Raw genomic sequence first — 107,303 nt, forward strand, 5'->3', positions numbered from 1 at the left:
TTTACGGAGCCTCCCTGCTCTACGGACTGACCGGAGGCTCCACCAATCTGGAGGCGGTCGGCCTGGCTCTCCAGACCAGTGCCACCCCCGTCACCGCCCTGGCGCTGGTGTTTGTGCTGGCCACCGTGGCCTTCAAGATCGCTGCCGTTCCCTTCCACCAGTGGACCCCGGATGTCTACGAAGGTTCCCCGACCCCTGTGGTGGCGTTTCTTTCCGTGGGTTCCAAGACGGCCGGTTTCGCCCTGGCGCTACGCCTGCTGGTCGGTTGCTTCGAGAGCTTCGACGCCCAGTGGAAAGTGCTGTTCACGGTGCTGGCGGTGCTGAGCATGACCCTCGGCAACGTGGTGGCCCTCGCCCAGACCTCGATGAAGCGGATGCTGGCCTACAGCTCGATCGGTCAGGCCGGCTTCGTGATGATCGGTCTGGTCTGCGGAACGGAAGAAGGCTTCGCGGCCATGGTGCTTTACATGGCGGCTTATCTGTTCATGAATCTGGGCGCCTTCGCCTGCATCATTCTGTTCTCTTTGCGCACCGGCAGTGATCGGATTTCCGACTACGCCGGTCTTTATCAGAAGGATCCGCTGATCACCCTGGGGCTGAGTCTCTGTCTGCTCTCGCTGGGCGGGATTCCTCCGATGCTCGGCTTCTTCGGCAAGATCTACCTGTTCTTTGCCGGTTGGGCTGATCACCAGTACCTGCTGGTGGTTGTGGGCCTGATCACCTCGGTGGTGTCGATCTATTACTACATCTCCGTGATCAAGATGATGGTGGTCAAGGAGCCCCAGGAGGCTTCCGATGTGGTGAAGGCCTACCCGCCGATCAGCTGGACTCTCACCGGCATGAAGCCGCTTCGCGCCGCCCTGGTGGCCTGCGTTCTGATCACGGCCGTCGGCGGCGTTCTCTCCAATCCCCTGTTCAACTGGGCCAACAGCGCCGTGGCCGGAACCCCCATGCTCCAGCAGGCGATCGCCAGTGGCGTCGCCGCCCCGGTGGGATGACCGCCACGCTCCGGTCAGGCAGGCTGGCCGTCCGGCAGCAGGAGCCGGTCGCTCAACTGAGCCATATCAGCAAGGTCTATGGCTCCGGAGACACCGAGGTCCGCGCCCTCGATGACCTCAGTCTCACCGTCCAGGCCGGCGACTATCTCGCCGTGATGGGGGCATCAGGCTCCGGCAAGAGCACGGCGATGAATATCATCGGCTGCCTCGATCGTCCCAGCTCCGGCCATTACCTGCTGAGCGGCACTTCGGTGGAGGAACTCAGCGACGACGAACTGGCCGACCTGCGCAACCAACGTCTTGGCTTCGTGTTCCAGCAGTTTCATCTGCTCGCGAACATGAGCGCCATGGACAACGTGATGTTGCCGATGGTCTACGCCGGTCTGCCGGCCCGGCAGCGGCGCGAACGGGCCAGGCAGGCGCTCGAGCGGGTGGGTCTGGGCCACAGGCTGGAGAACAGACCCAATGAGCTCTCCGGTGGTCAGCAGCAGAGGGTGGCGATTGCCCGGGCGATCATCAACGAACCGGCCCTGCTGCTGGCCGACGAACCCACCGGCGCCCTCGACTCCCACACCACCCAGGAAGTGCTGGGCATCTTCGATCAGCTCCACGACCAGGGCATGACGGTGGTGATGGTCACCCATGAAGACGATGTCGCCGCCCGTGCCGACCGGATCGTGCACTTCCGGGATGGGCGGGTGGCTGGTTGAGTTCACCGGCGGGATGATGCCTCCGGCGGCTCAGCCCGCGCAGCGGGCAAGGCCGCCTTTGGGATCATTCCGGCGGTGAACACCACTGGGGGAGGGTCTCCTGGAGAGCGGGAAGGTTCATGAGACCTCTGCTCATGCGACCTATGCCGCCAGGGGTGGCTTAGCCGGCGGCTTGGGGTTTCGGTGCCGGCGGCAGAGCGGCAGGACGCTCCAGGCTCTGGAGCAGCTGGCCCATCAGCAGGGCGATGGCGTCGGTGCCGGCGATCGCCTCACGGCCGGGATCCAGTTCGCCGGGGTCGATGGCCACCCAGCCCCCGTTCTCGGGCAGACGCAGCTCGAAATGGAGGTGGGGCCCTGTGCTCAGACCGGTGCTGCCCACCCGGCCGATCACCGTGCCCTGCTTGACCCACTCGCCCTCCTTGACGAAAAGCTCGGAGAGGTGGCCGTAGAGGGTGCGGCGTTTCGGTCCGTCATGTTCAAGCTCAACCGCCAGTCCGTAGCCCCCGGCCAGACCGCTGCTGACCACTCGCCCGGTCAGGGCCGCCACCACCGGTGTGCCTTCGGGGGCCGCCAGATCACGGCCGGCATGCATCAACCAATTCCCGAGCACCGGATGCAGCCGCCAGCCGAAGTTGCTGGTGGTGACCGCTGAACCGATCAGGGGGAAGAGCAGGCTGCGGTTGCCGTTGCCCAGCCGCGGAGCAGGCCTGGGGGTCACCCGGAACACATCCATCAGCCGGAAGTTGCCGCCTGCGCCGGCCAGCAGGGCGGAAACCGGCACTGTGAGGGGCGGCAGAGGAGCGCCTTCGGCTCCGAGGCGGCCGTAGGGGAAGCCACCACCGGCCAGGCCGCCAGCCAGGTCGGCCCCATCGAGGTCAGGGGCCCCGCGGCGGTCCCCGGGCCAGCGCACATCAACGCTGCGGCACTCTCGCCCGGATCCAGCTCCCTCGCTGCAGACCTTGCGGGCGATCGGATCGCCCGGCTGCAGCGGTCTTGCTGATCGAGTTCTGGTGCGCTCCGCCGGGCTGACGATTCCATCACGAACCAGCTGATCCAGGGACTGGTCAAAGTTTTGGACAGTCGATTGCGGCAACAGGGATGGATCCGGGCGCTGGGAGCTTGGTGGAACGCCGGCCGCGGGCTCGAGGCTGCGGCAGCTCCTGCTGCGCCAGGACCAGGGGGGCTCCGATCAGGGAGACCAGGCCCAGCGCCAGCAGTGGCAGGGGTTCGCGGCGGGACACAGTTCCAGAAATGGATTTGGCAGGATCCTAGGGAGAGCCGGCCTGATTCCCGCCCGAGATGGTCCGGCTCAGCTGATCCAGCTCACTGGCACAGCTTGTCCAGCTCAGAAGCTCCGCGTCACCGCCGCCCGACGCTCGCCGAGTGCAACGGCCAGGCTGCCGTCCCGGTTCAGCCCAAGCGGTTGCCAGAGCTCCCCTTGCCAGGGAACCGGCCCGGCTGGCAGGCGCAGCCGCTGATTCGCGCCGGCCAGCACGGCCTCGGGCTTGCCGGCATGCTCGGCGGCCCAGTCGAGGGCACACAAAGCCCTGGCGGCGAGTGCCGCCAGCTCAGCCGCCACCAGGGAGCGGCCGAGTGCCTGGGCCACGCTGATCGCGCCGGCCGGCACCCGGTTGGAGCCATTCAGCCCGAGCCCCACCCGGGCCCAGCGGATCCGGCCGCCGCTCAGCCGCAGCCGCGGCAGCAGGCCCGCCAGCTTGCGTCCATCGACGAGCAGGTCGTTGGGCCATTTGATCGCGACCGCCAGGCCCAGATCTTCGAGCTGCAGGGCCAGCCCCACCGCTGCGGCCAGGCCGAGGTCAGCCGCTGCCCCGGGGTCGCCGGTCCAGGGGAGCGCGGCACTGAGCCACACTCCCCCGGCAGGGGCCAGCCAGGGCCTTCCCTGCTGGCCGTGGCCAAAGCGCTGGTGCCGGCTGAACACGGCCAGAGGGGGGCGGGCGCCGGCCCCCAGCAACCGGTCGAGCACGGTTTCGCTGCTGGCGCAGACGGCCCTGCCATGCAGTTGCCAGGCGATCGGCGGCGGCTGTTTCCGGTTCCCCGCCAGCGACGGCTTCGCCAGTAGCCGCCGCCTGGCGGCCGCAATGGCACCGATCATGCCGAAAGAGTGCCCAGCCAGTGGCCCATCCGCAGCGCACCGGCCTCGAGTTGCTCGATCGGATGGACCAGGGCCAGGCGCACCCAGCCTTCCCCGCCAGCGCCGAAGCCGTTGCCGGGGGTGAGCGCCACGCCGGTGCGGTCCAGCAGGGCCGCGCAGAAGGCCTCCGAGTTCAGGCCGGCCGAACGGGCCACCGGGGGCAGGGCCAGCCAGAGGTAAAGGGCCATCGAAGGCCGCTCCACCAGCCATCCAGCCGACTCCAGGGCCGCCGCCATCCGGTTGCGCCGCTGAAGGTAGATCGCCCGGATCCGATCCGGCCACTGAGGGGCCTGCTCCAGGGCGGCGATCGCGCCGGCCTGCAGGGCCAGCGACTGGTTGAAATCCACCACCCCCTTGAGCTGTCGCAAGGCGGTGATCAGCGGAGCGGCACCGATCGCGAAGGCCAGCCGGAAGCCCCCCAGGCACCAGCTTTTCGAAAAGGAGAAGAACTCGATGCCGCAGCGGCGCCACAGCGGATTGCGCAACAGCGCCGGAGCCTCTCCCTCCAGGGCCAGATCCACGTAGGGGTTGTCATGGGCGAACACGATGTCGTGACGAACGGCCCGCTCAACGGCCGCATCCACCCAGGCCTGATCCCCCACGGTGGCGGTGGGGTTGTGGGGAAAGCCCAGCACCATCAGCCTCAGCTGCTCCCATTGGCTGGTGGGGAGCTGGTCGAAGTCGGGCCGCCAGCCCTCTTCGCTGCGCAGGCCAAGCAGGTGGGGGTCAGCGGCGGCGAGCTGCAGGCCGCCGAGATGGGAGGGGTAGTACGGGTCGAGCAGCAGGGCGGCATCGCCTGGATTGAGCACCGCCAGGGGGAGGTGAGCCGTGCCCTCCTGGGAGCCGACCAGCAGCAGCACTTCCGAGTCCGGATCCACCCGTACCGCAAAACGGCGCTGGGCCCAGGCGGCCACCGCCTGGCGGAAGGGCCCGGTGGCGCCGTGCAGGCAATAGGAGGAGCTGTCAGGTCGGCCCAGAGCCGCCGCGATCGCCGCGATCGCCTCCGGCGGCGGCGGCAGGTCGGTGGAGCCGAGCGACAGGTCCAGCAGGGCAGGCAAGGGCTCGCTGCCTTCGGCTGCTGCGGCCAACCGTTGGCGGTAATCCGCCTTGCGGCTGTCGTTGCGGGCGAACACCCCCTGGCCCAACCGGCTCAGCCGTTGGGAGATCGGCATCAGAGATGGCTGTCGAGAAAGGCCTGCAACTGGGATTGAGAGAGCGCGCCTTCGTGGCGGGTCAGTTCGATGCCATCGCGGAACAGGATCAGGGCGGGAATGCCCTGGACCCGGTAGGCGTCGCGGCTGGAAGGATTGGCATCCACCTCGATTTTCCCCACCACCAACCGATCGCTGTAATGGTTCGCAGCCCAGTCCATCAGGGGGGCGATCAGACGGCAGGGACCGCACCAGGGGGCCCAGAAATCGACCAGCACAGTGCCGCTGGCCTCAAGGACATCGGCCTGGAAGCTCGCGTCGGTGAATACGGCAACGGCCACGGCAGAAGGTCAGCTGTGGCGATTGTATGAATCGATGGTGGCTGAACCGATTCAGAGCTTGTCGATCGAGCGCTTCAGCTCCTCAAGCTCGGCGTTGACCTCCGCCACCTTGACGGGCTCCAGCTGGGGGGTGGGACTGTCGGCAGCCAGCAGGGGCAGGGCGGCAGGGCCTCCTTCCAGGCGGTTCCGGAGGGCGGCGAGCTCATCATCCAGATCGCTGCCGCCCTCCAGGGAGGCGAACTGGCTCTCCAGGTCGGCTCCGGCCAGTTCGGCTGCGGCTTCGCTGCGGGCCTCCTGCTGCAGCACCTTCTCCTCCATCTGCTCGAAAGCAGCCATGGCCGAGTTGGTGCCAAGGCTGCTGACAGCGCTCTGAAGCTGCTCCTGGGCCTGGGCGGCCTGGGAGCGGGCCTTGAGCATGTCCTTCTTGGTCTTGGCCTGGGCGATCTTGCCCTCCAGGGCCAGCAGGCTCTTCTTGAGGGTTTCGACCTGGCCTGCCTGGCTGTTGAGCTGATTGGTGAGAGCTGTTGCGGTGTCCTGGTAGGTCTTGCGGCGGCTGAGGGCTTCCCTGGCCAGGTCTTCCTCTCCCTTCTTGAGGGCCAGCTCGGCTCGTTCGTACCAGGTTTTGCTCTGCGCCCCTGCCTGCTCGGCCTGGTTCTGAATGCGCTTCTGGCTGGCGATCGCCGTGGCCACGGCCTGCCGCAACTTGACCAGATCGGCCTGCATGTCGGCCACCGACTGGTCGAGGATCTTGCCTGGATCCTCCGCCTTGCTGACCAGATCATTGAGGTTGGCCCGCAGCAGGCGGCTGAGCCGATCGAAGAAGCCCATGGATCACGGTGGGGTCGGATCTGAGGTTAGCGGTGGCGGATTGGTTGGAGCCAGCCGGTTGACCGCACCTAGGATCGGGGGATGGCCATCGCTCCCAGCGACCAGACCAGGCGGTTCGGCAATCTCCAGATCCTGACCTCGCCGGTCCGTCCGCCCGCCACCGGGCTTGGCCAGTGCCTGACGGCCCTGCAAGGCCAGTGGAAACGCAACGGCCATCTCGCCTCTCTCTGGCAGGCCTGGCCCCGCATCGCCGGGGCATCCCTGGCTCCCCACTGCCAACCGCTCAGCCTCCAGGCCGGTGTGCTCTGCGTTGGCGCCACCCATCCCCAGTGGCTTCAGGCCCTGCGCTACAACCGCCACCAGCTTCTCGGTGCCCTGCGTGGTGCTGGATTTCCGGTTCGCGACCTGCGTTTCCAGCAGCACCATCCCGGCAGCGCCCCCACCCCCGGCACCGAGGAGGAAGCCCGGATCTGGGCCGCCCATCCCAGCCGCATCGACGTGCATGGCCTCGCCGATTGCCCCCGCTGCGGCAGCCCGGCGCCGGCTGGAGAGCTGGGTCGCTGGGGGCATTGCAGCTTCTGTCAGCGCCAGGTGATCGAGGTCAGTAGCGCTCAGGCCGGGGATCCCTCCAGCTGACCCTGGCCTTTCCGGTACGCACCAGGGAGCTGGCCTGCTGATCCAGCCGACCCCGCTCGACGCGCCAGAGCCTGTAGAGGCCGCTGCTGACCAGGGGAGCGCCCTTCAGGCTGCGCCAGTGGGGCAGGGCCGCGGTCGCCGCGTCGATCACCATGAGCACGGTGGGAGCAGCCATCGAACTGGATGGCTCCAGGTTGCGGCGTCGTTCGCTGCGCAGCCGGTCGCTGAGATTGGCAAGGCCGTCGGCTGTGGTGCCCTCATAAAGGACCACCCGGCGGCTGTAGTAGTGCAGCGAAGGCTTGAGGATCCCCACCATCGCCAGCTTCTCCCCCGGCCGGGCCAGCTGCGCCGCCGCCGCCGCCATCGCCCGCACGGGCCGACCGCGCACCCCATCCCCCAGTTGCCACATCGGCAGCACCGCCAGCAGCTGGAAGGCCACCAGGGGCAGCTGCAGGCCCAGCAGCCAGCCCGGGCCTGGGGTCCGGGTCCGCAACCAGAACCAGGCGCCGGCAAGGGTGGCAAGGCTGAAACAGAGGGCCGCCCTCAGCACATAGCCGCTGGCCAGCAGCTCGCCTGGCAGGGTCGGCATTTCGGGGTCATCGATCAGGGGAATCCAGGCCGGGGACGCCCAGAGTGCGGCGGCCAGGAGGCCGCTTAGCGCCACTGTGAGGCCCTGGGCCCGTTGAAACCAGCGATCCGGCGCGGCTTTTGCCTGGCTGCGGCCGCCCCGGGCGACTCCGTCCTGGGCCGCCAGGGCGATCAGCAGGCCTGCGGCCGGCGTGGCCGGTAACCAGTAGCTGGGCAGTTTGGTGGCCGCCAGGGTGAACAGCAGCAGCACCGCCAGCAACCAGCAGGCCGCGAAGCTGCGCAGTGAGGAGCTGGGGGGCAGGCTTCTGGTGGTCGTGGCCATCAGGCCCCGAACGAGCCCCAGCCCCAGCAGCGGGGTGAAGGGAAGACTGGCCACCACCAGCACCGGCAGGAAGTACCACCAGGGCTGCAGGTGCTCATTCACCACCGATGTGAAGCGTTGGAAGTTGTGATACCCAAAGAAGCTGTCCCAGAAAGGGCGTCCTTCCACCAGGAGCATCGCCCCGTACCAGGGCCCCGATACCGCCAGGGTGAGCGCCAGCCCAGGCAGGGGCCTCAGTCGGCGCCAGAGCGGCAACAGGGCCTGCTGTCGCCAGCCGAAGCCGAGCAGGGTCAGGCCCGCCAGGGCCAGGGCGACCGGGCCTTTGCTGAGGACGGCCAGCCCCAGCACCGCCCAGCCAGGCCACCAGAACTGCTGCGGTTCTGCCCAGGTCCGCCAGAACAGCAGCAAGGCCACCGCCAGGCAACCACTGAACAGGGCATCACTGACGGCGATCCGGCTCCAGAGCAGCACCAGGGGGGAGAGGCTGAAGGCCAGGGCCGCTGTCAGGGCCGTCAGGGCGGCGGTTCGACTGGACGGTGGGGGCGGCGGGTCCCCTGGACTGGGCTGGGGCCAGCGCAGCAGCGTGTCGGCGAGGGCCAGCATCACCCCGATCGAGGCGAGCCCGGAGGGAAGACGGGCGGCCCAGGTTCCCAGGGGATTCCAGGATTCCTGGCCGGGCAGGCTGTAGCCCAGGGCCATCAGCCAATACACCAGGGGGGGTTTGTCGTAGCGGGGCAGACCATTCACCCAGGGGGTCAGCCAGTCGCCGCTTTCCGCCATGGTCCGGGCTGCTTCGGCGAAGCGCGGCGGGGTTTCATCGACGAGGCCGGTGTCACCGAGCTGCCAGAGGAAACAGGCCGTTCCCACCAGCAGGCAAGCCAGCAGAACGGGCCCATGGGCGGGTCTGGGGCGGTGGGCAGCCGGCGGGCGGGCGGAAGGCACGGCAGCGGGTTCGGGCGCTGAGAACCTAAGTCGGAGGCGTGGGCCGCTCTGCTGCGAGCAGCCCTTCCCGCAACCAGGATTCGATCCTGGCGGCGAAGGCTTCCCGGGAGAAGTGCCGCTCCGCCCATTGCCTGCAACTCCCCCGATCCAGGGCTTCCGCCGGCCCCACCGCGGCGGCCAGGGCACCGACATCGTCGGGGGCCACCAAGCTGCCGTTCAGGCCCGGCTGAATCAGTTCGGCAGGTCCACCCCTGCGGTAGGCCACCACCGGCACACCACAGGCCATCGCTTCCACCACCACGTTGCCGAAGGCCTCATTCCATTTGGGCGTGTTGAGCAGGGCCCCGCAGCCCCCCAGTTCCGCCTGCAGCCGTTCGGTGGGCTGAAATCCCTTCCAGATGATCGTGCCGGCCGGAACGGAGGCCTCCACCGCCGCGGCATAAATGGGATCGGCGCAGAACCCCCAGACGGCGAGCTTCCGTCCCAGCTGGGCGGCGGCGGCCGCCGCATCCTCGAGGCCCTTTTCCGGTGCGATCCGTCCGGCCCAGCCCAGTGGGGCCTGGGCATCGGCATGCGGGCGGAACCGGTAGGCGGAGAGATCAAACCCATTGCCCACCACTCGCGCCGGGCCATTCAGCTCGAAATCGGCCGCCTGGGATGCCGTGTGGAAGGCGAGTCGGCTGGGATCCCAGCCGGAAACCGCCTGGATCACCCCATCCATCACCGCGGCCACCGATCCCATGCTGACCAGATGAAACAGCGGGGCGGCCAGATGGGGGGTCAGCCAGAACGGCAGCCAGTCGTAGCCCAGGTTGAGGATGGCGTCGAAATCCGCCTGGTGCTTCAGGGCGCAATCCCAGAGGGCCGCCAGCAGGGCATCGGCTGGTATCTGCACGGACCCATCGCGGGGCTGGTGCTGCCAGCTGGGCTGCTCCACTCCCGGGCGGGTCCACAGCGCCGCCCGTTCGCAGCCCGGCGGCAGCCGGGAGCCTTCAGCGGCCAGCACCGTGAGCTGATGACCGCGGGCGATCAGGCCGGCGACCAGGCCGGTCAGGGTGATCTCCACACCGCCGCCGCGCCCGCTGCCCAGGGTGCCGACCGGGGTGCTCACCACCAGCAGCCGCAGGCAGGGCGGGCTCATGGCAGGGGCTCCGGCGATGGTTCCCGCGGCCCTTCCCAGAGCCGCTGACGCTGGTTGATCAGGGCGACGGATCCCAGCGCCAGACCGGCCCCCATCCATTGCAGGGGCCGGAGCCGTTCATCAAGAAACATCACCCCACAGAGCAGGGCGAAGACCGGGGTGAGAAAGGTGAGCGCACTGAAGCCGGTCAGATCACCCCGACGGGCGAACCAGAAGAACAGTCCATAGGCCAGGGCGCTGCCCAGCAGGCTGGCGTAAGTCATCAGGCTCCAGTCGAGGCGGCTCCAGTGGGGCCAGAACGGCGCCAGCCCGGGATCCAGCCAGGGACCGAGCGCACTGGCGGCCAGCAACGGCACGCCGCCGATCAACAGGTGCCAGCCGGTGATCGCCACAGGATCACTGTGGCCGATCGCGAACCTGCAGAGCACGGTCCCCACCGCCATCGCCACCGCCGCCCCCAGCATCCAGAGTTCACCATGGCTCCAGGCCAGCCCGGCGGGACTCTGCGGCCCATCCAGCCACCAGTGGCTGAGCAGCGAAGCCGGCAGCCCCAGGCAGAGGATCCCGGCCAGTCCGAGCACAAGGCCAAGCCAGCCCACCGGATTGATCGCCTCTCCGAACAGGCTGCGGGCCAGCAGGGCCACCAGCAGGGGCTGGGAATCGATCAGCACCGAGCCCAGGCCGGCCCCGGTGCTGCCCAGCCCCCTGGTCAGGAGGCCCTGGAAAAGGGCGCCGTCGACAAGGGCAAAGGCAAGCAGCCACAGCCGGTCAGCTGGATCCACCCGCAGGGAGCGGCCCATCAGCACCGCCGCAGCCAGCACCGCCGCCCCGGCTGGAATCAGCCGCATCCAGGCCACCGTCAGGGGGCCCGCCCCATCCAGCAGGGGTCTCATCGCCGCCATCGCCGTGCCCCAGAGCGCAAAGGGCAACAGCCTCAGCAGCCACGTCATTCCTGGAATCATCGAAACAGCCGCCGACCACCTTTTTAAGATCCAGCCACCACGCATCGAAGCGAATGCCCTGGCCCTGGCGCCGCAAGTCTCGGAAAACCATGGCGCGCATCGCGATCGAGGGACCGATCGCCGGGGCCACCCGGGAGCGGGTGCTCAAGGCCCTGCGCCAGGTCGAGGAGCGGGAATGCCCGGCCTTGCTGCTGCGCATCGACAGTCCGGGGGGGACGGTGGGCGACAGCCAGGAGATCCATGGTGCCCTGCTGCGGCTGCGCCGGAAGGGTTGCCGAGTGGTGGCGAGCTTCGGCAACATCTCCGCTTCCGGCGGGGTCTATCTGGGGGTGGCGGCCGAGACGATCGTGGCCAATCCGGGCACGATCACCGGTTCGATCGGCGTGATTCTGAGGGGGAACAACCTCTCCGAGCTGCTCAAGCGGATCGGCATCAGCTTTGAAACCGTCAAGAGCGGCCTCTACAAGGACATTCTTTCGCCGGATCGTTCCCTCACCGCCGACGAGCGCCAGCTGCTTCAGGAGCTGATCGATTCCAGTTACGGCCAGTTCGTTGCAGCCGTGGCGACGGGCCGTGGTCTGAGCGAGGAGGTGGTGCGAGGCTTCGCCGACGGCCGGGTGTTCAGTGGCGCCCAGGCCAAGGCGCTCGGCCTCGTCGATGCCCTGGGCGACGAAGACGATGCACGGCGGTTGCTGGCCCGCCTGGTCGGACTGGATGAGGACAAGATCAGGCCGACCACTTTCGGCAAGCCACCGAAGCGGCTCAGCTCCCTGATTCCTGGTTTCAATCTGCTGGGCCCGTTGCAGCAGGCCCTCAGCCTGGAGCTGGCCTGGTGCGGCATGCCGCTCTGGCTTTGGCGGCCATGAGCGGCGGGCAGCAGCTGCGGGCCCTGCGGGGTGCCACCACCGCGGAGGCCAACACGGTGGCCGCGATCGTCGCCGCGGTTGAGGAGCTGCTCGATGCCCTGATCCGCCAGAATGGTCTGCGGGGATCCCAGGTGCTCTCGGTCACCTTCTCGGTGACGGCGGATCTGACCGCCTGCTTCCCCGCCTCGATCGCCCGCCGCCAGGCCGGCTGGGATGGGGTGGCCCTGCTGGATTGCCAGCAGATGGCCGTGGATGGTGATCTGTGCCGCTGCATCCGTCTGCTGGCCCATGCCTGGATGGAGACAGGCCGCACCCCGGCCCATCCCTATCTTCGCGAGGCCGCCGGGCTCCGGCCGGACAGATCCGGTCACACCTGACAGCTGTGTGGCTGCCCTTGCCGACCGGTCTGGTCCGCGGCCTGGTCCGAGAATCCAATCGATGATCGTTCGACCCGTCGCCTGCCCCTCCCCATGTCTGTTCTGAAGCATCGGCCGCAGCACTCCCCGGCACGGCCACTTCGCAGCCGCCTGCGCCTGGCGATGGCGGCGATGGCCGGCATCGCCCTCGGGACACTCGGGGCCGGCTTGCTGGGTGCCTCAGCGCCCCGCTCGGCCCAGGCCCAGGGCACCCCGGGCCTGGTCGAGTTCCGCTGGGACAACAGCAAGGATTACCGGCGGCTTTATTACTTCATCACCGATACGGCCCGGCTCAAGCGCTCGGAGTACTACCTGCTGTTGCGGCCCAAGGATCGCAACACGGCCATCCTCAAACTCAGCGTGGTGGTGCCCCAGAATTTTGATGTCAAGATTTCGCCGGAGGATGTACAGCTCTGCTTCATGAAGGAAGGAGGCATGATGTCGCGCACCGGTTGCAGGGAAAAGATTCCTGCCACGGTTGAAATTTCGAAGGATGGCCGCTCGATCGACATCTTCCCGGATCGGCCTGTTTCGGATGAGCGCACCATCGGCGTTTACATGAACATCTTCAATCCGTTCAACATCGGCATGTATCAATTCAATGCCCTGGCCCAGGCGCCCGGCGACGTTCCCTTCGCCGGATACCTCGGCAGCTGGCTGATTCAGATCGATCCCACCAACTGACCGATCGAATGACCGGCCGACTGATACGTTGGTTCATCGACCCTGAGCGAGTAGTAGAGCCGCACCATGACGAAGCGCACCCTGGAAGGAACGAGCCGCAAGCGCAAGCGGGTGTCTGGCTTTCGTGTTCGGATGCGGTCCCACACGGGCCGTCGGGTGATCCGCACCCGCCGCCGCCGCGGCCGCGCCCGTCTGGCTGTTTGAGCCCCAGCCGGCGGGCACCATGGCCCTGCCGCCGAACCTGCGTCTGCGGGGTCACAGAACCTTCGACCGCCTCTACAGGAACGGACGCCGCTTTCATGGCACCTGGATGGTGCTGCGGACCCTGAAGGCGGAGGAGAGCCTGCTGAGCAGCAGCCTTGCGGCCGTGCCCACGAGCCCCCTGCGCTGCGCTGTTGTGATCAGCAGCAAGGTGAGCAAGCGTTCGGTCAGTCGCAACAGGCTGCGCCGGCTCATTCATGCCTGGCTCCAGGTCCACTGCGGTTCTGCCGCTGCCTTGGCCGACCCACCCCAGTGGCTGCTGTTCAGCCTCAAGCCGGGCTGCGCCGAAGCCGACCCCGAGGCCTTGCTGGGAGAATGTGCATCGTTGTTGCGGAAGGCAGGTCTGAGCCGATGACAGGTCAAGCGCCGGAAGCCCAGGGCACCAGCCCTTCCCCCCCCACGCCTTTGCTGGAGCCAGTCTTCTATGAGGGCGGACCGGCCAGGGGAGATCTGATTTTCAATCTTGTCTTCGGCCTCACCCTGATCGGGATTCCCTTCGCCGTCGGCGCCATCGTCCGAGCCCTGTGGCTGCGCTATCGGATCACCAGCCGCCGGATTTCGGTGAGTGGTGGTTGGCTGGGCCGCGACCGCAGCCAGATCAGTTACGCCCAGATCCGTGAGGTGCGCTCGGTGTCCCGCGGTTTCGGTGCCTGGGGTGACATGGTCCTGGTTCTCAACGACGGCGCCAAGCTGGAAATGCGCTCCCTGCCCCGCTTCCGGGAGACCGAGGCCTACATCCTTGAGCGCATGGCCGCCCGCAACCCGTCGAATGGTTCTGGTCTCCGCACCGCGGAGAGCAAGGGATTCGGCGACGCCCTGGCGTCCGGCGCCTGAGCCCCCTGCTGGGGCACACTGTCCTGAAGAACCTTCCCACCCCCGTCGCCACCCCGCCGTGATCGGCTACATCTCCGACAATCTGCTGCTCCCGATCCTCGATTTCTTCTACGGGTTGGTGCCGAGCTACGGGCTGGCGATCATTGCCCTCACGGTGGTGATCCGCCTGGCACTGTTCCCCTTGAGTGCCGGATCGATCCGCAGTGCCCGTCGCATGCGGATCGCCCAGCCCGTGATGCAGAAACGGCAGGCGGAAATCAAGGCGCGCTACGCCAGCAACCCCCAGAAGCAGCAGGAAGAGCTCGGCAAGCTGATGAAGGAATTCGGCAGCCCCTTGGCGGGCTGCCTGCCCCTGCTGGTGCAGATGCCGATCCTGTTTGCCCTGTTCGCCACCCTGCGGGGCTCACCGTTCGCCGATGTGCCCTACACCTTGAATCTCAAGGTCTTGCCGGCCGAGCAGATCGCCACGGTGGAGCCAAAGCCGTTCAACACCGCCAGCCATTCGATCTTCATCACCGAAACCAGCCACGTGCCGGTGATCGCCAGCCTGGAGCAGGGAACCAAACTCGGCGTCGGCGACACGGCTCAGATCGATCTTCACACCAAGGACGGCGAGCCCTTCGCCGCCTCCCTGGCCAATGTGGAGAACGGCTCGGCTTACCTGCCCAGCTGGGGCATCACCAAAGGTGAAGGAGTGGTCCGGGTCAGCGACACCGGCCGGATCGAAGCCCTCAGCCCTGGCGATGCCACGATCGAGGCCAAGGTGCCTGGGTTGGCGGCCCGCAGCGGCTTCCTGTTCATCAAGGCGCTCGGCCAGGTCGGCTTCTACACCGACGGGGCGATCAACTGGGACATCGCCATCCTGGTCGGCGCTTTCGGGGCAAGCCTGTTCGTCTCCCAGATCCTCTCCGGGATGGGAATGCCCCCCAACCCCCAGCAATCCACCGCCAACAAGATCACCCCGGTGATGATCACCGGAATGTTCCTGTTCTTCCCGCTGCCCGCCGGCGTGTTGCTCTACATGGTGGTGGCCAACATCTTCCAGGGTCTCCAGACCTTTCTGCTCACCCGCGAAGCTCTCCCAGACAACCTTCAGGAGATCCTCGACCAGCAGCTTGCCCAGCAGACCGTGGCTGTCACGGCCACCAGCGGCTCCGGAATCGAGCGGCTGCCCTTCGAGCCGAAGGGCAGGAAATGACCCAGCCGAGCCGGCCCTTCCGCCCGGAAAACCTGCCGTTGCGGCCGGTGCCTGTGCAGGAGCTGCGCCTGCTCGCCGGTGGGGCCAGCTGGTCGGTGGATCAGTTCCTGCCGGAGCTGGAAAGCCTCACCCCGGTGCGCGGCACGCTCACGGCCATCCATGCCGGCCACCGGATCGAGCTCAGCGGCGAGGGCCGCACGGTCATCACTCTGCGCTGTGATCGCTGCCTCAACCCCTTCAGCCAGCCGCTCCGCTTCCGTTGCAGTGAGGTGGTTGCCCTCAGTGTCGAGAATCCAGGTGCCTGGCTGGAATCCGCTGCCGAATCAGCCCAGTCGGCCGAATCACCCGATGGTGCCGATCCCGCCGATTCCGAGCAGCCGGTGGATTGCCTCGATCCCCTGGGAAGCTTCGAGCCGGCCCGTTGGTTCGTTGAGCAGCTCAGCCTGCAGCGGCCTTGCCGCAACCATTGCGGCGCCACCTGCCCGGGCCCAGGCCCGCTGCTGGCGGCGGCGCCCCTGCCTGATCCCCGCTGGGCCCAGCTGAGCCAGCTGAGCCGTCCTGGTTGATCCAGGCCGATGGTTTACCTCCCATGACTGAGTCCTGGTCGGATCACCTCGATCTGTTGATCCGGGCCCGGGCGCCGATTCTCTGGATCCGCTCGCCCGAGGAGGAGCGCGTCGAAACTCTCCTGAATCAGGCGGCGGAGCGACTCGGCAACCGCACACTCTTCCGCTGGGACTTCGTCGATGGCCTGGCCGGGCTGCCAAACCGCTCCGGTGAGGCGGCGCGCAACCCGATGGCCGCCCTCGACAGCCTGCAGGCCTTGCCGCAGGACCAACCCGCCATTCTGCTGCTGCTTGATTTTCACCGCTATTGCGAGGACCCCGGCATCTGCAGACGCCTGCGCAACCTCTCCACCAGCCTGCGCCGACAACCGCGCACCCTGGTGATCACCGCCCCGGAATGGCAGGTCCCCAGGGAGCTGGAAGAGTGCCTCACCGTGGTGGATCTTCCCCTGCCCTCGGCCATCGAGATTCGAGGGCTGCTGGAGAGCATCGCCCGGGCCAGCGGCCACACGCCCCCCGCCGCCGAGCTTGAGCAGCTCATCCACTGCTGCAGTGGCCTCACCGAGCAGCGGATCCGCCAGGTGGCGGCCAGGGCCCTCGCCCGGCGTGGCCAGCTTGGCTCCGAGGATCTAGCCGAGGTGCTGGAGGAGAAGCGCCAGGCGATCGCCCGCAGCGAACTGCTGGAATACTGCCCCACCGAGGCGAGCCCTGCCGACATCGGCGGCCTGGAGGCGCTCAAGCAATGGCTGGACCAGCGTCGCCTGGCCTTCAGCGACGAGGCGGAACGCTATGGACTGCCCCTGCCGCGGGGTGTGCTGCTGGTCGGTCCCCAGGGAACCGGCAAGTCGCTCACCGCCAAGGCGATTGCCCACAGCTGGGCGATGCCCCTGCTGCGCCTGGACGTGGGCCGCCTGTTCGCCGGCCTGGTGGGAGCCAGCGAGGCGCGCACCCGCGACATGATCCGGCGGGCCGAGGCGATGGCCCCCTGCGTGCTCTGGATCGACGAGATCGACAAGGGCTTCGGTGGCGACAGCCGCAGCGACGGGGGTGCCAGCCAGCGGGTGCTGGCCAGCCTGCTCACCTGGATGGCGGAGAAGACCTCGGCGGTGTTCGTGGTCGCCACCGCCAACGGAGTCGCCAACCTGGCCCCGGAGCTGATGCGCAAGGGGCGATTCGATGAGATCTTCCTGCTTGATCTCCCCGACGCGGCGGAACGGCGAGCGATCCTCAGCCTGCAGCTGCAGCGGCGGCGGCCGGGGAACAGCATTCCCCTGGAGGTGCTGGTCGATCGCACCGCAGGATTTTCCGGAGCCGAACTCGAGCAGACTGTTGTGGAGGCCATGCACCTCGCCTTCGGTGACCATCGCGATTTCGGCGAGAGCGACCTGATCCGGGCCGCCAGCGATCTCGTGCCGCTGTCGCGGACGGCACGGGAGCAGCTTGAGTCGTTGAAGCAGTGGGCCAGCAGTGGCCGGGCCCGACCGGCCTCCAGGTTGCGTGGTGTAACGAAAGCTGACGCCCCGTAACGAAGCCCGACGCCGGGTAACGAAACAACCGGCTGGCCATGGCGGGCAGGCCATTGATCCCTACGGTGCCTGCAATCGCCCACCACCCCTTGGATCGTCCTTCCGCCGCCACCCAGATCACCGTGGCTTTCCTCGGTGCCGGTGTGATCACCAGCTTCGCTGTGGCCCAGGGGCAGAATCCGCTCACGGCTCTGGGAATCACTGTTTTCTCCGCTCTCGCCGCCGTGATGGTTGGCCAGGTGCTCTGAAGCCCACCCCCTGAGTGGTTCAGGTGGCCGGTTTCCCGGCTTCATTCAGAAGAGCCTTGCTGCAGGGATGCCCTCTGGGTGGAATAGGGATGGCCTTGATCGTGGAATTCTCTTGATCGTGAGGTTCTCATGATCTCCGTTGCAAGATCTCCGCGGAGGCCTTGCCGTTCCCATCCTTATCGTTGATCACGATCGCCCCGCACCGGAGTTGCCGATGGTCGCGCCTGTCCTCCGGCAGACCCTCAGGACAGGGCCCCAGCGGGCGCAGCGGGGATCACCATGAGCGGTGATCCGAGGCTGGCTGTTGCCGTCTTTGACACCAAGCCCTACGACCGTCTGCACCTTCCGGCGGCCACAGGTGCCGATGTGGAGCTCCGCTTCCTGGCTTTTCGCCTCACGGCTGAAACCGCCGCTGCCACCCATGGTGCCAGGGGCGTCTGTGTCTTCGTCAATGATCTTGTCGACCGGGCCTGCCTTCAGCAGCTTGCCGCCCAGGGCACCGAACTCGTGGCCCTGCGGTGCACGGGCTACAACAACATTGATCTGGCTGCCGCTCGCGACTGTGGAATCGCTGTCACCCACGTTCCCGCCTATTCCCCCTATGCCGTGGCGGAGCATGCCGTGGCCCTGTTGCTCAGCCTGAATCGCAAGATTCACCGGGCCTACAACCGGGTACGGGAGATGAATTTCTCTCTGCAGGGTCTGGTCGGAACCGATCTCAATCAGAAAACGGTGGGCATCGTCGGAACGGGCAAGATAGGCAAGATCGTGGCTCGCATCCTGCATGGATTCGGGATGGTCGTGGTGGCCTATGACCCCTACCCGGATGCCGCCTGGGCAGCGCGGGAGGGCATCACCTATCTGGATCCGATCACCCTGGCTTCGATCTGTGATGTGATTTCCCTCCACGTTCCACTCACGCCGGAAACCCACCACATCATTTGTCGCGAAACCATTGAGCGGATGAAACCTGGGGTGATTCTGGTCAATGTGAGCCGGGGTGGGCTGATCAACACCACGGAGTTGATCACGGCTCTCAAGTCGGGGCGCCTCGGCGGGGTGGCGCTGGATGTCTACGAGGAGGAGGAGGGGGTGTTCTTCGAGGATCTCTCCGGCCATGTGCTGCAGGACGACCTGCTGGCCCGCTTGCTCACCTTCCCGAACGTGCTGATCACGGCTCATCAGGCATTCCTCACCCATGAGGCCCTCGGCGACATTGCCCAGATCACGGGAGCCAATCTCCGGGCCCTGGCGGCGGCTGAGCCCTTTGTGGAAGGCTCCGTGCTCACCTGAGGCCACTGCGGTGCCATCCATGGACATCCACACCCCGGCCCAGCTGCGCGAGCTCATGCCCGCCCTGGCCAACAAGACCTACTTCAACTACGGCGGTCAGGGACCGCTGCCCACCCCGGCTCTGGCGGCGATCACGGCGAGCTGGGAGCGGATCCAGGAGCTGGGCCCCTTCAGCTCCGACATCTGGCCGTGGGTCTCCCAGCAGGTCAGTGGCTTGCGCGGTTCACTGGCGGCGCTCTGCGGCGTTGCACCAGCACGGTTGGCCCTCACCGAAAACGTCTCCAGCGGTTGCGTGCTGCCGCTCTGGGGGCTTCCCTGGCAGCCCGGTGATGAACTGCTGATCAGCGACTGCGAGCACCCCGGCATCGTGGCCGCCTGCCGTGAGCTGGCGCGCCGCGAAGGGCTCAGCCTCACCAGCCTGGCGGTGAAGAAGGTTCGCGGGGATTCGGCCGCCGCAGTGGCTGGCGCCGTGCTGACGGCCCTCGAAGCCGCCCTCACGCCCCGCACCCGCCTGGTGGTGCTCTCCCATCTGCTCTGGAACACCGGCCTGGTCATGCCGATCGCGGCGGTGGCGGCGCGGCTGCAGCAACAGCCTCGCCATCCCTGGTTGCTGGTGGATGCGGCCCAGTCGGTGGGAAGTCTGCCGGTGGCCGAAGCGGCCAGCTGCGCCGATATCTACGCGTTCACGGGCCACAAGTGGTGCTGCGGCCCTGAAGGGTTGGGCGGAGTCGCCCTCTCCGAGCGGCTGCTGCTGGAATCGCAGCCCACACTGGGTGGCTGGCGCAGCCTGGCCAGTGAAAGCGACGGGACCAGCCAATGGCACAGGGATGCCCGCCGCTTCGAGGTGGCCACCTCCTGCACCCCCCTGCTGGCCGGGCTCAGCACCTCGCTGGCGCTGCTCGGATCCCTGGGGAGCTGTGCGGAGCGGCTGGCCACGATTCAGGCACGCAGCAACCGGCTCTGGCTCGGATTGCAGGCAATCGATGGAATCTCCCCCCTGCTGAGCGGGCCACCACCTGCCGGTCTGGTGAGCTTTCAGCTGGAGGGGCGCAGCCCGGAGGCGGTGGTGCAGGCCCTCGGGCAGCAGCGGATCTGGCTGCGCAGCCTCGATGATCCCGCCTGCCTGAGGGCCTGCACCCATGTGACCACCAGCGCCGCCGAGGTGGATCAGCTGCTGGACGCCCTGCGGGAGCTGGCCTGAGCCGCCGCAGGGTGGGGGCGATCAGCCGACCGTGTCGGAGGCCATCAGTTTGCGGTGAACCCAGCCCGCCAGCAGGGCACCGGCGATCGGCGCCACCCAGAACAGCCAGAGCTGGGCCATCGCATCTCCTCCCACCCAGGCCGCCACGGCGGTGCTGCGGGCCGGATTCACGGAGGTGTTGGTGACGGGGATGCTGATCAGGTGGATCAGGGTGAGGGCCAGACCGATCGGCACGCCGGCAAATCCTCCGGGCGCCAGACGGTCGGTGGCACCCATGATCACGAGCAGAAACACGAAGGTGAGGATCAGCTCGATCAGCAGTGCCGACCAGAAGCCATAGCCCCCGGGCGAATGGGTACCCCAGCCATTGGTGGCCAGGGGGTTGCTGCCGGTGAGGGCGAAGCCGTCCCTGCCGCTGGCCACGATCATGATCACCCCACCGGCGATGATCCCGCCGAGCACCTGGGCCACCACATAGGAGAGCAGTTGCGAGCCGGGGAATTTCCCGGCTGCCCAGAGGCCGAAGCTCACGGCCGGGTTGATGTGACAGCCGGAGACATGGCCGAAGGTGTAGACCATCGTCAGCAGGGTGAGGCCGAAGGCAAGGGAAACGCCCAGGAAGCCAAGACCCAGTGGATTGGCCGCGGCGCTGTCGTAGGGAAAGACAGCCGCCAGCACAGCACTTCCGCAGCCACCCAGCACCAGCCAGAAGGTGCCGATCAACTCAGCAAGGAATTTCCTCGAAAGTGGAACACCAGCGGCCATGGAAAAAGCGGAAATAATCAGGGCATATTGTCACATAAGGGAGGCAGCCCCTTGCCGCTGGTGGTGTGAAGGGACACACGGGCCGGCTCGGCTGGAGGGCACATTCCCTCTTTCTGCTGGGTTGAGATTTTTTGATTCAACGAAACAGTTGTTTCGGCCAGGGAGCCGATTAGGTTTTCTGCGGATTCCATCCAGCCTGGGGCTCTTGCTCCCCTGCAACAGACGAAAAATGCAATCTTCCTCGATGCGTGTTCCTCCTTTTCCTCTCTCGAGGCTCCTGATTCCTTCGGCCCTGATCGCCGGCCTGCTCGCCACGGCCGCGCCTGGACGGGCGATGTCGCCCCAGGAGATGCTCAAGGCTGCCGAGGCGGGCTGTCTGGAGACTGCCGCCAAGGAGGGTTGGCGCGCCGATCTGGCCAAGGTGATTTCAAGCAAGGCTCTTGACGCAGACAAGGTGCAGGTGGTTCTTGATCTCACCAAGGACGGCACCAATACAGCCCGGCTCACCTGCCCCTACAGCCTCAGTCAGGGGGTGGGAAAGTTCGGTGACAACTTCGCCAAGTCGATGGCCACCACGGTCAGCGCGGCCGATGAATTGAACCGTGGCCGGATCTGGTGGCTGCTGCTGCCGATCGGCCTGGCTGTGATCAGTTGGAATCTGCTGAAGAGTCGCGAAGGCGCCGCCTGAGCAGAGCCAGGGCCTGCTCGGCCTCTTCCCGGTCGTCGAAGTGGATCCTGCCGGTGCTGAGGATCTGGTAATCCTCGTGGCCCTTGCCGGCGATCAGCACCAGATCCCCGGCCACCGCTGCCGCGATGGCCAGGGCGATCGCCCTGGCCCGATCACCCTCCACCACCAGAGCGGTGCCGGCGGGGATGCCGGCCACCACGTCGTCGAGGATCCGCTGGGCATCTTCGGTGCGCGGGTTGTCGGAGGTGACCACCACCCGATCCGCCAGCCGGGCGGCGATCGCCGCCATCTGGGGACGCTTGCCGCGGTCGCGGTCGCCGCCGCAGCCGAACACGCAGATCAGCTTGCCTGGGCAGAAGGGCCGGCAGGCAGCCAGGGCATTCTCGAGCCCATCGGGGGTGTGGGCGTAGTCCACAAGCACGGCGGGCAGGGCCTCGCCAACGGTTTCCCCCAGTGCCACGCGCTCCATGCGCCCGGGCACACCCTGAAAACTGGGGATGGCCTCCAGCAAGGGATCCAGGGCCAGGCCCTGTTGGTTCAGCACCCCCACCGCCTGCAGCAGATTCATCAGGTTGAAGCGCCCCACCAGGGGCGATCGGAAGGAACCGCTGCCGAGCGGGGTGCAAAGAGTGCCGCTCACTCCCTCGGCGCCGAATGAGAGATTCTCCATCCGCAGCTCGGCGCTGGGGGCAGACAGGGAGCTGCGCCAGAGTCGCTCGCCAAGGCTCCCTGTCAGTTGATCGGCCAGCTGGCGGCCCCAGGGGTCATCGATGTTCACCACCACCGCTCCCTCCAGCAGCGGTGTGCTGAACAGCCGGGCCTTGGCCTCGAAATAGGCCTGCATTGAAGGGTGGTAATCGAGGTGGTCCTGGCTGAGGTTGGTGAACACGGCTCCGGCGAAGCGGCAGCCCGCCACCCGACCCTGGTCGAGGGCGTGAGAGCTCACCTCCATGGCCGCCAGTTCACTGCCGGCCTCGGCTGCGGCTGCCAGCTGGCCTTGCAGCACATCGGCAAAGGCGGTGGTGTGGGTCGCGGGGGCGTGGTGGCCCGGCCAGCGGTTCACCAGGGTGCCGAACAGGGCGGTGGGACGGCCGCAGCAGGTTGCCAGGTGTTCGATCAGATGGGTGGTGGTGGTCTTGCCGTTGGTGCCTGTCACGCCGATCAGGCCCAGCCGCTGGCTGGGCTCCCGCCAGAAGGTGGCGGCCAGCTGGCCGGCCCAGTCGGCCAGGGGCTCCCCGACCACCAGGACCGGATCACCCCCCGCCGGCGGCCGGGCCACCGCGGCTTCCGGCGTGATCACGGCCGCCACCGCCCCGGCTGCGACGGCCGCCGGCCAGAACAGTCCGCCGTCGACGTTGTGGCCCGGCAGGCCGATGAACAGGTCGCCGCAGCCGATCCGCCTGGAATCACAGCTGATTCCGGTGACCTCGCCATCGGCGAGGCCGACGGGAATCTCCGCTCCGATCTGTTTCAGGAGGGAATGGAGCAGAACGGGCATGACGGGGGGATGGTCTGGGATTGGATTCGGGCCTTTTTAGGCGGTCGGCTCCTGTGCGCCGCTGATCAGGGGGCCGTGGGCGGCAGGGCCGCGAGGCTCTCCTGCAGCCACCGGGCCAGCCGCTCGCCGGTCAGCCGGGGCGAGACCCGGGGGAGGTCGTGCCATGTTCCCTGGCGTTGCACGGCCAGAACCGGCACCTGCAGGCCGTAGCGGGCCTGCAGGGCGGGATCGCCATCCACATCCACCACGCGGAGATCAAGGGCGGGACGAAGGGCACCCAGCCGTTCGGCAAGGCCCTGGCAGAGGCAGCAGTTGGCCCGGCTGTAGAGGATCAGGGAAGGCCGGCTCTGCATGGCTCAGTCCGGCACCGGATCGCAGCCACAGGGAGTGAAGGGATGGCAGCGCAGCAGCCGGAGCAGGGTCAGCCAGCCACCACGCCAGGGCCCGTGACGTTCGATCGCTTCGATTCCATAGGCGCTGCAGGAGGGGATGAAGCGGCAGCGCGGACCCAGCAGGGGTGAAAGCCAGCGGCGGTAGCCGCTGATCAAGGCCAGCAGGAACGACCTGAGCAGCCCGCTGAGGGCAGCAGGTCCAACCGATAGGATCGACCGTTGGTGCTCCACAGCCGGTGGCAGGCGGGACTCATCCCATCCTGCCTCCTGCCTGGCCCACCTGAACGCCAGCCCTTTGTTGATTCATCCATGTCTCGCTACCGCGGTCCTCGCCTGAGGGTGACGCGGCGCTTGGGGGACCTTCCCGGTCTCACCCGTAAGTCCGCCAAGCGGGCTTATCCCCCCGGTCAGCACGGCCAAGCCCGTCGCAAGCGCTCCGAATACGCCATCCGCCTCGAAGAAAAGCAGAAGCTCAGGTTCAACTACGGCATTTCCGAACGTCAGCTTGTGCGCTACGTGAAGAAAGCCCGGGCCCAGGAGGGTTCCACCGGAACCAACCTGCTCAAGCTCCTGGAGAATCGTCTCGATAACATCTGCTTCCGGCTCGGGTTCGGACCGACGGTCCCCGGTGCCAGGCAGCTTGTCAACCATGGCCACATCACCGTCAACGGCCGCGTGGTTGATATCCCCAGTTATCAGTGCCGCCCTGGCGACCTGATCGTGGTGCGGGAACGCAAGGCCAGCAAGCAACTGGCCGAGGGCAACCTGGAGTTTCCCGGCCTTGCCAACATTCCGCCCAATCTTGAGCTCGACAAGAACAAGCTCACAGCCAAGGTCAATGCCCGCATCGAGCGGGAATGGGTGGCTCTGGAGATCAACGAACTGCTGGTGGTTGAGTTCTACAGCCGCAAGGTCTGAACCAGCCCTTCTGAACCGTCGTCTGCCCCTGCGATTGGCAGGGGCTTTTTGATGGGCTCAAGCCGGCAGCCCGGTGGTGCCGGCCAGGCTCAGATTCCGATCAAAAACTCCAGAGCGGCCGTCACATCCGGCTGCCGCATCAGGGCTTCGCCCACCAGCACCGCATCGGCGCCGGCGCTCTGCATCCGGTCGAGGTCGTCGCGGTTGAGGAGCCCCGATTCACTCACCAGCAGCGCGCCAAGGCGGCGCACCTGCTCGCCATGGCTGGCCATCAGCTGCTCGGTGGTGGCCAGATCCGTCGCGAACGTGGTCAGGTCGCGGTTGTTGATGCCGATCATCTTCACCCCTTCAACGGCCAGCACCCGCTCCAGCTCGACGGCGTCGTGCACCTCCACCAGCACCGCCAGGGAGAGGCTGGCCGCCACCTTGAGCAGATAGGTGAGATCCTGATCGGTGAGGATCGCGGCGATCAGCAGAGCCGCATCGGCACCTGCCGCCCTGGCCTGGTACAGCTGGTAGGGGGAGAGGATGAAGTCCTTGCAGAGCAGCGGCAGGCTCACCGCCTGGCGCACGTCCACCAACACGTCGAAGCCCCCCTGGAAGAAGGTCTTGTCAGTGAGCACCGAGAGGCAGCTCGCCCCACCGGCCCCATAGCCCCGGGCCAGGGCCGCCGGATCGAAATCCTCGCGGATCACGCCTTTGCTGGGGCTCGCTTTCTTGATCTCGGCGATCACCGCCGGCTTGCGGCAGCTGGCCCGCAGCGCCGCGATGAAGTCGTGGGGCGGAGGCAGCTTGGCCACCTGCTCCTGGAGCTGGGCCAGGCTGAGCTGCTCCTTGGCGGCTGAGATTTCCCTGTCTTTCTCCCAGACGATCTGCTCGAGGATGTGACGGGGCTCCGCCTCGGAGTGGGGGATGCCGTACTGCAGATGGGCCACCTTGACGGGCGGGTTGGGGGGACGGCGGCGAATCTCCAAGAGCCGAAGGCGAAGGACTGGATCGAACGACTGGATCGTAGGAATCGGTCGGCTGGGCCGCTGCTCAGAGCTGGGCCGCCGCCTGCTTGTAGGCCACCTCCACCAGCTCGCTGAGGGTGGGGTGGGTATGGACCTCGCTGGCCAGTTCCCGCACACCCTGGCGTCGGGCCACCGCATTGGCGATCTCCTGGATCAGGTCGGCGGCGTGCAGGCCGTAGATGTGGGCGCCCAGCACCTCGCCCGTGTCCTTGCGGAACAGCAGCTTCATCAGCCCATCGCTCTCCAGTTCGGCCAGGGCCTTGGTGTTGGCCTTGAAGTAGCTGCGCACGGTGCCGAGGCTGAATCCCTCGGCGGCCGCCAGCGCCTTGGCCTCCGCCTCTGAGAGCCCCACCGAGCTGATCTCCGGGTGGGTGAAGGTGGCGGCCGGAATCGAGCGGTAATCGATCAGACGGCTGTGCCCGAGGATGTTGTCCACCGCCACGGTTCCCTGGGCGGCGGCGGTGTGGGCCAGCATCAGCTTGCCGGTCACATCACCCACGGCCCAGAGATGGGGCACGGGCTGGTCGTTGACCAGCACCCGCAGGGCGTCGTCGACCGGAATGAAGCCACGGCTGGTTTCCACCCCGACGCTGGCCAGATTGAGATCGCCGCTCGCCGGAGCCCGGCCGGTGGCCACCAGCACCGCATCCACCTCCAGCACCTCGACCAGCTCCTTGCTGGCCATCGAGGCCAGCTCGATCCGCACGGGGCTGCCCGGGCTCACCTTGCGGGCCAGCAGTCCGGCGCGGGTGTCGATCTCGCGGCCCTCGATCAGCCGCTTGGCGGCGATCCTGGCGATGTCGGGATCGAAGGTGGGCATGATCCGATCCAGCGCCTCGATCATCGTGACTTCACAGCCCAGGGCGGTGTAGACGTCGGCGAACTCGAGCCCGATGTAGCCGCTGCCGATGATCGCGATCCAGCGGGGCAGCCACTCCAGGCTGATCGCCTCATCGCTGGTGAACACGGTGCGGCCATCGGTTTCGATGCCGGGCGGCACGAAGGGGTTGGAACCGGTGGCGATGATCACGTCGCGGGCGGTGTGGACCTTCTCGACACCGTTCGGTTCACGAACGGCCACCCGCTGGGGTCCGTCGAGTCGCCCCTTGCCCCGCAGGATCCTGGCGCCGGCGCGTTCCACTGTTCTGGTCAGGTTGGCTCGAATCGCTTCCACCAGCTGGTTGGCATGGTCGGCGATCTTCTGGCGCTCGAAGCGCACCGGCCCGGCATGGATGCCGAAGCCCTCGAGGTGCTCGGCATCGGCCAGTTCCCGCACCCGGCCGCTGGCGGCCAGCAGGGCCTTGGAGGGAACACAACCCCTGTTCACGCAGGTGCCCCCCATGTCACGGGATTCGATGATCGCCGTGCGCAGGCCATGCTCGGCGGCGTGTTTCGCCGCATCGAAACCGCCGTAGCCGGCCCCGATCACGATCACATCGAAGTCGAAACTCACGGCGGTGCGCTGCTGGGAATGCCCGGCATTCTCTCCTGCTGCTGACGCCAGCGCTCGAGGAGCAGCGGCGCGGCTGCCACGGCCACATTGAGGGATTCGACCGTGGGGCTGTGGGGAATGGTCACCCGGTGGCTGCAGCAGGCGAGCAGTTCCGCCCCCAGCCCGGCCGCTTCGTTGCCGAGCAGCAGCACGGTTGGCAGGGTCCAGTCGAGCTGCCAGTAGGGCTGGGTTGCCGCCCCGCTGCCGGGCACAACGGCGGCAACCACCTGGGCCCCCTCGCGGCGGGCCTGCAGGAGGCGTGGGGCCAGGTCGTCAGAGCGCCAGTGCGGCAGGGCCAGGGCTGCACCGGAGGAGGCCCGCAGCACCTTGGGTTGCCAGGGATCGGCGCCGCCTGCCAGCCAGAGGGCCTCCACGCCGGCGGCCAGGGCGGTGCGCATCAGGGTGCCGAGGTTGCCCGGATCCTGGAGGTGGTCGAGCGCCAGAACGAATCCGCACCGGGATGGGCTGGCCGGATCCGGCCAGGGCAGGCTGAGCACCACCCCATCGGGATGGCGGGTGGTGGCGATCGCCTCGAGCACCGCTTCGGAAACGAGCTGCACACCGGCCAGGGATCTCCTGGCCCCATGGCGCTCCAGCCAGGCCGGGGTGGCCAGGATCTCGGCGGGCCGCAAGCCGAGTCCGAGCGCCTCTTCCAGCAGATGGGTGCCCTCCAGCAGCAGCAGGCGTTGCTCCCGCCGGGCTTCGGCCCCGTGAAGAGCACGGAACCTGGCGACCAGGGGGTTGCGACGGCTGCTGATCAGCCCCGCGGGAGGGCTGCGATCCGGGGGGGCATCGTCCACGCGCTCAGAAGGACTGATGACGCCTGACAACGGTGGGATCGTTGATCACGAGGCTGGAGTCGACCATGTCGAGGCCATTGATCGAGGCCACTTCGCCCTTCAGGCCCTCCGACTGGAGATTTTCGACAAGCTTCTTGAGCACGATGTCTTCGATGGTGGCCTGATCGAAGCTGTCGGGGGTGAGGCTTTCCAGAAACTTGCCGATTTTGCCCGCGACCACCTCGGATGCATTGGTGATCTTGAGAACGATCATCGGGCAGCCAGAACCGCGAGAGGTAGCTGGAACAAGGTTTTCAGAGGTTAGCGGCTGATTGAGAGGCGGCCACCAGTGAGGGGAGAAAAAAGTGCGGATGGGGAGACTTGAACTCCCACGACATTGCTGCCACTAGTACCTGAAACTAGCGCGTCTACCAATTCCGCCACATCCGCTGGCTCACCACCGAAGTGGAAATACAACCTTAAAACATCGAAGGCCCGCCCCTTGGCTTGATCCTTTGACGCAGGCCTTAACACCAGAGTCGCCTGATGTCAAAGTTGTGACCGATTAAGACACTTCCTCGGGCGGACGCCTAGACGGCGACCGGCTTGGTTGTCAAGATGCCCAGACGCAACAACAGTCAATACCATGATTCTTATCGCCCCTCCCCCTTCCCAGCTGCAGACGGTGCCCCAGCTGGAAATCCAGGGCGGTTGCCGTCTGGCCGGTGAGGTCCGGGTGGGAGGAGCGAAGAATTCCGCCCTGGTTCTGATGGCGGCCTGCCTGCTGACCACTGAACCCCTGCGTCTCAGCAACGTCCCATCCCTCACCGACATCGGCGCCATGGGGGAGATTCTCTCGGCGATGGGCGTCAAGGTTCGCAGCGGTGCCGGATGGGTGGAGCTCGATGCCAGTCAGCTCAATAGGTCGATGCCTCCCTACGAGCTTGTCAGCAGCCTGCGGGCCAGTTTCTTCTGCATCGGCCCCTTGCTGGCCAGGCTCGGCATGGCCAACGTGCCCCTGCCCGGTGGCTGCCAGATCGGCACCCGGCCGGTCGTCGAGCATGTCAAGGGCCTGAAGTCGCTCGGGGCCCAGGTCACCATCAAGCATGGGGTGGTCTCGGCGGCCATGCCCGGGCGCAGCCAGCGCCTGGTCGGTGGGCGCATTCACCTGGATTGCCCCAGTGTCGGAGCCACGGAAACCCTGATGATGGCGGCCGCCCTGGCCGACGGCGAAACGGTGATCGAGAACGCGGCCCTGGAGCCGGAAGTCGTCGACCTGGCCAACCTGCTGGTCGCCATGGGTGGTGAGGTCCGTGGAGCCGGCACCCCCACAATCACCATCGTTGGGGTCGAAAGCCTCCATGGCGCCGATTTCGCCGTGATCCCCGATCGGATCGAGGCGGGCACCCTGTTACTGGCGGCGGCGATCACCCGTTCCGTGCTCACCGTCGGGCCGATCATTCCCGAGCATCTCGGCGCTGTGATCACCAAGCTCGAAGACATCGGCTGTTCTTTCGAATCCTCCGGCGATGGCCTCACGATCCGCCCCGGCACCCTTGGTCCCGTCGATCTCCGCACCCAGCCGTTCCCAGGATTCCCGACCGATCTCCAGGCCCCGTTCATGAGCCTGCTGGCCACGGTTCCCGGCACCAGCTTCATCGTTGAAACGATGTTCGAGAACCGTCTTCAGCACGTGGCTGAACTGCAGCGGATGGGGGCTGATATCCGCCTCCAGGGCAACACCGCCGTGATCGAAGGGGTCCCGCAACTGAGCGCCGCCCCGGTCAAGGGCACCGATCTGCGTGCTTCGGCGGCCATGGTGCTCGCCGGACTCGCAGCTCAGGGCACCACCACCATGCAGGGCCTCTCCTACCTCGATCGCGGCTATGCCGATCTGGAAGGCAAGCTCAATTCCGTTGGTGCCAGGATCCGTCGTGTGGAAGCCTGAAGCCAGCCAGGGTTAAGGTCGTTTTCAAGGGAGCGTGCCGGAATTGGTAGACGGACTCGACTCAAAATCGAGCGCCTTCGGGTTTGTGGGTTCGAGTCCCACCGCTCCCATCCCATCGGGTCCTGAGCCCGAAATCCGCAGCCTGGGCCCGCCGCCTCAGCCGCTCAGCGCGGTGATGGACACCTATGCCCGCCTGCCCCTGGAACTGGTCAGGGGGCGCGGCGTCTGGGTGAGGGACACCCAGGGCCGCCGCTATCTCGATTGTGTCGCCGGCATCGCCACCTGCACCCTCGGCCACAGTGACCCGGCGATGCGTCGCGCCCTGAGCCGCCAGCTCGGTCGGCTGCAGCATGTCTCCAATCTCTACCGGATCCCCGAACAGGAGCTGCTCGCCACCTGGATCACCAGCCGCAGCTGCCTCGACCGCGTGTTCTTCTGCAATTCCGGTGCGGAGGCCAACGAAGCCGCCATCAAGCTGGCCCGCAAGCATGGCCACATCGTGCGGGGCATTGAGCGGCCGCTGATCCTCACCGCCCAGGCAAGTTTCCACGGCCGCACCCTGGCGGCGGTGAGCGCCACGGGCCAGCCGCGTTACCACCAGGGTTTCGAGCCGATGGTGGAAGGGTTCCGCTTCTTCCCCTACAACGACACGGCGGCGTTCGAGGCCCTGCTCGCGGCGGCGGAGGCCGACGGTCCGAGGGTGGCTGCGGTGCTCCTGGAGCCATTGCAGGGGGAGGGCGGGGTGAATCCCGGCGATCCCGCCTTCTTCCGTCGCGTCAGGGAGCTCTGCGATCAGAACCGCATCCTGCTGATCTTCGATGAGGTGCAGATCGGCATGGGCCGCAGCGGTTCGCTCTGGGGCTACGAGAAGCTCGGTGTGGAGCCCGACGCGATCAGCCTGGCCAAGGGTCTGGGGGGAGGGATTCCGATCGGGGCCCTCGCCGTGAAGCATGCCGCTGACCATTTCCGACCCGGTGACCACGCCAGCACCTTCGGCGGCAACCCGTTCGCCTGTCGCGCCGCGCTCACGGTGGCCGAGGAGCTGGAGCGGCGCCTGCTGGTGCCCCATGTGCAGCGGATGGGTGAACTCCTCCAGCAGTTGCTCGCTGATCTGGTCAGTCGCCGCCCCCAGCAGCTCGAAGGCGTCAGGGGTTGGGGCCTGCTTCAGGGCCTGGTGCTGCGGGCTGATGGCCCGGCCGCGGCCGACGTGGTGCTCCGCTCCATCGAGGCCGGCCTGCTGGTGGTGGCAGCGGGGCCAAGGGTGGTGCGACTGGTGCCGCCCCTGGTGATCAAGCCCCGTCAGCTCAGGCTGGCGGTGTCGCGGCTGGAGCTGGCCCTTCAGGCGATCGCCTCCGCCTGAGCGTGGCCCCCCCGGCGGATTCGTTTGCCGACCTGATCGAACCCTTCAGCCGGCGGGGCATCGACCTGGGCCTGGAGCGGCTCAGTGCCGCCCTGGCCGAGCTGGGACATCCGGAGCGCCGGTTCGCTGCTGTTCAGGTGGCGGGCACCAATGGCAAGGGATCGGTCTGTACCCTTCTGCACGCGGCCCTTTCGGCCGCTGGGCTCCGCTGCGGCCTCTACACCTCGCCCCATCTGGTCAGCTGGTGTGAACGGATCCGACTGGGCCCTGACCTGATCAGCCCGGCCCGGCTCCGTGCCCTGTTGAGCGAGCTTCAGCCACTGGCTCGCCGTCATGACCTCACCCCCTTCGAGCTGATCACTGCGGCCGCTTTTCAGGCCTTCGCGGCGGCCAATCTGGAGATCGTCGTGCTGGAGGTGGGGCTGGGCGGACGACTCGACGCCACTACCGTTCATCCCGGTCGACAGGTGGTGGGCTTCACCCCCATCGGCATGGACCATGCCGAGTATCTCGGCTCCAGCCTGGGGCTGATCGCCGCCGAGAAGGCCGGAGTACTGATCAAGGGCGGCACCGCCGTGAGTGGACCACAGCATCCGGAGGTGGCACTTGCCCTGGAGCGGCGGGCCGTGGCCCTCGGCTGCCGCCTGCACTGGGTTGACCCGCTCGAAACCTGCGGCGAGGCGTTTGTGGCCGGTGCGCTGCATTGGCGCAGCGGACTGCCGGGCCAGGTGCAGCGCTGCAACAGTGCCGTGGCCCTCGGCATGCTCCGACTCCTGCGCCAGGGCGGCTGGACCATTCCCGATCAGGCGATCACGGCTGGGTTCGCCGCCGCCAGGTGGCCCGCCCGGCTGCAGCCGTCCAGCTGGCGGGGGCACCCCCTGCTTCTTGATGGGGCCCACAACGTGCCGGCGGCGAAGGCCCTGCGCTCTGAGCTGGATCACCGCTCGGCAGGACAGCAGGCAGATCGGCGGCCCTGGTGCTTTGTAGTGGGGATGCTGGCCAACAAGCAGGGGCCTGAACTGCTCGCAGCTCTGCTCGCTCCCGGCGATCGGGCCTGGCTGGTGCCGGTGCCCGGCCACGCCTGCTGGAGCCGGGACGACCTCCTTGCCGCCTCGCCCAGCCTGGGCGACCAGCTCGATGCCGCCGGCGATCCCAGCACCGCCCTGGCGGCCGCGATCGCCGCCTCACCCGGCGATCAGCCGGTGGTGGTGGCGGGATCCCTGTATCTGCTGGGCAGTTTCCTGTCGATCGCCGAGGGAGAGTGAGAGCAGGATTCGCCAGCCCAAGCCATGCGCCTGACCAGACAGCTCAGCCGAGCGCTGCGTGATCTGCTTCCCATCCCCGCCCTGCTGCTGCTGCTGCTGCTGCTGAGCACGGCGGTTCTGCCCCTTGACGCCCTCGACACCGCGGCCGGCGTGGGCCTGCAGGAGCGGGCCCTGTTTCAGGATCACGTCGAGTACACCCTCACCGACCAGAGCGGGCAGGATTTCAGCGGCCAGCAGCTTCGCAACACCTCATTCGCTGGGGTGAAGGCCCAGGATGCCAACTTCGCCGGTGCTGATCTGCGCGGAGCGATCCTCACCCAGGCCACCTTCACCCGCGCCAGTTTCAACGGCGCCGATCTCTCCGATGTCCTGATGGATCGGGTCGACCTGACGGCGGCCGATCTCCGCGGCGCCCTGCTGCAGGGGGCGATTGCCTCAGGCAGCAGCTTCAGCGAGAGCCTGATCGAAAACGCTGATTTCACCGATGCCCTGCTCGATCGTGCCGATCAGCGGCAGCTGTGTCAGCGGGCCCATGGCACCCACCCGATCACCGGGGTCAGCACCAGGCTCAGCCTTGACTGCCGCTGAGGGTTGACCGGTCGAGCCAGCCGCGCAGCTTGCCGGGGTTGAGCAGGCCAGCTGGATCGTGGGCGGCCTTGGCCGCCACCTGATCGGCATCGATCACACCGAGTCCCCCCTCTTCCACGGTGAGGGAATGGGGATTGAACAGCACTGCCCCGAGGGCCTGGGCCTGGCCGATCAGATCGGCCAGGGCGGCCCGCCCCCGCCAGCGCACCAGCGGCAGGGCCACCAGTCGCTGGCTCCCCTGGTGGCGGACCCCCTCCAGGTGCCAGAGCAGCTCATCACCCCAGCGCCGCTTCAGCGCCGTCAGGGCGGTGGCGGCGGGTTGGGGCAGCAGCAACTGCAGATAGGTCCAGCCGGGGTCGTGGGCCCGCAGGTGCAGCGTGGTGTGGTTCCAGCCCAGTTCCCGCAGGGGCAGGCCCAGTTCCCGCAGGGGCAAGCCCAGCTCCCGCCGCTCCGCCGCCTGCCAGACCAGCTCACCGCCCAGTTCCCGCAGCAGCGGCTCCAGGGTGCTCAGCGCGTCGGCTGCGGCCAGCAGCAACAGCCGATGCCCCCGGGCCGGCGGGCAGCCGCCTGGCCCGTTGCCGCCGGGGGCGGGAAGGAGGCGCGCCACAGCCGCCTCCAGCAGGCAGAGGCTGTTCAGCAGCAGGGCCGTTGCCGGCAACTGGCTCGCCGCTTCAAGGGCGGAGTCCCAGCTCTCGAAATCCACCACCACCTGCTGCCAGGCCACCGCGGCCGCTGTCGGCAGGCTCACGGCGGTGATGATGCCATTGGTGCCGTAGGCATGGTTGAGGCCGCGACTGGCGGGGGCGTCGAGCTGGAGCAGGCGCGGTTCGCTCTCCATCGTGACCACCTCGAGGCCGACCAGGTTGCCTGGCTCCCGCAGAAATCCCCAGCGCAGCGAGCCGATCCCCCCAGAGCCGCCGGCGATGAAGCCGCCCACGGTGGCGCTCCGCCAGGTGCTGGGTGCCAGACGAACCGCCCGGCCTGAAGCACTCAGTTGCCGGTCCAGGTCCGCCAGCAGGCAGCCTGCTTCCGCCGTGACGATGCCGCTGGCGGCATCGAACTGGCGCAGCCGATTGAGGCCGCTGAGGTCGAGCACCACCCCACCGGCCAGGGGCACGCACTGGCCGTAATTGCCCGTGCCGGCTCCTCGGACAGTGAGGGCGACACCCTGCCCGGCGCAGGCCCTCGCCACCAGGAGCACCTGCTCTGTGGTGGCTGCCTGCACCACGAGCTGGGCCCTCTGTGCACTCAGCAGCGGAGCGAGCACAGGGGAGAAGTCGGAGCGATCACGGGAGAATCGCTCCAGCTCCGCGCCGCTGCTCAACAGGCGCAGTGGAGATCCCAGGGCGAGGCTGCCATCCCGGAGCTCCGCGGTGATCGCCGCCAGCTGCTGGGCACTGGCCCGGGGCGTCAGCCCCGTTGGCAGGCTGATCGGCAAGAGATCCGCTCCGGGTTGATCGCTCACAGCGGCAGGGCCTCCAGCAGGGGGGCCAGCACCGGTGGATCGAGGCGCGGCAGCCAGGTGCCCCTGCGCAGGATCCGCCGCTGGGGACTGCGCGCCAGCAGGTCGCTCCAGCTGCCGGCTGCCAGCACCACGAGATCGGCTGGCGCGCCTTCCCGCAGCACCCCATCCCATTGGAGTCCCATCAACCTGGCGGCGGCGGTGGTGAAGGGCATCAGCCCCTGACGCTGCCAGGGGGCCAGATGGGCCGCCGGCACCGACAGCCGCAGCAGCTCGAGGGGGTCGAAGTCGCCACCGGGGAACCAGGGATCCTGCACATTGTCACCGCCGACCGCCACTGTGACGCCCGCACGCTGCAGCTGGCGGATCGGGGCCATCGGCCGGGCCATCGGCGTGTCCTCCTCCCGATGACCGAGCAGCCAGAGGTTGGTGGTGGGCAGGGCCACCACCGCCAGCCCAGCCACTGCGAGCCGCTCAGCGAGCTGCTGGCAGCGGCGCGCCGGCAACAGGGACATGCTGCAGCTGTGGCTGCAGGTGACGGGAATGGCGATCCGCTGATGCCGCACCAGCTCGGCCACCAGGGCCACACCCGCCCCGCCACCGGCGGCGCTCTCATCCACATGGAGGTCGACGCCACAGCCCAGGCCATCGGCAAGTCGCAGCAAGGCCAGCAGCCCCTCCCGGTCCGCCCCGCCGGGAGGGAAGGGGGCACCGAGCACACCGCCAAGCAGCACCGAACCGGACTGGCTGCTCAACCGCCTGGCCAGTCGGGCTCCCTCCTCCGTCGCCCAGTGGCCGACGGGCACCAGGGCCACCAGCTGGAGGCTGAGCCGTTCCTTCCACTGGGCTTGCACTCCCAGCAGAGCCTCCCAGCTCGGCTGGGCGCCGGGGCCAAGGCTGTCGACGTGGCTTCGGATCGCTCTTGTTCCCTGGCGCCAGGCGCACTGCAGGGCCCGCTCCCCCCGATGGCTCACCTCCTCCTGGGTGCGTGAGAGGTGCTCCCGCTGGTTGGCGGCGAGTGCGCCGGCCATGCTGCCGCCCCGATTCGGGTGCGACTCCCAGCTGAAGGCTTTGTCAAGGTGCGCATGGGGCTCGACAAGCGGGGTCAGGGCCAGGGGGAGCGGCTGATCGGGCCGGCCCTGATGGGGGCGGATCCCGGTGATCAGCCCGTCTCGATGCTCCAGGCGCACGGCCACCAGGCCATCGGGGTTCGGGGCGGGCAGGTCGCTTCGCAGGGGGGCAATCAGGCTGCGGGGCAGCAGCAGGGGCGGCAGGGTGGTGGATTCCACGGCTAAGGGCCCTGCTGGCGGCTGGCGGGCTCGCTGCGATCACTGGAGGTCGTGAGGATCACGAACTGACCTGCTCCCGCCAGGGTGAGGGCTCGGTAGGTCGGCAGCCCCAGGAAGGGGAGCACCTTGCGGCCGCCGATCGCGGTTCTGTACAGGCTGAACACCACGAAGTTCTGGCGTTCACTGCCTTGCGCCGCCAGGGATCCGAGCAGGTCGCGCTGGCTCCGGATCAGCTCCGGGCAGTTCTGGATCACCAGCCGCAGGGCCATCGGCAGTCCGTCAGGCCCGCAGAGCTCCGCGGTTGCCCGCTCCACCAGTTGCCCGGCCGCGAATGCCTCGAAGTCGGCCGGGCCGGGGTTGTTCGCCGCCAGGGCCAGGCTGGCTCCGCCCAGCCCGGCAGCGGCCAGGAGCAATGTCCTCCAGCGACGACGGGGGGTGGGCGGGACGGTCGGCAAGACAGGAGGGTTGGTCTGCTTGATACATTGGCAAAGATCACGGCGGGCGTCGCCAAGTGGTTAAGGCAGCGGCTTGTGGTGCCGCCATCCGGGGGTTCGAATCCCCTCGCTCGCCCTCAATTCATCCAGCAGCCAATCGGCGGCGGCAGGGCTCCTGACCGGATCGGCGCAGGCCAGTCCGGTTTCTCTGCTGATCGCCTCGCAGGCTGATTCGGCTTCCGTCGCGCCCAGCTTTGCCGTGTTCAGGGCCACGGCGCGGATCCGGGGCAGAGGCGCGTTGACGGCCCGGCCGAGGGCTGCGAGCTGCTCGATCGCGCTGATCAACTGGACCAGGGGCGGCAACGGAATCGCCGGCTGATTGGTGAGGGCGGTCTGTCCCGCCCGGTGGACCAGCAGGAGGCCGGTGGGCTGGCTTCCCCGGATCAGCGGAAGGGTCGCGCTGGAGCCCGGGTGGCAGAGGGAACCCTGGCCCTCCACGAACAGCAGGGTGTCAGCCCCAGCACCTCTGGAGGCAGCCAGCACCGCGGCTTCCACGGCGCCGGCGGCGAAATCGAGCCGCACCGCATCGAGGGGCACACCGCCGCCGCTGATCAGGATGCCCGCCTGTCCGGTGCCGACAAAGCGGGCATCGAGGCCCTGTCGCTGCGCCGCCGCGGTCAACTCCAGGCAGGCGCTCATCTTGCCCACCGCCATGTCGGTGCCCACCGCCAGGAACCGTTCGCCTGGCAGGGTCGCCGCCCGGGCGGCTGCGACCACCAGGCCGGCGGGCTCCTGACGCAGATCCCAGATCCACTGGCCAGGCCTGAGCAGCGCTGCCAGCTCCGGGTCGTGGCCCAGCCGGGTGTGCAGGCCACTGGCCAGATCAAGCCCCGCTGCCAGGGCGGCCACGAGATCGGCGCGCAACCCCGCCGGCAGGCGCCCGCCGGATGGAGCCAGTCCAACCACGGCCACCTGTGGTGCATAGGGCAGGGCTGCCTGCAGATCAGCCACGACGGGGACCGCACGTCTGATCCCGGTGACCGCCTCCAGGTCGGAGCCGGCCCAGGCCGGATCCACCACCGCCACGATCGGACCGGACCGGTAGCGCAGCATCGCCAGGCCGGTCTTGCCGGAGAGGCTGTCGAGTCCGCCGTGCAGCAGCAGCACCACCGGGGCGCTGGCGCTCAGCATGGTTTCGCTGCCACCACCCCCAGACCGGGGCGAGGCGAGGGGTGCAACAGGTCCCCGGAGCGAACCGGACCCTCGAACGGGTCGTCGCGCAGATTGAGGTGGCTGTCGAGATCCGGCCAGCGCACCAGCGGCAGCAACTGGGCCGCGGCACCGTTGAGCAGCGCGCTGTCGGAGTAGCACCCCAGCATCAGATCCAGTCCCAGCCGACGGGCCGTACGGGCCATCACCAGGGCTTCGCTGAGCCCGCCACTCTTGAGCAACTTGAGGTTCACACCATCGACATGCGGCGCCAGCCGGAGGAGATCCGCCAGGTCCCAGCAGCTCTCGTCGGCCACTAGGGCGATCGGGCAGTGCAGATCGAGGGCGGCGAACCCGGCGGTGTCGGCCTCGGCATCGGCCAGGGCCGGCAGGGGCTGCTCCACCAGCACCACCCCCTGATCGGCCAGCCAGGGGATCAGCCCCTGGGCGGTGGCCAGATCCCAGCCCCCGTTGGCATCCACCTGGAGTTCCGCCTGCCCCGCCGCGGGTTCAGCCGCCAGGGCCGTCGCCACGGCCCGCACGAGTGCCCGGTCATGGTCGGGGCCGTCGGGACTGCCCAGCTTGAGCTTCACCCGGCTGGGGCGCAGGCCCAGCTGCTGGCTCCATCGCTCCAGCCTGGCCAGCACCTGCTCCGCCGAACCCAGCCCGAGGGTGACACTGGTGGCGCTGCAGGCCTGGGGATCAAGCCCCCAGAGCTGCCAGAGCGGCAGGCCGAGCCGCTTGCCCCACCAATCGCTGAGCGCCAGATCAAGGCCGCAGCGGGCCGGCGGTGAAAGCAAGGCCAGCACAGGTTCAAGGGCCTGGAGATTGGAAGGGTTCCAGGTGGTTGGATCGGAATCGGTGCCCTGATCAAGCAGGGGGAACACGGCTTCCAGTTCTCGTTCCAGCCTGTCGGTGCTGAAGCGGCGGTGGCCGGTATCGAAGCCGCCGGTTTCGCCCTGGCCCACCACACCTTCATGTTCCACCTCCACCAGCAGTCGCTCCACGCTCGTGGTGGTGCCACGGCTGATTGCCAGGGGCACCAGCTTGGTGAGCGAAAATCGACGCAGGCGCCCTTGCATTCCCCCAGTTTCAGCCATGAATGACACTGGAGGGATGACATCCACCCTGGCAAGCCGGGGCAGCTACTGGATCACCACCTTCGGCTGCCAGATGAACAAGGCCGATTCCGAGCGCATGGCCGGAATTCTCGAAGGCATGGGCTACGCCCAGGGCAGCGATGAGCACACGGCCGATCTGGTGCTCTACAACACCTGCACGATCCGCGACAACGCCGAGCAGAAGGTGTACAGCTACCTGGGCCGTCAGGCCCAGCGCAAGCGGCTCAATCCCCAGCTCACCCTGGTGGTGGCGGGGTGCGTGGCTCAGCAGGAAGGGGCGAGCCTGCTTCGCCGGGTGCCCGAGCTGGATCTGGTGATGGGTCCCCAGCACGCCAACCGGCTGGGCACCCTGCTGGAGCAGGTGGAGAGCGGCCAGCAGGTGGTGGCCACCGACGAGCACCACATCCTCGAAGACATCACCACCGCCCGCCGCGACAGTGCCGTGTGTGGCTGGGTCAACGTGATCTACGGCTGCAACGAGCGCTGCACCTATTGCGTGGTGCCGGCGGTGCGGGGCGCCGAGCAGAGCCGCACCCCGCAGGCGATCCGGCTGGAGATCGAAGGGCTGGCGGCACGGGGCTTCAAGGAGATCACTCTGCTGGGCCAGAACATCGACGCCTATGGCCGCGATCTGCCCGGCATTACCCCGGCGGGCCGCCGTGAGCACACCCTCACCGACCTTCTCCACCATGTTCACGATGTGGAGGGGATCGAGCGGATCCGTTTCGCCACCAGCCATCCCCGCTACTTCACCGAGCGCCTGATCGACGCCTGCGCCGCGCTTCCGAAGGTGTGCGAGCACTTTCACATCCCGTTTCAGAGCGGCGACGACGCCGTGCTCAAGGCGATGGCGCGGGGCTACACGGTGGAGCGTTATCGGCGGATTCTCTCCCGCATCCGTGAGCGCATGCCGGATGCCTCGATCAGCGCCGATGTGATCGTGGGGTTCCCCGGCGAAACCGACGCCCAGTTCCGGGCCACCTGCGATCTGATCGAGGAGATCGGCTTCGATCTGGTCAACACCGCCGCCTATTCGCCCCGTCCGAACACGCCTGCCGCCACCTGGGGCGATCAGCTGAGCGAGGCGGTGAAGGTGGAGCGTTTACAGGAAATCAACGCCCTGGTGGAGCGCATCGCCCACAGCCGCAGCGCCCGCTATCTCGGTCGCCACGAGGAGGTGCTGGCGGAGGGCGTCAACTCCAGGGATCCTGCCCAGCTGATGGGGCGCACCCGCACCAACCGGCTCACCTTCTTCGCCGCCGCCGGCCCCGATGGTGTGGTCCATCGGCCAGGGGACCTGGTGACCGTGACGATCGAGCAGGTGCGGCCTTTCTCCCTGAGCGGTCGAGTGTCCGGCTGATCCCTGCGCCCCCTGGTCGAAGAACCGATCGCTGATACGTTTGGGCCCGATCCGGCCCAGCATCCGTTCCATGCCCATCGCTCCCCGCTGTCTTGGCCTCGTGTTCGGGGGGGCCTCAGGGGAGCATGCGGTTTCGATCCGCTCGGCGATGACTGTGGCGGGCGCCTTGCGCCGTGGGCCGAATCTTGAGCGGTATCGGCTTCGCTGCTTCTACATCGACGAACAGGGGCACTGGTGGCCCCCCGCCGTGGCTGAGGCGGTGCTGCTCAAGGGGCTGCCCGCCACGGCGGCCGAGCTGCCCGGCCTGCCGGGGCGGGCGGGATTCCAGGCCCTGCCGGAGGGGGCCAGCGAGGTGGAGGTCTGGTTTCCAGTGCTGCACGGCCCGAACGGGGAGGACGGCACCATCCAGGGCCTGTTCTCGCTGATGCAGGTGCCGTTCGTCGGGTCGGGTGTGCTGGGCTCTGCGGTGGGCATGGACAAGCAGGCGATGAAGGCGGCCTTTGCCGCCGCCGGTCTGCCCCAGGTGCCCTACGCCGCCGTGCAGTCCGCCGAACTGGACGCCGATCCGGAATCCCTGTTGGATCGGCTTGAGCAGCAGCTCGGTTACCCCTGCTTCGTGAAGCCCGCCAACCTGGGCTCCTCGGTGGGGATCAGCAAGGCCACCGACCGAGCCACGCTGTTGGCCGGGTTGGGCCAGGCTGCCGCCTTTGATCCCCGCCTGGTTGTCGAACAGGGGGTGAAGGCACGGGAGCTGGAATGCGCCGTGCGAACGCTGGGTTCGGTGCCCTCAGGCCCGTTGCAGGCGTCGGTGGTGGGTGAGATCCGATTTGAGGCGGATTGGTACGACTACGAAACGAAGTACACCGAGGGGCTCAGCAGCACCGAAATCCCGGCCCGCCTTCCGGAGCCTGTCAGCGCGGAGCTGCGGCGACTGGCGATCCTGGCCTGCCAGGCCGTGGCCGCTTCCGGCCTGGCGCGGGTGGACTTTTTTTACGATGAAACCAATGGGACAATCTGGTTGAACGAAATCAACACCCTGCCGGGTTTCACCCGTCAGAGCATGTTTCCCATGCTTTGGCAGGCCAGTGGTGTATCGCTTGAGGATCTGGTGCATCAACTGATCGTGGCGGCGGGAGAGGCTCCCGAGCAGAGGCACGGGCTGAGGCTGGTGCCATGAGTCACGGTCTGCTCTGGTTGCCGCTGCTCGTGGTGTTCGTGCTGCTCACGGCCCTCGGCTGGCTGGAGCGCCGGCGACAGCGCTTGTTCCGGAGCTGGGCGGAGGGTTCCGAACTGGCCAAGCTGGATGGCTGCGGCGCGGCGCGCCTGCAGGACGGGGTGCTGACCTGGAGCAGCTTCGAGGCGGGCCAGCTCAAGCCCCAGGGGAGCTTCGTGATCAGCAAGCTCGAGTTGCTCGAGCTGATGGCTCTGGGCTCCGGCGATGCCCCCCTCACCGAGGAAAGTCAGGGTCATTGCCGCATCAGGTTGGTCGGCAAGGGTGAACAGGTGGATCTGGCCTTCTCCGATGCCGAACGGGCCCGCCGCTGGATGCACGATCTGATGGCACGATCTCGCTGTGAGCTGTGAGTTGTGAGTTCGCGCTCCAGGGCACCCAAGCTTCAACCTCCCGGAGTTGAGCGGCGGCGTCAGCTGCGGGATCAGCGACGCAAGGAACGCCTGCGCAATGCCTGGCGGCTGCTGGTGTTTTCGGCCTGTGCCGCCGCGCTTGGCTATGGCCTGCTGCGTCAGGGCTGGAGCCTGCGCAGCCCGGCCCAGGTGGAGGTGCTAGGCAGCCAGCAGGTCAGCCGGGACCAGGTGATCCGCGCCGCCGGGCTGCGGTTTCCGGTGCTGCTGCTCAGCCTCCAGCCCAGGCAACTGCAGGACGGACTGTCCGCAACCTTGCCGGTCGAGCAGGTCCGGGTGGAGCGGCTGATGCTGCCGCCACGGCTGCGGATCGCCCTGGTGGACCGCCAGGCGGTCGCCCGGGCCGAACGACGCACGGCCTCCGGTCTTGAACAGGGCTACGTGGATCGACTCGGCAACTGGATGAGCCTGGGGCAGCAGCAGGTGGCCAGGCCCCGGGACAAGCCAGCCCTGGAGGTGCGGGTGGTGGGCTGGCAGGAACGGCACCGCCAGACGTTGGTGGAGATCCTGGAGCGCCGCGGCCGGCTGGGCAGTCCGCTGCGGGAGATTCGCTTCGAGCCGAACGGCAATCTCCTGCTGATCACCCAATCCCTGGGTCAGGTTCGGCTGGGCCCGCCCGACGCTCTGCTGGCTCGACGACTGGATGTGCTTCAGCATCTTTCCAGCCAGCTTCCCGCCCAGCTCAAGGGGCGTTCATTCCGGTCCGTTGATCTGAGCGATCCCGACCAGCCGGAGCTGGGGCAGGCTCCAGCCGCCACAGCCCAGCGAAGCGCGGCACCAGGCGGCGGCGCGGATTAAAATCACCTGAAAATTGGACGGGTTCATGGCTGCTGCTGGCCAGCAGCCTGCGTTGCTGTGGCAACACAAGGCCAGCGAACGCTTGTAGTCATGAAACAATCATCTGGACAAAAGTGTCCTCTGAACAGATTGGTGCCAGCCGATCACCGACATAATGCAGCCCATTACGAACGGAAGAGGGTTCTTCGTGGAAACTGCATCCCACGCCACCGCGACCATTCCCCCCGCTGATTCCAACCCCCTCTCCGTGACCACCCCTCTCCCTTCCCCAAGCAGCAACGGAATCGTCCCCAGCCAGTCCGCCCGGATCGAGGTGATCGGCGTCGGCGGGGGAGGCAGCAATGCGGTCAACCGCATGATCGCCTCCGATCTCGAGGGTGTGGGCTACAGGGTTCTCAACACCGATGCCCAGGCGCTGCTCCAGTCGGCGTCCCAGAAGCGGGTGCAGCTCGGTCAGAAGCTCACCCGGGGTCTCGGTGCCGGCGGCAATCCGATGATCGGCCAGAAAGCGGCGGAAGAATCCCGCCCTGAGCTGCTCGCTGCCCTTGAGGGGGCCGACCTCGTTTTCATCGCTGCCGGCATGGGGGGCGGCACCGGCACCGGAGCGGCTCCGATCCTTGCCGAGGTGGCCAAGGAATGTGGTGCCCTCACGGTAGGAATTGTCACCAAGCCTTTCAGCTTCGAGGGCCGCAAGCGGCAGAAGCAGGCCGAGGAGGGAATCGCCCGCCTGGCCGACCACGTGGACACCTTGATCGTGATTCCCAACGACCGGCTCCGCGACGCGATCGCCGGTGCTCCCCTGCAGGAGGCCTTCCGTGCCGCCGACGACGTGCTTCGCCAGGGGGTGAAGGGCATCAGCGACATCATCACCAAGCCTGGTCTGGTCAACGTCGACTTCGCCGATGTGCGCTCGGTGATGACCATGGCCGGCACGGCCCTGCTCGGCATCGGCGTGGGCTCCGGCCGCTCCCGTGCCACCGAAGCGGCCCAGGCCGCCATGAGCAGCCCGTTGCTGGAGTCGGGCCGGATCGACGGCGCCAAGGGTTGCGTGATCAACGTCTGCGGCGGCAAGGACATGACCCTTGAAGACGTGGGCAACGCCGCTGACGTGATCTACGACATGGTTGATCCCGACGCCAACATCATCGTCGGGGCTGTGGTGGACGAAAAGCTGGAGGGCGAGATCCACGTCACCGTGATCGCCACCGGCTTCGAGAGCGGCATCGCCTACCGCCACGATCAGCAGGTCCCCAGCTTCACCAGTCCCCAGAGCCCGCCAAGCCAGCCTGGCGACGACCATCGTGGCGCCAAGATTCCACCGTTCCTGCTCAACCGTCAGAATCGTCCTGCCAGCGACAGCTGATCGAACTGACCGGTTGACTGGAACTCAGGGTTTCCACTCACAGTCTCCACTCTGAGCATGTCCTGTGAGTAGAGGGTCACCGTGAAAGCTGTGAGTGGAGCGGTTGCGATCAAGGGGGTGACCCGGAGTCGACGCCTGCCTGGAGCATCCCGTGTGGCTGCCCCCTTCCGGTTCTGACCAGATTTGGGCGTCCCGGCCGCATCGGTCCGAGTCGGGTCGATAGTAGCAATCATCCACCGCTCCTCCCTGCTGTGCCCCTGCGTCCCGGTGATCTCATCGATCGCAAGAGCTCGGGCCTGCCGATCCGGATGCTGACCGCCTGGGACGCCCTTTCGGCAGCCTGGGTCGAGGAGGCGGGCGTCGAGGCGGTGCTGGTCGGTGACTCCCTGGCCATGGTCGTCCTGGGCCATCCCACCACCCTGCCTGTCAGCCTCGACGAGATGATTCACCACACCCGGGCCGTGGCCAGGGGTCTGAGTCGCCCTCGCGATCAGCAACCGCTGCTGATCTGTGATCTGCCCTTCCTCAGCTATCAATGCGGCGCCGAGGCGGCCGTGGCCGCGGCCGGCCGGGTGCTGAAGGAAACGGCCGCCGCCGCCGTGAAGCTCGAAGGTGGTGAGCCGGAAACACTCCTGGTGGTCGATCGGCTGGTTCGCAGTGGTATCCCCGTGATGGGTCACCTGGGCCTGACCCCCCAGTCGGTGCATCGGCTCGGCCTGCGCCGCCAGGCCAAGGATCCGATCAGTCAGGAACGGCTGCGGCGCCAGGCCCTCGATCTGGAAGCGGCCGGCTGCTTCGCCCTGGTGCTGGAGCACGTGCCCGATGGCGTGGCAGGCAGTCTGCGCCAACAGCTGGCGATCCCCGTCATCGGCATCGGTGCCGGCGACGATTGTGACGGCCAGGTGCGGGTCACCGCCGACCTGCTCGGGTTCAGCCCGCGCCAACCCCCGTTCAGTCCGCCGCTGCTGCAGGGCCGTGGTCTTGCCGTCGAGGCCCTGCGGGGCTGGCTGCAGGACCAGGCCGCCCATCCCACCAGGCCAGCAGCTCCCGCAGCACCGCATTGCTGAGGGCGAGGCCAGCCGGGTCGCTCAGGCGCCAACGGGAGCCTTCGATCAACAGCAGCCGGCGATCCAGAAAGGAATCCAGCCGTTGCCTGAGCTGTTCGAGCTCGGCCGGCCGGATGCCGTGCTCGCCCGCCAGCTGGCCCATGGCCACCCCTTCGCGGCGGCGCAGCCCCACCATCACGCGCTCATCGAAGGGCATGGCCGACCTGGGGCCGCCCAGGTCCCCGGCCTCCCCTGCGGTTGTCAGCCATTCCGCATAGGCGGCCCGGGTGCGGGGGCGGGCCTGCCGGCTTCCGTAGGGCGCTGCGGTGGCCCCCATTCCGAATCCCCACCAACCGGCGCCGCTCCAGTAGACGCGGTTGTGGCGCGACACGTGGCCCGGCCAGGCGTAGTTGGAGATCTCATAGTGGCCGTACCCCGCCTCCCGCAGGCGTTCTGAGGTGTGTGCCATCAGGTCGGCTCCCAGGTCGGGGTCTGGCAGGGGAAGTTCGCCCCGTCGCTGGCGCCAGGCGAACACGGTGCCGGGCTCCACGATCAGGTCATAGATCGACAGGTGGGGGGCATCGAGGGCCAGGGCCTGGCCGAGCTGGTCGCTCCAGTGCTCCAGGGTTTGCCCAGGCAGGCCCTGCAGCAGGTCGAGGCTCCAGCTGCGCAGCCTGCCCCCGCGCCGCGCTTCGGCCAGCCAGGCGGCCGCCTCCAGCAGATCCTCCAGCCGGTGGCGCCGCCCAAGCCGCTCGAGCACCGGATCATCGAAACTCTGGCCACCCAGGCTCACCCGGTTGACACCGGTGGCGAGCACCTGCTCCAGGCGCGCCTGGTCGAAGCTGGCCGGATCCATCTCCAGGCTGATCTCCGCCCCTGCCGCCAGGCCGAATCGCACGGCGAGCGCCTCCAGCAGGCCGCCGATCTGGTCAGGGGTGAGCAGGGAGGGTGTACCGCCGCCGAGATACACCGTGGAGAGGGGCGGACCGGCCGGGGCGGAGGCGATTTCCCTCTGCAGCAGCTTCAGGTAGGCCTGGATCGAGCCGGAGTGGGCGCCATCGGCCCCATCGCCGAGCGGCACCACCGCGAAGTCGCAGTAGAAGCAGCGCCGCTGGCAGAAGGGGATGTGGAGATAGGCGCTGCGCGGAGGGGGCAGGGGCATTCCTGGTGGCTGGCTCAGGGGGGTGGCCAGATGTGGGGCTCAGAGGTGTGGATACCAGATCCAGGCAAATCGGCTGGAATCGACCATGCTGCATGGTTCGAGCCATGGTCAGCCCCCGACCAACCGATGGTGGACCCGCTGATCCTGCTGCTGTTCCTGATCTCCGGTGCCGCCACCGGCTGGCTGGGGGTGGACCTGCTTCCGGCGCGGGTGCTCGCCGAGGTCACCAATCTGGAGGGACTGCGCTGGGTTCTGGCTGGCTTCGGGGCGTTTTTCGGGCTGCTGGCCGGCTTCTTCTTTCAGCTGCTGCGCCGTCGGCTGATGCGGCAGGTGCGCTCGATGCCCACCGACCTGCTGCTCTCGAGGGCGGTGGGCCTGATTCTCGGCCTGCTGGTGGCGAACCTGCTGCTGGCGCCGATCCTGCTGCTCTCCCTGCCCCTGGAGGTGGTCTTCGTCAAACCACTGGCCGCGGTGCTCAGCAATGTGTTCTTCGGAGTGTTGGGCTACAACCTGGCCGAGGTGCATGGACGCACCCTGCTGCGGCTGTTCAACCCATCCAGCACCGATGCCCTGCTGGTGGCGGAAGGGGTGCTTCAGCCCGCCACCGCCAAGATCCTCGACACCAGCGTGATCATCGATGGCCGCATCCGCGGCCTGCTGGAATCAGGGCTGCTGGAGGGGCAGGTGATCGTGGCCCAGGCGGTGATCGATGAACTCCAGCAGCTGGCCGATTCGGGCAACAACGAGAAGCGGGGCAAGGGGCGCCGTGGCCTCAATCTCCTGGCGGCGCTGCGGGAGCGCTACGGCCGTCGTCTGGTGGTCAACAGCACCCGCTACGAGGGCAACGGGGCTGACGACAAGCTGCTCAAGCTCACTGCGGATACCGGTGGCACCCTGCTGACCGCCGACTACAACCTGGCCAAGGTGGCGGAGGTCCAGGACCTCAAGGTGATGAACCTGAGTGCCCTGGTGGTCGCCCTGCGGCCGGAGGTGCAGCCGGGCGATGCCCTGCAACTCAAGATCGTGCGGGAGGGGAAGGAGGCCGATCAGGGAGTCGGCTATCTGGAGGACGGCACGATGGTGGTGGTGGAGGCGGCCCGCCGGCGGATCGGTCAGCGGCTGCCGGTCACCGTGACCGGTGCCCTGCAGACCCCGACCGGCCGCATGGTCTTTGCCCGTTGCGACCACGACGGCCCGAAGCGGGAAGCCGCCATCCAGCCCACTCCAGACCCCCGCTAGGCTGATCCCTGGCAGTGGAGCAGGTGAACGGATGTCGGTGTCGGCCCCTTACTACGGCGATTCCGCCGTGATGCGTACCCCGCCGCCGGATCTGCCGTCGCTGCTGTTGAAGGAGCGGATCGTCTACCTCGGCCTGCCTCTCTTCTCCGACGACGACGCCAAGCGCCAGATGGGCGTTGACGTGACCGAGCTGATCGTCGCCCAGATGCTCTACCTGGAGTTCGACAATCCGGAGAAGCCGATCTTTTTTTATATCAATTCCACCGGCACCAGCTGGTACACCGGCGATGCGATCGGCTTCGAAACCGAAGCCTTCGCTATCTGCGACACGATCCGTTATGTGAAGCCGCCGGTGCACACGATCTGCATCGGCCAGGCGATGGGCACCGCCGCGATGATTCTCTCGGCCGGTGCCAAGGGCCATCGGGCCGCCCTGCCCCACGCCTCGATCGTGCTGCACCAGCCCCGCTCCGGTGCCCGCGGCCAGGCCAGCGACATCCAGATCCGGGCCCAGGAGGTGCTTCAGAACAAGCGCACCATGCTGGAGATGCTGTCTGAGAACACCGGTCGCAGTGTTGCCCAGCTCAGCAAAGACTCCGATCGGATGACCTACCTCACTCCACCGGAAGCCCTTGAATACGGATTGATCGACAGGATCCTCACCAGCCAGAAGGTGCCCCCCCTGGCCCTGGCCGGGGCGGCCTGACCGCCTGACTCAGCCTTCCACTCTTCCCAAACCACCACTTCCGCACCATGCCCATCGGCACCCCCAGCGTTCCCTACCGCTTGCCTGGCAGCCAGTACGAGCGCTGGGTGGACATCTACACCCGGCTGGGCGTGGAGCGGATTCTCTTCCTTGGCCAGGAGGTCAACGATGGGATCGCCAACAGTCTGGTGGCCCAGATGCTCTACCTCGACTCTGACGACAGCAGCAAGCCGATCTACCTGTACATAAACTCCCCGGGCGGCTCGGTCACGGCGGGCCTGGCGATCTTCGACACGATCCAGTACGTCAAGTCGGAGGTGGTGACGATCTGTGTGGGCCTGGCGGCCAGCATGGGCGCTTTTCTGCTGGCGGCCGGCACCAAAGGCAAGCGCGTGGCCCTGCCCCACAGTCGGATCATGATCCACCAACCCCTGGGGGGAACCAGCCAGCGCCAGGCCAGCGATATCGAGATCGAAGCGCGGGAGATCCTGCGCATGAAGGACATGCTCAATCAGTCCCTGGCCGACATGTGCGGGCAAAGCCTGGAGAAGGTGACCAAGGACACGGATCGTGATTACTTCCTCAGTGCTGCCGAGGCCAAGGAGTACGGCCTGATCGACCGGGTCATCGCCCATCCCAGTGAAGCCACGGCCTGAGAGGCTCCCGGCCCGGCGCTCCGCTTCCGCCGGGTATCGGCTGCCGCTTGCGTAAGCTCGGGCCCTGCTCCTTGCCCCAGCCCCAGCCCGGATGGCCCAGCTCTTCTACGACTCCGACGCCGACCTCAGCCTTCTGAACGGCAAGACGGTGGCCATCATCGGCTACGGCAGCCAGGGCCATGCCCACGCCCTCAACCTCAAGGACAGCGGCGTCAACGTGGTGGTGGGCCTCTACGAAGGCAGCCGATCCGCTGAGAAGGCCAGGGTGGATGGCGTGGAGGTGCTGAGCGTGGCCGAGGCCTGTGCCAAGGCCGACTGGATCATGGTGCTGCTTCCCGATGAAACCCAGAAGTCGGTCTACGAAGCTGAGATTGCGCCCCATCTGAGCGCCGGCAAGGTGCTGAGTTTTGCCCATGGCTTCAACATCCGTTTCGGCCTGATCGTGCCCCCGGCCGATGTGGACGTGGTGATGATCGCTCCGAAGGGCCCAGGACACACGGTGCGCTGGGAGTACCAGAACGGCCAGGGAGTGCCCGCCCTGTTCGCGATCGAGCAGGATGCCAGCGGCAACGCCCGCGGCCTGGCGATGGCCTACGCCAAGGCGATCGGCGGCACCCGGGCCGGCATTCTTGAAACCAACTTCAAGGAAGAGGCCGAAACCGACCTGTTCGGTGAACAGGCCGTGCTCTGCGGTGGCCTGAGCGAGCTGGTGAAAGCGGGCTTCGAAACCCTCGTGGAGGCGGGTTATCAACCCGAGCTGGCCTACTTCGAGTGCCTGCACGAGGTGAAGCTGATCGTGGATCTGATGGTGAAGGGTGGCCTCACCGCCATGCGGGATTCGATCTCCAACACCGCCGAATACGGCGACTATGTGAGCGGCCCGCGCCTGATCACCGCCGACACCAAGGCGGAGATGAAGCGCATCCTCGCCGACATTCAGGACGGCACCTTCGCCCGTAACTTCGTTGCGGAGTGCGAGGCCGGCAAGCCGGCGATGGCCGAGGCCCGTCAGCGGGATTCCCAGCATCCGATCGAGCAGGTCGGCAAGGGCCTGCGCTCCATGTTCAGTTGGCTGAAGACCTCCTGATCGCGAGGCGGTAGCGGTGCGCAGGGGCCTGCTTTCTCTGGCCTGGGGCAGCGCTCAGGCTGGCGCCAGCCTCACCCTGGCCTCCAGCGCCTGGCTGGTCAGCGGCCTCAGTCCGTCACCCCTGGTCAACAGCCTGCTTCCCGTTTTCGGCACGGCGGCCAGCCTGCTGCCCCTGCCCCAGCACCCCCTGCTCGGCAGCCTGGTGCAGATGGCGGCCACCCTTGTGCTGGTGGGAGTAGGGCTGGCGGCCCCTGTCCCTGCCGGGCTGGATGGGGGCGGCAGCGCCAACCTCTGGCTGCTGATCCTGGCCCTGCTGGCCGTGCTGCTGTTCGGCCTGGGGCTGCAGATCGCCCAGTTTCCTCTGCAGCGCTATCTGGTGGGCCACCAGGGGGTTTCGATGCGGCGGCTTCGCTCCGGCTCCGATCTGGGAGCCCTGTTGGGTCATCTGCTCACCGGCCTGCTGTTCCCGATCGGCAAGGCGGTTCTGCAGTTCTCCCAGGCCCTTGTGCTGCTGCTGCCGCTGCTGCCCGCGGCGCTGCAATCCGGCCAGGCCAGGCCAGCCAGAGCGGAGCCCTCGGCGCCTGATCTGGCCCTGGCCTCCCCTGAGCAGGGGTTGAACTGGCGCTGCTGTCTGCAGGGCGTTCTGTTCGGCAGCCTGTTCAGCCTGCTGCCGCTCTGGGTGCGCCAGCAGGGGGCCGGCAACTGCTTCGATTTCGGCATGCTGCTCACCGCCTATGGGCTGGGCAGGCTGCTGTCGGCCTCCTGGCCAGTTCTGTCCCTGCCTTTCCCAGGTGCCGGGGTAGGGCGCTACCTGTTGCTCTCCGGCCTGCTGGCGGCCACCCAGTGGCTGCCCGGCTGGAGCTCGCTGGCCCTGTTCCTGCCGATGGGGGCCCTGGCCGGCTCCAGTGATGCCCGGCTGGCGGCCTCCCTGGCCCATCTGGCTGACGAGCCGCTGCGCTGGCAGACCCTGGAGCGCTCCAGCGCCGTGGGTGCCCTGGTCGGCAGTCTGGTGATGGGTAGCCTGGCCCAGTGGCTCGGACTGCCCCTGGCGCTGCCGCTTCAGGTGGTGGCCTTTCTGGCCGCCGCGCTGCCCCTGGCGATCCGGGGGGCTGCCCGTCCAGCTTCTTGATCAATCTGAGCGGGTCCCCAGCGGCGATCGGTTGGCTGGCTGTGGCCTTGGCGTGTGGCCTCGACCGTGTGGTCGGCGATCCCGCCGGCTGCTTGCACCCGGTCCAGGTGATGGGCTGGTCGATTGCGCTCCTGCGAGGGCAGGTGGAGACCTGGGCGGGCGATCGACCCTGGAAGCTGAGGCTGGGCGGCGGGGCAATCACCCTGCTGCTGGTGGGCGTCAGCGGAGCAGTGGGCTGGGGCGTGGAGATGCTGGCCTGGCGATGGCCACCGCTGGGGTATCCGCTGTTGTGGCTGTGTCTGGCCAGCTGCCTGGCGGCTGGAAGCCTGGAGCGGGCTGTGCGTGGTGTTCTCGACGCTCTCTCCGGCGGCAACGACGGTCTTGAGAGGGCCCGCAGCCGGCTGGCCAGGATCGTGGGCCGCGATGTGGAGGGTCTCGGTGAAGCGGAGATGCTGCGGGCGGTGGCGGAAACGGCCGCCGAAAACGGGGTGGACGGTCTGTTCGGCCCCCTGTTCTGGATGCTGGTGGGGGTGGCGTTGCTGAGCTGGCAGCCCGGGGGACAGCTTCAGCCCCCAGGGCCGCTCAGCCTGGCCCTGGCCTACAAAGCCGCCAGCACGCTCGATTCGATGCTCGGCTATCGCCGCGGCCGGCTGGAATGGCTCGGCACGGCCGGTGCCCGTCTCGACGATCTCCTGACCTGGCTGCCCTGCCGGTTGGTGGCGCTCAGCCTTCCCCTGGTCAGCCGCCGTCCCCACCGGCTGCTCGGCCAAGTGGCCCTGGCGAGGCAGGAGGGCCGCCCTGATCCCTCCCCCAACGCCGGGCTCTCCCAGGCTGCCTACGCCCAGGCGGCCGGCGTGCGATTGGGAGGCGTCAACCGCTATGGCGGGGTGGCGCGGGCCAAACCGATCCTGGGAGCCTCTTATCCGCCGGCCGATCGCCCGGCTGTCGAGCGGATCCTCGCCTTGAGCAATCGCCTCGAGCTGCTCTGGCTGGCGGTCAGCTTGCCGCTGATGGTCGCTGCCGCCTCCCTGCTGGCTCAGTAGGCGCCGCGATCCCTTGGGAAGAGAATCACACTCACCGTGCGCACGATGATGGCCAGATCCAGCCACACGCTGCGATGGCGTGCGTAACTCACATCCAGCTTCACGCGGGTGGAATAGGACAGGTTGTTGCGACCGGAAACCTGCCAGAGGCCGCTGAGGCCGGGTCGTACCGCCAGCACCTCATCCATCCGACGGCCATAACGGCTGAGTTCGGCCCGAACGATCGGGCGGGGACCGACCAGGCTCATGTCTCCCTTGAGAACATTGAGAAACTGGGGCAGTTCGTCGAGGCTGGAGCGACGCAGAAACCTGCCGATCGGCGTGATGCGGGGATCGGATTTCAGCTTGAAATCCTTGTTGAACTCAGCCTTCAGTTCAGGAGACTGGGCAAGCAGTTTGCCCAGGAGGCGATCGGCATCCGGCCGCATCGTGCGGAATTTGATGCAGCCAAACTCCCTGTAGCCACGACCGATGCGTCGCTGAACATAAAAGACGGGCCCCAGTGAACTGATCCGCACCAGGGCGGCCAGCAGCAGGAACAGGGGGCTGCCCAGGCCCAGCACCGCCAGGGAGAAGGCCAGATCACCGCTGCGTTTGAGGGTTCTCGAGAGTTTGGTCTGGGCGGCGATCAGTTGCTGGGCGGAGAGAACCGGTGCCGCCAGGCTGAGAGCCGTGGTCACCGGCTCAGCCCGCTCGGATCGAAGCGGCTGGCGAAAACCTGATGAACCAGGCACGGTGCTGACCGCAGAGAGGGTGCCCAACGGTTCCTGCATCAGTGATTCCGGCATCAACGTTTTCGGGATCACTGATTCCGGGATCAGTGATTCCGGGATCAGTGATTCTGGTATGAACGAATTGGGGTGACAGAAGGCCATCACGGTCCCCTTGATGTCGAGACTGTAAAAATCCATTCACCCTTCGGCCAGTTCGGAAGGTCACTCAGGCCAGAGGCACAGAGGGTTCAGGGCAAGGGATCAGGCAGGGGCTCCCGAGCCTGCTCCAGATCGGCCAGATGGCCCTGCCAGTAACGCTCGAGCAGGGCAAGCAACCGGCGTCTGAACCGTTCCGGAGCGAATTGCTCGGCCCATTCCCGCTGGCTCTCCGCCGGCAGACGCTTCCAGAGCTGTCCCTGCTCGAAGTGCTCCAGCGCTGCCACCAGGGAGGCGGTGCTCTGGTCGGGAAACAGCAGGCCGGTGGGCCGGGAGGCGCCGCTTGCCAGGCAGCGCACACTATCGAGCAGCCCGCCTTTGCCCAGGGCGATCACCGGCGCTCCGGCCGCCATCGCCTCCACGGCGGCGATGCCGAAGTCCTCCAGCCCCCCGTAGACGAAGGCGCGGCAGCGGCCCATCAGCTCGCTGACCCGGGCGGGATCGCAGCGACCCAGAAAACGCACGCCGGAGCCGGCCATCGCTTCGAGCCGCCGCCGCTCCGGACCATCCCCCACCACCAGCAATGGCAGGCCGGTGCGGTTGAAGGCTTCAATCACACGATCGACCCGCTTGTAGGGGACCAGGCGGCCGAGCGAGAGGTAGAAGTCGTCGCGAGGCAGATCCCAGCGGAACCGCTCCACCTCCACCGGTGGATGCAGCACCTCACTGGATCGGCCCCAGCAGCGCTGGATCCGCCGGGCCGTGAAGCGTGAGTTGGCGATCAGATGGTCCACCCGCTGGCTGCTGATCACATCCCACTGACGCAGCTGGTGCAGTTGCCAGCGCACCAGCGGGCCAAGCGGTCCCCTGGCCAGCCTGGAGCCGGCCAGATAGGCGGGCATCTGGTCCCAGGCGTAGCGCACCGGCGTGTGCACATAGCTGACATGGAGCTGGTCGGGTGCGGTGAGCACCCCTTTGGCCACCAGGTGGCTGCTGCTGATCACCAGCGGATAGCTGGAAAGATCCAGCAGTTCGATCGCCAGGGGCAGCAGGGGCAGGTATTGCTGAACATGGCTGCTGCCCCAGGGCAGTCCCTGGATGAAGGAGGTCTGGATGCGGCGGCCTGCCAACCAGCTCTCTGAGCTCCCGCTTTCCCCATCCACCAGAGCGAACAGCTCCGGGCTGAGCAGGCGGTCCACTTCCCGCACCACCTGCTCGGACCCTCCCACCGAGCGTGGGGTGAACCATTCATGGACGAGCGCGATCCGGCTTGGAAGGGAAGGCATCGCGGCACCGTACGTCGCACCGACGGACCGTGCACGTCACGAATGCTCTCAGCTGATTGCGCTCTTGGGCGCTGATCCGGATGCTGAACGCAGTTCCTGCCCACCATGGCGATTCGCGAACTTCTGGAAGACGCCCTTGACGAACCCTCGATCGGCCTGACCCGTTCGTTCAGCTGGCATGCCACGCCGGTTGGAATCGCGGCGCTCTGGCTGGCCGGGCAGGCCCCAAGCCAGCCCCCCTACGCCGATGCCCTCAAGGAGGGGCTGCTGGTGGGACTGGATCTCAGCCGCGAGGATCGTGAGTTTCACCAGATCCCCAAGGGGTTGGTGCTGCTGTTTCACTCCTGAAGACGGCAGACTTCCCGTCTGCCGCCCGGGAACGTGATGGTCGAGCCGACCGATATCAGCCAGCCTCAGGATCGGCCGGTTTCCTTCTGGCAGACCAAACCCCTCTGGTGTCAGCCCTGGACGATCGTGGCCACCGGTACGGGGGTCAGCCTGGCCAGCTGGCTCCTGCTGCAGCGCTGGTGGATCACCACGCCCGTCGTGGCTGCCGTTCTGCTCTGGTGGTGGCTGTTCCTGGTGCTGGTGCCAGGCAGTTTCGCGGCGGCGGCTGGTTCTCCGGAGCCTGGCTCCGCTGATTGAGATGGTGGTCAATCCAACAGCACGCTTCAGCCCGGTTGGCTTGAGTAATGTGAACAAGGGCCTCCAGCCCACCATTCAGAGCCATTCACCATGAGCTACGAGCCCGGTACCAGTGAGTGCCGGTTGCTGATCGACAGCAAGGAACAGATCGAAGCCGCCCTGGCCAATCTCATTCGGTTGGAGAACACCGACCACATCAGGATGCAACTCCTGGCGGTCTACAACCAACTGGAAGGCCTCCATGATCTGAGACGGGCCCAGCGCCAGAGCACCCCCGAACCGGCCGGGGCCGGCAGGGATGAAACCGGCTGAGGAACATCTCCAGGGGCATCGGCTGGCAACGGCGACTCCAGCCCGGGCCATCCAGCTCCCGCCGCCAGGCTGAGATCCGCAGCGGCCACACGCCTCCCTGGCGATAGATGATCAGATACCGGTAGTCACAATCTCCGCAGAGAACCGGGGAAGCGACCGGCTCCCCCTGATCCGTGCTGCGCAGAAACCGATTCAGCAATCCCGCCGCTTCGTGGCCTCCCGAACCCACTCCGGGCGTCGCCGCCGCCAGGCGCAGGGCTGCTCCGGCCGGGTATCCGTTCTCAGGCAGAACCAGGTGCAACGGAGCCCAGCCAGGAAAGCCGAGGAAGGAGAAAACAGCACGGGTGGCCATGGCCTGGGACAAGTGAAGGAAGATCCATCCGGTCAGTTCCCGCGGCGTATCAGAGCCCTGCCCATCAACAACTCCCTGTTGCGAGCGCTCGCTTTGCTGAGCCCCCTGGTCCTGCTGGCGGGTGCCGGCAGGCTGGAGTTCTCCAGCCTGCTTCGCGTCGGTGAACCGATCGGCACGGCCGATCAACGCCTCCAGGCCAGCGGCTGGCGCCCGTCACCCCAGCGGCAGCCTGATGACCTGGATCGACAGCGGGCCGGCAATCGCCTGGCCAGTCTGAGCGCCTGCTCCGGTGCGGGCCTGGGCTACTGCCGTTATGACTACAGCCAGGCCCCGTACAGCCTCTCGGTGATCACGACGAACGACTGGCCTGGGTACGACCCTGGCGCCAGGGTGGTTCGCTGGAGCGACGAAACCGACGGCCGGCTGTGGGGACTTTGCCAGCCAGATGGAGCAGGCCAGCTTGTGCCCTGCCAGCCCCGATGACCGGGCCCGATAGGTTTGCTCCTGCGACACCGAGGCGCCATGGCAGAGAACAACACCCGTCCGCCCTGGCTGAACTGGCTTTTCCTGTTGATTTTTCTCTGGAGCAGCTGGCAGCTGGCCGGGTTCTGGTTCCAGCAACTCCACTGAGCTGGCCAGGGTCCTAGGGAAGCAGGGGCCTGCCTTCCTCGCCCAGATCAAGGGCCAGTGCCAGTTGGCCCAGCAGCACGGCGGCGGCCTGGGGCTGGGTGAGGCCATGGCTGCCTGCGGCCTCGACCCATTGCCGGCACCGATGGCTGAGCAGGTCCAACTCCGGTGCTCCGGCCCTCAGCGCCTGGAAAGCCTGGGCCAGGGGGGCATCGCCAGGATGGGCGGGACCACCGGCCACGATGTACTGGTTGCCATCGCTGCCGGAATAGAGCAGGGAGCCGCGGGGACCCCGCAGGGGGGCCGTGGCCGGCAGGCAGGCAGGATCGGGGGTGGGCTCGGACATGGCCGAATCGATGGGCGGTGGTTCAGCCGTAGGGGTAGGCGTTCGGAACGTAGAACTGCTCGTTCATCGGCGGCCGCTGGTAATCGCCACCACTCTTGCGTGGAGGCAGCTCAATCGCAGCCGGGGTCATGTCTTCGTAAGGCACCTTGCTGAGCAGATGGCGGATGCAGTTCAGCCGTGCCCGTCGCTTGTCGTCGGCTTCGACGGTGAACCAGGGGGCTTCGGGGATGTTGGTGTGGGCGAACATCTGGTCCTTGGCTTTGGAGAACTCCAGCCAGCGATCCCTTGATTCGAGATCCATGGGGCTCAGTTTCCAGCGGCGGGCAGGATCGTCAATGCGCGATTGAAAGCGAAGTTCCTGCTCTTCATCACTCACCGAAAACCAATACTTGAGCAGAACGATGCCTGAATTCACCAGCATCCGCTCGAACTCAGGGCAGGACTTCATGAACTGATCAACCTGCTCATCGGTGCAGAAGCCCATCACCCGCTCAACGCCGGCCCGGTTGTACCAGCTGCGGTCGAACAGAACCAACTCACCGGCGGAGGGAAAATTCTCCACGTATCGCTGGAAATACCACTGGGTTTTCTGCTGGTCGGAAGGGGTACCCAGTGCCACGACCTTGCAGCCACGGGGATTCATCGGCTCGGTGATTCGCTTGATCGTTCCCCCTTTGCCGGCCGCATCACGGCCTTCGAACAGCAGGATCATCCGGAATCCGGTGTGCTTGATCCAGTACTGCATCTTGACCAGCTCGATCTGCAGACGCTCGAGCTCTGTTTCGTAGAACTTCTTGCTCAGCCGTTTCTGGCCGCCATGAGGCGGGGCTCCGGCCGGGCCCTCCTCCAGGTCGTCGAGCAGGGCGGTGGGGTGATACCGATCGTTCAGCCCATTGGTGCCAAGGGCACTCTCAGCCTTGGATTTCTTGGCCTCCTTGGCCTTCTTGCCATCCTTTCCCTTGCCCATTCACTCAACCCTGCTCGACTTGGTTGTCCCACCCTTAGTGGGATTCGGGCCGATTGACGGCTCGATTGATACAGATTTCGAGACCCCTTGCTGCCGGGCCTCCGGGCGCATCTCGATGGAGTGGCCGGTGAGGCTGACGCAGAAGCCGCTGGATTGGGTCGCCGGCTGAGGCGAGCCCAGCCGCAGGTCACCACCGTGGGCCCGGGCGACCCGCTGGGCGATCGCCAGGCCAAGGCCACAGTGCCCGTGGCCGCCGCGGGCTGAGTCGAGCCGCTGGAACGGCATCAGCGCCTCGGAACGCTGCCCTTCGGCGATCCCTTCCCCCCTGTCCCAGATCTGCAGCTCGAAGCCATCGTCCTGCCAGGGCAGCAGCCGCAGCAGAACCGGTGGCTGGCCATAGCTGAGGGCGTTGTCGATCAGGTTGGCCACGGCCCGGCCCAGGGCAATCGGCTGGATCGAGGCGGTCAGCGGCGTGAGCTCGAGTTCCACCGGCTGACCGTCGTAGCGGGCGGCCAGTTCGGCCAGAAAATCCTGCAGGGGCACCTCCACCGCCAGCTCGGTGCCGCCGCCGCCGGCGAACAGTAGAAACTGGCCGGTGATCCGCTCGAGGTCATCGAGGTCGGCCTCAGCCTTCTCCCGTGCCTCGGCACCGAGCCCACCCAGGGACAAGCGCAGACGCAGGCGGGTCAGGGGGGTCTTGATGTCGTGGGCGATGCCGGCCAGCATCGTGGCCCGCTCCTGCTCGCTGATCGAGAGCCTCTCCAGCATCGCGTTGAAATGGCGGGTGAGGCGACGCACTTCCGGAGCGCCCCGCTGGGGCAGGGGGTTGGGCTCGCTGACCCGACCGACGCCGCCGAGCGCTTTCTCCAGCTGCTGCAGGGGCCGTTGCACCTCCAGCAGCAGGAACAGGGCGGCGGCCACCACGCTGCCGCTGACCAGGGAGAGGCTGACCAGCAGCGGATCCGGCGGCCAGCCCAGCTGGGGCCTGATTCCGGCATAGAGCCAGACGGGCTCCAGGGGCGAAGCCAGTTCGATCCAGACGCCGCGGGCCTCCCCCGGGGTGGGAACGACCTGGGGACAGCGCGGCAGTCGGCGACAGAGTTCGTATCGCAACTGCTTCGCCTGAACCTCCAGTCGGCCGTCATGGCCGAGGCCGAGGAATCCGTTGGCTGGATCCGGTGCGGGCGGTTCACCCACCCCCAGCTGCAGCCCGCTCAACACCGACACCGCGGCCGGTGGAAAACGCTCCAGCGCCAGTTCCGCCAATCGCAGGTTGAGGGCGACCTGGGGACCCATCTGGGCCACCTGGGCCTGGCCGATCCGGGTTCCGAGCAAAGCCTGAAGCAACACGAGGCTGATCCCCCAGCCGCCCAGCGCGAAGCCCCCCAGCCGCAGCAGGAGGGCAGCCGAGCGAAAGGAGCCGACCATCGCTCAACGGCTCCGTGGGGCGCCGTCGGGAACGAACACGTAGCCATAGCCCCAGACGGTCTGCAGGTAGCGGGGACGGCTGGGGTCGGGTTCGATCAGGCGCCGCACCCTCGAGACCTGCACATCCATGCTGCGGCTGTCGGTCTCGCTGGAGGGGCCCCGGGCCAGCTCGATCAGGCGCTCCCGCGAGAGCGGGCGGTGGGGATGCTGCACGAAGGCGGCCAACAGGCTGAATTCGCCGCTGGTGATCGTCACGGCCTCCCCATCCCGCTCCAGGGTGCGGGCGGAGAGATCCAGGCTGTTCACACCGAAGCGAACCACTTCCCCGTCCGCCAGCGGGGTGCCGGCCGGAAGGCTGCCGCGCCGACGCAGCACCGCTTCGATCCGGGCGGTGAGCTCCCTCGGCAGGAACGGCTTGGCCAGGTAGTCGTCGGCGCCCTGCTCCAGGCCGATGATCCGGTCGACGGCCTCGGCCCTGGCGGTGAGCATCACCACCGGCAGGTCATCGCCGCCATCCCGCAGACGGCGCAGCAGGGTGAGGCCATCGTCGCCCGGCAGCATCAGATCCAGCACGAGCAGATCGGGGCGCTGGAACTCCAGGCGGGCCACCAACTGGCGGCCATCCGTCAGGCAGCGCACCTCGTAGCCCTGCTCGGTGAGGTGGGTGCCGAGCAGCTGCCGCAGCTCCGGGTCGTCATCCACGACCCAGATGGTGTGAGATCGGCTCATGGCAAAGAGGCGTGGATCATCGCTGCTTGAACTGTATGGAGGGAGGCTCGATGGCCCAGGATTGATCCTGCCCTGGCGAGCGCCTGGAACTGTCCAGCCATGACTGGCAGCCTCACCAGTCGGATCCGGTCATGGTTCTGCCACCCAGCACACGCATCGATGCCGCAACCCGCTGGCCTCCGCTCCATAGGGTGAGCCCATGCCCCCTGTCTCCCCGTCGCCCCACCTGTTCGGCAGCGGCCCTGCCGTGGCCGGCGGTCTGCTGGCGCTGGCCATGCAGCTGCTGATCGGCGGCAGCCTGACGCCAGGCCCCGCCCAGGCCCAGGACTCCCGGCTGCTGGAGCGCTACGAGAAGCGCCTGGAAAACTGGTTTCACCGGATCGATCGCAACGGCGATGGCCGGATCAGCCCATTCGAGAGCAAGGGCTATCCCTTTCTGGAGATGAACTTCGAGAGGCTCGACTCCACGGGTCGGGGATATCTGCTGCCCCAGGATCTGGCTCCGGCCAACAACCACTTCCTCGGCGAACGGCTTCGCAAGAGCTTCCAGCGGGCCGACCGGGATGGCAATGGTCAGTTGAGCCAGGCGGAAGCGGCCTCCTTCCCCTGGCTGGCAAAGCGCTTCAGCGAGATGGACCGTGACCGGAACGGCAACGTCAGCCTGGAGGAGTTCTGGGACTTTCGCCGTTCGCTTTCCCCCCGCCCTTAGGACTTCACGGCTCATGGCGATCCGGGCGGCGGATCTGGACAAAAGCCCAGAGCATCCGGGCCAGTTCCAGCGGCACGCCCAGCACGCTGCCCAGGCCGGGCATGCCCAGCCTCAGGATCCGGAAGACGCCATTGGCCAGCAGCAGCAAGGCGGCGATCGCCAGGCTCACCACCAGCAGGATGGCAAAGGTCTGGGCCAGGCCGGCGGCCAGCAGCAGGATCCCCTCGCCGATCCTCGAGATGGCCTTGATCAGGGTGCTGATCACCTTGCTCACCACCAGCAGTGAGTCGATCCGGGCGGGCAACTGCAGCAAGGCCACCAGCACACCGCTGCCGACCGCGATGTTGAGCAGGGAGAAGAGGGCTTCCCGCCAGGGCGAGCGGCTGCGACGCTTGCGAAACACCTTCCGGGCGGGGAGTGGTTTGAAGGCCGGCTCGCTGAGGCGATTCATGGCGTGATCCCCAGACCCCGGCTGCTGTCCATCGGTTCCGGATCAGACATCGAGGCTGTAGCCGGCGCCCCGCATCCAGCGTTCGAACTCGATCAGCACCAGTTCATTGGGGCAGTCCACCAGGCTGAGCCCTTCTACCGTGCAATCCCCCTGGCCGCCATGGTGAAGCGACAGGTGAAAGTTCCTGCCGCTCAGGCCGCACACCTCCGGATCGCTGCGCACAACGACATCCAGGCAGGCTCCGAGGCGACTGACGCGGCGTCGCAGTTCCGACCAGCTTTTCGTCATCGTCCGTCTGCAGTGGGCCCGGAGCCCGAGGCCCCCATGCAGGAGTCTGGCCCCGGTGGAACCCGCGTCAACGGCGCAGTGCTGAAGGCCTGTCTCAAGGATTGGGTTCCGCTGGGCTGAGCGGGACCGTGGGGACGGCGGCTGGACTGGGCGATGGGGCCGTCGGCCGCCGTGGCAGCGGAACCATCAGGCTGATCGAAGCGGTGACGGCCAGGGCCGTCGCAGCCGCCAGGGGGGAGAACAACCGTTGGCGCAGGGGGATGCGCTCCAGAATCTCCCGTTTTGGCAGCGGTCGCTCCGCAGGCAGCTTGAAACCGAGCTGAACCCGTGGATCGAGCCGCAGCTGATCCAGGCAGCGAACGAGATCGGAGAGCTCGGCGTCATCGAGGCTGAGCTCCAGGGGGGGGGTGTCGGGCTGGCTGCTGAACAGGCGCAGGCGATGGCAGCGCCCAGCGCCGCTCTCCCGCACCGGTTCGATCTGAACCGGACCCGCATCGGCTCCGAAGCGGCGTGGCACGCCGCTGAGCAGGTGGCGGGCATAGGGAAGCACCACATCCAGCAGGGCCAGGAGGTGCTCCCGTTTTCCCTCCAGCTCGGTGTGGCCCGCCAGGGCCAGCTGCCAGCCGGAGAGGATGCCGATCACGTTCTCGGCCTGGCCGGCTGAAAGGTCCGGCAGGCCGTCGAGTCTGAGCCGGCAGCTGGTCTGCTCGAAGCGGTGGCTCACTTTCATGCCGAGGCGTCCATCAGGCTGGCTTTGAGGCGATCGAAGCCGCCCCTGCCGGCCCCGAAGGCGAGGCCGTGGATCAACTGGAGCCGCAACGCCGGACCCTCCTTCGGGTCGAGCAGCTTCTGAACCCCACCGCGGCGGGGATTGAGCCGCTCCCGGATCAGTTCATCCAGCCGCTTCTGGAACAACCCCCAGCGCTCGGCCGTGACCTGGGCGGGTTCGGCGGAAGAGAGCAGCTGACGCAGCATCGGATAGAGGCGGTCGGCAAGGGCGCAGAGCAGGGAGATCAGGGCATCGGTTTCGGGTTCGCTCAGTTCACCACGCCGGCAGGCGAGCCTCAGGGGGTTGTAGCAGCGCCGTTTCCAGAGCTCGACCCGGTTGGGGAAGAGATCGTTGAAGCCGAGTTGCCCGGCCATCGACAGCATCGCTTCGCCGCCGTTGAGATCGAGGGCCTCGACGGTGAGCAGCATCAGATCCAGCCGCTCAAGACCCCGGCGGGAGATTCCGGAATGGCGATCAGGCTTGGTCAATCGGTCTTGGGCCATGGCTGCGATGATGCCAGCGCCGGAGCCGATCCGTCACCTCTTCCGCTTGCCATGCCCCCCAGCTCCTCCCCGGTTGATCCATCCAGGGCACCCGATCTGCGCCAGCTGGTGCGTGACATTCCAGATTTTCCCAAGCCCGGCATCCTCTTCCGCGACCTGACGCCGCTGATGCGTGATCCCCAGGGCTGGCGCGAGGTGATGCGGCAGCTTGCCCTGGTCTGCGAGCGGGTCGAACCCGACCTGATCGTCGGCATCGAGTCGCGGGGGTTCATCGTCGGCACGGCCCTGGCCACGGTGGTGGGGCTGGGTTTTGTGCCGGTGCGCAAGCCGGGCAAGCTTCCCGGGGAACTGTGTGGGGTCGATTACGACCTGGAGTACGGCAGCGATCGCCTCGAGATCCAGCACGATGCCCTGGCCGGAGAGCCACGGGTGCTGATCGTCGACGATCTGCTGGCCACCGGAGGCACCGCTGCGGCCTGTGCTCACCTGGTGGAACTGGCCGGCGGCCAGCTTTGTGGCTATGGCTTCGTGGCTGAGTTGGCCGGCCTGGGGGGGCGTCAGCGGCTGCCTGGGGACCATCCGGTTGAATCCCTGATCGTCTACGCCTGATCCTTCAGGGCTGTGATTCTTGCCAGGCCAGGACAAGATCCAGTTGCTCCAGGCTGATCAGCCCGAAACGCCACAGGATCACCGGCAGGGGGGCCTGCTCCAGCCGTGCCTGCCTGATGCCGAGTTCGAGGGCTCTCTGGGTGAGCCCCAGCTCGCGCTGCAGGTAGGCCACGAGCGCCGATGGCGGCTCCGGCTGGGGTGAGCTGCTGATCACCATGACGCCGGGACCAGGCAAAGGGGGCCTCACTCTGACCAGCGGCTGAGCAGCTGGCAAGGGCCCAGGCTCATCGCTTTCAGACTCAGCCGGCGCAGGGGGGGCAGCCGGCGCAGCAGGGCCAGGACCAGGCGCCTCAAGCCGAGCGGCAGGGGCTGACGGTTCGAGAACAGGCGCACCATCAGATCGGTGATCAGCAGGGTGAGCAACACGTCTCCCCAGCGCCGGATCGCATAGGCCCGGCCGATCGCGGCCAGGCCCAGCCGTCCCCTGGCCACCCGCTCAGCCTGCCGCCGCAGCACGCGCACATCCCGCCAGCAGAGGTTCAGGCCCTGGCCGCCGACGGGGTGGCAGCGATGCATGGTTTCACCCACCAGGACGGTGTTGCCGCGCTGGAAGCCACGGGCCAGCTCCAGGGCCACCGGAAAGGCGCGGGGGGCATCGAGCAGGGCATCCACCTGGAACCGGTCAGGCAGGGCCCCGGCCAGGCTGTCGAGGAAGGCGGCCGGATCCAGGCTTTCGAGCAGCCGCAGACGCCCGGCGGGGGCACTCCAGACCAGCTGGTGGTGGTCGCCACCCAGGGGAAGAACGGCGAACGGCCCCTCGGCGCGGAACAGTTCCCAGGCCTGGTCGGCCGCTGAGCCGCGCAACCGCACCTGCACGCTCAGGCAGGCCTGGTGGTAGGGAAGCCGCCACTGGCCGATGCCCAGGGCGGTACGGCTGGGGGAGGCGCTTCCGTCGGCGGCCACGATCAGGTCGACAGGTGTTGCGTCGGCGGCGATGGCCTGCGGGTTGCCCAGGTTCAGCCGGATCGCTGGATCGGCTTTCAGCCGCTCCAGCAGCAGTTCCATCAGCGGCCTGTGCTGGAGCACCCAGCCCACCGCTTCGTCGCCCTGGAGGCCTTGAGCGGTCCTGCCGAGATCGGAGCCATCAAACGGGACCCGCTCGGCCAGCTCCAGATCGCAGAGCTGCAGGAAGCGGAACGGCACCAGGTCCACGGCCAGCGGATTCCAGAGCTGCAGCTCGGAGAGCAGCAGCCGGCTGGAATGGCTGAGCGCGTAGGCGCGGCCGCGGGCCAGCAACTGCTCAGGGGGCAGGGGGTCGTCCAGTTCCACCTCCCAGCCCACGCTGGCGAGGGCGAGGGCGGCGAGGGCACCGGTCGGGCCCGCACCCCGAACCCTGGCCACCAGGGGTGAACGCATCAGCAACCGATCCCGGCCATCAGGCACGCCATCAAAAAGCCGCAACAGAATTCTGTTGCGGCGGAGAGGTTGACCGAGACAGGGACAGCGCCGTGAAGGGTCGGGAAAACCGGCCGACCTCAGCCGATGCCGAGCAGTCCGCGGGTGAAGGCTTCACCGCCGAGGGCGAATTCGGTGGCCAGCAGGGCAATGAATCCGAGCATGGCCATGCGGCCATTCAGCTTTTCGGCACGCTCGTGGAAGCCCCAGCCCTGGTCAGCGGCCACCACTTCCATCCGTGGCTCCGTGGCGAAGGCATTGAGACGGCCGCCGTCTTCGGTTGTGACGGTGGCTCCACGGATGGCGGCGCGATCAGCGGCTGGAGCGAAGGTGGTGGCTTGGGCCATGGGTGCTTCGTGGGGTGGGATGACAGAAATGTAACACATTGTTTCGCTTCGTAACGCAAGTCTGGCGGATTCAGCGCAGCCGGCGCAGGCAGAGCTCCTCGAAAGCTGGCCTCAGTAAGTAGGGATACTCACCCACCCAGAGTTTCAGGGCCGGAATCCAGGCATCACTGAGGGCTCCGATCCTGGAGAAATCAGGGCGCTCGCTCAGGACGAGGCAGCGGATCGTCATCCCCCGGCGGATCAGCTTGTGCTTCTTGTCCATCGGGAACCGCACCTGGCCCAGGTACCCCTCGTCGTCTTCCAGCTCCAGGCAGAGCCAGGTACGCCGGTTCTCCACCAGTTCAAGGCGGCCGCTCTTGTCGGCCTGTTCGTTGCGTTGCTCGATCCGCTCCCGCGTGAACAGATCAGCCACTTTCCCCTCGAAGATCGCCCCGGCTGGAAAACGGCGCAGGGTGGAATTGCGTCGGCCGGCTTCGAGGATCGGGCCCCAGAGGATGTAAAGCAGAAAAACGAAGCCCGCCACCAGCCAGACCGGGCCGAAGCGATAGGAGAACTGGCTCTGGGCCACCAGCAGGGCCAGCACCCCGCCGATCACCGAGATCAGCACCCGCTGGAGGATCTTGCCCGGATCACCGCTGCAGGCATTGAACTGGGGGCCGGTGGCCACCGCCGGAATCAGGCGCTGCAACTCGCCGGGCTTGAGGGGAATCAGCATCGCAACAGCATCGATTCAGAGCAGGCGTTTCAGAGCAGGCGTTCGAGGCCGTAGACCAGGCTCTGCAACTGCCGAACCCGGCGCACCGTGAGCAGCACCCCCGGCATGTAGGCCGAGCGCTCGATCGTGTCGTGCCGCAGGGTATAGGTTTCGCCCGGCCCGCCGAACATCACTTCCTGATGGGCCACCAGCCCCGGCAGCCGCACGGAATGCAGCCGCAGGCCGCTGCTCCGCAGGCCGCCGCGACAACCGGCCAGGCTCTCGTGCTCCTCCACCTGGGGGGCGTTGAACGTCTTGCCGAGCTCCTCGATCAGCTCGGCAGTCTTGATGCAGGTGCCACTGGGGGCGTCGGCCTTGCGGTTGTGATGCAGTTCGGTGAGTTCGGCGAAGTCGTAGAAGCGGGCGGCGGCGGCTGCAGCCTGCTGGAGCAGCACCATCCCCACCGAGAAATTGGGGATCACGGCACCGCCGATGCCGGCTTTCTCGGCAAAGGCAGCCAGATCGGCCAGCTGGCTGGGGCTGAGCCCGGTGGTGCCGATCACCGGATGCACGCCGTAGGCGATCGCGGCGCGGGTGTGCTCGTAGACCACCTTCGGATGGGTGAAATCCACCAACACCGCGCCATGGGGCTGGCTGCGAACCGCCTGGCTGGCCTGGCAGAGCGTTCCCTCCAGATCGGCGCTGATCGCCACCTCCAGCTCCCCCAGCCCCAGCTCAAGCCCCACATCAGCGCCCTGCTTCTCCGCCGTGGTGTCGATCGCCCCCACCAGGGCGCAATCCGGCGCGGCAACCACGGCCTTCACCACCTCCGCCCCCATGCGGCCCAGGGCGCCGGCCACCACCACGGCGATCGGCGCTGCCGCTTGCCCCGGTGCGGCCGGCGTGGCGGGGTCCTCCAACGTGGCGGCCATGGTGGTTCTCGATCAACAGAGGTGAGCTGAGCCTATGGCCGCCGACAGCCACGGCACCTTTCGCGGCCTGCAGGCTGGGCCCCAGAAGCCGCGCCCCCACAGCAACCTTCGTAAGCTGCTCTGCACTGCCCTCCACCTCCGCGCCGATGTTCACGCAGGTCCGCTCCGCCAGCCGCCGGGTCAACCCTGCCGATTGCGCCCTCCCTGCCGGCAGCGACGGCCGCGCCGTGATGAAAGCGGTGTATGTGGTGCTGGAACCCCAGTACCAGAACGCCCTCACAACGGCGGCTGTCAGCCTGAATGAGCACAATCCCGCCCTGGCGGTGGAGCTGAGCGGCTACCTGATCGAGGAGCTGCGCAATCCGGAGAACTACGCCGCCTTCTGCGCCGATGTGGCCGCCGCCGACGTGTTCATCGCCTCGCTGATCTTCATTGAGGATCTGGCCCAGAAGGTGGTGGAAGCGGTGGCGCCCCACCGCGAGCGGCTCAAGGCCGTGGTGGTGTTCCCCTCGATGCCGGAGGTGATGCGGCTCAACAAGCTGGGCACCTTCTCGATGGCCCAGCTGGGCCAGAGCAAGAGCGCCATCGCCAGCTTCATGAAGAAGCGGAAGGAGGCCAATGGGGCCGGCTTCCAGGACGCGATGTTGAAGCTGCTCAACACCCTGCCCACCGTTCTCAAGTATCTGCCGGTGGAGAAGGCGCAGGATGCCCGCTCCTTCATGCTCAGTTTTCAGTATTGGCTGGGCGGCACGCCGGACAACCTGCGCAACTTTCTGTTGATGCTGGCCGATAAATATGTGTTCCCCCGCAGCGACACAGGCCGGCCGCTGCTGGAGGTGGCCGAACCGGTGGTGTTCCCGGATCTGGGCATCTGGCACCCGATGGCGCCGGGGATGTTCGAAGACCTCAGGGAATATCTGAACTGGAGTACCAGCCGCGCCGACCTGAGCGAGAAGGCCAGGGGCGGCCCGGTGATCGGCCTGGTGCTGCAGCGCAGCCACATCGTCACCGGCGATGAGGCCCACTACGTGGCGGTGATTCAGGAACTGGAATACCGCGGCGCCACCGTGATTCCGGTGTTCTGCGGCGGCCTGGATTTCAGCAAGCCGGTTGCCGCCTTCTTCTACGACCCGCTCAACCCTGAGCAGCCGATTGTGGATGGGGTGGTGAGTCTCACCGGCTTCGCCCTGATCGGCGGCCCGGCCCGTCAGGACCATCCCCGCGCCATCGAGGCGCTCTCCAGGCTCAACCGGCCCTACATGGTGGCCCTGCCGCTGGTGTTCCAGACCACCCAGGAATGGGAGGAGAGCGATCTGGGCCTGCACCCGGTGCAGGTGGCGCTGCAGATCGCCATCCCCGAGCTGGATGGCGCCATCGAGCCGATCGTGCTCAGCGGCCGCGACGATGCCACCGGCAAGGCCCACACCCTGCAGGACCGGGTGGAGGCGATCGCCGAGCGGGTGATCCGCTGGGCTTCGCTGCGCACCAAGCCCCGCCTCGCCAAGAAGCTGGCGATCACGGTGTTCAGCTTCCCGCCCGACAAGGGCAATGTGGGCACCGCCGCCTACCTCGATGTGTTCGGCTCGATCCATCGGGTGCTGCAGGAGATGAAGCAGAAGGGCTACGACGTTCAGAACCTGCCGCGTGATTCCAAGGCGCTGATGGAGGCGGTGATCAACGATCCTGAGGCGCTCCAAGGTGCACCGGAGCTGGCGATCGCCCACCGCATGAGCGTGGAGGAATACGAGCGGCTCACCCCCTATTCCGAGCGGCTGGAGGAGAACTGGGGCAAGCCTCCCGGCAACCTCAACTCCGATGGCACCAACCTGCTGATCTACGGCCGCCACTTCGGCAACGTGTTCGTGGGGGTGCAGCCCACCTTCGGCTACGAGGGCGATCCGATGCGGCTGCTCTACTCGCGCAGCGCCAGCCCCCACCACGGCTTTGCCGCCTATTACACCTATCTGGAGAAGGTGTGGGGCGCCGATGCGGTGCTGCACTTCGGCACCCACGGCTCGCTGGAGTTCATGCCCGGCAAGCAGATGGGCATGAGCGACACCTGCTATCCCGATTCGTTGATCGGTGCCCTGCCGAACCTCTATTACTACGCGGCCAACAACCCTTCGGAGGCCACGATCGCCAAGCGGCGGGGTTATGCCGCCACGATCAGCTACCTCACGCCTCCGGCCGAGAATGCCGGCCTGTACAGGGGCCTCAAGGAACTGGGCGAACTGGTGGGTTCCTACCAGCAGCTGCGAGAGAGCAGCCGGGGGGTGCAGATTGTGAATGCGATCGTGGAAACGGCCCGCCAGTGCAATCTCGACAAGGACGTGACCCTGCCGGAGGGCGAGGCTGCCCAGCTCGACCTTGACGGCCGCGACGGTGTGGTGGGGGCGGTGTACCGCCAGCTGATGGAGATCGAGAGCCGGCTGCTGCCCTGCGGCCTGCACACGATCGGCAAACCCCCCACCGCCGAGGAGGCGATCGCCACCCTGGTGAGCATCGCGGCGCTGGAGCGCCAGGAGGAGGGCTACCGCAGCCTGCCGGCCCTGCTGGCCGAGAGCATCGGCCGCACCATCACCGATGTCTACAAGAGCAACGACGCCGGCGTGCTGGCGGATGTGGAGCTCAACCAGACGATCACCGAGGCCTGCCGCAAGGCCGTGGCCTCGATGGTGCGCTCCGTCACCGGCACCGATGGCCGCGTCAATCTGCGCGGCAACTTCGGCTGGTTCTTCGCCCTGCTGGAGCGCTTCGGGATGCGCCTGCCCAGCCCCTGGCTGAGCGCCTGTCGGGCAGCGGGTTTTCCTGCCGTGGATGTCGCCGAGCTCGACAACCTGTTCGGCTACCTGCGCTTCTGCCTGGAGCAGATCTGCGCCGACATGGAGATGGAGAGCCTGCTGCGGGCCCTCGACGGCGAATACGTGATTCCCGGCCCCGGTGGCGATCCGATCCGCAACCCGGGTGTGCTGCCCAGCGGCAAGAACATCCACGCCCTCGACCCCCAGGCGATCCCCACCCGCGCCGCGATCGCCGCGGCCAAGGTGGTGGTGGATCGGTTGATCGAACGCCAGAAGGCCGAGCAGGGCACCTGGCCGGAAACGATTGCCTGCGTGCTCTGGGGCACCGACAACATCAAAACCTACGGCGAATCGCTGGCCCAGATTCTCTGGTTCATCGGCGTGCGGCCCGTGCCCGATTCGCTCGGGCGGGTGAACAAGCTGGAGCTGATCTCGCTCGAAGAGCTGGGCCGTCCCCGCATCGACGTGGTGGTGAACTGCTCCGGGGTGTTCCGCGATCTGTTCATCAACCAGATGGGCCTGATCGACCAGGGCGTGAAGATGGCGGCTGAGGCCGAGGAGCCCCTGGAGCTCAACTTCGTGCGCAAGCACTCCCAGGAGCAGGCGGCGGCCCAGGGCATCAGCCTGCGGGAGGCCGCCACCCGGGTGTTCTCCAATGCCAGCGGCAGCTACAGCTCGAACGTGAACCTGGCGGTGGAGAACAGCACCTGGGAAGAGGAGGGCGAGCTGCAGGAGATGTACCTCTCTCGCAAAACCTTCGCCTTCAACGCCGACAACCCCGGTGAGATGAACCAGAACCGGGAAGTGTTCGAATCAGCGATGAAAACCGCCGATGTGACCTTCCAGAACCTGGATTCCGCTGAGATTTCGCTCACCGATGTGAGCCACTACTTCGATTCCGATCCCACCAAGCTGATTGCCGGCCTGCGCGACGACGGCAAGGCCCCCACCAGCTACATCGCCGACACCACCACCGCCAATGCCCAGGTGCGCAGCCTGAGTGAAACGATCCGGCTGGATTCGCGCACCAAGCTGCTCAACCCCAAGTGGTATGAGGGCATGCTCAATTCCGGCTACGAGGGAGTGCGCGAGGTGGCCAAACGGCTCAACTTCACCCTGGGCTGGAGCGCCACCAGCGGCGCCGTGGATAACTTCGTGTATGAAGAGGCCAACGACACCTTCATCAACGACGAGGAGATGCGAAAGCGGCTGATGGAGCTCAACCCCCACAGTTTCCGCCGCATCGTGGGCACCCTACTGGAAGTGAATGGCCGCGGCTATTGGGAAACCAGCGAGGAAAACATCGCCCAGCTGCAGCAGATCTACCAGGAGATCGAAGACCGGATTGAAGGGGTGACGCAAGGCTGATGGTCTTAGCCCCTGGGGCAGGAGAAGAGCAGTTCACGCTGTGGGCAGATTACTCCGGATCTGGTGAACTTCAGTGGCCTGAACGCTGGCCATCACCTGGCCAAATGAGCTCAGGCGGAAACCAGAAACATCCCGATCGCGGCTCAGATGAATGGCATTGTTAGTTTGCGTCATGGCAGTCACCCAAAAGCTCACCAACCTCTGCCTTTAGAACGATCAGGTCTGAGTAGACAAGTCCGAAAACCGCATCGTCATCAACTGCTCCATAATCATGAGCAAGCAGATTTCGGAAATCAACGATCGCACGAGAATTAGATATTGAACAAAACAGCCTTTCGTCGAGGGCGCTGACCCTTCTAAGTGCCTCACCAATGATGATGAACTCTCGCTCGACAGCAGATCTCACGGCGCGCATACTTCGGTACTCATCCAGCGAGATTCCGCTCATTACGTCTTCAATAGAGTTACAGGCATCAAGGACATCCTGCAAATATGCAGATAGATCACGCGCCATAAACCAGCTTCTTTGTTCGATCAATCTCGCCAGCAATAATTTTGTTCTTCACCGCTCCCTTCATCACCAAGTCAACGTTGGATTGGAAGATATTGCTAAACGCCTCGCGAGCGTCAAGAAAGACATGGAAGCGCTTGGTGATTTCTAATGGGCCAAACTCAACCAGAAGGTCAATATCGCTTTCTCCAGGTCTGAAGTCCTCTCTCAAGGCTGAGCCAAAGACAAACAGACGCTCAATCCCGTATCGCTGGCAAGCAGCGGCGATCTCCTCTAGCTTCTCGTCAATGAGGACTGACATGACTCACCTCCTTGACCCATTGTACCCAGAAACCCAGGGAGTCCACCAAGAGACCCTGCACTGAGGGCTTAGCAACGTCAAACTAACGCCAATCATCACCCGCCCGCAGAAGCCATGGCATCCTTGCTGACACTTTGCACCTGGTCGGGTGAATGATGATGTCAGATTGCAAAAACCCAGAGGAATCCATCATGATCGTATATATTACAGGTAAAATGTGAATTTCGTCCAACTATTTACCAGAGAAATAAAAGCGTAAAACAGGTGGGACTGTGCCATATGCACCTGATCCTGTCTGAACGATCAACTCTCTACCATGTACGTCAGTGAACAAATGAATGCACAACCCTGCACCTGTCGGGAAACAATGGATAGTTTCATGCCACCCATGTGACCGAAATGCCTTTCTTAAGTTAATCTCAGTACGTAAGAAACTAGATCTCGCCTTTTCACTCTGATCCAACCCTTCATAGGTACATGGACTCCTGTCTCCACAAGAAAGCATTAAAGGTCCACCGGGGAGATGCGGTTGCCACCCCTCCCGGATTAGAGCAGCTCGGGCTTGAGCATAGGGCATGTCAACAGTTAAGGGAACGGTCTGCCCATAAGAAGCCCCGCACCAAAAGAGAGAAAGATAACATCCTGAAATAATGACTGCCCTTCTAGCCAGCATGACCGGCACGAAAACCGTCGATTCAAACGATGAATAACAAGCCATCTTGAAGAAACAATGGTTGAACAGAAAAGCCAGTGCATCAGCGGTAGATCAGCCAAGCAGCCCAGAAACACCCAGAACGCCAATACTCAACATAGGCCATCTAACTCTGCCCCTGAGTGGCAGGCTAGACACTGTAGAGCGTAAGTAGCGAATCGTAGGCGGCCTGTCCACTCGAGGGGCTTGTTCGAAGGTGTCGCATGACCACAGGCAACGTTTGCGGACCTACACCTTATCTGCAGAGCCCAAGTCACCACCTCAACCTCGCTTCTAACACTCGCGCTCAACTCCAGACCCATGGGGGTGACCACCTTCAGGTTGGTGTCAAAGCTCGGGCGCTACTCTCCAAACAAGGCCTTGTAGCTCTATGCTTCAAGAGAGAGCGTTACTTCGATGGACCCTCAGGAAGCAATCGAGTCATTTAAGAACTACTGTGATAAGTATGTGATGAAGTTCAGCGACGGCAGCGCTGTCAATATCGCCCAGCTTGGCGGGGGTTGGGCGAAGGAGCGATTTCTCTTCGACAAAAGCGAGGATATTGACGTATTCCAGACATCATCTCTCATGTACCCTTATGAGGCAAAGCATCAGTTTGTCATTCTTCGAGAGTTTACTGAGTTCCATTCGGGCAAGAATTCTGCCGAAATCGACTCAGAATTCTGCAAGAGTGATCGGAGCCGGCACATTCATAGTTGTCGGCTAGACAAGGGGTTCTGGATGCCCACGAAGCGAATTCACCAGAGCATCTACTCACAAGAAACAGCGGCAATTCTTGGTGAAGCCGACTGGTACGACTGCGTTCAGAATGAGGGAGATGCAATTACTTTCATCAATGAATGCACACACGGTGATGAATGAGATGCACGGCGTCTCAGTCAATGAGAACTTAGTCAATTAAACTCTCCCAAAAGAGCCGGCTTACAGCGCCTATTCTTCAAGAAGCAAGGGAAAGCATCGGGATCTCCAGCATGACAGTTAATTACAGTAATGTAATGCCAGGCCAATGAGTGCTGAGGCTACAAGCAGAAGAAGCTTGGCAATGTTCTTTAGCTTAGTCGTTAATCGACGTTTTTTGATTCGTTAGCAGGCATTCTTGGGACTTGGCCAGATGAAGCCCCCTAATCCTGGGATGCTCGACTAACTTGGCTATGAGATACAGAGACTCTCAGAGCCATCGCGGGAATTCCCCCGTACGACAGACTGCAGCCGCTCGGCTATGGCCATGAAACGGATCGGTTCTCCAGCCTCAAAGCTAAGGCGCCATCCTTCGAACGTTCTGCATGAGCGGTCGGCGCTCTAGCGCCGACCGCTCATGCAGGGGTTAGGCAGCACCCGGCCCATGTGAACAAGCGACCGAAATGTACTGAGATGAGCTACGAAAGTGAGATTGGAGAACTGATTGCCGAGTTCGACCAGTTCAGGAATGGCAACCCGGCATTGCTTGAGGCGCTGATGCTTGACCATGAAGACCGCGACATCGTCAACGCTGCACGCTGCGTTGTCTTGTGCGAGGCTTGGATGCCGGACGAAGAAGGGGCCTGCAACTGGACGGCTTTGGAAGTACGGAATCCCAAGCAGCAGACCCAGGAGCAGGCTGTACGCGAGTGCATCACCGACACGGCCTAGGCTGAACGGTTGGGTAGTGTCTCAGTTTGAAGTTCCGGCTTGTTGAAGCTGGGCGCGGCCCGTACAAGTAGCGAGTCCCGACTGCGGGGGCTTGAACGCGCGTTTAGGCTTTCCGCATTCTGGGGGATATGGCCAACATTAAGCCTACCTCTTACAGTAGGGTACATTTGTCAGCTTTGGGTTGCAATGGCACGTATGGTGTGCTTGGATTGAAGAGACAGACAGCACGGCCCACTACTGTTGCAGCGCACAATTCTCTGCGACACTGACCTAGTCAACCAAAGACAGGAGAACGTTCTATGGAAAGCAAGTTCCTCGGGCTAACAACCGACCAAGCACTTTTGAACAAACTTCGCGAAGTAGCCGCACACAAGCCTTCTGCTAGCGACATTCTGGAGCAGCGAGTCTCGTTCGCGTTCAGTGCTGTCAAGCCCGGCAGCGGCGTGACTCGAGAGCGTGTGCGTCAAGTCATCATTGGGCAGGATGGGGGCACGACAGGAACTGTGCAGTGATCCTGTTTGACCTTGTTGGCGACAATGAGACAGACCCCGTTTATCAAACTCTGACGATAGAAAACGGCAACAGACAGTACGACTTTCTCAAATCAATAGTGGGCGCCAGCCTCTCGGTCGGGAGACCTTTTTTGTCGTCGCAAGTTATTAAGGCGCTCAACTTTCATGCGATAGCGTGCTTGCATTCACATGCTGGCGAATTTCGTCCTTGCCCGGTTGCCGTGGGTCCGCACAACCCACTGCCACATTATCGGGTTCAGTCTCTCATGGATGATTTCATAAACCTTGTAAATCGGGATTGGGAAAATGCCGACCCGGTCGTACTGGCCGCGTATGTCCTATGGCGCTTGAACTGGATTCATCCGTTCATAAATGGGAATGGACGCACTGCACGCGCGGCCTGCTATTTTGTACTTTGCGTGAAGGCCCAACAGTGGCTTCCGGGAACAGCAATTCTTCCGGAACTTATAAAGCGAGAGAGAACGCGATATGAATCGGGCCTGCGACATGCCGACGCAGCAGCAGTTGCCGGGGGGATGGACCTGTCGCCCATCCATGCACTACTTTCCGAGTTGCTGAATGAGCAGATTAACGGGACGCCACCACCCCCAGGAGTGCCGGCAGCGCCAGTGGGCCCATAGGGCGCCCGGTCAGCCCATCAGCATTTCAAACTGAGACACTACCAACGGCTACTGGCGCTGGCCGACGACGCGACGACCGAGAAAGTGCGGGCGGCTGTTGGTGCTGCCTAACGCTCATCATCACCCGCCCGCAAGAGATCTCGCTGAAACAGAGTGATGCTGGCGCGGGTCGGATGAATAAAGATGTTAGGCAATTCTGCAAATGGTGGTGAGATAAATGATCCCACTCTCTACCCTTTCCTTAATGGTACGCAGTTGAGCAAATCCGAATTTACCAGCCGCGAGCCATGGGTACCATCGTTAAACACACGAAAAAGCTGGAGTACATTAGTGATGTCCTCATCAACGAAATCAACTGCCCCGTCGCTAGAAATTCCAGAGTTGAGCAGAATATAGCTTATCTTCCAGCGCCTAGTAGGATGACCCTTATCAGTCTTATCGCATCCTGGGAAACGCGATAGAACCCTTTCGTCAGGAGCGAAGTGATCGAGAATCTTTATAAAGAGCTCTCTAGCGCTGGCGCAAAAACGGCGTGAAGCATCAGGATTTCTAGGATTTAGAGAAAACAGCGCTCCCTTCCACCTGCTTCCTAAATCAGTTGACATCTAAAAAAGTTCGCTAGTGATGGTCGTTGACAAAAATCTTCATCGTTGGCAAGCCTTGTTTCGGGCTCATTGGTCTCGAGAGCGTTTAGAGCCGCGAGACTATTGGCATTTTCCTTCTCCGATAAATCGAGAAATTGATTCCCGAACGGGATATTCTCAAATTCACTTTCATGCCTTTCCAGGCTTTGGTAGGACCTATTGAGTGAGACAGTAGATTCATGAAGGGCTTGATATCGAACAGTAGTACGGCTTTGCAGCCTGTTTAACTCAAATACTACATGTTGCCGGTTTGCGCGTAATCGCGCATTGTATTGCCTGACAGCACTGTTGTATTGACTTACTGCGCTGCGAACATTTTAATTGTGCTTCCTAACTTCCTGATTGTACTTGCTTATGGCTTGACGTTGCTTGTTCTCAATCTGACGAAGCTGACTTCGTAATTGTGATATGTTGATTCGCCTAGCCATGCTTGTATTCCATTGTAGTGTCTAATGCAAAATGTCGCGGAAGGGCTGGGAGATATCTGCGGTCCAACAATTAGCTGCAACCATCTTGATAAATGCAGCGCAAGGGCTCGGCATTGAAACCAAAGAACTGAAACATGAAATGGCTGGCTACAGTCCTTGATTCGAAAGATCATTGCGAAAGAAAGATATCGCTATAGACAGCAGCCTGCTAGAAAACATAGTGCCTCTATGTGTTCAATGTTCTTTGTCTCTTGGGGGGCATGGATCATTGCCGGGAGGAATTGTATCCTTGCTTCTAATCTTACCATCTAGCCCTTTAGTCGCCAGCTCCCCACCTCCTTGATTTTTTAGCATGCCTTTCGCGGCATTTACAGCATCTGCTTGCGTTGAGTGAACGCTAGAAGCTTGTTGATTGCTATTCTTTTTGTTTTCCCAGCCTCCGTTTGGCCGCTTGGAGACTGTTCTGTCTTGTGGTTTGCTCATGTCTAGGAGCATCTGAAAGCCTCCCAAGCTTAAGGCGCTACTGGCAGTGGTAAAGGTGCGGAAAACCGTCCTGCGTCACCATATCTAGTGCCTGCTCTGCCAGAGCCCAAAAAATTGGCATGTAGAAATACCCGCTACAGAAGCTTCCTGCCTGTGCCTAACTCTGCCCTTGAGTGGCAGGCAAGATGGCTGGTGTGGCACAGTCGAGAACTGATGGTGGCCTGTCTACTCGAAGGGCTTGTTAGACAGCCGTCTCCGCCGCAACAGCAGGTCTGAGCCGAATTCATGAGTTCTTGCAAATAATACTCTGACTCATAACAGATAGCATGGCATTCAGCTGTGGTCCGGTAAGGTGAAATAGTTCTTTGTTAGATGCGCCGCGAATACGGTACTCATCTAGGATGGATAGTATGGCTGACTCGATTTCAGCCGCCTCCTCAACTCCTGATGTCTCAAGATAGCCTAGCGTTATGGCGGCAACAGGCAATACATTCTGCTCTACTGACCTCCGTTCTAAATTATTTGTTCGGCCGATCTTGTACCATTTAGTGCCATCGGCTAATGTCCAGCTTTTCAGGTAGACATAATTTCTTCGCCTAACCTTGGCTCTTGCAACAGCTTCGGACAACACCTTTGCAAGTTGGGGATCAGAATCCTCTCCTAGGCCCAATTCAAGTCTCAATTTATCATTGAATAGCTTAGTAGACAATCGAATGCGCTTTTTCTTTGTAGCCTTCCATTTTTCCTCGAAAATAGACTTTTCTCCGATGTCGTCCTCGGTAATTCCAAGTTGAAGCAGGTAGTTCGATATCTCTTCAATGGCTCTCTTCTTAGCGTCGTGCCCTGCAGAAAACCATTCAGGCACAGGCAAATGGATAAGAAAGATCAATATACTGTAAGCTCTAGAGGGTTCTTGCTTCGAATCTAAAAGAAAGCTGTCATGCGAGTATGCGACGTACTTCATAATTTTCTTCGCTACCGCATTCTTCTTTCTGGTGGATATCTCGGGGTCTGGTGTCATGCAATTTGCGAGCCCCAACTTAGCAATCATATGGGCCCTGAGTTGTTCTGAATTAAGGATCATTTGAGCGGTCGTTACTCCAACACATCTTAGGTATTAATAATTTAGCTTGCTGTTGTTTCAGTCTAACGGCCAAGATCAGAAGCGGGCTGGACTTGATTGGGATTGCAGACAGCCAAGGCTCCCGTCTTCTGCATCTGGATGTTAGACGCCCTTAAGGGAGTCTAACATCTTCTACGGCTCTATAGAGGAGCCTCAACGATGGACAGTGAGCTCAGAAGCTCACCGGCGGCCCGCTCGCCAGACTGCAACGCCCCTTCCATGTAACTCCTCCACTGACTGGCTGTCTCTGTACCAGCGAAGTGCACGCGCCCGATGGGATCAGCCAGGCAAGGTTGATCGCCGCTTGACTGGCCCAGTCCTAGGCGGGACGCATATCCACCCTGGGACCAGGGATCTCCGTTCCAGTTGATCGAATGGAAGGCGATGGGTGGAGCGGGAGCTTCCCCCAGGGAATTGCGAATCTGTTCCAGAATGAGCGTTTTACGCTGGCCTTCCTCAAGGGCTGCGAGCTGATCGGCGCGGGAGGCTGTGGCTAAGGCGATGAGAATGCCGGGGGAACCTGCCGGGTCTGATGCGTCTGCCAGGTGTTCAATCGGACCATTTGGAGCGATCACCTGGCCATTCAGACCATTGAGGCGCCACCAGGCTTGCTCGTAGACGATCACCGTCTTGACCACTCGCCCCTTCACGATGGCCCTCTGGCACCACTGGGCGCGGCCATTGAGATCCACATCCAGTGAGATCTCCGAAAGCAGCTGAGGCGGAAGGGCGAGAATCACCCGCTGGGCCCGCAGTTCGCCCCCTGTTGTGGAGATCCTTACCTCGTTTGCGTCATGGCGAATTGCCGTCACGGGCCTCCCCAGCTGCAGATCGGCACCGAGCTCAACGGCGAGGCGCTGGGCAATGGCTTGGGCGCCCCCGCACAGGAAGGTCTGCTCCGCACTGGCCAGAGCCGCGAGCCCACCAATGCTGGTAATTTGCTGGATTACTTCGTAGCAGGACACTTCCTCTATCGAGGCGCAGACACCCTCCTCGACAGTCAGGCGCACGGCTTCACGTCCTGCATGTGTCAGTGCTTTCTCCTTGAGCCAGGCTGCGAACGTCTGGGAGTCAAGAGCCCTTCGCCGGAGATCGGTTGTAGACGTGCGAGCGGCGAGCTGCTTCGCCAGCCGCTGCAGTCGGAGCAGGATGAGCAGCTGATCCAACTTCGCCAGCCAGCCCGCGGGGAAGGATCCATGGCGGGGTACGGCACCCCCGCGGGCCATCCACACAGAGGCACCCTTGGTGTGAGATTCCGTGGTGGCAAGACCGAACTCCTTGACCAGTGCCTGGATTCGGTGCTGGCCAGGGGCAATCCACTGGGCACCGAAATCAATCCAGGAACCATCTCTGATCAGTTTGCTCCAGACCCGCCCGCCTACCCGATCCCGTGCTTCAAGCACCGTGACACGCAGACCGGCCCTGCGTAGCAAGCGCGCAGCCATGAGGCCGGATAGGCCGGCCCCCACGACGACGACATCCCAGGGCTTGATCCCATCTGGATCCTTGAAAAAGCCTGATGCGCTTGAGGGAGTGAAGGCTGACGGCATGAGACGGTCCCCGTAAAAGGATACAGACTGCATGTATCTAAGGGATTGCGTCAGATGTGTCAAGATCCATACTGTCTGTATGCATGATGGCTGCGCCATGTCCTCGGGGTTGACCAAGGTCGAGCAAACACAGCGGACCCGCAGAGCCATCCTCGACCGGGCTCGCCTTCTGTTCGCCCAAAATGGATACGCGGCCACCGGCACGGAGGAGCTCATCCGTGGGCTCGGAATCACCCGTGGAGCGCTCTACCACCAGTTCAAAGACAAGCAGGGGGTGCTCGAAGCGGTGATCGGCGAGGTCTATGAGGAGATCACCGGCGCGATCAGAGCGAGGGTTGAACCACTGGAAACAAGCTGGGATCAGATCTTGATGGGTTGCCATGCCTGCCTCGACATCGCCATTCAGGAGGATCTACGCCGTTTAGTCTTCATAGAAGCTCCCGCTTTCCTTTCAGTTGACACTCTGGCAAAATTGGACAAACCAGGCTTCACCTTGCTTCAGGAGGCGATTCAGAATGCTGTCGATGAAGGTCTTCTCGAGACAGTCAATGTTGAAGGTTTCACCTACCTGCTGAACGGATCGCTGAACGCCCTGGCTTCTTGGGCGGCACAATCAAGCGATAGTGATCGCCTGCGAATAGCTCATGATCTGTTGGAGGTTCAGATTCAGCTCTACAGGTCATGACTCGTCACGCATACCAGCTGGCAGGGTTCTTGGTGCGTCTAACAGTATTTCGGCGGGTCCGGTATCCATCCCCATCGGGGTTCACTGGCCGCATAAGATGCCTCCATGGCCAACGGCCCTTGCGCAGGACGTACACCAGCGTAGGGCTTTTGAAAGATTTGTCTCCTCGGCGTTGGGTTCATGGGCGGGTCCGTGAACCACATGTTTACACCGAACGAAAAAGTCCGCTGGGCTCATCACTCCACCTGGGTCTTGATCCAGAATGTGCAAATCAATCATTGAGACCTTCGCGTCACTGTGAGCCAGTAATTCTGGGTATCTGTTCTTGGATCGTGATGGTTCCACTGGAGCCACCAAGTTTCGTTTGGCCCTTAGATGGCGGCATTTGTCCCACTTTGATCACCTGATGCGATAGCCACCGATGACCAGGCCTCCCGCCTGCACTTCAGATGCGAACTGCATTGATTGCCTCGCCTCTGGGCCAAAGTTGCAGGACCCACCTGCACGACGACGGCATGGGACTTCTGGCATTCATTGGTCAAGTGAATGAACAACAGCACAGCAAAACCCAGTCATCGACGATCCAAGCTTCCTGAGAATCCATTCCCAGAGCCGATTCGCCAGATCAACTCACCCTGCCACCAAGCACTTGGAGAGCAGTTCTGGCTGGTTTCGCGCACGGTGGGGCGCAAGCCCTAAGGGATGTGACGCAGTGGTTCCGCAGGGCGGTCGTCTGCGTAGGTTCCGAATAGGTGAACTCCTTCCAATACCAACAGGAGACGGACGATGACGGCCATCAGCCAGTGCCCTTTCGCAGGCCGCTCCGGGGCCCCCACCACCGCCGGGGACCAATCCAACCGCAACTGGTGGCCCCACCAGCTCAACCTGGCCATCCTTCACCAGCACGCGCCGGCCTCCAATCCGCTCGGGGCGGAGTTCAACTACGCCCAGGCGTTCAACGAACTTGATTTCGCTGCCGTGAAGCGGGATCTGCTCGCGCTGATGACCGACTCCCAGGACTGGTGGCCGGCCGACTGGGGCCACTACGGCGGTCTGTTCATCCGCATGGCCTGGCACAGCGCCGGCACCTACCGCACCGGCGATGGCCGCGGCGGCGGCGGCACCGGCAACCAGCGCTTCGCGCCGATCAACAGCTGGCCCGACAACGGCAACCTCGACAAGGCCAGGCGGCTGCTCTGGCCGATCAAGCAGACCTACGGCAACCGGCTCTCCTGGGCCGATCTGATCATCCTGGCCGGCAACTGCGCCCTCGAATCAATGGGCTTTGCCACCTTCGGCTTCGGCGGCGGCCGCGTCGACATCTGGCAGCCGGAGGAAGACATCTACTGGGGCGGCGAAACAACCTGGCTCGGCGATGAGCGCTACAGCGGCGATCGGGAGCTGGAGAACCCCCTCGCCGCCGTGCAGATGGGCTTGATCTACGTGAATCCCGAAGGCCCGGGTGGCGTTCCCGACCCGGTGGCATCCGGGCGGGACGTGCGCGAAACCTTCGCGCGCATGGCCATGAACGACGAAGAAACGGTGGCTCTGGTGGCCGGCGGCCACACCTTCGGCAAGGCCCACGGGGCCGGCAGTCCGGAGCTGGTGGGAGCCGCACCGGAAGGGGCCAGCCTTGAGCAGCAGGGGCTGGGCTGGCACAACCGTTTCGGCAGCGGTATCGGTGGCGATGCCACCACTAGCGGCATCGAGGGGGCCTGGAAACCCAACCCCACCACCTGGGACCGGGGCTACTTCGAGATGCTCTTCGGCTACGAGTGGGAACTGGAGAAGAGCCCGGCCGGCGCCTGGCAGTGGCGGGCGAAGGATGTGCGCGAGGAGCACCTGATCCCCGACGCCCACGACCCCACGAAGCGGCACAGGCCGATGATGACCACAGCGGATTTGTCGCTGCGCTTCGATCCGATCTACGAACCGATCGCTCGCCGCTTTCACCAGGATCAGCAGGCCTTCGCCGATGCCTTTGCCCGCGCCTGGTTCAAGCTCACCCACCGCGACATGGGCCCGAAGGTGCTCTACCTCGGCCCCGAAGTACCGGATGAGGATCTGATCTGGCAGGACCCGATCCCCGCCACGGGCCATCCCCTGATCGGCGCCGCCGCCATCGCCGAGCTCAAGGCCCGGGTGCTGGCTTCGGGGTTGACGACGGCGGAGCTGGTGGCCACCGCCTGGGCATCGGCCTCCACCTATCGCGGCTCCGACAAGCGCGGCGGTGCCAATGGCGCCCGCCTGCGCCTGGCGCCCCAGAAAGACTGGGAGGTGAACCAGCCCGAGCAGCTGGCGCGGGTGCTGGCGGTGCTGGAAGGGATTCAACAGAGCTTCAACGCGGCCCAGGGCGATGGCACCCAGGTGTCGCTGGCGGATCTGATCGTGCTGGCCGGTGGCGCGGCGGTGGAAGCCGCCGCTGCCGCCGCTGGTCACGCCGTGGAGGTGCCCTTCAGCCCAGGCCGCACCGATGCCTCCCAGCAGCAGACCGATGCCGCCTCCTTCGCGGTGCTGGAGCCCCAGGCCGACGGCTTCCGCAACTACCAGAAGCGGGCCTTCAAGGTGCGGGCGGAAGAGCTGCTGATCGACCGGGCCCAGCTGCTGGGCCTGAGCGCACCGGAGCTGACGGTGCTGGTCGGCGGTCTGAGGGTGCTGGGGGCCAACACCGGCGGCTCAGCCCATGGCGTGTTCACCCACCGCGTCGGCACCCTCAGCACCGACTTCTTCGTGAATCTGCTCGACATGGACACGGTGTGGACGCCCAGCTCAGAGGCCGGCGACAGTTTCGAAGGACGCGACCGCCGCACAGGCGAGCTGCGCTGGAGCGGCACCCGGGTGGATCTGGTGTTCGGCTCCAACTCCCAGCTGCGGGCCCTCTCGGAGGTGTACGCCCAGAACGACGGACCCGCCAGGTTCGTGGCTGATTTCGTTTCGGCCTGGAACAAGGTGATGACGCTCGATCGCTTCTCCTAAGCGTTTGCGGAAAAACCGCCTGCCGGAGCTTCGGGTCCTTCACGAGCCGGCCCAGGCGGCGAGGATCGAACGATCGCATCCACCATCCGGGCGGTCTGCACAATCGGCGCCACATCGTGCACCCGCAGCAGATCGGCACCTTGCGTGATCGCCTGGGCGCAGACAGCCGCCGTGCCCCACAGCCGCGCGCGGGGTCTGGGTTCGTTGAGCACCGCGCCGATGAAGCGTTTGCGCGATGGGCCCACCAGCAGGGGGAACCCTTCGCGGCGCAGGTCCGCCAGCCCCCGCAGCAGCGCCAGGTTGTGCTCGGTGGTTTTGGCGAAGCCCAGGCCCGGGTCCCAGATCAGCTGATCAGCCCGGACCCCTGCCAAGTGCGCCGCCTCGCTGGCGCGCAGCAACTCCTCGCGCACCTCGGCCACCACATCGGCGTAGGCGGCCAGCCCATCCATGCTGCGGCTGTCGCCGCGGCTGTGCATGAGCACATAGGGACAGCCGAACTCCGCCACCACCGAGAGGATCCCGGCGTCGCGGCGCCCGCCGCTCACGTCGTTGATCCAGTGGGCGCCGGCCGCCAGAGCAGCCGCGGCCACCGGGGCCCGGAAGGTGTCGATCGAGATCAGTGGGCCGCCGCCTCCCGACCCAGCCGAGGCGCGGATCAGCTCCAGCACCGGCAGGACCCGGGCGAGTTCTTCGCTGGCGTTGATCTCCGTCGCCCCGGGGCGGGTGCTCTGGCCGCCGAGATCCAGCAGATCAGCCCCCTGGGCCACCATCTGCCGTGCCTGGCGCAGCGCCGCTGCCGGGGTGGGGTAACGCCCCCCATCGCTGAACGAATCCGGCGTGAGGTTGAGCACTCCCATCACGAAGGTTCGCTCGCCCCAGGGCAGGAGGGCCGCCGGAGCGGGGGGCTTCGGCACGGGCCGGATCATCCGTACATCCCGCAACCCTATGGACCCGGCTGGCTCAGGCAGCTGACTGCCATACGATCCGGGGAATCGTTCGTCTGCCGGGTCAGCTGCCGATGGTCACTGCGCTGATCACAGGAGCGAACCGTGGCATCGGCCTGGAGTACTGCCGGCAGTTGCTCTCCCGCGGCGTCGCGGTGATCGCGGTCTGCCGCCAACCCTCCAGCGCCCTGCTTGATCTCGGTGTGCGGGTGGAAGCGGGCGTGGATGTCACCAGCAGCGGGTCGATCGCCGCTCTGGTCGAGCGGCTGGATGGCCTGCCGCTTGACCTGCTGATCCAGAACGCCGGCATCCTCGAGCCCACCGGCCTGCAGCCCCTGGATTGCGACAGCCTCCGTCGTCAGTTCGAGGTGAATGCGATCGCGCCGCTGAAGCTCACTGCCGCCCTGCTCGACCAGCTGCAGCCGGGCGCCAAGCTGATCCTGATGTCCAGCCGGATGGGTTCGATCGCCGATAACGGCTCCGGTGGCTCCTACGGCTATCGGATGTCGAAAGTGGCGCTCTGCATGGCCGGAAAATCCCTGTCCATCGACCTCAGGGGGCGGCAGATCGCCGTGGCGATCCTCCATCCCGGCCTGGTCAGCACCGCGATGACCGGGTTCAGCTCCCATGGGATCACCGCCACGGAATCGGTGCAGGGCCTGATCGCCCGGATCGATGCGCTCAACCTGGAGAATTCGGGTACGTTCTGGCACGCCAATGGATCGGTGCTGCCCTGGTAGGAGAGCGGTTCGCTGACGAGACGTCGCTGTTGAGCGTGATCATCCCGGTGCTCGATGAGGCCGGCGAGATCGGCCTGCTGCTGCCCCACTGGCGGGCCTTGCGAGAGGCTGGCGCCGAGCTGGTCGTGGTCGATGGTGGCAGCGCCGATGCCACGGTGTCGCTGATCGAGCGGGGCGGCTTCGCCGTGCTGACCGCGCCCCGGGGCCGGGCCCGTCAGATGAATGCCGGAGCTGCCTCAGCCAGGGGTGGCTTGCTGATCTTTCTCCATGCCGACACCCGCCTGCCGGCCGCCGGACTCGATCTCGTGCGCCAGGCGCTCCGGGGGTGCCATGGCTGGGGTCGCTTCGATCTGGAGCTGGACGGCGGCGGCTGGCGCCTGCGCCTGGTGGCGGCGTTGATCAACGTCCGCTCCCGGCTCAGTGGCATCGCCACCGGCGATCAGGCCATCTTCATCAGCCGCCAGTGCTTCGAGGCCATCGGCGGCTTTCCCGATCAACCGCTGATGGAAGACATCGAACTCTCGGCCCGGCTGCGGCGGCGGTCGTCGCCTGTCTGCCTGCGGGCGAAGGTGGTCACCTCCAGTCGCCGCTGGCGGCGTCACGGCATCACCCGCACGATCGTCACGATGTGGTGGCTGCGGCTGGCCTATGCCTGCGGTGTGCCCAGCTCGATGCTGGCCCGCTTCTACCGATGAACCTGGCGCGATGAGCGGCCCCTCCCTCTGCCGGATCGTGATTCTGGCCAAGGCGCCGGTTGCCGGATCCTGCAAGACCCGCCTGATCCCCGCCCTCGGTGCCGAGGGTGCCGCCGCCCTGGCCAGGGCCTTCCTGCTGCGCACGGTGGACGCCGCCCTGGCGGCCGGGATCGGCCCCGTTGAGCTGTGCGTCACCCCGCCGGCTCGGCAGCCGATCTGGGCCACGCTGCCGCTGCCGCCGACCCTGGCCTGGAGCGATCAGGGCCCGGGTGATCTCGGCCGTCGCATGGAGGAGGCAGCGGTTCGCACCCTGGCCGGTGGTGAGCGGGTGATCCTGATCGGCACCGACTGTCCGGCGCTTGGTCCCGCCGTCCTGCGCCAGGCCGCCGCCGATCTGATCCACCACGACGCCTCGATCGTGCCGACCTTCGATGGCGGTTATGCCCTCCTGGCCCTGCGGCGCCAGCATCCGACGCTGTTTCGGGCGATGCCCTGGAGCACCGACGCGGTGCTGGCTGAAACGCGCTCCCGCCTGGCCGCCCTGGGCTGGTCGTCGCTCTGCCAGCCCCTGCTGCACGACATCGACGTGCCCGCTGATCTGTGCCATCTGCCGATGTCTCTCAGGCAGGAGGCGATCAGGGTCCAGCAGTGTCTTCCCCCGGTCAGCATGATGAACACAGGCGTTGAACCTGATCCTGCGACCGGTGGGCTGCAGGCCTTTCTCCATCCGATCGAGCCTCTCAGCGGTAGTCCATCAAGCGGTTGTGATTCGTGGTCGCCTGGTCAGGAGTGAGCCGATGATCGCCCCGCACTCCCCTTGCGGGGCTGGGCTGCGCTATGGCCTCTGGGCCGCGGGGCCCCTGCTGGTCGCCCTGCTGGCCACCCCCCGGGCAGGGCTCCCGGCCTGGGCTCCGGCCCTGGCGATCACGGTCTGGGCCGTGCTGCTGGCCAGGCGGCCGGAGCAGTCGCTGCCGCTGGCCGCCCGCCGCTCCGCCGTGCTGGTGATCAGCCTGCTGGGCGGGCGCTATCTGATCTGGCGGATCGGCTTCACCCTCAACCTCACCAGTGCCGCCGGCACGGCGCTGAGCCTGACGATGCTGGCGGCTGAACTGATCCTGCTGGTCACCGGCCTCCTGCAGCTCTGGCTCGCCTGGGCCCGCCAGCCGCCCGTGGCCGAGGAAGCGGCCGCCGCCGAGCGGGCGCTGCAGCGGCGGATCGCCTGGCAGCCCGCCCAGGTGCCCTCGGTGGATGTGCTGGTGCCGAGCCGGGGTGAGCCGCTGGAGCTGATCGAGCGCTGCCTGCGCGGCTGCCTCGGCCTCGATTACCCGCGCCACCTGGTCTGGCTGCTCGATGACAGCGGTCGCGAGTCGCTCCGCCTGCTCTGCCGTCAGCTCGGTTGTCGCTACCTCAGCCGCCCGGACCACAGCCATGCCAAGGCGGGCAACCTCAACCATGCCCTGCCCTGGCTCACCGCTGATCTGCTGGTGGTCTTCGATGCCGACGTCGTTCCCCGCCGCTCCTTTCTCCGTCGCACCGTCGGCCTGTTCGACGATCCCCGGGTGGGTTTCGTGCAGACGCCGCAGTCGTCGATGAACGCGGATCCGGTGATGCGGAACCTGCGGCTCGAGCCCTGGCTGATGCCCGATGAGGAGAGCTTCTACCGCTGGATCGAGCCCACCCGCCAGGCGATGGGGGCGGTGGTCTGCGCCGGCACTTCCTTCGTGATGCGCCGCTCGGCCCTGCTGCAGGTGGGAGGCTTCGAGACCGGCACACCCTCCGAAGACCTGGCCACCGGCATCCGCCTGGCCGCCGCCGGCTACCGCAACCTCTATCTCGACAGCAAGCTCAGCGCCGGCCTGGCACCGCTGTCGATCGCCGCGATGGCCCTCCAGCGCTGCCGCTGGGCCGGCGGCACCCTGCAGACCCTGCGCACCGGCGCCAGTCCGCTCAGCATCCCCGGCCTCACCCCCTGGCAGCGGATCGCCTATCTGGAGGGCATCCTGCACTGGTTCAACGTGGTGCCGCAGCTGGTCCTGCTGCTCATGCCGCTCAGCTTCGGTCTGCTCGGGGTGCTGCCGATCGTGGTGCGGGGATCCGGGCTGCTGAGCATGGCCCTGCCCTTCTACCTGAGCCAGTTGCTGCTGGTGCGCTGGTTCAGCCGTGGCGCCCGCAACGCCCTGCTGCCGGAGCTTTACCGCTGGATCTTCCTGATGCCGCTGGTGACGGCCGTGCTCGGCGCGATCGCCGGCAGGCCGCCGCGCTTCCGGGTGACGCCGAAGACGCTGGCGCCGGCTGGGCAGAGGGCTGTCGATCCCGGCCTGCTGGTCCCCCTGCTGCTGCTGCTCGGCCTGCAGGGGCTCAACCTGGCCTTGCTGATCGGCCGGCCGGGAGCGTTCGGTTTCAGCAGCCAGGCGCTCGGCCTCAGCTGGGCGGCCCTGGGCACCGCCAGCTTGCTGCTGGCGCTCCGCACCTGCTGGGACCGTCCCCAGGAGGACGCGATTCCCTGGTTTTCGCTCGATGCCCCGCTGGTGCAGCTGCGTGGCGAGCGGGGGCTGGGGCCCGCCCGGATCCTGGCGATCAGCGAGCAGGGGGTGGAGCTGGTGATGACAGCCGAAGCCGAGCTGGGTGCGCCCGCTGCCCTGCTCTGGCCGGGCCTCGACCTGCCCCCCCTTCCCCTGCATCTGGAGCGGATCCAGCCAGGCCGCCGCGGCTGCCGAATCGGTCGCCGGCTCGGTTGTCGCTGGGCTCCGTTGAGCCACTCCCAGAGCGAAGCGCTGGATCGATTGCTCTACCGGGGGGAGGGCACCTGGCCCCGGCGTCAGGCCCCGTTCGAACCGTTCGCCCTGGTGGCGGTGCTGGCCCAGCTGCTCAGGCCCGTGCCGCCCCAGGGCTGGTTTCGACGCAGTGTGCTCCCAGGGGTTGCAAGATGAAGGACCTTGCCGGATTTGCACCATGGAAGCCCGCTGGAACGATGCCGTCCTGGCTGTCAGTGATGACATCGTCAAGCTGGAAGGCAATGCGTACTTCCCCGCCGAAGCCCTCGTCCAGGACCATTTCCGCCCTTCCAGTCACCGCAGCGTCTGCGGCTGGAAGGGGGAGGCCCACTACTACGACGTGGTGGTGGGCGAGAAGGTGAATGCCAACGCCGCCTGGTTCTATCCCGAGCCCAAGGAAGCCGCCGCCGAAATCAAGGGCCGCATCGCTTTCTGGAAAGGTGTTCAGGTGCGCGGCTGAGCCTCCGCCTGCTCCGGCCAGCCCACGATCATCCCGGCGATCGGGATGGCCAGAAACACCCCCAGCAACCCCGCCACCCGCTCGCCGATGAACAGGGCAAAAAACACCACCACCGGGCTGATGTTCAGGGCTTTCCCCATCACTCTTGGATGGATCAGGTTGTCTTGAATCTGCTGCAGGATGATCGAGGCAACCACCACAGAAAGGGCCATCCATGGCCCCTGGGTGAGCAACACGAGGCTGGTGATCGTGATCACACCCAGGATGGCGCCGATGCCGGGAATGGCATCGAGAACCCCCACTACCAGTGCAAGCACCAGGGAGAACTTCACACCAAGCAGGGCGAAAATCAAAAAGCTGGTTACCGATAGAAACAGCACCAGGGTCATCTGGCCGCGCAGAAAGCCGAGCACATTTTTCTGCACGCTCCGGTCGAAACCCTCACGATGATCAATCGGCACCAGTCCCAGCAATGAGGTCCATAACCTGGTGCCATCGGCGAGCATGTAGATCGTGATCACCGGCAGGATGATGGCCGTGAACAGGTTGGCAACTGCACCTCCAAGCACGCCAAAGCCGGTGCCGAAGCTGGTCCTGATCACGGTGATGATCTGATCGATATTGAGCTGCTTGAAGTAGCTGTGAAAGGGAAAGTCCGAATCTTTCAGACTGGCCAGAAGATCATTGATCAAACTGCTGCCCTGGTTGAGCAGTTGAAACCCAAGGATCGTGATGGATCCAGTCAGGACGCTGACCACTCCAATGCAGACGATCACGATGGCCAGCCAGCGTGGCAGCCAGGCGGTGAGGAAACGAACGGGGTAATCCATCAACACGGCCAGAATTGCCGCCAGGATGAAGATCGAAAGAACAGGATAGAAAAAGGCGATCAGGGCCACTCCTGCCCAGCCACAGGCAAACAGCAACAGGAAACGAACGAGATTGGAATTGTTGATTGAGGCCCAGGGGGCGGACTCTTCCCGATTCATGGCGTTCAGCTGGCTGGCAGCAGCGTAAGCCCGCCCGGCCTGAGCGAAGCCTGATGGGGCGGTTCAGCGGCTGCTCGAATCGAGGCGAAGGCCGGTTTTCAGGCCGTTGCAGGTTCTGCGCTGATGGCTATGCCGCACTCTGTCATGAAAGGCTTGTGGAGAGGATCCCGGAGGCGCCCCTGAATTGCCTGCCAAACGCTAGACTAACTACGTGGATAATTCACATAAACCCTGTCACCCACCAAGCCGCCGGTTTTTGAGTTGAATCTCTGAGCCATTGGTGGAGCCAAACTCCCCGTTGCTTTCGTTCCCCACTCCTTGCATCCGTAACCCCCCTTGGCGAATCCCAGCGATCAATCCGTAGCCCTGGCCGAGCCAATCGCCAGCCAGAACAGTGAATCTGGTGGCAGCAGATCGGTGCAGCGGGCTGATTTCGTTCTGGCTCCCTATGTGAGGAGCAACAACCTCTGGGCCACCTGGCAGATCGCCAACACCCTGGTTCCCTATGCCTTGCTCTGGTATCTGCTGGTGCAGGCGGCGCAATTCTCCCCATGGCTGGTGCCGCCGTTGCTGGTGCTGACGGTGTTGTTCTCGGGGCGTTGTTTCTCCCTGATGCATGACTGCGGTCACCAGTCCCTGTTCCGTTCCAAGGCCGTGAATCGTGGAGTGGGTTTTCTGTTGGGAGTGGTCAATGCGATTCCTCAGTATCCCTGGTCCCGCGGCCACGCTTTCCATCACAAGCACAATGGAAACTGGGATCTCTATCGCGGTCCTTCGGCTTTGGTGAGCTCCGAAACTTTCCTGGCGATGGGGCCATTTCAGCAAGGATTTTATCAGTTTCTACGCCACCCCCTAATGCTCTTTCCAGGTGGCTTTTTCTATCTGGTGATCAAGCCAAGGCTGGCCCTCCTGCTCGGCAGCGTTGATTTTGCCGCCCATGCCATTCGTTGCTGGCGCAGTGATCTGGGCATCGGCTTCAAGCAGATTCGCAGCACCTACAAGCCGAAGTATTGGTACACCGATCTGGAATTTCAGGATCTTCTTCTCAACAACATCTGCGTGGTGGGGAGTTGGATCCTCCTCAGCCAGCTGATCGGAACTGCTCTGTTCTGGACTCTTTATTCGATTGTGATGGCCTGCTCGGCCGCTCTGTTCATCTGCATCTTCTTTGTGCAGCACAATTTCGAAGGGTCCTATGCCCATCGCACTGAGGGTTGGAGCTCACTCACCGGTGCGATTGAAGGCACCAGCCTTTTGAAGCTTCCCGCCATTTTCAACTGGTTCACCGCCGATATCGGCTACCACAACATTCATCACCTCTGCTCAAGGATCCCGAATTACCATCTTCAGGCTTGCCATCAGCGCAATGCCGCCCTGCTCAGCAGCGCCACCACACTCACGATCCGGCAGATCCCCGAATGCTTCAAATTCATTCTTTGGGATCGAGACACCGACAGTCTGCAGTCGGTGGCTCAGGTGCAGCAGGCTGCTCAGGCCGCTGGGGCCTGAGCCCCGCGGCCCTGGTGCCGGGCTGAATGCAACAGCTTCTGTTCAGCGTTCACCCAGCAGCTCTGCCCAGGTGGGGGCTGTGCTGATCGGCGTGAAATCGTCGCTGGCTTTGGCTTTGACAGGCTTGCTCAGCGAGGTCCGGCTGAATGGACTGGCCACTGCGCCCGGGCGTTGGCGGCGGTGCCGGCCACCGGGAGCGGCTTGCTGATCTGGGTGGATGAACTTAGTTTTCATGGGTTGAGAAGGGGGTATGGATCAACATCCGCTGGCTGGTGCTCCCAGGCTCTGGCCTGGTTTCAGAACATGATCAAAAGAGAAACCCGGTCAGGGGTTTGGCCTGTCGCTGAAGCGCTGCGATCAGGGGATCTGACTGGTGTCCGCTGGCTCGCTGGTGCCTGGAAGGCGGGCGCGGGCTTGAGAGTGACTGTTGGCTGAACGTGACTGCTGGATGAACCGGAATGTTGGTTGAACGTGATCGGCCCCTCGCGGAGCTTCGGCCGATTCCATTCACCATAGTCCGTGGCAAGGCCTTTGCAACACGAACAGCAACTGGATCAGATCAGATCAGATCAGATCAGTTCTGGATGGAGGGGGTCCCCTTTGAACGGTCCGGCCACATGGGAGGTGATCCAGCCGCCGTAGAAGCCGCCCTGCTGGGGACGCACCGCCTCGCCATCCACCCAGCAGCCCTCCATCCGGCCCGGGTAGAGGGCAAACCAGCCGGCCAGGGGCGCGTAGGCCGGCGTTGGTGCCGGGTAGTTCCAGACGGCCCGCTGGATTCGCCGTTGGCCCACCACCAGATCGAAGTAGCAGGCCACCCCCTTCCATTCGCAGAAGCTCCCGCCAGCCACCGGCTGCAGCAACTCCAGCCGCAGGTGGTCCGGGGGCAGGTAGTAGGTGGGCGGGTGGAAGGTTTCCAGTACCCGCAGCGAACGGCGGGTGTCACAGAACAGTTCGCCCAGGGCGCGCACCACCACATGGGAGTCGCAGGCCACCAGGGCCGGAGGGCGCGGATAGTCGGCGGCCCGTTCCACATCCCCCGCCTGGCTGGAATGCCGTTGTTCAGCCCGGTCCATCAGCCCAATCCCCCTGAATTCCGTGCCACCGGAGCGCCTCATCGGCAACCATCCTTGACCACAATGTCGTGAGCATGGCCTTCCCTCCTTCCGATCGGCTGTCGATCCGTCTCGACCGGGCCCTGGCCCGGCTGGGGGGCACCGCCCTGATTCCCTTGATTCCGCTTGGCTTGGCCTGGGGTCAGGAGCTGGCCGATCAACTCCTCTTCGGCGGCCGGTGGAACCTGCCGATGCTGCCGGGGGGGAGCTTTCTCGGTGTTCTCACCGCGCCGTTCAGCCACAGCGGCTTCGATCATCTGATCGGCAACAGCTTCTGGTTCCTGCCGCTCTCCTGGCTGGTGCTGCTAAAGAGTCGGCGCGACTACCTGGCCGTCTGGCTGGGGACCTACCTGCTGGCGATTCCGGTCTGGCTGTTCTGGCCCGCTGGCAGCCACGGGCTCTCCGGGGTGGTGTTCGGCCTGCTGGGCTATCTGGTTGTGATCGGCTTCCTGGAGAGGCGGCCCCTGGCGCTCGCTCTCTCCGTGTTCAGCCTGATCAGCTACGGCGGCTTCCTGCCTGGCCTGCTGCCCTTCTTCTCCCCACCGGGAATCAGCTGGATCGGTCATGCCTCCGGCTTTGCCGGTGGCGTGCTCGCCGCCCTGGCTGTCTACCGTGAGCCGAGCCGGCCAAGCCCATCCTGAGTGGTCTCGGCCACGTCCTCCACCTTTCTGTCGCGCTCCCTGCCGCTGTTGCCGATGTCCTGTCCCCGCTGTGGCAGCTGGAATGTTCGCCGGGATCGCAGCCTGGCCGGTCGCATGGTCTGCGGAAACTGCAGCATGCCCCTGGGCAAGGGCCAGGCAACCTCCCTGGGCGGCCGGCGTCGCCGCCTCTCGGGGATCGGCGCCGGACGCGGCAGGATCTGGCGCTGGGCCTTGCCGCTCGGCCTGCTGCTGCTGGTGGGCGCCCATCTCGCCCAGCTGAGCGGGCGGGATCAGCCGTCCTGGCCCCCGGCCCCTCAGACGCTTCGCTGAGCCCGGAGCACTGGGAGCTGCGCCCGTTCAGCCGTGGATGAAGCTGCGCAGACGCCGGGCCTCGGCGCCGGCCCGCTGTTGCAGCTCGGCGGCCGTGCGCTGGGCCTCATCCCGTTCCCTGGCCTGAAGCAGGTCGGCTTCTTCGACCTCAAACCCCTCCCGCCGGGCCAGGGCCAGGAAGCTGGCCAGATCGAGCGGTTCAGCGAGCTCGGCCGAGATGGCTGGGCTGAGCTGGGCGTGGCGCAGGAAGGCATCGAGTTGGGTCAGGCCCATGGATCTTCCGCTTTCACACGACCCGTTTTAGCGGATCGGCTCACGGCGTTCCGGCGGGTCTTCGCCGGAGCCCTCCCGGACCTCCTGCATGGTGAAGCGGCTGATCAGCAGACCCATCACCATCGCCATGTAGATCGGTCCGATCACGCTGAGGGCGATGCTCGTCATCTGGGCCATGGGGGTGCGGGGCAGCACATCGCCGAATCCCACGGTGGTGAGGCTCACGAAGGCGAAGTAGTTGAGGTACACGAAATCCAGCTCCCACACCTTCGTCTGCTGGTAGCCAGTCGCTCCGGCGGCCTGCAGCAGGCCCTGCGGATTGCTCAGGCTGGAGAAGCTGCCGGGCTGAACTGTTTCCAGCGCTGTGACCAGCAGTCCGGCCGTGAGCCCCAGCAGCAGATAGCCGGCCGTCGCACCCATCAGCACCTGTCCATTCACGGTGCGTTCCTCGGCCAGGAACCCCACCAGCCGCACCAGGCTCAGTCCAATGAACAGGGTGATCAGCACCAGCAGGGGCAGGCCGCTCTGCCGGTTCGCCACCGGCGTGACGTACCAGAACCACTGGGAGATGATCGCCGCGGCGCCGAGCAGCCGGTAGGGCAGATCCCAGCGCTTCGCTTCGGCTGCCTGGCGCGACCGCCCGCCCAGTTCGACGACCAGCAGAAAGCAGATCAGGTTGTAGCCGATCGCCCCGAGCACCCGCAGGCTGGACGGCACCGCCAGGCTGATCATCACCAGCAGGGTGAGAACCAGCAGGGTTCTGTAGAAGCGGTGGCGGCGGCGCAGCCGCGCTCCAGCAGGAAGGCTCTGGTCGTAAGGAAGCGGCACCGATGGGGGTGTGCAGACGTGGCCCCATTCTCGGAGCGCGCCGCTGCCGTTCAGTCGAACAGGTCCCGTTGGCGAGGCGGGGCGAGTCCCCGGGGCAGCGCTTCCCATTCCCGGGGGTCCCAGCCCACCATCAGCGGTTCGAGTGCCCGCAGCCCCGCGCCGTCGGTCTGGGCCAGCCAGGCCTCCTCCAGGCCATCGGGAAGGATCACCGGCATCCGGTTGTGGATCGGGGCGACCAGGGTGTTCGGGGCCGTGGTCAGCACGCAGCAGCTCTCCACCTCACTGCCGTCCGGTCCGATCCAGCGATCCCAGAGGCCGGCCAGCCAGAAAAGCTGCCGGTCGCGTCGCTGAATCAGCCAGGGTTGTCTGCCCAGTCGGCCGCGGGGGGATGTCCACTCGTAGAAGCCATCGGCGGGCAGCAGGCAGCGACGATGCCGCCAGGCCCCTTTGAAGGTGGCTTTCTCGGCCACCGTTTCACGGCGGGCATTGATCGGTCGTGCTGCCGCCAGGGGATCCCGGGCCCATTCAGGCAGCAGGCCCCAGAGCAGCAGGGCGCTGCCGATCACCCCGTGTTCCTGGCGCAGGGCCAGCACCGGCTGGCCCGGGCTGACCTGCGCAACCGGGGCGTAATGGGCGGCGAGCTCGCCTGGAAGGCTGCCCCTCAGGCGGGGCAGAAGCCGATCGAGTTCGGTGCTGAGGGAATAGCGACCGCACATGGCAGCAGAAGATCACGTTCGGTTCTCACTCCCCGGGTCAGGGGCCGGGGCCCGGGCAGCTCGGCCTAGCTTGGCCCCAGTGAGCAGCGGCAATTCATGGCCATCCGCCAGGACGACAATCCCCCGAACAGGCGATCCGGCATCATCAACCTTGTGCTGATCGGCTTCGGCGTCCTGTTGCTGCTCAGCAACTTCCTGCCGAACCAGTCCGCCCAGGTGCCGCGGGTTCCCTATTCCCTGTTCATCAACCAGGTCGACGACGGCAACGTCAAGCGGGCCTTCATCACCCAGGACCAGATCCGTTACGAGCTGAGCAACGCACCGGAAGGCAGCCCCTCGGTGCTGGCCACCACGCCGATCTTCGACATGGGTCTGCCCCAGCGCCTGGAGCAGAAGGGGGTGGAGTTCGCCGCCGCACCGCCGAAGCGGCCCAATTTCTTCTCCACCCTGTTGAGCTGGGTGGTGCCGCCGCTGATCTTCATCCTGGTGCTGCAGTTCTTCGCCCGCCGCAGCGGCCTGGGCGGGGGCGGTGCCCAGGGGGCCCTGAGCTTCACCAAGAGCAAGGCCAAGGTTTATGTGCCCGATGAGGAATCCCGGGTCACCTTCGCCGATGTGGCCGGCGTGGATGAGGCCAAGACCGAACTCAACGAGATCGTCGATTTCCTCAAAACCCCCGAGCGCTATACCGCCATCGGCGCCCGCATCCCCAAGGGTGTGCTGCTGGTGGGGCCTCCGGGAACGGGCAAAACCCTGCTGGCCAAGGCCGTGGCCGGTGAAGCCAGCGTGGCCTTCTTCATTATTTCCGGCTCGGAGTTTGTCGAGCTGTTCGTCGGCGCCGGCGCCGCCCGCGTCCGCGACCTGTTCGAAGAGGCCAAGAAAAAAGCGCCCTGCATCATCTTCATCGACGAACTGGATGCGATCGGCAAGAGCCGCTCCGGCTCAATGGGCGTGGTGGGCGGCAACGACGAGCGGGAGCAGACCCTCAACCAGCTGCTCACCGAGATGGATGGCTTCACCGGCCAGGACAAACCGGTGATCGTGCTGGCGGCCACCAACCAGCCCGAAACCCTCGATGCCGCGCTGTTGCGGCCCGGTCGCTTCGACCGGCAGGTGCTGGTGGATCGCCCCGACCTCTCCGGCCGCCGCAAGATCCTCGACATCTACGCCAAGAAGGTGAAGCTGTCCTCGAGCATCGACATCGACAAGATCGCCCAGGCCACCAGCGGCTTCGCCGGCGCTGATCTGGCCAACCTGGTGAACGAGGCGGCCCTGCTGGCGGCCCGCGCCTACCGCACCGAAGTGGAGCAAGCCGATCTCAATGAGGCGATCGAGCGGGTGGTGGCAGGTCTTGAGAAGAAGAGCCGCGTGCTCCAGGACGACGAGAAGCGTGTGGTGGCCTTCCACGAAGTGGGCCACGCCATCGTCGGGCACCTGATGCCCGGCGGCAGCAAGGTGGCCAAGATCTCGATCGTGCCCCGGGGCATGAGCGCCCTCGGCTACACCCTGCAGCTCCCCCAGGAGGAGCGGTTCCTCAGTTCCAAGGAAGACCTCGAAGGCCAGATCGCCACCCTGCTCGGCGGTCGCTCGGCTGAGGAGATCGTGTTCGGAGAAGTCACCACCGGCGCGGCCAACGATCTGCAGCGCGCCACCGACATCGCCGAGCAGATGGTGGGCACCTATGGCATGAGCGACACGCTCGGCCCGCTCGCCTACGACAAACAGGGCGGCAACCGTTTCCTCGGCAACGGCTCCAACCCGCGCCGCTCGGTGAGTGATGCCACCGCCCAGGCGATCGACAAGGAGGTCCGCGGCCTGGTCGACCGGGCCCACGATCGTGCCCTGGCGATTCTGCAGAGCAACCGGGGCCTGCTCGATGACATCGCCAGCAAGATCCTTGAGAAGGAGGTGATCGAGGGCGATGAACTCAAGGCCCTGCTCTCATCCAGCAACCTGCCTGAATCCGCCGTCCTGGCTGAACCGGTGCCGGTCGGGGCCTGAGCGCTGCGGCCCCTCCCCTTGACGGAGGGGCCCCTGATCCCGGATAAGGGTTCTTTGGTGAAGGGGTCATGAACCCTCCGTTCTCCAGCCCCGATCCAGCCCTGGCGCCCCTCAAGGGTCGCGACCTGCTCTCCAGCGCTGATTTCAGCCGCGACGAAACCCTCGCTCTGCTGCAGCTCGCGGCCGATCTGAAGAGCGGCCAGCGCCGCATCGATCTACAGGGCAGGGTGCTGGGCCTGATCTTCACCAAGGCCTCCACCCGCACCCGGGTGAGCTTCTCGGTGGCGATGGCCCGGCTCGGCGGCCAGACCCTCGACCTCAACCCCGCCGTCACCCAGGTGGGGCGCGGCGAACCGATCGCCGATACGGCCCGGGTGCTGAGCCGCTATGTGGATGCGTTGGCGATCCGCACCTTCGCGCAGCAGGATCTGCTCGACTACGCCCACTGGGCTTCGATCCCGGTGATCAATGCCCTCACCGATCTGGAGCACCCCTGCCAGGCCCTGGCCGATTACCTCACCGTGCAGGAAGCCTTTGGAAGCCTGGCCGGCCTGAACCTGGCCTATGTCGGCGACGGCAACAACGTGGCCCACTCCCTGTTGCTCTGCGGCGCCTTGCTGGCGGTGAATGTGCGGATCGCCTGCCCGGCTGGATTCGAGCCGGAGCCGGCCGTGCTGGCTGTGGCCCGGCGGCTGGCGGCGGGGCGCTGCAGCATCACGGTGACGCATGACCCGCTGGCCGCCGTGCGCGGTGCCCAGGCCCTTTACACCGATGTCTGGGCGTCGATGGGGCAGGAGGAGGAGCAACGGGAGCGGCAGCAGGCCTTCGAGGGGTTCTGCCTCGATGAGGCCCTTCTGGCCGAAGCCGATCCCCGCGCCATTGTTCTGCACTGCCTGCCGGCCCACCGCGGCGAGGAGATCAGCGCCGGTGTGATCGAGGGATCCGCCAGTCGCGTCTTCGATCAGGCCGAGAACCGCCTGCACGTCCAGCAGGCCCTGCTGGCCGCCTTGCTGGGCGGCCTCTGAACCCCCGGCCAGCCGGCGGGGCTGGAGCGGGGCTGGACAAATCAGTCGATCAATGGCACAAATGTACTGACGGCGCCTGAACCCAGACGGTGATCTCTCTGAATGCTCAGGCCCCTGAGCCCCACACCATCCTCACACCCGCCCAGCAGGAGCTCTACGACTGGTTGACCGGTTACATCGGCAGCCACCGCCACAGCCCCTCGATCCGCCAGATGATGGAGGCGATGGGGCTGCGCTCGCCGGCACCGATCCAGAGCCGGCTCCGCCACCTCCAGCAGAAGGGCTGGATCACCTGGCAGGAGGGTCAGGCCCGCACCCTGCAATTGCTCGGCGGCCAGCTCCAGGGCATCCCGGTGCTCGGAGCCGTGGCGGCCGGCGGCCTGGTGGAGCCCTACGACGACATCCAGGAGCGGCTCGATCTGAAGCCGCTGCTCGACACCCGGGGCCTGTTCGCCCTCACCGTCAACGGCGACAGCATGGTGGATGCCCACATCGACGACGGCGATGTGGTGCTGATGCAGCCGGTGCCGGAGCCGAGCCGGCTGAAGCCCGGCACGATCGTGGCCGCCCTGGTGGAAGGCAGCGGCACCACCCTCAAGCACTTCCATCGCCAGGGCTCCCAGGTGCGGCTGGAGGCCGCCAATCCCGCCTATGCGCCCATCCTGGTGGAGGCCGATCAGGTGTCGGTGCAGGGCCGGCTGGTGGCGGTCTGGCGCCAGGTCTGAGCTGCACGCCGGCATGTATGTTGGCGAGTGAAGGGGCCATAGCTCAGCTGGTAGAGCACCTGCATGGCATGCAGGGGGTCAGCGGTTCGAATCCGCTTGGCTCCATTCAAGAAAGGCAGTCGTTGCCAGTGGTTTCGGGTTCACACTCGAAACCTTGTGCGGCATGAAATGTCCTGCTCGGGCATTCCTGCGCTCCCTTCTGCGCTGCCGTGGACCACGCCTCAACCCAGCGGCGGCCCCGACCCAGCAGCGGAAAGTCTGACAACCGGAGAGTTCCGGCTGATCCAGAAACTGGCTCTACAAGGACTGCTCAACCCAGGGTGGGAAGGCAAGCGAGAGGTTTTCGAGGCTTGCAAGGATCTCCCCAGGCGCCTTCCCGAACATTGATCAGGTGGAGCGGTGTGGCGGCAGGATGCATGCCTTCACTCCGAGCAGACGCCCGCATGGCACAGACGCTCTCCGGCATCGGCGGCCTGGCCCACATCGGCATCCGCGTTCACGACATGGAGCGATCAGCGGCGTTCTACGCCAGGCTCGGCTTCCAGTTTGTGGCCGGGCCGATCGGGCCGGAGCCGGTCGCGATCCTCAGCCACCCCAGTGGCGTGGAAATCAATCTGATCCTCAATGCCCCCACGGCCGCTGAAACCAACGTTCTGATGGACGGCCCGGAGAAGCCCGCGGGTATCACCCACTTCGCCCTGCTCTGCAACGACCTCGACACCGCGATCAAGGAACTGCGGGCCCTGGGCCTGGAGCCGAGCGCCGGGCCGGTGGACTTCGGTGGCAAGGCCCAAGGCCTGTTCCTGCGGGATCCCGACCGCAACGTGATCGAACTGCACCAGCGGCTCTGAAAGCTGTCAAGCAACATCCGGAATTGGTGCTCCGGCGACACGAAAACCAGACCAGATTGTGCGGCTCCAAGCGCAGGCACCGCCAGCAGCATCAGCGGTCGGTTGCCGTTGCTGCTGCTGGGGGCCAGCTCCGGGCACCAGCTCCGCTGACGTGTCATGTCGTTGGTCCAACCCTTGCAGTTGAGCGTGAGGTGCTCGCCCAGGGCCAGCAGGCCCGCATCTGGTTCATCGATGTCACCGGCCAGAGCAGCTGCAGAGTTGATTCCCTGTGGGTCTTGGTGCTTCCAGGGAACCAGCCCCCGGGCTGTCTTGGGCAGCCTGACCAGCAAGGCCCGGTCACGAAGCCAGTGGGCCAAGGCCCCTTGGATGCAGCGCTTGAGGTACGCCGGTGCGGTGCCGGGGTCCTTGATGCGGCCGCAGGCCTTGACCAGCTCCAGGCGGGCGATGCCCTGGGCATCTGCGAGTTCGAGCAGATCGTGGTAGCGACGGGAGAAGCGTGCGGCCAGGGCATCGGCCAGGGGAAGGAATTGATGCACAAGGCGATCACGTGCTGAGAGGTGGCGCATCGTGGTGAGGGCGTAGAACGCACCCCCACCCCGCAGCAAGGCGTAGGGAGAATCGGGGGTTGGGCAAGCCAGAACCACGACGCCACCAGCGGATCGCTGTTCAGCAAGACCCCCGGCCAACAACTGGCCAACAACACCCCGCTCGGCACACCGCCGTGGGGGTCAGGGGCATCGAACCGCCAGCCAGCGCAACGGGCAGCGGCAGCGAAACCCCGAGCAGGCGCGAGTGGGTGGAGCTGCCGGTGCGGTCAGACCTAGTCAGCGACCGGGTCAGCTCGTTGAACTATTGGCTCGGAAGAGTTCTTTGTCTCTGCGCGATTCCCAGGGACAGGAAGGCCGGAAGCGACCCCTTCTCTTGCTGCGCCAAGGCCGCCTCAGGCAGGACCCGAGAGGAGCCGTGCTCGCCAACCTGCAGGAGCCGGTAGTGAGTCCCTTGATCAGCCATGGCACCGGCTTGCTGGAGCCGTACCAGCCGACCCAAGGGGAGGGCCTTGACAGCCGGACAAGACCATGTAATGGTTTTGAAAAATTTACTAAGTATTTTTTATGAAACTCCAACGATATCTAAAACCTATTGCACCCCTAGTTGCGGTTTCTGCAGCCCTTTTGCTCACGCCAGGAAAAGCTGATGCCAAGCTGACATTCAACATTTTTGAATCTGGCTCCGACGTTGTCATCCAGGCAAATGGTTCACTGACGCTTCCGCAACTAGTCAGCTTTGGCAATTGTGCCCCTATTGATACTTTCTCGGCTGGCGATGGAGTCATTTGTACCAATTTCGCTAATGCGCAATCAATTTACAACATTGCAGGTCCAATAACTTTCGGCGGCTCAAATAGCTCTTTTAGCGTAACTTCTAGTAGCGGTACACCCACGGCCATTAATGCCAGCGCTCAACTTTTTGGACTCGATTCAACATATGTGAATGGAGACCCCATTGTCTCTTCTGCCACTTTCCTTGGACAAACTCTCGCCTCTTTGGGCCTCAGCCCAACGACCCCTGGGTCAAGAGGCACTTGGCAGCTCAAAGGGATTGAAGGAGATGCCGGCGAGATCGAGGTGATCGTCGGGCCTCCAGCTGCGGTGCCCGGCCCTCTGCCCCTGTTTGGCGCCGCCGCCGCTTTTGGTTGGAGCCGCCGCCTCCGCAAACGCATTTCAACAGCCAAAACCACCCAGTTGGGCTGATCCAACTTGCTGATTTCAGCTGTTTCGCCAGCTGACCGTCAACCAAAGCCCTGCATCTGTATCCAGGGCCTCTCCCGGTGCTCGGCGGCGCCGCCGCCTTTGCTGTCAGCCGCAAGGCCTGAGGCTCAGCTGAGGCCCGGCCAGGCTTGTCTGGCTCAGCCTGTACCAGTTCCACAGCATTTCGGGCCGCTGAGAGAACCTGGAACAGCATCTGCGGGCTTCCCCTGAGCAGCTTGATCCGGTGGCCGAGCTACGCCGCATGGTGTTCGATTGCGCCGCCGACCCCCAGCTGGTCCCCCAGCAGCACTGAACCCTGTTCCGCCACCAGTCCTTCTCGGGCATCAGCCTTCAAGCAAATCCATTCGCCCATTTCGCATCCACCCCGGCAGCCAAATGAATCGAGGCTCGCTCCTGTAATTGGTTCCACTCAGCCAGCCGCTCTCCACACAGGCCTGCTCAGCACTGCCCCGCTCTGCAGCATTGGTTCGGCTGACACCTGGTGCGCGTGCGATGAATCTCCCATGCACGCTTTGGACTCGGCAAACTCTTGCCAGCAGGGCATGGCCGACAGTCAACGGTGTATCGCCAGCGTGAGCAGGACCAGGTTTGCCCTCCGGCGATCCCATGATCGACAAACCCCACCGATCAGTCGAAGACAGGGGCTTGACAAACTTGCAAAGAACAAGGAATGATTTTTGAACACTGGTATTTAAATGTGATTTTTTCAAAGTGGCATCACCAGCTGGCTGCTCTGCTGGCTGTTCCAGCAGCCTTGTTGCTCAGCCCAGGCCGGGCCGAGGCACTTCTCACCTACACCCTCTTTGAATCCGGCTTCAATGTGGTGCTTGAAGCGAGTGGGTCGCTCCAGCTCCCTGCATCTTCAGTTTCTTTTAGATGTACATCTACTGGCCTTGTGAGTGAAAATACTCTTTGCACAGGGCCCGTCCCCCCCTCCGGAGTTTTCTTGCCGGGCTTCACCTTGACTGGACCAGCAGGCATTCCTTTTGTCACAAGTTTTTTCCCTGGTTCCAGCGTTACTGGCGTGTCCACTGTTTTGAACTCGAATCCTACGAGTTCTACTTTTGCAATTGACCCAGCCAACGCCGGTTCAATCAATTCAACAGCAACATTCAATAACAGAACCCTGGCAAGCCTTGGCTTCACTACCCCTGGTTTGATCGGCACCTGGCAGGTGAATGGGATCAGTGGGGAGGCCGGCCAGATCAACCTTGTGGTGGCGCCCGTGCCCGGTCCATTGCCCCTGCTCGGTGCAGCAGCGGCAATGGGTTGGAGTCGTCGCCTACGCCAACGGATCGCTGCCTCTAAACGCGCGCAGATCAGCTGAGTATTCTGAACACTGTATAACCAACTGCACAGCATCGGGAATCCCAGCTGTGATTTCCTGTGGTCCGTCTTGGTGCAGGTGCCGCAAACTCTGATGACCAGGCTGGGCCGAGATTCCTCAGGATTCCTGCATGAATTGATCCAGTGATGTGATGCGACCCACATGTTGCGCAAACTGGCATCGTTGTTGTTTGGACTGGTGAGCGGTACAGATCCAGAGGAATGCCATGGCAACCCTGCATCGGATTCTGCGCTGCAAGGGATCTTGGAGAACAATAATATCAATGGCATGCAATTAGCGGTGATTCAATTCCCTCTGCCCCCATTCTTCTGAATCGGTTCCAGTCGCCGAGGTTCGGGCCGGATTCTTCCTTCACCCTTTCTGGGCCATGCCGCTGAAGCAGGCTCCCATCACTCCCCGATCAACACGGTTCCGCAATCGAGGTTGTAGAAGCCTCCAACGATCTTCAGCTGTTCGGTTGCAAGCCTTTCGGCCACAGGCGCCGCGCTTTTCAGTTGTTCCACCACCAGTTCAATGTTGGCGCGAACGGCATTGTCGAGCAGATCTCCCGGTTGATCCCTGGCCCGATCAACGGCTGGCTGGATCGCCCTGAGCAGGGTGCTCACGTGGCCGGGGATCTCGGCGTGTTTGAGGGTGGCGGCCACGGCGCCACAGCGCTCATGGCCCAGCACCACCACCAGGGAGGTGCCGAATTCCTCTGCCGCATATTCGATGCTGCCAAGAATCGCATCATCAAGGATGTTGCCCGCCACCCGGATCACGAAGAGGTCACCGAGGCCCTGATCAAAGATGATCTCGGGTGGCACCCGCGAATCGGCGCAACCGAGGATGATCGCGAACGGGTGCTGGCCTGCGGCAATCACCCGCATCCGGCTGCTTGATTGATGGTGGTGGGAGGCATCACCGCTCACGTAGCGATGATTGCCCGCCTTGAGCCGCTCGAGGGCGTGGTTGGGATTCATGAACAACCGATCCCAGGCATGGCCGATCCTGCTGACCCAATGGTGAGGGCTTCTCGGCGAACCTACCGCTCCTGGCTGCGACCAACGGTGTTGAACGCAGCCGCCCGCCCTGTTGATTGATCCCGCTTCCTGGTACCCGCCCAGCAGGCCAACCACAGGCTCAACCAGGGGGGAGATGGTCGCCGGCTGAGGAATGGCGACCCATCAGGCGAGCGAACAGATGCCTGTGCTCCTCAGGCACTCGCCCCCGATCCTGATCCGAGATCAGGATCTTGGATTGCTTGCCGTCTTTGTAATTGTCAATGTCGTACCACCATTCCCTTGCATATGTGAACGTCAGAAGTGGACGCACCCTGGTGGAGCGATTTGGTGTGCCGCCATGGCGCGTTCTGAAATCCCAGACCAGGCAGGAGCCCACCGGCACATCAGGCACATACGGACTGCCCTCATCTGTCGCTGAATCCAGCTGGCGATGGCTTTGCGGATAGAAAGCCGTTGATCCGTGCTCTTCGTCCATCGAGACCAGTGGAATGGCGACCGTAAGGGCGTGAGCAGGGAGGAAAGCGTCAAGTCCACTTTTGAAGAGCCGTGTGGAATCCCTGTGCAGATGCTGCTGTTTTGAGCCGGGAAACGAAAGCACAAGGCCGAATGAATCGATGACCATGCAATCCCCAAGAGCTTTTCTGGCGAGCGGATATATCCATTGATTGGCGTACACGCACGTGGCTGCAAAGGGCCCCGCCATTGGCAGGGTAACCATCCATCTGAGGTTGCCAACTTGGAACACATCTTCCCTGAGAAGGAATGCTTCGGGAGAACAATCCTGCGAGAAGCTCTCCAAAAACGAGCTTTCCAGGCGGTGGATCATCGAGACTGGTAACACTCCATCCAGAACCACAAATCCGTTGAGACCAAGCAGGCGGCAGCATTCCTCTGCAAAGGGCAGCTGCTGAACATCAGCTGGAGCGGATGAACCAGGGCTTGGGCATTTCAGACGGAATGACATGGTGTAGGAAGCAGCGTCAGTTCCGTTTGCACCGCTGCATTCTTGCCTTTCCCCTTCCCCAGCCCTGCCGCAAGCCATGACCGCTCTTCTCCGGCGGCTGGAACTCACCAACTCGCTGCTTCCGGGCCTGCCATTGCTGCTGCCCAGGCCACCGTCATCGAATCCGGTCGCGTCACTCTCCGTACAGGGCTCTGAGGCCCGCCTCACTCGCCGGTGCCACCCCCCGCTCGGTGATCAGGGCCGTGACCAGCCGGGCGGGGGTCACGTCAAAGGCGGGGTTGAAGCCGGCGCTGCCATCGGGGGTGAGTTGCACCGTGGTGGCGGCGGATTGGGCGGCGGCAGGGTCTGCGGAGCTCCCCGCCGGCTTGCCGCTGATGTGGGTCACCTCCTCGGCTGAGCGCGCCTCGATCGGGATCAGGGCGATCCCGTCGTCGATTGTCCAGTCGATCGTGGAGGACGGCAGGGCCACATAGAAGGGCACGCCGTTGTCATGGGCGGCGAGGGCCTTGAGATAGGTGCCGATCTTGTTGCACACATCGCCGCTGCGGGTGGTGCGATCGGTGCCCACGATCACCGCATCTACCTCGCCGTGCTGCATCAGGTGGCCGCCGGCGTTGTCGACGATCACGGTGTGGGGCACCCCTTCCCGCCCCAGCTCAAAGGCGGTGAGGCTGGCGCCCTGGTTGCGGGGGCGGGTTTCATCCACCCACACGTGGATCGGCATCCCGCTGCGGTGCGCCTTGTAGATCGGCGCCAGGGCCGTGCCCCAGTCGACGGTGGCCAGCCAGCCGGCATTGCAGTGGGTGAGCACATTGAGGGGCTCCTGCTGCCGCTCGCTCGGCCGTGCCGTGGCGATGGCGCGCAGCAGCGCCAGGCCGTGGTCACCGATCGCCTCGCACATCTGCACGTCTTGCTCGGCGATTGCGGCGGCTTCCACCCGGGCGGCTTCGGCCCGCAGCTCTACCGGCAGCGGCAGCACGCGCGCCCGCACCCGCTCCAGCGCCCAGCGCAGGTTGATCGCCGTGGGCCGGGTGGCGTTGAGCTGCTCGAAGGCAGCCGCCAACGCCGCATCGCTGGGATCGTGCTGCAGGGTAAGCATCAGCCCGTAGGCCCCGGTGACACCGATCAGCGGCGCCCCCCGCACCACCATGGTGGCGATCGCTGTCGCCGCCTGATCGAGTGTGGCGAGCGAGCGGGTTTCGAAGCGGTGCGGCAGCAGGGTCTGATCGATCACACCGACTGAGCGCCCCCCCTCCTCCAACCAGATCGTGCGCCAGGGTCTGCCGTCGATGTTCATGGGGAAAGCGGGGGGTGCGGGCATCGGCTTCATTCTTCCGCCCAGCCGCTCCTGCTGCCCGGTGGGCGCTGGGAGGTAGGCCAGAACACCGGCCGGCAAGACTGATCAGCGGCCGAAGATACAATCCGAACTGCCCCACTGCCGCCCCGGCCATGGCACCCAACCCGGTCACCTGGTTCGAGCTGAACGTGTCCGACATGGAGCGCGCCAAGGCGTTCTATGCAGCCGTGTTCGAGGTGGAGTTCGAGGACATGTCAAGTCCGGAGATGGCCTACTGGTGCTTCCCGATGGATGACAGCCGGGTGGGGGCCGGTGGCGCACTGATGCAGATGGCGGGCTGTGAACCGGGCCAAGGCGGCACGATGGTGTATTTCAGCTGTGAGGATTGCGCCGTGGAGGAAGGCCGTGTCGTTCCCGCCGGCGGCCAGGTCTGCCGCCCCAAGATGGCGATCGGTCAGTTCGGCTTCATCTCGGTTGTGATCGACACCGAGGGCAACCCGATCGGCCTGCACTCCTTGGGCTGAAATCCCGTGAACAACAGGCCGATCACCTGGGGCTGGCCAGGATCGGCAACAGCATCGGCGATCACATTGCTCCGCCCATGGCGCCGCTCCTCCACCTCACTGGCGGAGCAGAGCAACAGCTCGATCGGCAGGCGGTGATGGGCCAGCTTCCAGCCCAGGGCATCCGTCTCTTCGAAGCGCGAATGGCACGCCAACCAGACGCACCTCGGCGCCGGGGATCTCCGCCTGGATCTCGGCCGCGATGGAGCCCAGCAGCAGTTCATCCACCGCGATGCCATCCGCCCGCCGGTAGCCATAGCCGCTGCCGCACACCACCGCCAGAAAGGCGGCCTCCACCTGGCCCGGGCCGAGCTTGATCTCGATGGCACCCCAGCGGCCATCGCGCAGCTGCACGATCGCGTCCACCTCGACCCCGTAGTCATCGCGGTAGTGGAACTTCGCCATCGAGCGCCACCGCCAACCCCGGATCGGTACAGCTCACCGGCGCCACTTTCAACGAGGCTCATCGGCCGCAGCCGCAGAAATGAAAAGCGCCCCGCTCCGTTGTGACGGTCGGCGTCATCGGCCGGAACCGCCGCACCTGGTTCCAGAGCGCCGGCTCCACCTGCCACTCATCCAGCAGGCGCGGCCGAGGCCCCGCCAGCACCAGAGCCGGATCCACCGCCAGCGCCTGGCGGGCGGCGGTGTCCACATCCAGCAGCACCGTGGAGGCAGCGAGCTGCTGGGCCAGGCGGGTTTTGCCGCAGGCTCACTGCTTCACAGCCTGCGGCTAGGGGCCCTCGATCCCCACCGCGCCAGCGGAGCCCAGTCAGGCGCGCAACTCGGCATCGGCGATGCGGGGACGGTAGCCGGAGGCCGTGGGGCGGCAGCCAATGCAGCAGGTACCGGTCTCCTAATGCAGGAAAGACGGAGCTTCTGATGCAGATAAACCGGACTTTCTGATGCAGGAAAAACCGAGCATCGCCTACGACCCCTTCAGGTTGCTCAGGGCCGATCCCCACGCCGGTAGAACACCACCCCCACCCGTTGGCTGTGATCGATCAGCTCGGGGGATTGGAGCGCGGCCAGCAGCGAGAGGTCGAAGCGCCAGGGCAGCAGCAGATCGTCGAGGGCGTTATCGAGGCGGGCAAGGGTGCGGTGATCGAGGCCGATGCCGGAGAGGGTGAGGTCGATGCCGGAGCAGGGACGGTGGCGCCCGAGGGCTCTTGAGCCATCGAGGGTGGCCTGCTCGATGGACGGAAAGGTGGCGAGGGTGGCCTGGATCCTGGCCACGGCGGCGATGGGCAATCCGTTTCCTTCAAACGCGCCAGTGCCTGGCGGGGAGCTTCGCCGCGCAACAGCCAGCCATTGGCTTTGATGCGCTTAATGCGGCTATGCTCATAGCAGTTGGTGAATGATCCTGTCCATGGCCGTCGCTGCTGCGCCCTTGTTCTCCCTGGCCGCCGCCGCCGGCGGCGCGCCGCTGCTGTTCCGCCAGCTCTTCGATGCCGACACCGGCACCTTCACCTACCTGCTGGCCGATGTGCCCAGCCGCCAGGGGGTGATCATCGATTCCGTGTTCGAGCAGCACGGCCGTGATCTCTCCCTGATCCGCGAGCTGGGCCTCGATCTGGTGGCCTCGATCGACACCCACGCCCATGCCGACCACGTGACCGGGAGCTGGCTGCTGCACGAGGCCACTGGCTGTGCCATCGGCCTGGCCGCCGCCGCCGGTGCCGACAACGTCAGCCGCCAGCTGAGCCATGGCGATCAGATCGCCTTCGGCGGGCGGTACCTGGAGGTGCGCG

Annotated in this window: 117 protein-coding genes, 4 tRNA genes, 1 other RNA gene and 1 pseudogene (2 of these 123 only partly in view); 66 read left to right on the top strand and 57 right to left on the bottom strand. The window is 65.4% G+C overall.

All coding sequences use genetic code 11. From position 1 onward, the window contains the following. Together ACXMDY_RS00595 and ACXMDY_RS00600 are read left to right on the top strand one after the other, a co-directional pair. Positions 1-998, top strand: partial view of an NAD(P)H-quinone oxidoreductase subunit N gene (locus tag ACXMDY_RS00595; RefSeq protein WP_399234920.1) — the 3' portion only. Its footprint begins 571 nt before the window's first position; 998 of the gene's 1,569 nt are visible here — the last part of the coding sequence; its start codon lies beyond the left edge, outside the window; it ends in the stop codon at positions 996-998. Beyond that, a complete protein-coding gene (locus tag ACXMDY_RS00600; protein WP_259702911.1) occupies positions 995-1,708 on the top strand; it encodes an ABC transporter ATP-binding protein in 714 nt (237 codons plus the stop codon). The genes ACXMDY_RS00595 and ACXMDY_RS00600 overlap by 4 nt, the downstream gene beginning before the upstream one ends. A gap of 160 nt (positions 1,709-1,868) precedes the next feature. Here the strand turns inward: ACXMDY_RS00600 and ACXMDY_RS00605 are convergent, their stop codons facing one another. The 5 genes from ACXMDY_RS00605 to ACXMDY_RS00625 all read right to left on the bottom strand — a co-directional run bounded on the left by ACXMDY_RS00605 (position 1,869) and on the right by ACXMDY_RS00625 (position 6,180). Continuing rightward, positions 1,869-2,801 (bottom strand): M23 family metallopeptidase, encoded by a 933-nt coding sequence (locus ACXMDY_RS00605; protein ID WP_457767249.1) that lies wholly within the window; start codon positions 2,799-2,801, stop codon positions 1,869-1,871. 252 nt (positions 2,802-3,053) lie between these two features. Next, entirely contained in the window at positions 3,054-3,821 is a 768-nt protein-coding gene (locus ACXMDY_RS00610; RefSeq protein WP_259702913.1) for a biotin--[acetyl-CoA-carboxylase] ligase, read from the bottom strand. Next, the gene (locus ACXMDY_RS00615; RefSeq protein WP_259702914.1) at positions 3,818-5,032 is read right to left on the bottom strand and encodes an aminotransferase class I/II-fold pyridoxal phosphate-dependent enzyme; all 1,215 of its coding nucleotides are present in this window, start codon (positions 5,030-5,032) and stop codon (positions 3,818-3,820) included. Before ACXMDY_RS00615 ends, ACXMDY_RS00610 begins: the two co-directional genes overlap by 4 nt. Continuing rightward, positions 5,032-5,352 carry a thioredoxin gene (gene trxA, locus ACXMDY_RS00620; protein ID WP_259702915.1) on the bottom strand — a complete coding sequence of 107 codons (321 nt, stop codon included), beginning with the start codon at positions 5,350-5,352 and terminating at the stop codon, positions 5,032-5,034. The genes ACXMDY_RS00615 and trxA overlap by 1 nt, the downstream gene beginning before the upstream one ends. Positions 5,353-5,403: 51 nt before the next feature. Beyond that, on the bottom strand, positions 5,404-6,180 hold the full coding sequence (locus tag ACXMDY_RS00625; RefSeq protein WP_259702916.1) for a PspA/IM30 family protein: 777 nt from the start codon (positions 6,178-6,180) through the stop codon (positions 5,404-5,406). An 81-nt stretch (positions 6,181-6,261) separates the two neighbouring features. Here ACXMDY_RS00625 and ACXMDY_RS00630 point away from each other — a divergent pair, with 81 nt between their 5' ends. Next, positions 6,262-6,816 carry a DUF721 domain-containing protein gene (locus ACXMDY_RS00630; RefSeq protein WP_259702917.1) on the top strand — a complete coding sequence of 185 codons (555 nt, stop codon included), beginning with the start codon at positions 6,262-6,264 and terminating at the stop codon, positions 6,814-6,816. On the opposite strand, the gene ACXMDY_RS00635 is transcribed toward ACXMDY_RS00630, so the two are convergent. The 3 genes from ACXMDY_RS00635 to ACXMDY_RS00645 are packed head-to-tail and all read right to left on the bottom strand — an operon-like array spanning position 6,782 to position 10,759. Further along, on the bottom strand, positions 6,782-8,668 hold the full coding sequence (locus ACXMDY_RS00635) for an ArnT family glycosyltransferase (RefSeq protein ID WP_259702918.1): 1,887 nt from the start codon (positions 8,666-8,668) through the stop codon (positions 6,782-6,784). The genes ACXMDY_RS00630 and ACXMDY_RS00635 overlap by 35 nt on opposite strands. Positions 8,669-8,693: 25 nt before the next feature. Beyond that, positions 8,694-9,809, bottom strand: coding sequence for a glycosyltransferase (locus tag ACXMDY_RS00640; protein WP_259702919.1), 1,116 nt, complete (start codon positions 9,807-9,809; stop codon positions 8,694-8,696). Beyond that, a complete protein-coding gene (locus tag ACXMDY_RS00645) occupies positions 9,806-10,759 on the bottom strand; it encodes a DMT family transporter (RefSeq protein ID WP_399234912.1) in 954 nt (317 codons plus the stop codon). Before ACXMDY_RS00645 ends, ACXMDY_RS00640 begins: the two co-directional genes overlap by 4 nt. Before the next feature lie 65 nt (positions 10,760-10,824). Between ACXMDY_RS00645 and sppA the strand changes: the two genes are divergently transcribed. From sppA to ACXMDY_RS00705, 12 genes are all read left to right on the top strand, one after another. Next, entirely contained in the window at positions 10,825-11,637 is an 813-nt protein-coding gene (gene sppA, locus ACXMDY_RS00650) for a signal peptide peptidase SppA (protein ID WP_259702921.1), read from the top strand. Further along, positions 11,634-12,014, top strand: coding sequence for a chorismate mutase (gene aroH / locus ACXMDY_RS00655; protein WP_259702922.1), 381 nt, complete (start codon positions 11,634-11,636; stop codon positions 12,012-12,014). The genes sppA and aroH overlap by 4 nt, the downstream gene beginning before the upstream one ends. A 93-nt stretch (positions 12,015-12,107) precedes the next feature. Next, a complete protein-coding gene (locus tag ACXMDY_RS00660) occupies positions 12,108-12,737 on the top strand; it encodes a DUF2808 domain-containing protein (protein WP_259702923.1) in 630 nt (209 codons plus the stop codon). Positions 12,738-12,803: 66 nt separating this feature from the next. Beyond that, on the top strand, positions 12,804-12,941 hold the full coding sequence (rpmH, locus tag ACXMDY_RS00665; RefSeq protein ID WP_006170261.1) for a 50S ribosomal protein L34: 138 nt from the start codon (positions 12,804-12,806) through the stop codon (positions 12,939-12,941). Positions 12,942-12,960: 19 nt separating this feature from the next. Beyond that, positions 12,961-13,353, top strand: a complete 393-nt coding sequence (locus ACXMDY_RS00670) for a ribonuclease P protein component (RefSeq protein WP_259702924.1) — start codon at positions 12,961-12,963, stop codon at positions 13,351-13,353. Next, positions 13,350-13,832: a PH domain-containing protein gene (locus tag ACXMDY_RS00675; protein ID WP_259702925.1), complete on the top strand. Its 483-nt coding sequence runs from the start codon at positions 13,350-13,352 to the stop codon at positions 13,830-13,832. The genes ACXMDY_RS00670 and ACXMDY_RS00675 overlap by 4 nt, the downstream gene beginning before the upstream one ends. Positions 13,833-13,890: 58 nt before the next feature. Continuing rightward, on the top strand, positions 13,891-15,030 hold the full coding sequence (yidC, locus tag ACXMDY_RS00680) for a membrane protein insertase YidC (RefSeq protein WP_259702926.1): 1,140 nt from the start codon (positions 13,891-13,893) through the stop codon (positions 15,028-15,030). Next, the gene (locus ACXMDY_RS00685) at positions 15,027-15,596 is read left to right on the top strand and encodes a YceD family protein (protein ID WP_259702927.1); all 570 of its coding nucleotides are present in this window, start codon (positions 15,027-15,029) and stop codon (positions 15,594-15,596) included. The genes yidC and ACXMDY_RS00685 overlap by 4 nt, the downstream gene beginning before the upstream one ends. A 23-nt stretch (positions 15,597-15,619) precedes the next feature. Continuing rightward, a complete protein-coding gene (locus tag ACXMDY_RS00690; protein WP_259702928.1) occupies positions 15,620-17,122 on the top strand; it encodes an AAA family ATPase in 1,503 nt (500 codons plus the stop codon). A gap of 89 nt (positions 17,123-17,211) precedes the next feature. Then, the gene (locus ACXMDY_RS00695; protein ID WP_259702929.1) at positions 17,212-17,370 is read left to right on the top strand and encodes a hypothetical protein; all 159 of its coding nucleotides are present in this window, start codon (positions 17,212-17,214) and stop codon (positions 17,368-17,370) included. A 279-nt stretch (positions 17,371-17,649) separates the two neighbouring features. Then, the gene (locus tag ACXMDY_RS00700) at positions 17,650-18,663 is read left to right on the top strand and encodes a 2-hydroxyacid dehydrogenase (protein WP_311133954.1); all 1,014 of its coding nucleotides are present in this window, start codon (positions 17,650-17,652) and stop codon (positions 18,661-18,663) included. A gap of 19 nt (positions 18,664-18,682) precedes the next feature. Further along, complete coding sequence (locus ACXMDY_RS00705; RefSeq protein ID WP_259702930.1) at positions 18,683-19,864, top strand: aminotransferase class V-fold PLP-dependent enzyme; 1,182 nt, start codon at positions 18,683-18,685, stop codon at positions 19,862-19,864. Between the two features lie 21 nt (positions 19,865-19,885). On the opposite strand, the gene aqpZ is transcribed toward ACXMDY_RS00705, so the two are convergent. After that, the gene (gene aqpZ / locus ACXMDY_RS00710; protein WP_259702931.1) at positions 19,886-20,629 is read right to left on the bottom strand and encodes an aquaporin Z; all 744 of its coding nucleotides are present in this window, start codon (positions 20,627-20,629) and stop codon (positions 19,886-19,888) included. A gap of 244 nt (positions 20,630-20,873) precedes the next feature. Between aqpZ and ACXMDY_RS00715 the strand changes: the two genes are divergently transcribed. Further along, complete coding sequence (locus ACXMDY_RS00715; RefSeq protein ID WP_259702932.1) at positions 20,874-21,317, top strand: hypothetical protein; 444 nt, start codon at positions 20,874-20,876, stop codon at positions 21,315-21,317. Here ACXMDY_RS00715 and ACXMDY_RS00720 read toward each other — a convergent pair. From ACXMDY_RS00720 to yidD, 3 genes are all read right to left on the bottom strand, one after another. Next, positions 21,277-22,815: a UDP-N-acetylmuramoyl-L-alanyl-D-glutamate--2,6-diaminopimelate ligase gene (locus tag ACXMDY_RS00720; protein ID WP_259702933.1), complete on the bottom strand. Its 1,539-nt coding sequence runs from the start codon at positions 22,813-22,815 to the stop codon at positions 21,277-21,279. The genes ACXMDY_RS00715 and ACXMDY_RS00720 overlap by 41 nt on opposite strands. A gap of 65 nt (positions 22,816-22,880) precedes the next feature. Next, the gene (locus ACXMDY_RS00725; protein WP_259702934.1) at positions 22,881-23,168 is read right to left on the bottom strand and encodes a glutaredoxin family protein; all 288 of its coding nucleotides are present in this window, start codon (positions 23,166-23,168) and stop codon (positions 22,881-22,883) included. Between the two features lie 3 nt (positions 23,169-23,171). Next, entirely contained in the window at positions 23,172-23,438 is a 267-nt protein-coding gene (yidD, locus tag ACXMDY_RS00730; protein WP_259702935.1) for a membrane protein insertion efficiency factor YidD, read from the bottom strand. Between the two features lie 78 nt (positions 23,439-23,516). On the opposite strand from yidD, the gene rpsD reads away from it, so the two are divergent. Next, on the top strand, positions 23,517-24,125 hold the full coding sequence (gene rpsD, locus ACXMDY_RS00735; RefSeq protein ID WP_259702936.1) for a 30S ribosomal protein S4: 609 nt from the start codon (positions 23,517-23,519) through the stop codon (positions 24,123-24,125). 89 nt (positions 24,126-24,214) lie between these two features. Here the strand turns inward: rpsD and trpC are convergent, their stop codons facing one another. From trpC to ACXMDY_RS00760, 5 genes are all read right to left on the bottom strand, one after another. Further along, positions 24,215-25,099 carry an indole-3-glycerol phosphate synthase TrpC gene (gene trpC / locus ACXMDY_RS00740; protein WP_259702937.1) on the bottom strand — a complete coding sequence of 295 codons (885 nt, stop codon included), beginning with the start codon at positions 25,097-25,099 and terminating at the stop codon, positions 24,215-24,217. Positions 25,100-25,163: 64 nt separating this feature from the next. Beyond that, positions 25,164-26,591: a dihydrolipoyl dehydrogenase gene (locus ACXMDY_RS00745; RefSeq protein WP_259702938.1), complete on the bottom strand. Its 1,428-nt coding sequence runs from the start codon at positions 26,589-26,591 to the stop codon at positions 25,164-25,166. After that, positions 26,588-27,430, bottom strand: coding sequence for a TrmH family RNA methyltransferase (locus ACXMDY_RS00750; protein WP_259702939.1), 843 nt, complete (start codon positions 27,428-27,430; stop codon positions 26,588-26,590). Before ACXMDY_RS00750 ends, ACXMDY_RS00745 begins: the two co-directional genes overlap by 4 nt. A gap of 4 nt (positions 27,431-27,434) precedes the next feature. Continuing rightward, the gene (locus tag ACXMDY_RS00755) at positions 27,435-27,683 is read right to left on the bottom strand and encodes a hypothetical protein (RefSeq protein ID WP_259702940.1); all 249 of its coding nucleotides are present in this window, start codon (positions 27,681-27,683) and stop codon (positions 27,435-27,437) included. 92 nt (positions 27,684-27,775) lie between these two features. After that, positions 27,776-27,859, bottom strand: a tRNA-Leu gene (locus ACXMDY_RS00760). A 196-nt stretch (positions 27,860-28,055) separates the two neighbouring features. Between ACXMDY_RS00760 and murA the strand changes: the two genes are divergently transcribed. The 5 genes from murA to ACXMDY_RS00785 all read left to right on the top strand — a co-directional run bounded on the left by murA (position 28,056) and on the right by ACXMDY_RS00785 (position 32,570). Continuing rightward, positions 28,056-29,357 (top strand): UDP-N-acetylglucosamine 1-carboxyvinyltransferase, encoded by a 1,302-nt coding sequence (gene murA / locus ACXMDY_RS00765; RefSeq protein WP_259702941.1) that lies wholly within the window; start codon positions 28,056-28,058, stop codon positions 29,355-29,357. Between the two features lie 28 nt (positions 29,358-29,385). Beyond that, positions 29,386-29,467: transfer RNA gene (locus ACXMDY_RS00770), tRNA-Leu, on the top strand. 65 nt (positions 29,468-29,532) lie between these two features. Then, a complete protein-coding gene (locus ACXMDY_RS00775) occupies positions 29,533-30,717 on the top strand; it encodes an aspartate aminotransferase family protein (protein WP_259702969.1) in 1,185 nt (394 codons plus the stop codon). Positions 30,718-30,719: 2 nt separating this feature from the next. Further along, positions 30,720-31,982 (top strand): bifunctional folylpolyglutamate synthase/dihydrofolate synthase, encoded by a 1,263-nt coding sequence (locus ACXMDY_RS00780; protein ID WP_259702942.1) that lies wholly within the window; start codon positions 30,720-30,722, stop codon positions 31,980-31,982. A 24-nt stretch (positions 31,983-32,006) separates the two neighbouring features. After that, positions 32,007-32,570, top strand: coding sequence for a pentapeptide repeat-containing protein (locus ACXMDY_RS00785; RefSeq protein ID WP_259702943.1), 564 nt, complete (start codon positions 32,007-32,009; stop codon positions 32,568-32,570). Here the strand turns inward: ACXMDY_RS00785 and ACXMDY_RS00790 are convergent. From ACXMDY_RS00790 to ACXMDY_RS00800, 3 genes are read right to left on the bottom strand one after another with little or no spacing between them, the layout of a single operon-like run. Then, a complete protein-coding gene (locus ACXMDY_RS00790; protein WP_259702944.1) occupies positions 32,551-34,035 on the bottom strand; it encodes an FAD-binding oxidoreductase in 1,485 nt (494 codons plus the stop codon). The genes ACXMDY_RS00785 and ACXMDY_RS00790 overlap by 20 nt on opposite strands. Next, positions 34,032-35,321 (bottom strand): amidohydrolase family protein, encoded by a 1,290-nt coding sequence (locus ACXMDY_RS00795; RefSeq protein WP_457767250.1) that lies wholly within the window; start codon positions 35,319-35,321, stop codon positions 34,032-34,034. Before ACXMDY_RS00795 ends, ACXMDY_RS00790 begins: the two co-directional genes overlap by 4 nt. A 2-nt stretch (positions 35,322-35,323) precedes the next feature. Then, positions 35,324-35,776, bottom strand: coding sequence for a DUF4359 domain-containing protein (locus tag ACXMDY_RS00800; RefSeq protein WP_259702946.1), 453 nt, complete (start codon positions 35,774-35,776; stop codon positions 35,324-35,326). 42 nt (positions 35,777-35,818) lie between these two features. Here ACXMDY_RS00800 and ACXMDY_RS00805 point away from each other — a divergent pair. Next, a tRNA-His gene (locus ACXMDY_RS00805) sits at positions 35,819-35,891 on the top strand. 89 nt (positions 35,892-35,980) lie between these two features. On the opposite strand, the pseudogene ACXMDY_RS00810 reads toward ACXMDY_RS00805, so the two are convergent. Then, a pseudogene (locus ACXMDY_RS00810) lies at positions 35,981-36,946 on the bottom strand (DUF1611 domain-containing protein); the annotation flags it as partial. Further along, positions 36,940-38,046, bottom strand: a complete 1,107-nt coding sequence (locus ACXMDY_RS00815) for a dipeptide epimerase (RefSeq protein WP_259702970.1) — start codon at positions 38,044-38,046, stop codon at positions 36,940-36,942. The gene ACXMDY_RS00815 and the pseudogene ACXMDY_RS00810, both read right to left, overlap by 7 nt. Before the next feature lie 34 nt (positions 38,047-38,080). Between ACXMDY_RS00815 and miaB the strand changes: the two genes are divergently transcribed. The 5 genes from miaB (at position 38,081) to ftsZ (ending at position 43,247) form a co-directional block, all read left to right on the top strand. After that, positions 38,081-39,445, top strand: coding sequence for a tRNA (N6-isopentenyl adenosine(37)-C2)-methylthiotransferase MiaB (gene miaB, locus ACXMDY_RS00820; protein ID WP_259702947.1), 1,365 nt, complete (start codon positions 38,081-38,083; stop codon positions 39,443-39,445). A gap of 70 nt (positions 39,446-39,515) precedes the next feature. Further along, on the top strand, positions 39,516-40,622 hold the full coding sequence (locus ACXMDY_RS00825; RefSeq protein ID WP_259702948.1) for a D-alanine--D-alanine ligase family protein: 1,107 nt from the start codon (positions 39,516-39,518) through the stop codon (positions 40,620-40,622). Beyond that, entirely contained in the window at positions 40,619-41,029 is a 411-nt protein-coding gene (locus ACXMDY_RS00830) for a hypothetical protein (RefSeq protein WP_259702949.1), read from the top strand. Before ACXMDY_RS00825 ends, ACXMDY_RS00830 begins: the two co-directional genes overlap by 4 nt. Positions 41,030-41,032: 3 nt before the next feature. Then, positions 41,033-41,884 carry a cell division protein FtsQ/DivIB gene (locus ACXMDY_RS00835; protein WP_259702950.1) on the top strand — a complete coding sequence of 284 codons (852 nt, stop codon included), beginning with the start codon at positions 41,033-41,035 and terminating at the stop codon, positions 41,882-41,884. A 154-nt stretch (positions 41,885-42,038) separates the two neighbouring features. Beyond that, complete coding sequence (gene ftsZ, locus ACXMDY_RS00840; protein WP_457767251.1) at positions 42,039-43,247, top strand: cell division protein FtsZ; 1,209 nt, start codon at positions 42,039-42,041, stop codon at positions 43,245-43,247. A 116-nt stretch (positions 43,248-43,363) separates the two neighbouring features. Here the strand turns inward: ftsZ and ffs are convergent. After that, positions 43,364-43,460, bottom strand: an RNA gene (ffs, locus tag ACXMDY_RS00845) — signal recognition particle sRNA small type. A gap of 44 nt (positions 43,461-43,504) precedes the next feature. On the opposite strand from ffs, the gene panB reads away from it, so the two are divergent. Beyond that, positions 43,505-44,314 carry a 3-methyl-2-oxobutanoate hydroxymethyltransferase gene (gene panB / locus ACXMDY_RS00850; RefSeq protein ID WP_259703003.1) on the top strand — a complete coding sequence of 270 codons (810 nt, stop codon included), beginning with the start codon at positions 43,505-43,507 and terminating at the stop codon, positions 44,312-44,314. Here the strand turns inward: panB and hemW are convergent. After that, on the bottom strand, positions 44,199-45,455 hold the full coding sequence (hemW, locus tag ACXMDY_RS00855) for a radical SAM family heme chaperone HemW (protein WP_259702973.1): 1,257 nt from the start codon (positions 45,453-45,455) through the stop codon (positions 44,199-44,201). The two genes, panB and hemW, sit on opposite strands and share 116 nt — an antisense overlap. Positions 45,456-45,581: 126 nt before the next feature. On the opposite strand from hemW, the gene ACXMDY_RS00860 reads away from it, so the two are divergent. From ACXMDY_RS00860 to cbiB, 6 genes are all read left to right on the top strand, one after another. Next, on the top strand, positions 45,582-46,694 hold the full coding sequence (locus tag ACXMDY_RS00860) for a PIN/TRAM domain-containing protein (RefSeq protein WP_259702974.1): 1,113 nt from the start codon (positions 45,582-45,584) through the stop codon (positions 46,692-46,694). Between the two features lie 31 nt (positions 46,695-46,725). Continuing rightward, the gene (locus tag ACXMDY_RS00865; protein ID WP_259702975.1) at positions 46,726-47,400 is read left to right on the top strand and encodes an ATP-dependent Clp protease proteolytic subunit; all 675 of its coding nucleotides are present in this window, start codon (positions 46,726-46,728) and stop codon (positions 47,398-47,400) included. 47 nt (positions 47,401-47,447) lie between these two features. Further along, on the top strand, positions 47,448-48,056 hold the full coding sequence (locus tag ACXMDY_RS00870) for an ATP-dependent Clp protease proteolytic subunit (RefSeq protein ID WP_259702976.1): 609 nt from the start codon (positions 47,448-47,450) through the stop codon (positions 48,054-48,056). Between the two features lie 91 nt (positions 48,057-48,147). After that, on the top strand, positions 48,148-49,143 hold the full coding sequence (gene ilvC, locus ACXMDY_RS00875; RefSeq protein WP_259702977.1) for a ketol-acid reductoisomerase: 996 nt from the start codon (positions 48,148-48,150) through the stop codon (positions 49,141-49,143). A 16-nt stretch (positions 49,144-49,159) separates the two neighbouring features. Further along, the gene (locus ACXMDY_RS00880; RefSeq protein WP_259702978.1) at positions 49,160-50,272 is read left to right on the top strand and encodes a hypothetical protein; all 1,113 of its coding nucleotides are present in this window, start codon (positions 49,160-49,162) and stop codon (positions 50,270-50,272) included. 41 nt (positions 50,273-50,313) lie between these two features. Continuing rightward, the gene (gene cbiB / locus ACXMDY_RS00885) at positions 50,314-51,315 is read left to right on the top strand and encodes an adenosylcobinamide-phosphate synthase CbiB (protein WP_259703004.1); all 1,002 of its coding nucleotides are present in this window, start codon (positions 50,314-50,316) and stop codon (positions 51,313-51,315) included. Here cbiB and ACXMDY_RS00890 read toward each other — a convergent pair. Continuing rightward, a complete protein-coding gene (locus tag ACXMDY_RS00890) occupies positions 51,309-52,103 on the bottom strand; it encodes a sugar transferase (protein ID WP_457767252.1) in 795 nt (264 codons plus the stop codon). The two genes, cbiB and ACXMDY_RS00890, sit on opposite strands and share 7 nt — an antisense overlap. A 173-nt stretch (positions 52,104-52,276) precedes the next feature. Beyond that, positions 52,277-53,470 (bottom strand): glycosyltransferase, encoded by a 1,194-nt coding sequence (locus ACXMDY_RS00895; RefSeq protein ID WP_259702980.1) that lies wholly within the window; start codon positions 53,468-53,470, stop codon positions 52,277-52,279. A 105-nt stretch (positions 53,471-53,575) separates the two neighbouring features. Here ACXMDY_RS00895 and ACXMDY_RS00900 point away from each other — a divergent pair, with 105 nt between their 5' ends. The 4 genes from ACXMDY_RS00900 to ACXMDY_RS00915 all read left to right on the top strand — a co-directional run bounded on the left by ACXMDY_RS00900 (position 53,576) and on the right by ACXMDY_RS00915 (position 55,262). After that, positions 53,576-53,818 carry a hypothetical protein gene (locus ACXMDY_RS00900; protein WP_259702981.1) on the top strand — a complete coding sequence of 81 codons (243 nt, stop codon included), beginning with the start codon at positions 53,576-53,578 and terminating at the stop codon, positions 53,816-53,818. A gap of 36 nt (positions 53,819-53,854) precedes the next feature. Further along, complete coding sequence (locus ACXMDY_RS00905) at positions 53,855-54,115, top strand: DUF6737 family protein (protein ID WP_259702982.1); 261 nt, start codon at positions 53,855-53,857, stop codon at positions 54,113-54,115. A 90-nt stretch (positions 54,116-54,205) separates the two neighbouring features. Then, a complete protein-coding gene (locus tag ACXMDY_RS00910; RefSeq protein ID WP_259702983.1) occupies positions 54,206-54,427 on the top strand; it encodes a hypothetical protein in 222 nt (73 codons plus the stop codon). A 211-nt stretch (positions 54,428-54,638) separates the two neighbouring features. Next, on the top strand, positions 54,639-55,262 hold the full coding sequence (locus ACXMDY_RS00915) for a hypothetical protein (protein ID WP_259702984.1): 624 nt from the start codon (positions 54,639-54,641) through the stop codon (positions 55,260-55,262). A gap of 160 nt (positions 55,263-55,422) precedes the next feature. Here ACXMDY_RS00915 and ACXMDY_RS00920 read toward each other — a convergent pair whose 3' ends face one another. Genes ACXMDY_RS00920 through ACXMDY_RS00935 form a run of 4 tightly spaced genes read right to left on the bottom strand, consistent with a single transcriptional unit; the run spans position 55,423 to position 58,876 of the window. Next, positions 55,423-55,752: a hypothetical protein gene (locus tag ACXMDY_RS00920; protein WP_259702985.1), complete on the bottom strand. Its 330-nt coding sequence runs from the start codon at positions 55,750-55,752 to the stop codon at positions 55,423-55,425. A gap of 22 nt (positions 55,753-55,774) precedes the next feature. Beyond that, positions 55,775-56,719 carry a polyphosphate kinase 2 gene (ppk2, locus tag ACXMDY_RS00925; protein ID WP_259702986.1) on the bottom strand — a complete coding sequence of 315 codons (945 nt, stop codon included), beginning with the start codon at positions 56,717-56,719 and terminating at the stop codon, positions 55,775-55,777. Further along, a complete protein-coding gene (locus ACXMDY_RS00930; RefSeq protein ID WP_259702987.1) occupies positions 56,720-58,147 on the bottom strand; it encodes an ATP-binding protein in 1,428 nt (475 codons plus the stop codon). A gap of 3 nt (positions 58,148-58,150) precedes the next feature. Next, positions 58,151-58,876, bottom strand: a complete 726-nt coding sequence (locus tag ACXMDY_RS00935) for a response regulator (RefSeq protein ID WP_259702988.1) — start codon at positions 58,874-58,876, stop codon at positions 58,151-58,153. A 199-nt stretch (positions 58,877-59,075) separates the two neighbouring features. Between ACXMDY_RS00935 and ACXMDY_RS00940 the strand changes: the two genes are divergently transcribed. Next, positions 59,076-59,585 (top strand): EF-hand domain-containing protein, encoded by a 510-nt coding sequence (locus ACXMDY_RS00940; protein WP_259702989.1) that lies wholly within the window; start codon positions 59,076-59,078, stop codon positions 59,583-59,585. Positions 59,586-59,589: 4 nt separating this feature from the next. Here the strand turns inward: ACXMDY_RS00940 and ACXMDY_RS00945 are convergent, their stop codons facing one another. The 4 genes from ACXMDY_RS00945 to ACXMDY_RS00960 form a co-directional block, all read right to left on the bottom strand. Further along, complete coding sequence (locus ACXMDY_RS00945; RefSeq protein WP_259702990.1) at positions 59,590-60,036, bottom strand: hypothetical protein; 447 nt, start codon at positions 60,034-60,036, stop codon at positions 59,590-59,592. A 42-nt stretch (positions 60,037-60,078) separates the two neighbouring features. Next, a complete protein-coding gene (locus ACXMDY_RS00950) occupies positions 60,079-60,324 on the bottom strand; it encodes a hypothetical protein (RefSeq protein ID WP_259702991.1) in 246 nt (81 codons plus the stop codon). A 94-nt stretch (positions 60,325-60,418) separates the two neighbouring features. Then, positions 60,419-61,054 carry a DUF4335 domain-containing protein gene (locus tag ACXMDY_RS00955; RefSeq protein ID WP_259702992.1) on the bottom strand — a complete coding sequence of 212 codons (636 nt, stop codon included), beginning with the start codon at positions 61,052-61,054 and terminating at the stop codon, positions 60,419-60,421. Next, positions 61,051-61,596 (bottom strand): DUF3038 domain-containing protein, encoded by a 546-nt coding sequence (locus tag ACXMDY_RS00960; protein ID WP_259702993.1) that lies wholly within the window; start codon positions 61,594-61,596, stop codon positions 61,051-61,053. Before ACXMDY_RS00960 ends, ACXMDY_RS00955 begins: the two co-directional genes overlap by 4 nt. A gap of 51 nt (positions 61,597-61,647) precedes the next feature. On the opposite strand from ACXMDY_RS00960, the gene ACXMDY_RS00965 reads away from it, so the two are divergent. Beyond that, complete coding sequence (locus ACXMDY_RS00965) at positions 61,648-62,205, top strand: adenine phosphoribosyltransferase (protein ID WP_259702994.1); 558 nt, start codon at positions 61,648-61,650, stop codon at positions 62,203-62,205. A gap of 4 nt (positions 62,206-62,209) precedes the next feature. Here the strand turns inward: ACXMDY_RS00965 and ACXMDY_RS00970 are convergent, their stop codons facing one another. From ACXMDY_RS00970 to dapB, 5 genes are all read right to left on the bottom strand, one after another. Next, the gene (locus ACXMDY_RS00970) at positions 62,210-62,422 is read right to left on the bottom strand and encodes a DUF2949 domain-containing protein (RefSeq protein WP_259702995.1); all 213 of its coding nucleotides are present in this window, start codon (positions 62,420-62,422) and stop codon (positions 62,210-62,212) included. A 26-nt stretch (positions 62,423-62,448) separates the two neighbouring features. Next, complete coding sequence (locus tag ACXMDY_RS00975; RefSeq protein ID WP_311133955.1) at positions 62,449-63,666, bottom strand: FAD-dependent monooxygenase; 1,218 nt, start codon at positions 63,664-63,666, stop codon at positions 62,449-62,451. Between the two features lie 74 nt (positions 63,667-63,740). Then, entirely contained in the window at positions 63,741-64,007 is a 267-nt protein-coding gene (locus ACXMDY_RS00980) for a high light inducible protein (RefSeq protein ID WP_259702996.1), read from the bottom strand. Between the two features lie 70 nt (positions 64,008-64,077). After that, on the bottom strand, positions 64,078-64,722 hold the full coding sequence (locus ACXMDY_RS00985; protein ID WP_259702997.1) for a hypothetical protein: 645 nt from the start codon (positions 64,720-64,722) through the stop codon (positions 64,078-64,080). 29 nt (positions 64,723-64,751) lie between these two features. Then, positions 64,752-65,633, bottom strand: coding sequence for a 4-hydroxy-tetrahydrodipicolinate reductase (gene dapB, locus ACXMDY_RS00990; RefSeq protein ID WP_259702998.1), 882 nt, complete (start codon positions 65,631-65,633; stop codon positions 64,752-64,754). A 146-nt stretch (positions 65,634-65,779) separates the two neighbouring features. On the opposite strand from dapB, the gene ACXMDY_RS00995 reads away from it, so the two are divergent. After that, complete coding sequence (locus ACXMDY_RS00995) at positions 65,780-69,802, top strand: magnesium chelatase subunit H (RefSeq protein WP_259702999.1); 4,023 nt, start codon at positions 65,780-65,782, stop codon at positions 69,800-69,802. 160 nt (positions 69,803-69,962) lie between these two features. Here ACXMDY_RS00995 and ACXMDY_RS01000 read toward each other — a convergent pair whose 3' ends face one another. Continuing rightward, positions 69,963-70,316, bottom strand: coding sequence for a HepT-like ribonuclease domain-containing protein (locus ACXMDY_RS01000; RefSeq protein WP_259703000.1), 354 nt, complete (start codon positions 70,314-70,316; stop codon positions 69,963-69,965). Continuing rightward, a complete protein-coding gene (locus ACXMDY_RS01005; RefSeq protein ID WP_259703001.1) occupies positions 70,306-70,614 on the bottom strand; it encodes a nucleotidyltransferase family protein in 309 nt (102 codons plus the stop codon). The genes ACXMDY_RS01000 and ACXMDY_RS01005 overlap by 11 nt, the downstream gene beginning before the upstream one ends. A gap of 1,108 nt (positions 70,615-71,722) precedes the next feature. On the opposite strand from ACXMDY_RS01005, the gene ACXMDY_RS01010 reads away from it, so the two are divergent. The 3 genes from ACXMDY_RS01010 (at position 71,723) to ACXMDY_RS01020 (ending at position 74,108) form a co-directional block, all read left to right on the top strand. Further along, positions 71,723-72,187 (top strand): hypothetical protein, encoded by a 465-nt coding sequence (locus tag ACXMDY_RS01010; RefSeq protein ID WP_259703002.1) that lies wholly within the window; start codon positions 71,723-71,725, stop codon positions 72,185-72,187. Between the two features lie 510 nt (positions 72,188-72,697). Beyond that, the gene (locus tag ACXMDY_RS01015) at positions 72,698-72,955 is read left to right on the top strand and encodes a hypothetical protein (RefSeq protein ID WP_457767253.1); all 258 of its coding nucleotides are present in this window, start codon (positions 72,698-72,700) and stop codon (positions 72,953-72,955) included. A gap of 610 nt (positions 72,956-73,565) precedes the next feature. Further along, positions 73,566-74,108, top strand: a complete 543-nt coding sequence (locus ACXMDY_RS01020) for a Fic family protein (RefSeq protein ID WP_457767574.1) — start codon at positions 73,566-73,568, stop codon at positions 74,106-74,108. A gap of 230 nt (positions 74,109-74,338) precedes the next feature. On the opposite strand, the gene ACXMDY_RS01025 is transcribed toward ACXMDY_RS01020, so the two are convergent. The 4 genes from ACXMDY_RS01025 to ACXMDY_RS01040 form a co-directional block, all read right to left on the bottom strand. Continuing rightward, positions 74,339-74,713 (bottom strand): pPIWI-associating nuclease domain-containing protein, encoded by a 375-nt coding sequence (locus tag ACXMDY_RS01025; protein WP_399243804.1) that lies wholly within the window; start codon positions 74,711-74,713, stop codon positions 74,339-74,341. Between the two features lie 701 nt (positions 74,714-75,414). Continuing rightward, positions 75,415-75,663: a DUF2188 domain-containing protein gene (locus ACXMDY_RS01030; protein ID WP_399243801.1), complete on the bottom strand. Its 249-nt coding sequence runs from the start codon at positions 75,661-75,663 to the stop codon at positions 75,415-75,417. A gap of 283 nt (positions 75,664-75,946) precedes the next feature. Next, positions 75,947-76,684, bottom strand: a complete 738-nt coding sequence (locus ACXMDY_RS01035) for a GIY-YIG nuclease family protein (protein WP_259701509.1) — start codon at positions 76,682-76,684, stop codon at positions 75,947-75,949. Positions 76,685-76,926: 242 nt separating this feature from the next. After that, entirely contained in the window at positions 76,927-78,453 is a 1,527-nt protein-coding gene (locus ACXMDY_RS01040) for a flavin monoamine oxidase family protein (protein WP_457767254.1), read from the bottom strand. Between ACXMDY_RS01040 and ACXMDY_RS01045 the strand changes: the two genes are divergently transcribed. Then, positions 78,446-79,021, top strand: coding sequence for a TetR/AcrR family transcriptional regulator (locus ACXMDY_RS01045; protein ID WP_259701507.1), 576 nt, complete (start codon positions 78,446-78,448; stop codon positions 79,019-79,021). The two genes, ACXMDY_RS01040 and ACXMDY_RS01045, sit on opposite strands and share 8 nt — an antisense overlap. 786 nt (positions 79,022-79,807) lie before the next feature. Then, positions 79,808-81,997 carry a catalase/peroxidase HPI gene (gene katG / locus ACXMDY_RS01050; RefSeq protein ID WP_259701506.1) on the top strand — a complete coding sequence of 730 codons (2,190 nt, stop codon included), beginning with the start codon at positions 79,808-79,810 and terminating at the stop codon, positions 81,995-81,997. Here the strand turns inward: katG and folP are convergent. Beyond that, positions 81,994-82,923 carry a dihydropteroate synthase gene (folP, locus tag ACXMDY_RS01055; RefSeq protein WP_457767255.1) on the bottom strand — a complete coding sequence of 310 codons (930 nt, stop codon included), beginning with the start codon at positions 82,921-82,923 and terminating at the stop codon, positions 81,994-81,996. The two genes, katG and folP, sit on opposite strands and share 4 nt — an antisense overlap. 92 nt (positions 82,924-83,015) lie before the next feature. Here folP and ACXMDY_RS01060 point away from each other — a divergent pair, with 92 nt between their 5' ends. The 5 genes from ACXMDY_RS01060 to ACXMDY_RS01080 are packed head-to-tail and all read left to right on the top strand — an operon-like array spanning position 83,016 to position 87,610. Next, a complete protein-coding gene (locus tag ACXMDY_RS01060; RefSeq protein ID WP_259701505.1) occupies positions 83,016-83,681 on the top strand; it encodes an SDR family oxidoreductase in 666 nt (221 codons plus the stop codon). 35 nt (positions 83,682-83,716) lie between these two features. After that, complete coding sequence (locus ACXMDY_RS01065; RefSeq protein ID WP_259701513.1) at positions 83,717-84,376, top strand: TIGR04283 family arsenosugar biosynthesis glycosyltransferase; 660 nt, start codon at positions 83,717-83,719, stop codon at positions 84,374-84,376. A 10-nt stretch (positions 84,377-84,386) separates the two neighbouring features. After that, complete coding sequence (locus ACXMDY_RS01070) at positions 84,387-85,169, top strand: TIGR04282 family arsenosugar biosynthesis glycosyltransferase (RefSeq protein WP_259701504.1); 783 nt, start codon at positions 84,387-84,389, stop codon at positions 85,167-85,169. A gap of 4 nt (positions 85,170-85,173) precedes the next feature. Beyond that, positions 85,174-87,306, top strand: coding sequence for a glycosyltransferase (locus ACXMDY_RS01075; RefSeq protein ID WP_457767256.1), 2,133 nt, complete (start codon positions 85,174-85,176; stop codon positions 87,304-87,306). Between the two features lie 22 nt (positions 87,307-87,328). Further along, the gene (locus ACXMDY_RS01080) at positions 87,329-87,610 is read left to right on the top strand and encodes a DUF427 domain-containing protein (RefSeq protein ID WP_259701503.1); all 282 of its coding nucleotides are present in this window, start codon (positions 87,329-87,331) and stop codon (positions 87,608-87,610) included. On the opposite strand, the gene ACXMDY_RS01085 is transcribed toward ACXMDY_RS01080, so the two are convergent. After that, entirely contained in the window at positions 87,595-88,599 is a 1,005-nt protein-coding gene (locus tag ACXMDY_RS01085; RefSeq protein WP_259701502.1) for an AI-2E family transporter, read from the bottom strand. The two genes, ACXMDY_RS01080 and ACXMDY_RS01085, sit on opposite strands and share 16 nt — an antisense overlap. A gap of 336 nt (positions 88,600-88,935) precedes the next feature. On the opposite strand from ACXMDY_RS01085, the gene ACXMDY_RS01090 reads away from it, so the two are divergent. After that, positions 88,936-90,108 (top strand): fatty acid desaturase, encoded by a 1,173-nt coding sequence (locus tag ACXMDY_RS01090; protein WP_259701501.1) that lies wholly within the window; start codon positions 88,936-88,938, stop codon positions 90,106-90,108. Positions 90,109-90,677: 569 nt separating this feature from the next. On the opposite strand, the gene ACXMDY_RS01095 is transcribed toward ACXMDY_RS01090, so the two are convergent. After that, positions 90,678-91,184 (bottom strand): DUF427 domain-containing protein, encoded by a 507-nt coding sequence (locus ACXMDY_RS01095; protein WP_259701499.1) that lies wholly within the window; start codon positions 91,182-91,184, stop codon positions 90,678-90,680. A gap of 74 nt (positions 91,185-91,258) precedes the next feature. Here ACXMDY_RS01095 and ACXMDY_RS01100 point away from each other — a divergent pair, with 74 nt between their 5' ends. Both ACXMDY_RS01100 and ACXMDY_RS01105 read left to right on the top strand, forming a co-directional pair. Further along, the gene (locus tag ACXMDY_RS01100; protein ID WP_259701498.1) at positions 91,259-91,864 is read left to right on the top strand and encodes a rhomboid family intramembrane serine protease; all 606 of its coding nucleotides are present in this window, start codon (positions 91,259-91,261) and stop codon (positions 91,862-91,864) included. Next, positions 91,865-92,194: a hypothetical protein gene (locus tag ACXMDY_RS01105; protein WP_259701497.1), complete on the top strand. Its 330-nt coding sequence runs from the start codon at positions 91,865-91,867 to the stop codon at positions 92,192-92,194. Between the two features lie 27 nt (positions 92,195-92,221). Here ACXMDY_RS01105 and ACXMDY_RS01110 read toward each other — a convergent pair whose 3' ends face one another. From ACXMDY_RS01110 to ACXMDY_RS01120, 3 genes are read right to left on the bottom strand one after another with little or no spacing between them, the layout of a single operon-like run. Beyond that, positions 92,222-92,467, bottom strand: coding sequence for a Nif11-like leader peptide family natural product precursor (locus ACXMDY_RS01110; protein WP_259701496.1), 246 nt, complete (start codon positions 92,465-92,467; stop codon positions 92,222-92,224). 27 nt (positions 92,468-92,494) lie between these two features. Next, a complete protein-coding gene (locus tag ACXMDY_RS01115) occupies positions 92,495-93,295 on the bottom strand; it encodes a potassium channel family protein (protein ID WP_259701495.1) in 801 nt (266 codons plus the stop codon). 50 nt (positions 93,296-93,345) lie between these two features. Next, complete coding sequence (locus ACXMDY_RS01120; protein WP_259701494.1) at positions 93,346-94,011, bottom strand: SOS response-associated peptidase; 666 nt, start codon at positions 94,009-94,011, stop codon at positions 93,346-93,348. Positions 94,012-94,107: 96 nt separating this feature from the next. On the opposite strand from ACXMDY_RS01120, the gene ftsH reads away from it, so the two are divergent. The 9 genes from ftsH (at position 94,108) to ACXMDY_RS01165 (ending at position 102,039) form a co-directional block, all read left to right on the top strand. After that, on the top strand, positions 94,108-96,009 hold the full coding sequence (gene ftsH / locus ACXMDY_RS01125; protein ID WP_259701493.1) for an ATP-dependent zinc metalloprotease FtsH: 1,902 nt from the start codon (positions 94,108-94,110) through the stop codon (positions 96,007-96,009). A gap of 68 nt (positions 96,010-96,077) precedes the next feature. Then, positions 96,078-97,034 (top strand): ornithine carbamoyltransferase, encoded by a 957-nt coding sequence (gene argF / locus ACXMDY_RS01130; protein WP_259701492.1) that lies wholly within the window; start codon positions 96,078-96,080, stop codon positions 97,032-97,034. A 98-nt stretch (positions 97,035-97,132) separates the two neighbouring features. Next, on the top strand, positions 97,133-97,759 hold the full coding sequence (gene lexA / locus ACXMDY_RS01135) for a transcriptional repressor LexA (RefSeq protein ID WP_399243811.1): 627 nt from the start codon (positions 97,133-97,135) through the stop codon (positions 97,757-97,759). Between the two features lie 32 nt (positions 97,760-97,791). Beyond that, a tRNA-Ala gene (locus ACXMDY_RS01140) sits at positions 97,792-97,864 on the top strand. Positions 97,865-98,202: 338 nt separating this feature from the next. Then, on the top strand, positions 98,203-98,610 hold the full coding sequence (locus ACXMDY_RS01145; protein WP_259701491.1) for a VOC family protein: 408 nt from the start codon (positions 98,203-98,205) through the stop codon (positions 98,608-98,610). Positions 98,611-98,972: 362 nt separating this feature from the next. Next, positions 98,973-99,164, top strand: a complete 192-nt coding sequence (locus tag ACXMDY_RS01150; RefSeq protein ID WP_259701490.1) for a hypothetical protein — start codon at positions 98,973-98,975, stop codon at positions 99,162-99,164. Between the two features lie 558 nt (positions 99,165-99,722). Then, positions 99,723-100,361 carry a hypothetical protein gene (locus ACXMDY_RS01155; protein ID WP_259701489.1) on the top strand — a complete coding sequence of 213 codons (639 nt, stop codon included), beginning with the start codon at positions 99,723-99,725 and terminating at the stop codon, positions 100,359-100,361. A gap of 688 nt (positions 100,362-101,049) precedes the next feature. Then, a complete protein-coding gene (locus ACXMDY_RS01160; RefSeq protein WP_259701488.1) occupies positions 101,050-101,706 on the top strand; it encodes a hypothetical protein in 657 nt (218 codons plus the stop codon). Between the two features lie 162 nt (positions 101,707-101,868). Further along, the gene (locus ACXMDY_RS01165) at positions 101,869-102,039 is read left to right on the top strand and encodes a hypothetical protein (protein WP_259701487.1); all 171 of its coding nucleotides are present in this window, start codon (positions 101,869-101,871) and stop codon (positions 102,037-102,039) included. A 77-nt stretch (positions 102,040-102,116) separates the two neighbouring features. Here the strand turns inward: ACXMDY_RS01165 and ACXMDY_RS01170 are convergent, their stop codons facing one another. The 3 genes from ACXMDY_RS01170 to mtnA form a co-directional block, all read right to left on the bottom strand. Continuing rightward, positions 102,117-102,689 carry a carbonic anhydrase gene (locus tag ACXMDY_RS01170; protein ID WP_259701486.1) on the bottom strand — a complete coding sequence of 191 codons (573 nt, stop codon included), beginning with the start codon at positions 102,687-102,689 and terminating at the stop codon, positions 102,117-102,119. A 160-nt stretch (positions 102,690-102,849) separates the two neighbouring features. Next, positions 102,850-103,695, bottom strand: coding sequence for a phytanoyl-CoA dioxygenase family protein (locus ACXMDY_RS01175; RefSeq protein ID WP_259701485.1), 846 nt, complete (start codon positions 103,693-103,695; stop codon positions 102,850-102,852). Positions 103,696-103,867: 172 nt separating this feature from the next. After that, complete coding sequence (gene mtnA, locus ACXMDY_RS01180; RefSeq protein WP_259701484.1) at positions 103,868-104,992, bottom strand: S-methyl-5-thioribose-1-phosphate isomerase; 1,125 nt, start codon at positions 104,990-104,992, stop codon at positions 103,868-103,870. 152 nt (positions 104,993-105,144) lie between these two features. Here mtnA and ACXMDY_RS01185 point away from each other — a divergent pair, with 152 nt between their 5' ends. Beyond that, positions 105,145-105,516, top strand: coding sequence for a VOC family protein (locus tag ACXMDY_RS01185; RefSeq protein WP_259701483.1), 372 nt, complete (start codon positions 105,145-105,147; stop codon positions 105,514-105,516). A gap of 96 nt (positions 105,517-105,612) precedes the next feature. Here ACXMDY_RS01185 and ACXMDY_RS01190 read toward each other — a convergent pair whose 3' ends face one another. From ACXMDY_RS01190 to ACXMDY_RS01200, 3 genes are all read right to left on the bottom strand, one after another. Further along, positions 105,613-105,960 carry a DUF4143 domain-containing protein gene (locus ACXMDY_RS01190; RefSeq protein ID WP_259701482.1) on the bottom strand — a complete coding sequence of 116 codons (348 nt, stop codon included), beginning with the start codon at positions 105,958-105,960 and terminating at the stop codon, positions 105,613-105,615. A gap of 58 nt (positions 105,961-106,018) precedes the next feature. Next, on the bottom strand, positions 106,019-106,219 hold the full coding sequence (locus tag ACXMDY_RS01195; RefSeq protein ID WP_259701481.1) for a hypothetical protein: 201 nt from the start codon (positions 106,217-106,219) through the stop codon (positions 106,019-106,021). Positions 106,220-106,500: 281 nt separating this feature from the next. Beyond that, positions 106,501-106,803: a nucleotidyltransferase domain-containing protein gene (locus tag ACXMDY_RS01200; protein WP_259701480.1), complete on the bottom strand. Its 303-nt coding sequence runs from the start codon at positions 106,801-106,803 to the stop codon at positions 106,501-106,503. A gap of 118 nt (positions 106,804-106,921) precedes the next feature. Between ACXMDY_RS01200 and ACXMDY_RS01205 the strand changes: the two genes are divergently transcribed. Then, on the top strand, positions 106,922-107,303 hold the beginning of the coding sequence (locus tag ACXMDY_RS01205) for a rhodanese-like domain-containing protein (protein ID WP_259701479.1). Its footprint extends 743 nt past the window's final position; the window shows 382 of its 1,125 coding nt (coding positions 1-382); it begins with the start codon at positions 106,922-106,924; its stop codon lies off the right edge, out of view.

It is taken from the genome of Cyanobium sp. ULC082, from assembly GCF_977927535.1.

Excerpts from the sequence above, each read along its gene's own strand:
- ACXMDY_RS00865 (WP_259702975.1), top strand. The coding sequence starts at position 46,726 with ATGTCGGTGTCGGCCCCTTACTACGGCGATTCCGCCGTGATGCGTACC.
- ACXMDY_RS01190 (WP_259701482.1), bottom strand. The coding sequence starts at position 105,960 with ATGGCGAAGTTCCACTACCGCGATGACTACGGGGTCGAGGTGGACGCG.
- hemW (WP_259702973.1), bottom strand. The coding sequence starts at position 45,455 with ATGCCCCTGCCCCCTCCGCGCAGCGCCTATCTCCACATCCCCTTCTGC.
- ACXMDY_RS00860 (WP_259702974.1), top strand. The coding sequence starts at position 45,582 with ATGGTGGACCCGCTGATCCTGCTGCTGTTCCTGATCTCCGGTGCCGCC.
- ACXMDY_RS01035 (WP_259701509.1), bottom strand. The coding sequence starts at position 76,684 with ATGACACCAGACCCCGAGATATCCACCAGAAAGAAGAATGCGGTAGCG.
- sppA (WP_259702921.1), top strand. The coding sequence starts at position 10,825 with ATGCCCTGGCCCTGGCGCCGCAAGTCTCGGAAAACCATGGCGCGCATC.
- ACXMDY_RS01185 (WP_259701483.1), top strand. The coding sequence starts at position 105,145 with ATGGCACCCAACCCGGTCACCTGGTTCGAGCTGAACGTGTCCGACATG.
- rpsD (WP_259702936.1), top strand. The coding sequence starts at position 23,517 with ATGTCTCGCTACCGCGGTCCTCGCCTGAGGGTGACGCGGCGCTTGGGG.
- ACXMDY_RS00995 (WP_259702999.1), top strand. The coding sequence starts at position 65,780 with ATGTTCACGCAGGTCCGCTCCGCCAGCCGCCGGGTCAACCCTGCCGAT.
- mtnA (WP_259701484.1), bottom strand. The coding sequence starts at position 104,992 with ATGAACATCGACGGCAGACCCTGGCGCACGATCTGGTTGGAGGAGGGG.
- ACXMDY_RS00725 (WP_259702934.1), bottom strand. The coding sequence starts at position 23,168 with ATGCAGAGCCGGCCTTCCCTGATCCTCTACAGCCGGGCCAACTGCTGC.
- ACXMDY_RS00950 (WP_259702991.1), bottom strand. The coding sequence starts at position 60,324 with ATGACGAAAAGCTGGTCGGAACTGCGACGCCGCGTCAGTCGCCTCGGA.
- ACXMDY_RS00940 (WP_259702989.1), top strand. The coding sequence starts at position 59,076 with ATGCCCCCTGTCTCCCCGTCGCCCCACCTGTTCGGCAGCGGCCCTGCC.
- ACXMDY_RS00955 (WP_259702992.1), bottom strand. The coding sequence starts at position 61,054 with ATGAAAGTGAGCCACCGCTTCGAGCAGACCAGCTGCCGGCTCAGACTC.
- ACXMDY_RS00920 (WP_259702985.1), bottom strand. The coding sequence starts at position 55,752 with ATGTCCGAGCCCACCCCCGATCCTGCCTGCCTGCCGGCCACGGCCCCC.
- aroH (WP_259702922.1), top strand. The coding sequence starts at position 11,634 with ATGAGCGGCGGGCAGCAGCTGCGGGCCCTGCGGGGTGCCACCACCGCG.
- ACXMDY_RS01010 (WP_259703002.1), top strand. The coding sequence starts at position 71,723 with ATGGACCCTCAGGAAGCAATCGAGTCATTTAAGAACTACTGTGATAAG.
- ACXMDY_RS00930 (WP_259702987.1), bottom strand. The coding sequence starts at position 58,147 with ATGGTCGGCTCCTTTCGCTCGGCTGCCCTCCTGCTGCGGCTGGGGGGC.
- ACXMDY_RS00755 (WP_259702940.1), bottom strand. The coding sequence starts at position 27,683 with ATGATCGTTCTCAAGATCACCAATGCATCCGAGGTGGTCGCGGGCAAA.
- ftsZ (WP_457767251.1), top strand. The coding sequence starts at position 42,039 with ATGCAGCCCATTACGAACGGAAGAGGGTTCTTCGTGGAAACTGCATCC.
- ACXMDY_RS01030 (WP_399243801.1), bottom strand. The coding sequence starts at position 75,663 with ATGAGCAAACCACAAGACAGAACAGTCTCCAAGCGGCCAAACGGAGGC.
- miaB (WP_259702947.1), top strand. The coding sequence starts at position 38,081 with ATGACATCCACCCTGGCAAGCCGGGGCAGCTACTGGATCACCACCTTC.
- ACXMDY_RS00815 (WP_259702970.1), bottom strand. The coding sequence starts at position 38,046 with ATGCAAGGGCGCCTGCGTCGATTTTCGCTCACCAAGCTGGTGCCCCTG.
- ACXMDY_RS01160 (WP_259701488.1), top strand. The coding sequence starts at position 101,050 with ATGATTTTTGAACACTGGTATTTAAATGTGATTTTTTCAAAGTGGCAT.
- ACXMDY_RS01025 (WP_399243804.1), bottom strand. The coding sequence starts at position 74,713 with ATGTCAACTGATTTAGGAAGCAGGTGGAAGGGAGCGCTGTTTTCTCTA.
- ACXMDY_RS00600 (WP_259702911.1), top strand. The coding sequence starts at position 995 with ATGACCGCCACGCTCCGGTCAGGCAGGCTGGCCGTCCGGCAGCAGGAG.
- ACXMDY_RS01155 (WP_259701489.1), top strand. The coding sequence starts at position 99,723 with ATGAAACTCCAACGATATCTAAAACCTATTGCACCCCTAGTTGCGGTT.
- ACXMDY_RS00670 (WP_259702924.1), top strand. The coding sequence starts at position 12,961 with ATGGCCCTGCCGCCGAACCTGCGTCTGCGGGGTCACAGAACCTTCGAC.
- ACXMDY_RS01095 (WP_259701499.1), bottom strand. The coding sequence starts at position 91,184 with ATGGACCGGGCTGAACAACGGCATTCCAGCCAGGCGGGGGATGTGGAA.
- ACXMDY_RS00715 (WP_259702932.1), top strand. The coding sequence starts at position 20,874 with ATGCGTGTTCCTCCTTTTCCTCTCTCGAGGCTCCTGATTCCTTCGGCC.
- ACXMDY_RS00660 (WP_259702923.1), top strand. The coding sequence starts at position 12,108 with ATGTCTGTTCTGAAGCATCGGCCGCAGCACTCCCCGGCACGGCCACTT.
- ACXMDY_RS00625 (WP_259702916.1), bottom strand. The coding sequence starts at position 6,180 with ATGGGCTTCTTCGATCGGCTCAGCCGCCTGCTGCGGGCCAACCTCAAT.
- ACXMDY_RS00890 (WP_457767252.1), bottom strand. The coding sequence starts at position 52,103 with ATGCCGGAATCACTGATGCAGGAACCGTTGGGCACCCTCTCTGCGGTC.
- ilvC (WP_259702977.1), top strand. The coding sequence starts at position 48,148 with ATGGCCCAGCTCTTCTACGACTCCGACGCCGACCTCAGCCTTCTGAAC.
- ACXMDY_RS00825 (WP_259702948.1), top strand. The coding sequence starts at position 39,516 with ATGCCCATCGCTCCCCGCTGTCTTGGCCTCGTGTTCGGGGGGGCCTCA.
- ACXMDY_RS00895 (WP_259702980.1), bottom strand. The coding sequence starts at position 53,470 with ATGCCTTCCCTTCCAAGCCGGATCGCGCTCGTCCATGAATGGTTCACC.
- ACXMDY_RS00980 (WP_259702996.1), bottom strand. The coding sequence starts at position 64,007 with ATGGCCCAAGCCACCACCTTCGCTCCAGCCGCTGATCGCGCCGCCATC.
- ACXMDY_RS01015 (WP_457767253.1), top strand. The coding sequence starts at position 72,698 with ATGAGCTACGAAAGTGAGATTGGAGAACTGATTGCCGAGTTCGACCAG.
- argF (WP_259701492.1), top strand. The coding sequence starts at position 96,078 with ATGAACCCTCCGTTCTCCAGCCCCGATCCAGCCCTGGCGCCCCTCAAG.
- ACXMDY_RS01145 (WP_259701491.1), top strand. The coding sequence starts at position 98,203 with ATGGCACAGACGCTCTCCGGCATCGGCGGCCTGGCCCACATCGGCATC.
- ACXMDY_RS00905 (WP_259702982.1), top strand. The coding sequence starts at position 53,855 with ATGGTCGAGCCGACCGATATCAGCCAGCCTCAGGATCGGCCGGTTTCC.
- katG (WP_259701506.1), top strand. The coding sequence starts at position 79,808 with ATGACGGCCATCAGCCAGTGCCCTTTCGCAGGCCGCTCCGGGGCCCCC.
- ACXMDY_RS01085 (WP_259701502.1), bottom strand. The coding sequence starts at position 88,599 with ATGAATCGGGAAGAGTCCGCCCCCTGGGCCTCAATCAACAATTCCAAT.
- ACXMDY_RS00610 (WP_259702913.1), bottom strand. The coding sequence starts at position 3,821 with ATGATCGGTGCCATTGCGGCCGCCAGGCGGCGGCTACTGGCGAAGCCG.
- ACXMDY_RS01120 (WP_259701494.1), bottom strand. The coding sequence starts at position 94,011 with ATGTGCGGTCGCTATTCCCTCAGCACCGAACTCGATCGGCTTCTGCCC.
- ACXMDY_RS01070 (WP_259701504.1), top strand. The coding sequence starts at position 84,387 with ATGAGCGGCCCCTCCCTCTGCCGGATCGTGATTCTGGCCAAGGCGCCG.
- ACXMDY_RS00960 (WP_259702993.1), bottom strand. The coding sequence starts at position 61,596 with ATGGCCCAAGACCGATTGACCAAGCCTGATCGCCATTCCGGAATCTCC.
- aqpZ (WP_259702931.1), bottom strand. The coding sequence starts at position 20,629 with ATGGCCGCTGGTGTTCCACTTTCGAGGAAATTCCTTGCTGAGTTGATC.
- ACXMDY_RS01175 (WP_259701485.1), bottom strand. The coding sequence starts at position 103,695 with ATGTCATTCCGTCTGAAATGCCCAAGCCCTGGTTCATCCGCTCCAGCT.
- dapB (WP_259702998.1), bottom strand. The coding sequence starts at position 65,633 with ATGGCCGCCACGTTGGAGGACCCCGCCACGCCGGCCGCACCGGGGCAA.
- ACXMDY_RS00945 (WP_259702990.1), bottom strand. The coding sequence starts at position 60,036 with ATGAATCGCCTCAGCGAGCCGGCCTTCAAACCACTCCCCGCCCGGAAG.
- ACXMDY_RS00700 (WP_311133954.1), top strand. The coding sequence starts at position 17,650 with ATGAGCGGTGATCCGAGGCTGGCTGTTGCCGTCTTTGACACCAAGCCC.
- ACXMDY_RS00910 (WP_259702983.1), top strand. The coding sequence starts at position 54,206 with ATGAGCTACGAGCCCGGTACCAGTGAGTGCCGGTTGCTGATCGACAGC.
- ACXMDY_RS01170 (WP_259701486.1), bottom strand. The coding sequence starts at position 102,689 with ATGAATCCCAACCACGCCCTCGAGCGGCTCAAGGCGGGCAATCATCGC.
- ACXMDY_RS00775 (WP_259702969.1), top strand. The coding sequence starts at position 29,533 with ATGGACACCTATGCCCGCCTGCCCCTGGAACTGGTCAGGGGGCGCGGC.
- ACXMDY_RS00900 (WP_259702981.1), top strand. The coding sequence starts at position 53,576 with ATGGCGATTCGCGAACTTCTGGAAGACGCCCTTGACGAACCCTCGATC.
- ACXMDY_RS00640 (WP_259702919.1), bottom strand. The coding sequence starts at position 9,809 with ATGAGCCCGCCCTGCCTGCGGCTGCTGGTGGTGAGCACCCCGGTCGGC.
- ACXMDY_RS00970 (WP_259702995.1), bottom strand. The coding sequence starts at position 62,422 with ATGGTGATCAGCAGCTCACCCCAGCCGGAGCCGCCATCGGCGCTCGTG.
- ACXMDY_RS01100 (WP_259701498.1), top strand. The coding sequence starts at position 91,259 with ATGGCCTTCCCTCCTTCCGATCGGCTGTCGATCCGTCTCGACCGGGCC.
- ppk2 (WP_259702986.1), bottom strand. The coding sequence starts at position 56,719 with ATGGGCAAGGGAAAGGATGGCAAGAAGGCCAAGGAGGCCAAGAAATCC.
- ACXMDY_RS00705 (WP_259702930.1), top strand. The coding sequence starts at position 18,683 with ATGGACATCCACACCCCGGCCCAGCTGCGCGAGCTCATGCCCGCCCTG.
- ftsH (WP_259701493.1), top strand. The coding sequence starts at position 94,108 with ATGGCCATCCGCCAGGACGACAATCCCCCGAACAGGCGATCCGGCATC.
- rpmH (WP_006170261.1), top strand. The coding sequence starts at position 12,804 with ATGACGAAGCGCACCCTGGAAGGAACGAGCCGCAAGCGCAAGCGGGTG.
- ACXMDY_RS00870 (WP_259702976.1), top strand. The coding sequence starts at position 47,448 with ATGCCCATCGGCACCCCCAGCGTTCCCTACCGCTTGCCTGGCAGCCAG.
- ACXMDY_RS00935 (WP_259702988.1), bottom strand. The coding sequence starts at position 58,876 with ATGAGCCGATCTCACACCATCTGGGTCGTGGATGACGACCCGGAGCTG.
- ACXMDY_RS00985 (WP_259702997.1), bottom strand. The coding sequence starts at position 64,722 with ATGCTGATTCCCCTCAAGCCCGGCGAGTTGCAGCGCCTGATTCCGGCG.
- ACXMDY_RS01075 (WP_457767256.1), top strand. The coding sequence starts at position 85,174 with ATGATCGCCCCGCACTCCCCTTGCGGGGCTGGGCTGCGCTATGGCCTC.
- murA (WP_259702941.1), top strand. The coding sequence starts at position 28,056 with ATGATTCTTATCGCCCCTCCCCCTTCCCAGCTGCAGACGGTGCCCCAG.
- ACXMDY_RS01110 (WP_259701496.1), bottom strand. The coding sequence starts at position 92,467 with ATGGGCCTGACCCAACTCGATGCCTTCCTGCGCCACGCCCAGCTCAGC.
- ACXMDY_RS01005 (WP_259703001.1), bottom strand. The coding sequence starts at position 70,614 with ATGTCAGTCCTCATTGACGAGAAGCTAGAGGAGATCGCCGCTGCTTGC.
- ACXMDY_RS00830 (WP_259702949.1), top strand. The coding sequence starts at position 40,619 with ATGAGTCACGGTCTGCTCTGGTTGCCGCTGCTCGTGGTGTTCGTGCTG.
- folP (WP_457767255.1), bottom strand. The coding sequence starts at position 82,923 with ATGATCCGGCCCGTGCCGAAGCCCCCCGCTCCGGCGGCCCTCCTGCCC.
- ACXMDY_RS00675 (WP_259702925.1), top strand. The coding sequence starts at position 13,350 with ATGACAGGTCAAGCGCCGGAAGCCCAGGGCACCAGCCCTTCCCCCCCC.
- ACXMDY_RS00615 (WP_259702914.1), bottom strand. The coding sequence starts at position 5,032 with ATGCCGATCTCCCAACGGCTGAGCCGGTTGGGCCAGGGGGTGTTCGCC.
- ACXMDY_RS01165 (WP_259701487.1), top strand. The coding sequence starts at position 101,869 with ATGTTGCGCAAACTGGCATCGTTGTTGTTTGGACTGGTGAGCGGTACA.
- ACXMDY_RS00645 (WP_399234912.1), bottom strand. The coding sequence starts at position 10,759 with ATGACGTGGCTGCTGAGGCTGTTGCCCTTTGCGCTCTGGGGCACGGCG.
- ACXMDY_RS01080 (WP_259701503.1), top strand. The coding sequence starts at position 87,329 with ATGGAAGCCCGCTGGAACGATGCCGTCCTGGCTGTCAGTGATGACATC.
- ACXMDY_RS00720 (WP_259702933.1), bottom strand. The coding sequence starts at position 22,815 with ATGCCCGTTCTGCTCCATTCCCTCCTGAAACAGATCGGAGCGGAGATT.
- ACXMDY_RS00630 (WP_259702917.1), top strand. The coding sequence starts at position 6,262 with ATGGCCATCGCTCCCAGCGACCAGACCAGGCGGTTCGGCAATCTCCAG.
- ACXMDY_RS00685 (WP_259702927.1), top strand. The coding sequence starts at position 15,027 with ATGACCCAGCCGAGCCGGCCCTTCCGCCCGGAAAACCTGCCGTTGCGG.
- ACXMDY_RS00785 (WP_259702943.1), top strand. The coding sequence starts at position 32,007 with ATGCGCCTGACCAGACAGCTCAGCCGAGCGCTGCGTGATCTGCTTCCC.
- ACXMDY_RS00965 (WP_259702994.1), top strand. The coding sequence starts at position 61,648 with ATGCCCCCCAGCTCCTCCCCGGTTGATCCATCCAGGGCACCCGATCTG.
- ACXMDY_RS00690 (WP_259702928.1), top strand. The coding sequence starts at position 15,620 with ATGACTGAGTCCTGGTCGGATCACCTCGATCTGTTGATCCGGGCCCGG.
- ACXMDY_RS01060 (WP_259701505.1), top strand. The coding sequence starts at position 83,016 with ATGGTCACTGCGCTGATCACAGGAGCGAACCGTGGCATCGGCCTGGAG.
- ACXMDY_RS01000 (WP_259703000.1), bottom strand. The coding sequence starts at position 70,316 with ATGGCGCGTGATCTATCTGCATATTTGCAGGATGTCCTTGATGCCTGT.